The following is a 114,390-nucleotide window of genomic DNA, read 5'->3' on the forward strand; positions in this document are numbered from 1 at the left end:
CCAGCAGGGAATCGGGCAGGCCCAGGCTGATGAAAGCCATGTAGATGATCGCCAATAAAAGGGAAACCATAGAACACACACTCCTGTATTTTTAGAATTTTAGAGAGGGAGCAGTTCATTTATAACTCCGCGAACTTTCCCGTTTATATTGGCAAAGGGAAAATCTCTGATTTCCCAAACTATGCCGCCCTATGCCATTGGCATGACGATCTGGAGTTCAGTGTTCTGCTTTCCGGAAACATGGAGTATAACGTCAATGGCGAGGTCGTAAAAATTCAGGAGGGAGAGGGCATATTTATCAATACCCGGCAGCTGCACTATAACTATTCTCAGAGCAAAAAGGACTGCCGGTATCTTTGTGTTCTTGTGCACCCCATGCTACTGTGCACATCGCCGCTGGTGGAACAGGATTATGTAGCCCCGCTTCTGACAAACCACGCATACCCATATCAGGCGCTTCGATCAGACTCTGTTTGGGGGCAGAAAATATGCCGGAATCTCAAAAAGATAGATGAGTGCCGCGACAATCCTCTTCTGATTCAGGCGGCTTTCTTTTAAATATGGTCCCAACTATATCAAAATGCCCCACAACCCGCGAGTAAGCCAAAGCTGCGCAGCCGAAATCTGGGTATTCTTCAGGAAATGATCGTGTATGTCCAAAAGAACTACCAGCAGAAGCTGACTCTGGAGGATATCTCCCAGACAGGAAGCGTGAGCAAAACCACCTGCCACAATATTTTCTCCAAATATGTGAATCAGAGCCCAAACGCGTACCTTACCGAGTACCGCCTGCGCAACGGCATGGAGCTGCTGCGCACCACTGACATGACGGTGACGGAAATCGCCTTCGAGGTCGGATTCAGCGGCCCCAGCTACTTTAGTGAAAGTTTCCGAAAAATATTTGGAATGAGCCCTTTAGAATACAGGCGGAGGAACAAGCGGGAAGGATTGCTATAGGCTCACAAATAATCTTGAATGCGCCCTTCACCTTTTAGCTATATACTGAGAACGGAAAAGGAGAAGGAAGCACGGAGGGCGGGATTGTATGGAGTACTTTCGGAGCTTTCCCTCGTCATCGATTCATAGGAGCCATAGCAGAACGGGCGCGATATACACCGCCAGTATCGCCCCAACAAACACGCTGGAAAGCAACGCCGGCGCTATCTTGTACCAGCGCCTTTTTATCCGTTCCAGGAACCGGAGTTTTCCCGCTTTTGGGAGGAGCAGCAGGCAAATTCCCGTAAGCGCCGCGGCGGCTGTGCCAGGAACGAGTCCCGCAGGTATATATCGTAGAATTATCTCGCTGGTTCCCGCCGGCAAAGGAATCTCCATGAAGCAGTCCAGCACGATGCGAGGCGTTACTCGCCGCCCGTTTACCCGCACCTCCATCCCCTGATACCAAGGGATGGACAAGAAGAGCGCCTGATTTTCTCCGGCCTGGGCATGCCCGATCAATTTCCCGCCATCCGCCCGCAGATCCGCGTTTGGCAGCGCGGCGGCCAGCTCATCCTGACGGGAATTCCTCATGCCCCACACGCCAAAGGAGCATAAATCCACCTTTTTTCTCACTGTGACTTCCACTCTGACAGTTTCATCCTGAAATTCGCCCAAACAGAAAATGCCGTTGCATCCCTGGGTCGGATACCGTTCGGCCAGCGTCTGTCCGTTCACGCGGATCTGAAAGCAATCGTTGATCTTTTCCCGCAGCCGGGTGGAAACGCAGTCAAAGGCGTCAAAATAGAGAGTCTCCCGCTGAACCACCGGAATTTCATACCGCAGCATTCCCGACTCCAGAGAGAATTTTCCCGCTGTCTCTTGAAGCTCCCCTGAAACAGGCGCGTATGGGACAAAAGGTCCCTCTACCCCTAAAATCTCGCAGAGTTCATTTTGCAGCCGAAGCCTGTCTCCTACAGGGAGGGCTTCCGGAAAGCGGCCGGCAGGCACAAGGTATCCAAGATTTCCTCCAACGGGACCGGACCAGGCGGCGTTATCACACAGCACATATTTGTTGGAAAGAATGACATCGCTAATTTTCGTGCCGCAGCACCCTGACGTTTCCATCCAATACGAGGAGTAGCCCAATTTTTTCACAGCCGCGAGAAAGCGCCGGTCTGTCAGCGAGGTGTAATGATTTAAGGTGGGATATCCCGCCGCTCCCAGCAAATTCACATGGCAGAATTTTCTCTCCAGCTTCACCCGGTACAGTCCGTCGTCCTGGGGCGGCTCCAGCGCCAGCACCTCCTGGCTTTTCAGCGGCACATTCGCCGCCGATCCCAGAAACACCGCGCTTTGGACAGCAGACTGTACCAGACACACCCCCAGCAATGCCCACCCCATAAAAGCGTTCCTGCCCTTTCGAATCAGGCTGCGGCAGACGACGCTCCATGCAGCGGCGCAGAGCAGGCAGAAAGCCCCCAGGAAAAGAAACGCCGTAGAATTCACCCAAAGCGTATCCGTGTAGGAACTGACTTCCTCGAATCGGGCCGCCAATAGAAATATTCCTGCTCCCACCGGAAGCGCCAGAAGCCCGCAGACAGCCAGATAGGATTTTTTACTCTCCCTGTGGGGCTTGACGGAACAGGACTCTAACCCCTGCGCCAAAAACCAAAGCCCCAGAAATACCGGCCAAAAGCCATAGCGGGCAGGAAACGCCTGGTAGCTGCCCATATGCCACAGCTTGTTTACCGGCTCCAACAGCATGGGCAAAACCGTAAGCCCCCAGCAGACCCCAATGCCTTTGGACTTCGCGGTTTTGGGGAGGAAAATCGCCAGAACCGGCAGCGCCGCCGCACCCGCGCTGCAAAGGAGCACCGGCAGGGTGGTTGTGGTCTTGGCCCAAAACGAACCGGCCTGGACCGACTCTATGACCCCGCCTCCCGTCCGGGCGGAAGCAAGACATTGCAGCAGCGAGGGCAGCCAAACCGGCGCGGTAATCCCTAAGGCGCTTCCAGCGCTCATTCCCAGTTTCCCGGCCACAGGACCTCTCTCCTCTTTCGGCACACAGGTCCAGAGAAAAACCGTTCCCGTCAGAATCAGGCCCAGGAACACCATATAGCTCAGGTAATAGTTGACCGCTACCGTTGCCGTCAGAGACGCCGTCAGCAGCCAGGCTCGCTTTTCTTCCAGCAACTTGACGAATCCCAGCATAACGACCGGAAAAAGATAGAGCATGTCCAGCCAGACCAGATTCTGGTAGTAAAGCATTCCATAACCACACAGTCCGTAGGAGACAGACAGGGCCAAATGGACAGGTAGGGAGATCCTGGGAGCTTCCCGGCGGAAAAAAGCGGAGGCCGTGAGGGCGGCGAGGGAGAGCTTTATCAGCACCAGGAGATTTACCAAATGGTAAATCTCCTGTTTCTCCACAAATATGACCAAAAGATGCAGGGGGCTTGCCAGAAAGAAGAAGAACACGCCCCAAAAGCTCATGCCCCCGGCATTCTGTAGGTTCAAAAACAGACTGCATTTTCCCGCCAAAATGTCTTTAAGCTCCATGAGCAGGGGCGCTACCTGCTGCGACATATCCCCCCATGCCAAAGTTTCGCCGCCAAAGGGGTAGAGCCCAAAGGCGGCGAATACGCAGCACAGAATCAGGGCCGTCAACCCAAAGGCGGCGGCAGCCGGCGCTATTTTTCTCCATTGGCAAAATTCTCTCATGTAGAGAGTATGCCACTATTTTCTTTCGTTTATTCTCGCTAATTTCTTACAAAAAACTTACAGATCATTTCCGCCAAGATATAGTTAACGCAGTTCAAAAGAGGTATACCTCTTTTGAATCAGGCGGCGCAGCAACTGCTGTACCGCCCAGCTTGAAAATCGGTATATACCGATTTTCAAGTCGGTTTACTATACATACTGTTCAAAAGCCTCGTCCCGTTCTGGGTTCTAAAGACATTGTCTCGAAAACTCCGCACAGCCTGGGGGCTCAGGTTCCCTTCGCCCGCGTTTACCAGATAATCCGCTTCCAGCAGAATCTGGCAGTCGGCGCCGTCCACTCCGGTATAGGTATGGTGCCGGCACACTAGCCGGACCACCCGTTCCTCCATCCTGCTGTCCAGTTGGAATTCCCGTAGAAAAGGCCGCAGAAGCGCCTCACTCTCCTGTTCCTGGAGATTTCCTGCGGCGGAGCCGTACTTTTCCCGGCAGAGGGGGCAGGCGATATCGTGGACGATGGCGGCGATCTCCAGGGTTTCCTGGGTGGTTTCGTCTAGCCCCTCCAGCTTCCCCACCGTGCGGGCATAGGCGTACACCTTGAGGAAATGGGCGATATCTTGCTGATTGCCCTGGCAGAAATCGATCATTTTTGCGATTATCTGTTCTGTCATGGAATTACCTCACAGAGAAATTTTGTGGAACACCTTCTTGCCTTTCTTGACCACCAAACCCTCTTTCAGCTGGTCCTCTGTAAAGCTGGCGGCGATATCCCCCACTTTTGCCTCATTGACGGATACGCCCCCCTGCTGCACCAGCCGACGGCCCTCGCCCTTGGAGGCGGCAAGACCCGCTTTTACCAGCAAATCCAGAATTCCGACCTGGCCGTCTGTGAGATCTCCGGCGGAGAGCACGGTGGTTGGCATATTAGCGGTGTCGCCCCCGGTGCGGAACAGCGCCCGGGCACCCTCCTGGGCCTTTTCGGCCTCCTCTTCCCCATGGACCAGACGGGTGAGCTCGTAGGCCAGAATCTCCTTGGCCCGGTTCAGCTGGCTGCCCTCCCAAGCCTCCATCTCGTCGATCTGTTCCAGGGGCAGGAAGGTAAGCATCCGCAGGCACTTGAGCACGCTGCCGTCGTCCACGTTCCGCCAGTACTGGTAGAAGTCGAAGGGGGAGGTCTTTTCCGGGTCCAGCCACACGGCGTTTCCGGCGGTCTTGCCCATCTTCTTGCCCTGGGAGTCGGTGAGCAGGGTGATGGTCATGGCGGGGGCGTCCTCCCCCAGTTTCCGACGGATCAGCTCCGTGCCACCCAGCATATTGCTCCACTGGTCGTCGCCGCCCACCTGCATGTTACAGCCATAGTGCTGGTACATATGGTAAAAATCATATGACTGCATAATCATGTAGTTGAACTCCAGGAAAGAGAGGCCCTTTTCCATACGCTGCTTGTAGCAGTCGGCCCGGAGCATGTTGTTCACGGAGAAGCAGGCCCCCACCTCCTGGAGCAGCCCAATGTAATTCAGCTGGGTGAGCCAGTCGGCGTTGTTCAGCATAATAGCCCCGCCCTCTCCAAAATCGATGAACTTCTCCATCTGACGCTTGAAGCAGGCGGCGTTGTGGTCGATGTCCTCCCGGGTGAGCATGGGGCGCATGTCCGTGCGGCCGGAAGGGTCGCCGATCATGGTGGTGCCGCCGCCGATGAGGGCGATGGGCCGGTTCCCCGCCATCTGCAGCCGCTTCATCATGGTAAGGGCCACGAAATGCCCGGCGGTCAGGCTGTTTGCGGTGCAGTCGAAGCCGATGTAAAAGACCGCTTTCCCGGTGTTCACCATCTCCCGGACCCGTTCCTCGTCGGTGACCTGAGCGATCAAGCCCCTGGCCTTCAGTTCCTCATAGATCTGCATAAAAATTCATCCTTTCTCGTTTTCATTCAAAATATACTCCATGGCATCCTGTAGGGAGGACGCGGTATACTCCGGGGCTCCGATAAACTCCGGGACCTCCATGAACCGGTTCACCGGCAGCCAGACCACGGGCATATGGGCGGCGTGGGCGCAGAGGATGTCAAAGGGGTGGTCGCCCACATAGAGGCAGTCCTCCGGGCTGGCCCCGGCGCGGGCACAGGCCAGCTCCAGAATGGCGGCGTCCGGCTTGCTAACCCCCACCTCCTCGGAGATCACCACCGGGTGGAAATAACGCGCGATCCCCATCTCCTCCAGTACGGCGCGGATTCCGGTGTGGTGGTTGCTGACAATGCCCAGGACGATTCCCTGTTCCTTCAGCCGGTCCAGGACCTCCAGCGCCCCCGGCGCCAAGGAATACTCCTGCCTGTAGTCCCGGGAAAGGGTGTGCGCCACCGTCTGAAAGGCCCCGGCATCCAGGCCCAGGCTGTCCCGGTAGACCCCGGCCACATGGTCCACAAACTCCTCGTCCAGCATACGGACCCCGGTCCTGTTCTCCTCCATGACCTGATGCCCCTGCCAGAGCTCGCTCTGGGCATAGGCCTTTTCCACCGCCTCCAGGGGAATCCCCGGATCGAACCCGGCCAGCGTCTCGTGGACCTTCTCCGGAATGCTGGGCCTCTTCCACAAAAGCGTGTTGTCAATATCAAAAAAGACCGCCTGAATCTTCATCACAATTCCCCCTCATCCGTTTCTCATAGCCAACCTCATCCATTCCCGGCTTGATGCTGGTGATCTCCCCGGTACGCCGGTACCCCAGGCTCTCATAGAACCGACAGAGGCCCGGCTCTTGCAGGATCGTCCCCAGGATCCAGCGGCGGTTCTCCGGGTACATCTTTTCCAGGAGGAGCATGGCCTCGCGGCCCACTCCCCGCCCCTGGCACTCCGGCAGAATGCCAATGGGCGTGACGCACAGAGCCTCCTCTTTGCGCTTGATGCCGATCAGGCCCACATTCCGGCCATCCAGCTGGATGAAATGGTAGTCCCGCTCCAAGAGCTTGCGCTTCATGGTGGAGAGCGGCTCCATGGCTGGGTTCGTACCGTAGTCCCGATACTTCTTCAGCAGCGCCTGGAACGCCTGTTTCTGCACGGACAGCAGGGCTTCGGCGTCCTCCATACCCGCAGGTTTTACCGTAATCAAATCTTCCACCTCCCGCGCTCACGCAAAAAGCCCCCTGCAAAAGCCACGCGTAAAGCCAGCTTTTCCAGAGGGCGATAAAAATCGCGGTACCACCTCAGTTCGCCGGAGCCTCGCGGCCCACGGCCTCAACAGGTACTGAAAGCCCGGCTTTGGAACCACGGCTTCTCCATACCCTGGCGGGATAACGTGCGCCGCACGGCTTTCCCTACTGCCCGGGAGTCCGGGGTTCCGGAAAGCGGCTCAGGAAGGTAACTTCAGCCGCCGCTCTGGTCCCGCTTCCACCAACCGCGGGCTCTCTTTGCCAGGAAAACGACGCTTACAGGGAGAAAAACTCCATTTCCATCATTGCCATTGAACCTTATTTTAGCGGAAACCGGCGGGTTTGTCAAGTCTTTTTCAGCATTTCCTCCGCCATGTCCAGCTGCAGCTGGGTGATATCCTCCCCGCCGATGATCCGGGCCACCTCCTGCTTGCGACCCTCCCAGTCCAGGGGATCCACCTGGGTAAAGGTCCTGCCTTTCACCACATGCTTGCTGATGCGCAAGTGGTGGTCCGCCATGGCGGCAATCTGGGGCAGGTGGGTGATGCACAACACCTGCCGGTTCTGGCTGACCTGCCGGAGCTTTTCCCCGATTTTATTGGCCGCCGCACCGCTGACTCCCGCGTCTACCTCGTCAAAAATCAGGGTGTCAACTTTGTCCCGGCCGGAGAGCACGGTCTTCACCGCCAGCATAATGCGGGAGAGCTCGCCGCCGGAGGCAATCTTCGACAGCGGTTTGGGGGGCTCGCCTTTATTGGCGGAAACCAGGAATTGCAGCTTGTCGCAACCGGTAGGCGTGAGGGGGATCCGCTCGATTTCCACCACAAACTCCACCCCGGGCATATTCAAAAAGGCCAGCTCGGACTTCACCTGCCCCACAAAGCGCTCTCCTGCCGCTTTGCGCTTTTCAGAGAGTTCTTTCGCCAGGGCAATGGCCCTGCGCTTTTCCTCCTCATATGCCTCCCGCAGCTTTTCTCTTTCCTCATCGGAGAACTCAATTTTGTGCAGCTCTTCCTGGCAATCCGCAAGATATTGCAGCATCTGCTCTTCCGTCTCGCCATATTTCAGCCCCAGCCGGTACAGCTGGTCCAAGCGCTCCTCAATGCCGTCCAGCGCCGAAGGGTCAAAATCTACCGCCAAACCGTGCAGCAGGCTGCTGGCATCCTCCAGCAGAAACCCGGCTTCCCGCAGCTTTTGCAGAGGCTCTTCTAGCTGAGGAAGATAGGCGCTGGCCCGCTCCAATTCCCCTGCCGCCTGGGAAATATCAGAGAGCGTCCCGCTGCTGTCCTCGTCCCCGGAAAGGAGGGCCTTCACCTGCTCCACCGCTGTGGAAACCTTCTCGCTGTTGCGTACCAGCTCCCGGTTTTGGGTGAGGGTCTCTCTCTCTCCGGGAGTAATGCCCGCCCCTTCAATCTCATCGATCTGATAGCGCAGCAAGTCCATCCGGCGGGTTTTCTCCCCCTCGTCCGTATTCAGGGCCCGCAGCTCCCGCTGCAGCTCCCGCAGATGCCGGTAGCTGGCCTGATATCTCTCCAGAAGGCTCTCCAGCCGGGCAAAGCTGTCAATGTAGTTCATGTGCAACTCCGGCGAGAGCAGCTCATAGCTCTCATGCTGGCCATGGATCCCCACCAGCCGGGGCGCAATGGTTTTCAGCATGGATACAGTGGCCGGCGCGCCGTTGAGCTTGCAGGTGGACTTGCCTTCCAGGCGGATGTTCCGCTGGATCAGCAAGGAATTGTCCTCTTCCGGCACAGAAAGGCTGCTGAGAAGCTCCAGCGTGTCCTGAGAGAGCCCGGTAAAAAGAGCGGACACCGAGGCGGCCGGCTCTCCCGTGCGCACCAATTCCTTAGAGGTCCGCTCCCCCAGCACCGCATGAATAGCGTCAATGATGATCGACTTTCCCGCGCCGGTCTCGCCGGTCAGCACGGTAAATCCCTGGTCCAGGTCAATGGACGCGCGTTCAATAACGGCAATATTGTTGATAAACAGCTGTGCAAGCACCCACAAAGCCCCCTATCTCCCTAAACTCGCAGCAATTTCCGCAGTGCCTCCTGGGTTTCCCGGGCAGCAGCCTCTGTGCGGCACACCACAAAAATAGTATCCTCCCCGGCAAGAGTGCCCACGAAATCCTTCCAGTACATGGCATCCATGGATGCGCAGACCGCCTGGGCCATGCCGTTCATGCATTTGATCACCAGCATATTCTGGGCGGAATCCACCGCCAGGGCGGAATCCGTGAACAGCGCATAGAATTTTGACGACATGTCCGGGGCGCTCTCCCCGCTGCCGGTGGAATATTTATACCGTCCACTGGCGGACAGGGTTTTCACCAGCCGCAGCTCCTTGATGTCCCGGGAAACGGTGGCCTGGGTCACGTCAAATCCGGCCTCCCGCAAATATTGCAGCAGTTCATCCTGGGTTTCCAAATCGTGCTCACTGATGAGCTCTAATATTTTGGCATGGCGTCGGGTTTTCATAGCAGCCCCTTTCCGGCGTTTCCCGCCTCACAAAGTTTCACTGGCTTTCCAGCAGCTTCTGGTTCAGAATATCATAAAAATTATTATCTGTCAGCTTAATAAACCGGGCCCACCGCTCCCCTTTGAAAAAAGAGAGCCGGTCGCCCTCCCTCAGCTCCAGGGGAGCTTCGCCGTCCACGGTGAGAAAGACTCTTCCCCGGTTCCGGGGCACTTCCACTGTAAGCTGGGTTTCCGGGGCGAAAACCACGCTGCGGTTGAACAGGGAGTGGGGGCAGATCGGCGTGTAAATCATGCAGTCCAGGACAGGCTCTACCACCGGCCCCCCGGCGGAAAGAGAATAGGCCGTGGAGCCTGTGGGGGTGGCAATCATGAATCCGTCGGCCCGGTAGGTATATCCGGGATTGGTTCCGATCGCCATCTTATACTCGATGATCTTGGCCAATTCCGCCGAAACCACCGCGTCGTTCAGGGCCAAAAAATTTTTGCGGCTGTCTCCTGAATTTACGGTGACAGAAAGCGTCATCCGGCGTTCCTCCCGCCAGTCCCGGCGGGCCAGCCGGGAGAGCAGCCGCAGCTGCCCAGGCTCCACACCGGCGGTAAATCCCAGCTTCCCGGCGTTTATCCCCAGAACAGGCTTATCCAGCCGGGCGGCAATCTTGGCGGCGCAAATAATCGTGCCGTCGCCGCCAATCGCTAGAAGCAGGTCGCAGGCGGCAACAGCCTCCACGGCCTCTCGGGCAGGGGGACCGCCATACAGCCCGTCTGCCAGAACCGCCTGACAGCCGCAGGAACGCAAAATGGCGAGAGCCTCGTCCGTACAGGCCTGAGCCTGCCGTTTTACAAGATTGGGCGCTACTGCAATTTTCATGAGGTCCGCCTTTCCATTTATCTATGCCGGCTTACGGTTTCCCCGCTTTCAAGGGGTATGATTCCATTCAACGCATCCTATTTGTCCAGATTGGCGTGGGAATTTGCCACAACCTCTCTGGCTCCGGCGACTGTTTCTGGCATCCGCGCTGTCTGAGACTTTTCCAGATAGATCAGGTACTCGATATTTCCCTCTGGACCTTTTACCGGGGAATAGTCCAGGCCCAGCACGGAAAAGCCGTTTTCCATGGCGAACACCCGGATTTTTTCAATCACTTCCACATGCGCGTCCGGATCCCGGACCACGCCCTTCTTCCCCACCTTCTCCCGCCCCGCCTCAAACTGGGGCTTGATCAGGCACACGCCCTGGCCGTTCTCCGCCAACAATGGCCGGACCGCAGGCAAAATCAAGGTGAGGGAAATGAAGGAGACGTCCACAGAGAAGAAATCCACCGCCTCCGGCACCTGAGCCCGGGTTAGATACCGGGCGTTGGTGCGTTCCAGGTTCACCACCCGGCTGTCGTTGCGCAGGGCCCAGGCCAGCTGCCCATATCCCACATCCACTGAATACACCTTTTTTCCGCCATTTTGGAGCATGCAGTCGGTAAACCCGCCGGTGGAAGCGCCGATATCCATACAAACGCGGCTCCGCAGATCAATTGGGAATACCGCCAGAGCCTTTTCCAATTTCAGGCCGCCCCGGCTGGCGTATTTAAGCCCGCCGCCGCGGTGCTCCAGCGCCGCGTCTTCAGAGAACAGGTCCCCCGGCTTATCCGCCTTCTGGTTGTCCACAAAAATTTCCCCGGCCATAATCAGAGCCTTTGCCCGCTCCCGGCTCTCCGCCAGGCCATGGTCCAGGACCAAAATGTCAAGCCTCTTTTTCGCCATCCCCGGCTCCCTCCTCCGCGCAAAACTCCAATACCGTCCGCTCAATCCCCCCCGCGCTGAATCCCAGCTGTTCCAGCGCGCGGAACATAGGGGCGTGTTTCACAAAGGGGTCCTCAATCGCCCGGAGCACATATCGTCCCCCAAACCCGGCCTCCAAAAGCAGGCACCCAAAATGCTCCCCGATGCCGCCCCGCCGCAGTCCTTCTTCAAAGAAAAACACCTTTTCGCAGCCTGCCGCCGCCTGGATCGCGCCGCTGTCCACCGGGATAATACGGTTGAGCTTCACCAGCCGGACCGCAATCCCCTGCTTTTTTAGGCGCTCTGCCGCCTCCGCGGCAAAGGAAAACATTCTTCCGTATGTCACCACACAGATTTTCCCGCCGCCATAGACGGAAAAAGGCGCTGTCGTGCTGCAAAAACCGTCCGGACGAAACAATTCCCGGCCTCTGGGATACCGGATAGCGCAGACCCCCTGACCTTTCTCCACCAGAAAGGCCAGCTGCTCCCGCAATTCCTGGAAATAGGCAGGAGAATACAGCGTGACCCCCGGCACCGTTTGCAAAAATGCCGGGTCGAACAGTCCCTGGTGGGTTTTACCATCCTCTCCCACAATTCCCGCCCGGTCAATGGCCAGAATCACCTTGGTACTCTGCATCGCCACATCGTGGATCATCTGGTCGTAGCTACGCTGCAAAAAGGTGGAATATACCGCGAACACGGGCAGCATCCCCCCCACAGCTAAGCCGCCGGAAAAGGCAACCGCGTGCTCTTCCGCGATTCCCACATCGTAAAACCGCTTTCCAAACCGTTGGCGGAATTCCGAAAGCCCCGTCCCCTCTGCCATCGCCGCGGTAACGGCGCACAGCTTTTCATTTTTTTCCGCCAGGGCACAGAGAGTCTGACCAAAAACATCGGAAAAGCTCTGGGCTTTTTCGCCGGTAGCCCCGGTGTCCACATCAAACCCCGCCAGGCCATGATAGAGTGTTGGCGACTGCTCGGCGTACTGATAGCCCTTGCCCTTGTAGGTTCGCACATGGAGCAGCACCGGTTTATGGATCAGCTTGGCCGCTTCCAGGGTATCCGTAAGCTCCTTCAAATTATGCCCGTCAAAGGGACCGTAATAGGAAAAACCTAGATCTGTGAAAACGTTGGGATTGTACAGCAGCTTTTTCAAGTTCCGCTTCACCCGGCGGATAGAGGCCGCAATGGGTTTTCCCACCACCGGCAGACGGCGCAAAGCGTCCTCCACATTGCCCTTCACCTTGATATATCCCGGCCTGGACCGCATATGGGACAGGTATCGGGCCAGAGAGCCCACATTCTTGGAGATAGACATGGCGTTATCATTCAGAATGACAATCAAATTGCGCCGGAGCTGACCCGCGTTATTCAGTCCCTCAAAGGCCAGGCCACCGGTAAGGGCGCCATCGCCGATAACCGCCACCACATGGCCCGGGCAGTTTTGCAGATGGTTCGCGGCAGAAAGGCCCAAGGCCGAAGAGATGGAGGCGCTGCTGTGGCCGCTGGTAAACTTATCGCAGGGGCTCTCTTCCCGGCAGGGAAATCCGGAAATCCCCCCCTCCTGACGGAGCGTGGAAAAATTCTGATAACGCCCGGTGAGCAGCTTATAGGAGTAGCTCTGATGGCCCACGTCCCACACGATGGCGTCCCGGGGAGGCTGAAAGGCCAGGGCAAGGGCCACCGTGAGCTCCACCACCCCTAAGTTGGAGGCCAGATGTCCGCCGTTGTCCGAAACCGTCTGAATAATCACGGCGCGCAGCTCCTCACAAAGCTTGTCCAGCTCTTTCCGGCTAAGCCCCTGCAAATCTTCGGGCGAATGAATTTTCTCCAGTAAATTTCCCATACCCAGCTCCTCTTCCCGTTCCAGTTTGAGGGAGTATCAAAACCGTGTGTTTATTGGACGATGTTTTGGAGTCTCGTCAGTCGACTCGGTCGGGTCAGAACTCTCCTCTCAACCCCCTTGCTTTGGACACTCACCGCTTTGAGGGCAATCCAGAGCGCTTACAGCAATTCATTCTGCAGCTTCGCCGCCGTCACCGTGTTTTTCATCAGCATGGCGATGGTCATGGGCCCCACGCCGCCGGGCACCGGGGTGATCCATCCGGCGGTTTTGTCCGCCTCTGAGAATACCACGTCCCCGCAGAGCTTCCCCTCCTGATCCCGGTTCATGCCCACATCAATGACCGCCGCGCCGGGCTTTACCATGGCGCCGGTTACAAAACCCGCGCGCCCTACAGCGGAGACCAAAATGTCCGCCGTGGAGCAGATCTCCTCCAGGTTCCGGGTTTTGCTGTGGCAGATGGTGACAGTACCGTTGTTTTGCAGCAGCAGCAGCGCCATGGGCTTGCCCACAATATCGCTGCGGCCAATCACCACACAGTGTTTCCCGGAAATTTCTATCCCGCTGTACCGGAGCAGCTCGATCACTCCGGCGGGCGTGCAGGGCTGAAAAATCTGCCTGCCCTGGGTCAGTTTGCCCACGTTATAGGCATGGAACGCGTCCACATCCTTCTGGGGGGCGATCATCTCCACCAGGGCGGCTTCGTCCAACCCCCTGGGCAGAGGCGACTGCACCAGGATCCCGCTGATTTCCGGAGCCTTGTTGAGCTTTTCTACCAGCTCCAGCAGCTCCGCCTGAGAGGCGTTCGCCGGCAGAGCGTATTCCTCCGAGTAAATGCCTACCGTCTCACAGGCTTTCTTTTTGTTGTTCACATAGATCCGGGAGGCCGGGTCGTCCCCTACAATCACCACCGCCAGGCCGGGTGTGATTCCCTGGGCCTTCAGCTGAGAAACCTCCTGCGCCACCTGGGCTTTTACCTCGGCTGCGATCGCCTTTCCGTCAATCATCTTCGCCATACAGTTTTCCTCCCCCTTACTCTTTTGGCTCCTCAGGTTCATCTTCCGATTCTAGCTGGACCTCTGTCTCCTTGGGCTCCTTTTCTCCGTCGGATTCAGCCGCTTCCTCTTCAAAGGGGGGAAGATCCCCGAATATAGTGCTGGTCCGGAGTTCAGGATCCACCTTCTTGTTTACCATTCCGGTGGACTCCAGCACATGGCGGCTTCCGCATCCGAACAGGCTGGTCTTATGCCGGAACAGAAACAGCAGCAGCGCGCCTACGGCCACACATGCTGCGGCCACGATCTGAGAGATCCGGAAGCGTCCCAGCATCAGGCTGTCCGTGCGGGTTCCCTCAATAAAGAACCGCACCGCCCCATACCAGACGATATACAAGAGGAAGGTCTGTCCATCATAGCGGCGGTACCGACGGGTAAAGATATGCAGCAGCACAAACCCCAGCAGGCACAGCAGAGACTCATAGAGAAAGCAGGGATGTACCGGGCTGTCCGGGAACATGGCGCGGGTGTTGTCGCTGCTCATTCCCCAGGGCAGGCCTGTGGCCTCGCCAAAGCATTCCTGATTTACAAAGTTTCCCCAGCGCCCCACTCCCTGGCCGATGAGAAATCCCAGGGCGGCCAGGTCCAGCACAGCGGGCACCCGCAGGCCCCGGCGTTTCGCCACCAGGCTTCCAAGTCCAAAGGCGCCAAGAATTCCGCCATATATGGCGATTCCTCCATCATGAATATACAAGATAGAGATGGGATCGTTCCAATATTTATCCCCCGGATAAAAGATCACATAGTATAGCCGGGCACAGACAATTCCCCCCAGCGTTCCGGCAATGACCGCATCCATCAGCCTGTCCGGGTCGATATCCATCTTCTTCACGCTTCGGAAAGCGTATACCACGGCAAGGAAAAAGCCGAAGGCAATGATCACTCCATACCACCGGATATCATAGCCGCCGATGGAAAAGGCCACCTCGTTCACTCGAAAACTGAGCCCCAAGCCGGGGAAGTCCACAATATGGCTCATTGGGTTTCATCCTTTCTTGCAGATTTCAGCGGTCGGATTACAGAAAGCACGCTACGGTCCTCCCGCAGATCTTTCAGTTTTTCCTCCGCCTGTTCGATGGTAAGCTCTGCCAAAGCGTCGATATACGTAAAAAGCTCCTGGCCCTGAAAAGCAAAATCAGTGAGCCATTGGGCGACGCCCGCCGCGCTGTTCAGGGACGAGACACAGTCTCCATAGAGGCTGCGCTTAGCCCAGTGGAAGGCTTCCTCCGGAATGCCCTTGGCCCCCATCTCCCGTACCTCCTCCTGAATCAGCCGGGCCGCCCGTTCGGGGTCTTTGGACTCGCCGCCAAATATCACCGTGGCATAGCCTGTACCTTCAAAGTATTGATAGCTGAAGCTGGATTCGTTAATCAGTTCCTGGTCCAGAAGCCGGCGGAAAAGCGGGGACGCATCCGAAGCCAGAACAGACAGCAGAACACCCATAGCCGCCAGGTCCTTCTCGTCCCGGGGCGCGCCGCCGCATTTATAGCCGAACTGGAACACCGGTATGGCTACGGAAAGCTCTTGCTCTATCCTGGACCGCGCCACCGTTTCCGGTTCGTCCGGAAAGAGCGGCTCCACCCTGGAAGCCGGGACAAGACGGAACATTTCATCGCACAAGGCCGCCACCTTATCCCGATCGAATTTGCCGACGATGGCCAAAATCATATTGGACGGGGAATAGAAAGCCTCATGGCACCGGTATAAATGTGCCGGCGTGATCCGGGCGATGCTCTCTCTGGTGCCCGCCACATCCTCCCGCACAGGATGGACATGGTACATGGCCCGCAGGTAGTTGAAGAAAACCCGCCAGCTGGGAGAATCCTGGTACATGGTAAGCTCCTGGCCGATAATCCCTCGCTCCTTCGCCACGGTCTCCTCGGTAAAATAAGGGGACTGGACAAAGTCCAGCAGGATCTTCAGGGAATCGTACAGCCGGTCCGTGCAGGAAAACACATAGCAGGTGGATTCCTCCCCTGTGTAGGCGTTTGCGTTGGCCCCTGTCTCCGCAAACCGGGCAAAGGCGTCCTCTTCCTCGCTTTCAAAGAGCTTGTGCTCCAGATAATGGGCCGCGCCCTCGGGCATTGCCTCTGGAGCGGATTCTCCCTCCCACTGGAAGCTGTTGTGGACAGAACCGTACTTTACCCCCAGAACAGCTTGCGTACTGCTGCCGGTTTCCTTTGGATACAGGATAATCTCCAAACCCGAGGAATGCCTGCCCCTATAATAGCAGTCTCCCACCCTGGGGCTGGCAATTCTCTCCCACTCCATCAGCACTCGCTTCCTTTCAGCCGGTATACCACGGCGGGGACCAGCCGGTTCGCGGCCTCCGCCACATCGGCTGCGGTATATTTCATCAGATTTTCCGCCGCCTGTTCCGGGGTAAGCTCTTCTTGGGCAAAGCTCTGGCCCAGATACCAGCCCTCTACCCCATGGAGCGAATCCCCCACAGAGCGCAGGGAGTTGCATAAATACAGCTTGGCCCCCCGCAGCTCCGCCTCCGTAATCTCTCCGTTGCGCAGGGCGGACAGCTGTTCCAGCACAGCCGCCTCCACCCGGTCCAGATCCTTCGTCTCTACGCCGCTCTCAACAAAGAGCGCGCCGTTCACCCAGGAAAAGGCCGAGTCGCAGTAATAGCAGAGGCCCCGTTCTTCCCGAATCTTCTGAAACAGCTTGGAGCTGGTAGGCTCCCCCAGCACGGCGCTCATCAGCTGAAACAGTTGCCTGTCCTCCGGCGGAACGTCCGCCCGAAACGCCATGGCCAGCTTGGACTGGGCTATCGTCTGTTCCTCCGTCACCCGGCGGAAGTCCGTCCGGGTATAAGGCACCGGGCCCAGAGCCCTGTTCCCGCCTATTCCGGAAAACCGCTCCCGGAACCATTCCAGGTCCGGAGCGCAGCCTCCCAGCACGAAAATTTCCACCTTTGCCTGGTCCAGAAGCTCCTCCCAGGCAGAAGCCAAATCCTCCCGCCGGAGGGCCTCAATCTGTTTCCTACCGCCCAGGCGGTCGATTCCGGCGGGACCGCCCTCAAAGAGGAGCTCATGGCAGCGCTGATGGGCATAGATCATCTTGTCACTGAAATCCGAGTCCTTCTGCTCCAGCTGCTGGCGCTTTTCTTGAAGGAAGCCATCCAGAGGGAAGAGCCCGTCGCTGTCTTTTAGTGGATCAAAAACCACATCCAGCAGCAGGCCGGCAAGCTCCGCAAACATGTTCTCGCCCCCAAAGGCATAGCAGCTGGCAATCCCGTCCACGGAAACGCTCAGCACCTGGTATTCCCCGATTTTTTGGACGCTGGATCCCAGACTGGCCCCATACAACTCCGCCAGCCGGCCCCCTAAGGCGGTATAATCCGGATACCGCCGGGTTGCCCGGGTGACCAGGTAGGGCAGAAGCCCATAGGCTGCCGCCCTGTCCTCCCGCGCCGGCACCAACAGATTCACCGAAATGCGCATCGTCTTAAAAGCGGGGGCCAGAAAGGTCCGAAGCGTGACTCCTTCGCTGAGTGCATAGGTTTTCACTTGGCTCATGGCGGCGCTCCTTTTTTTGTGAAGTACGTTTTGGCCTCCGGCGGCCAGGGTTTCACCCCGGACTGGACCAAACTTTTACCCTGGTTAGCTGGGTGCGTTTGCTCCCAGCTTGGTAGAGTTTTGTGAAGCAAAACTCATGACACACGGCGAAATCCCGCCAAATCCTCCTACCATTCTTTGCGCCGTGTGCATTGACCGATCCAGCTAGCCAACGTAAAAGATTTGCAGACTTCGCTCTGCGAAGTCTTAGCTTTTTTCAAAAGCTCGCAGGATGTGGGGTGAGCGTTCTGCCGGATACTTGGCAAAGCCAAGTATTGCAGACAATGCTGCGAACCGACCGAAGCGGGGAAGCTCCCCAGTGGAGAAGAGTTCATGCAAGCATGAACTCTCCCGACCGAGTCGGCAGACGAGACCAGCTGAGACTCAACGCCCTCAAGGTCTTATCTCTTGACCTTAAACTCCTGAGAAGCGTATTTTTGAAGTGGTGAATCATAGTTAATGCTCGCTTCGCTCGATTAACTATCCAAGAGGGGGACGGAGAGTTCATCTCACCGTGCGAGATGAATCTCTTTTACAACTGAGAAAAAGTTTCCTAGTCCCGGAACCAGCCAGCTCTAGGCGCAGGGAATCAGCCGAAAGGCCCACCCGGCCCTGTGCTCCGCAATCAAGCAGCGCGCGCACCCACGCGCCCCCCAAACCATTCCCAAAAAGCGTCCGATCCGCCACAGGCGACGGCTTCCCGCGCAATCTCCTCCAAAAAGTATACCACATTTTCCCCAAAAGGGAAACCCTTCCGGGCGTCGCCTCAAATCGTGCCGAAGATCCGGTCCCCCGCGTCCCCCAGGCCGGGGAGGATGTAGCCGTTCTCGTTGAGCTTTTCGTCCACCGCCGCGCAGTAAATCTGCACGTCCGGGTGGGCCTTGGTGAGGACCTCCAACCCCTCCGGCGCGGCGATGATGCACAGGAACTTGATGCTCTTGGGCTGGCTGCGCTTGACGATGGTGATGGCGTCCATGGCGGAACCCCCCGTAGCCAGCATGGGGTCCAGCACGATCACGTCCCGCTCGGTGATGTCCTGGGGCAGCTTGTTGTAGTACTCCACGGGCTTCAAGGTGTCGTGGTCCCGGTAGAGCCCGATGTGCCCCACCTTGGCCGAGGGCACCAGATTCAGCATGCCGTCCACCATGCCCAGCCCCGCCCGGAGAATGGGCACAAAGGCCAGCTTCCGCCCGGCAATCACCTGGGTGGTGGTCTTTTTCATGGGCGTCTCCGTCTCTACGTCCATCAGGGGCAGGTCCCGTGTGGCCTCGTAGCACATGAGGTTGGCGATCTCGCTGACCAGCTCCCGGAACTCCTTGGTCCCCGTGTTCTTGTCCCGAAGGAAGGTGAGCTTGTGCTGAATTAAGGGATGGTCCATCACAAATACATTCTGATAGTCTTCCATAGTGATCCTCCTTTATAGTTCCCCCGCCTCGATTTTTTCGATCTGTCCCACCCGCCGGGCATGGCGGCCGCCCTCAAAGTCAGTGGTGAGAAAGGCCTCCAAAATTTTCAGCCCCGTCTCCTGATCCACCACCTTGCCGCCCATGCAAAGCACGTTGGCGTTGTTGTCGTTGCGGGTCAGCCGGGCGCAAAGCTCGTTGGTACATACCGCCGCGCGCACGCCCTTTACCTTGTTGGCCGCGATAGAGATACCGATCCCTGTGGAACACACCAGCACGCCCAGGTCGGCCTCTCCGGCGGCTACGGATTTCGCCACCTCCACCGCGATCAAGGGGTAGTCCACAGATTCCGGGCTGTTCGTACCGTAATCCAGATACTCGATCTCGTGATCCCAAAGATATTTCCGTATTGCCTCGGTGAGCTCAAAGCCCCCGTGGTCGCAGCCAATTGCTAACCGCATATCGATTCATCCTTTCCATTTAGACTTCCTGGGAAAATATTGTTCTCGAGTAATAGAAGGCCTCCGGCGGCAGAAACCGTGGTCTCGGCTGCCGCCTCGGTCGGTTCGCAGCGTGTCTGCCACCGGCAGACGCTCACCCTGCGGCAAGACCTTGGGACGTTGTCCCAAACCCTACCATGGGGCCCCGAAACTTGGCAAAGCCAAGTTTTCCGCACCTGGACCGCGCAATTTGCCTCATGTTGTCGATTTCGCAAGAGGGCTGCCGTGGTTTTCCAATTTCCTCTTTAACTCCCGCTCCGCTTGGGGCATCCGCAGGTACACCGGTAGCAGCCCGGCCGGGTCCGTCCAGGCCCGGCCCATGGCCAGCAGGGCCACGCTGCCCGCCCGCTGGAAACGGAGATTTTCCGGAGCCAGCCGGGCCCCCCAGCCGGAAAAGGACTGATGGCACAGCGCCGCCCCGTCTCCCAGCAGCAGGACCCGGTCCCCATACGGGCGGCACTCCTCGCCGAGCGCCTGGATGGAGAGGGCCCGGTCCTCTGTGAGCCGGGCTAGGGTGTTTCCGTCTGTCTCAAAAAGAGCGTTGTACACCTGCCCGCATCGGGCGTCCATCACCGCGCAGAGAAGGCTTCCCTTACAAGCAAGCCCGCCAAAAGCGATGGCCTCCAAGGTAGAGACACCCCGGCAGGGGGTATTCCCCGGCAGAGCCAGCCCCTTCGCGCAGGCCACGCCAATGCGTACGCCGGTAAAGGACCCCGGCCCGTTGGCCACGGCGATGCCGTCCAGATCCCGGCAGGCCAGCCCTAAATTGCCCAGCAAGGCCTCTATCATGGGCAAAAGCGTCTGGCTGTGGGTCTGCTTTGTATTGACAAAGAATTCTCCCAGGAGCTTTCCATCCTCCACTACGGCCGCAGAAGCCGCAGAAGCGGAACATTCTATTCCCAAAACCCGCATATTCACAGCTCCCCTTCCCAGCCTAAAATCGTAATGAGCCGCTGGCTTTCCTCCGGGCCCGGCCGGATCTCTACCCGGATTACGTTATCCGGCAGAGCGGCCTCGATGTTCTCGCTCCACTCCACCGCCAGCACCCGGTCCGTGTCCAGATAGTCGAAGAAGCCCGTGGAGTACAGGTCCTCCCAGCTCTCGATCCGGTACATGTCGAAGTGCTCCAGCACCAGCCGGCCGGAATACTCGTTCACCAGGGCGAAGGTGGGGCTGCTGGCCACGTCCCCGGCCCCCAGGCCTATCGCCAGCCCCCGGGTGAAGGCCGTCTTGCCCGCGCCCATTCCCCCGTAGAAGGCGATGACCTCGCCCCCCTTGAGGCTTTCGGCCAGCCTCTGTGCCAGCTCCATGGTCTCCTGGGGGGAATTGGTTGTAAAGGTCATTTTCTTGTCAGAACAGCCCATGGATCACCGAATGGTCGTCCACGTCGATCTTCTCCGCGGCGGGGACCTTGGGCAGGCCGGGCATGGTCATGATGTCCCCCGCGTAGGCCACCACAAATCCCGCGCCGGAGGAGAGCTTCAGGTCTCGGATGGTGACGTTGAAGCCCTGGGGCCTGCCCAGAAGGGAGGGGTCGTCCGACAGGGAGTACTGGGTCTTGGCGATGCACACAGGCATCTTGTCCCCGCCCAGGGCCTTGATCTCCTTGAGGGATTTCAGGGCCTGATTGGTAAAGGTGACGCCCTCCGCGCCGTAAATGGTCCTGGCGATGGTTTCGATCTTCTCCTCCACCGGGGCCTCGTCGGGATAGACCGGGGCAAAATGGGTTTTCCCGGCGTTCTCCTCAATCACCCGGCAGACCGTCTCCGCCAGCTCTCTGCCGCCCTCGCCGCCCTTGCCGAACACCTCGGACAGAGCGTAGCGAACCCCCAGCTCTTTGCAGCAGTCGTCGATCACCTGGAGCTCGGCGTCCGTGTCGGTGCCGAAGCGGTTGATGGCAACCACCACCGGCACGCCGAACTTAGCCATGTTTTCCACATGGGCCTTAAGGTTCACGGAGCCCTTCCGCAGGGCCTCCACGTTCTCGGCGGAGAGCTCGGCTTTGGGTACGCCGCCGTTGTATTTCAGCGCCCGCACCGTAGCCACCACCACCACGCAGTCCGGGGCGAGGCCGGCCATGCGGCACTTGATGTCCATGAATTTCTCCGCGCCCAGGTCGGAGCCGAAGCCCGCCTCGGTGATGCAGTAGTCCGCCAGCTTCAGGGCCAGACGGGTAGCCCGCACGGAATTGCACCCGTGGGCGATGTTGGCGAAGGGCCCGCCGTGCATGATGGCGGGGGTGCCCTCCAGGGTCTGCACCAGATTGGGATTCACCGCGTCCCGGAGCAGCGCGGCCATGGCCCCCTGGGCCTTGATATCCCTGGCGTAAACAGGCTGGCCCTGGTAATCATAAGCAATGAGGATGTTCCCCAGGCGCTCCTTCAGGTCGGGCATGTCCTTGGCAAGGCAGAGGATGGCCATCACCTCGCTGGCCACAGTGATGATGAAGTTGTCCTCCCGAGGCACGCCGTTGATCTTGCCCCCCAGGCCCACCACCACGTTCCGCAGGGCCCGGTCGTTCATGTCCAGGCAGCGCTTGATGAGGATCCGCCTGGGGTCGATGCCCAGGGGGTTCCCCTGCTGCATGTGGTTGTCCAGCATGGCGCAGCACAGGTTGTTGGCGGCGGTGATGGCGTGCATGTCCCCGGTGAAGTGCAGGTTGATGTCCTCCATGGGCAGCACCTGGGCGTAGCCGCCCCCGGCCGCGCCGCCCTTCACGCCGAACACCGGGCCCAAAGAGGGCTCCCGCAGGGCGATGACGGCGTTTTTGCCAATCTTTGCCATGGCCTGGCCCAGCCCGGCGGTGGTGGTGGTTTTCCCCTCTCCGGCGGGGGTGGGATTGATGGCGGTGACCAGCACCAGCTTGCCGTCCGGCCGGCCGGCCAGCCGCTCAAAGGCCCCAGCGGTGATTTTGGCCTTGTACTTTCCGTAATACTCCAGCTCGTCCTCCAGAAGCCCCAGCTCCTCCCCGATCTCCTTGATGGGCCTCATATCCGTGCTCTGGGCGATCTCAATATCCGTCAGCATACGCTTCCCTCAACACCTTTCCAGCATATTTTTCTTGCTTCCACCATTATAAATGACTTTCGGCAATTAGTAAAGCCCGAATCAAAAAAACTTGCTTAACTGGTTTCGATATGCTATACTTTAGTTAAGAGTATTGATGGCCTCCGGCGGCTCAGGGGCGTTGGGTCTCAGCTGCCGCTTCGGTCGGCGACGGGAAATCGCCACTGGCGATTTCCCGTCGCCCCCTAAAAACCCCGCAGCCTTTGAGAAAGGCAAGACTTCGTGAAACGAAGTCTACGAAACATTTTGCCCTGGTTAGTTTTATCGCACTCAGCTGGCCAGCGTAAAAGTTTTGCTCGAGCTTTTTCAAAAGCTCGCAGGGTGTGGGACGGAGTCCCACGGTCTTGCCCTTGACCTTAACGCCTGAGAAGCGCATTTTTTGCGGGGTGAATTGGTAGGCGAAGCCTGCCAAGAGGGGTGCTTTTTGCAAGAATAAAAAGCACCCCTGGAAACCGGAACCAGCCGCCCCGCGGGCCGAGAGCCAGCCCAACGCGCTATGCCCGGGGCGCGTCTCAAAACCTGTCATATCCTGGTTAACATAAATTTACAATGGACAATAAGGGACTATTCTATGCTCAATAGCATTTTTAAATCGGTTTTTGATTACCTGAAAAAGGCAGACATCATCCTCTGGCTGTTGCTGGCGGCGATTTCCGCCTATAGTTTGGTGCTGCTAAAAAGTGTATCCCGGGCTACCCCCGCGGACTATTTCCGGGCCCAGCTGTTCCCCTTGGCTCTTGGGTTGTTGGGGGCCGTCATCATCAGTACCATGGACTATGCGGAGATCTCCAATTTCTGGTACCTCATAGAGGGCTTCTGCATCTTCTTGATGATATTCACCCTGTTCTTCGGAGAGCGGATTCAAGGTTCGGGAGGCGTGGACGCCCGGGCCTGGATCCAAATCGGCGGGCGCACCTTCCAGTCCTCGGAGCTGGTGAAGATCGCCTTCATGGTCACCTACGCCAAACACCTGGACGTGCTGAACAAGCGCGGCAGCATCAACAACCCCGTCCAGGTGGTCCTTCTGGGGCTGCACGCCCTGCTCTATGTCTTTCTCTGCCAGCAGCAGGGCGATATGGGCGCTGCCATTGTGTTCTTCGCCATGTTTATCACCATGAGCCTATCCGGCGGGGTCAGGCTGCGGTATTTCGCCATTCTGCTGGCGCTTATTATGATAGCTTTGCCCATTGCCTGGCGCTTTTTCATCCCGGACTACCAAAAACAGCGGTTTGTCGCTGTGTTTAACCTGGATACCGATCCGGACGTAAAAATGGGCAGCGGACACCAGCAGTATCAGGGACGAATCTCCATCGGCAGCGGAAAATGGAAGGGCCAAGGGCTGTTCCAAGGCTCTCGAGTGGCCAGCAACGTGGTGCCCTTCCAGCAGAGCGACTACATTTTCTCCGTGGCGGGAGAGGAGCTTGGATTTTTGGGATGCTCTCTAATCATTCTGCTCCTGCTGCTGTTTATGATAAAGGTGCTTCATGTGGCGGGTAGCTCCCGGGACGAGCTGGGCCGGTATATCTGCTTCGGCTTTTTCGGGATGATCGCCCTGCAGGCCGTGTGGAATATCGGCATGTGTCTGGCCCTGCTGCCTGTTATGGGGATTACCCTGCCCTTTTTCAGCGCCGGCGGATCCTCCTCCATGTGCCTGTATCTGGGCTTCGGGCTGGTACAGAGCGTACACATGCGCCGAAAGGAGATCGACGGGCTGCACCTTCAGAGGCGAACGCCCCTGCGCTTCTCCTATAAGCAGATGAAGCGGGCAAGGGAAATCAAAAAATTGTAGCAAGGAGAATTGCCTTATGATATTACCGCTCTGTATTCGCTTCGCGCCATGCAAGGTTTGAGGACGGTGCATGGCGCATAGGAGGATCGGCGTTTTCTAAGGACCTGTGTTCACAGCCTATAAATGCCGCCAGTCCTCAGACTTTGCCTTTTGACCCAAAACATCAAAGGAGCGAAGTCAAAGTGAAAAAAGAATATATCCACTTAAGACCCTATCTCCTCTTATGGGGCACGCAGTCTCTGTCCGGCCTGGGCAGCGCGATGACCAATTTCGCATTGGTTATCTGGTTGTATCAAAGAAGCGGTTCCGCCCTGGAAACCGCCCTGCTGTCCATTTGCAGCTACGCCCCCTATGTATTAACCAGCATTTTCGCCGGGGCCCTCAGCGACCGCTGGAACAAAAAGCGCACCATGCTGGCCTGCGACTCCCTCGCGGCTCTGTGTACTATCCTGGTGCTGGCGCTGCTGAAAGCGGGCCGTCTGGAGCCCTGGCATATGTACCTGCTCAACGGGGTAAACGGACTGATGAACACCGTGCAGCAGCCCGCCGGCGATGTGGCCGCAACCCTGCTGACTCCCAAGGAATATTACCAAAAGACCAGCGGCCTGCGGTCCCTTTCCCAGTCGCTGATTACCATTTTAACGCCGGCAATCGCCACGGCTCTGTTTTCCTTCTCCGGCATGGATCTGGTGATCGCTGTAGATCTGTGTACCTTTGCCATTGCCTTCTGCGCCCTGGCCTTCTTCATCTCCATCCCCGAGCCTCCTCAAAAGGAGAAAGCCCAGGAGAAGCTGCTGTCCTCTGCCAGGGCAGGACTGCGGTGGCTGCAAAAGAACCCTCTGATTTTGCACCTGATTCTGTTTCTGGCCTGTATCAATCTGGTTGCTTCCGCCTTCAACGCCACCCTCCCGGCTTTCATTCTGCCCCGGGAAAACGGCGGAGAAACCATTTTGGGCCTGGTAAACGCCTTTGAGGGCATCGCCGCCTTGGCAGGCAGCGTAACGGCCACTCTTCTGCCCAAGCCGAAGAACCGGATTCGGGTGATCTGCCTATCTCTGATAGTTTCCATGAGCACAGAAAACTTCCTGCTGGCCTTTGGCCGGTCGCCTTGGATCTGGTGCCTGGGCAGTATTCTGGGGTGGCTGAGCATCCCTTTGATGAACGCCAATCTGGACGTGGTCTTTCGCAGCTCCATCCCTACGGAAATGCAGGGCAGGGTCTACTCCTGCCGGAATACCCTGCAATTCTTCACCATCCCCCTGGGCTACTTTCTGGGGGGCCTGTTGGTGGACCGAGTTTTCGAGCCTTTTCTGTCGGTCCATCCCTCCGGTCTGCCCGCGCTACTTTTCGGCTCCGGTAAGGGCGCCGGCGCGGCGGCGATGCTATTCGTCTTAGGAATCTCCGGGGTACTCGTGTGCGCGGTTTTCCGGCACATTTTGAAAGACTATACTTTTCTAGAATAATACTGTGTGGCCTCCGCCGCAAAGGATGCGGCTACGGCAAGATCGTGGGACTCCGGTCTCGCCTAGTCTCGTCTGCCCACTCGGTCAGTTCGCAGCGTTATCTGCAATACTTGGCTTTGCCAAGTATCCGGCAGAACGCTCACCCCACACCCTGCGAGCTTTTGAAAAAAGCTAAGACTTCGCAGAGCGAAGTCTACAAAACTTTTACCCTGGTTAGCTTGTGAAAAACATCAAAATGTTCACGACGAATGAAATGAGGAGTCACAGTAAAAGTTTCGTCAACCTTTTCAAAGGTTGCGGTGGTTTGGAGACAGAGTCTCCAAGGTCTTAAAAAGTATACTTTTAAGGTTTTTGACGATGGGCAGCGGCGCTGTCACATTTCTCAAGAAAAGGATGGTATTTCTATGCGGCTCAAAAGAATCTTTTCCCTGGGGCTGGCGGTTATCCTGAGCCTCACCCTGCTGGCCGGATGTTCCGAGGACAGCTCACTGAACTCCTTCTCTACCAATACGTTGGACGGCGGCACATTCACCCAAGAGGATATCAAGGCCAAGGACGTGACCGTCATCAACTTCTGGGGAACCTTCTGCGGCCCCTGCCGGGCTGAGATGCCTGACCTGGCGGCATATGCCAAAGCCCTGCCGGAAAATGTGCAGCTGGTTACCGTCTGCGTCGATTCCATAGGCAATACGGAAAGCGCCAAGGAAATTCTCCAGGAAGCCGGTTTTGAGGGCGTTACGCTGCTGGTGGAGAAAACCAGCTCGGAGGATTTTCTGGCCCTCTGCGCGTCTGTACAGGCTGTGCCCACCACGATTTTTATGGATCGCAAGGGAAATATTATGGGAGATGCCCTGATAGGGAGACAGAAAGACCTGGCGGAGAGCTTTACCAAAGGCGTGAACGCTGTGCTCAAAAGCAGTGGAAAGGCGGAGATCACCGTTGAAGTCCAATAGAAAATTTCCGCTGCTTCTGCGCTTTAGCGTGTTAGTCCTTTCTGTGGCGCTCATTGGAATCGGACTCTGGAGGCGGGAGCCTCTGGAAGTCCTTCAAAAGGCGGTGACGATATGTCTGGAATGCATCGGAATCGGGTGAAAAAAGGCCGGCTCTCTTTTCAGCGGACCATGCAGCTGTTTGCCGCCGCCCTGTTTAACGGGTATGCCCTGGGGTTTGGAAAGGGAAAAATTTTCACTGGACCCAGCAAGTCTCTCTGCGTCCCCGTGCTCAACTGTTACTCCTGCCCCGGGGCTCTGGGGGCCTGTCCTATTGGCTCTCTTCAGGCGGCATTGGGCGGCGCAAACCGGCGCTTCCCTTTCTACATCGCTGGCACACTCCTGCTTTTCGGAGTCTTGCTGGGTCGGGCTGTCTGCGGTCTCTTATGCCCCTTTGGTCTGATCCAGGACTTGCTCCACAAAATCCCCGTGCCCAAAATCTCCATACCCAAAAAGTGGGACCGTCCTGCCCGGTATCTGAAATATGTCGTTCTCTTCGGGATGGTCCTGTTGCTCCCGGCCTTAGCGGTCACGGAAACCAGCGTGGGTACTCCTTTTTTCTGCAAGTATCTCTGCCCAGCCGGAACCCTGGAGGGCGGAATCCCCCTTCTCCTGTCCAATCCCCTGCTCCGCCAGGCGGCCGGACTGCTGTTCAGCTGGAAACTGCTTGTGTTGGGAATCATCCTAGCCGCCTCCGCCCTTATACACCGTCCATTTTGCAAATATCTCTGTCCACTGGGGGCTCTTTATTCTCTGTTCCACCGGTTCAGCTTCTATCAGATGCATCTGGACAAAAATAAATGCGTTGACTGCAAGGCGTGCGAACAAGCCTGCCCCATGAACGTGGAGATCACAAAAACCATCCAAAGCCCGGAATGCATCCGCTGCGGAAAATGCAAATCCGTCTGCCCCCACAAGGCCATTTCTTCCGGTTTTGCCTTGGACAGGAACCGGCCGGATTCTGGAGGAAACCCATGAAGCTGCTTCTGGAACTCTTTCTCACTTTTGCGAAGATCGGTCTGTTTACCTTTGGCGGAGGTTACGCCATGATCTCCGTGGTGGAGGACAACTGCGTCGAGAGGAAAAAGTGGATCACCCACGAGGAGATGCTGAATATGACCGTAGTCGCGGAGTCTACTCCCGGGCCCATTGCCATCAACGCGGCCACCTATGTGGGATTCCAACGGGCGGGCGTGCCCGGCGCCGCGGCCGCCACCATCGGCGTGGTACTTCCCTCCTTTGTAATTATCTACGCCGTCTCCCTGTTTCTGGACCGCTTTCTAGAGCTGGCCATTATTGCCAACGCGTTTCAGGGAATCAAGGTGGGGGTTGGTATCCTGATCTTCAGAACCGGGCTGAATATGGCGAAAAAGCTGCGGCGAGAGCCTCTTCCTATGGTTATCTTCCTCTGCGCTTTTCTGTGTCTGCTGGCAATCGAGATTTTTTCCCTGCGCTTCTCCTCCATCGCCCTGCTGTTGATCGCGGCGGTGGTGAGTTTGGCGGTATTCTTATGGAAAGGCGGCGGCAGATGATTTATTTAGAGTTGTTTTTCGGCTTTCTCAAGGTAGGATGCTTTTCCTTTGGCGGCGCTTACGGGGCAATCCCTCTTATCCGGGACGTGGTCCTGGATTACGGCTGGATGACCGACGAACAGCTGACATACATGATCGCGGTAAGCGAATCCACCCCTGGCCCGATTATGGTGAATCTGGCTTCTTATGCCGGTTTCACACAGGCAGGAATTCTTGGCGGTTTGGTGTCCACTCTTGCTGTAATTCTTCCCGCATTTTTCATCATTCTGTTGATCTCCTCTCTGCTTAAGACTTTCATGAAAAATCCCTTTGTCCAGGCTGCCTTTCAGGGCTTGATCCCCTGCATCACCGGCATCATTCTGGCCACGGGCGGATATATGATCTTGGAGCATGCTCTGCCTCAGTGGAGGCCGGACCTTCCGGCCATTGCCCTCGCCCTGCTGCTCACGGCCATCTTGATCCTCGCGAAAAAATTCTGGAAAAAGCGGGTTTCCCCTATCTCCCTTATTGGCATTTCCGCAGTGCTGGGCATTATCGTATATGGATGGTAACCGAGCCATTTGATAGGTATTATAGTTGAGGCTGTTTAAAAGAGGGAGAATGTCCTTTTTGAACTGCCTTAACTCTAGAGCGCGGCGGAAGCCGTTGGTCCCGTAGCCGCAGGGAGAGCATAAACCGGAAGCTGGACAAAAATCCAGCCTCCGGTTCTTCTCTTAGATGATACGGAGCGACCTTTGCCGCGAACATATTTTCAAAAGGGATGCTTTTCAAGAGTAATACTGTGTAGCCTCCGTCACCACAGAAGAGTTCGCGAGCGAACTCTCGGCGGCTCCGGCAGGAGGGGATTCGAGTCTCGCCTGCGCGCATTTTTGAAGTGGTGAATAACAGTGAATCCTCGTTTCACTCGGTTAACTGTTGCTTCGCAAAACATCGGCAAGAGGAAACGGAGAGTTCATCTCGTAAAACGAGATGAATCTCTTTTGCAACTGAAAAAAAGTTTCCTAGTCCCGGGGCCAGCCAGCTCTGGGCACAGTATCTCAGCTCAAAGTTCCCGTCCGGCTGTGTGCCTGTCACCAAGCTGCCCCGCGCGCCGCCGCCCCCCTATACAAACTCTTAAAACCTATACCATGAATACCATAGTTTTGCGCTTTTGTGCAGTATCCTTTGTAATGCGCGGTAAGAGCCTCTCTCAAAAAGGATAATAGGTTCGAGAGTGGTGGTGGAGCTTCCTTGCCGGCTTGGGCGGATCAGAACAATTCCAATATTTTTAACGAATTTTGCATTTTATCTAGAAAATTTCCTCGAGAAATGATATAATATTGGTAAAACGTTGCAGAGCTGGAGGGGAAGAAAATGAAGAGGGCTTTAATAATTGGGATTTGGATGCTGGCGCTGCTGCTTTTTTTGCCGGTATCCGCCGGCGCGAAGGATCATCTGGGTTTCCGTGCGGAATTGAGCAGAGACCAGTGTTTCCAGGGAGAGACTGTGGACTTGACGTTGGACTACGACGGCAGCGTGGGAGAGGTTAGCGCGCTGGTGGCAGAGCTAGAATACGATGCCGGCTGTTGGGAACTTGTCCATGGTGATGAGATTTCCGATGGGTATGTAAGTACAGTGACAGGGAACGGCTTCGTGCGCTGGATCTACTCCTTTAGCGAGGGAGAAAATCTCTTTCATAGCGGTGGGATGAAGTATACGTTTAAGGCCGTTGCGCCCGCCAGCGGCGGGAATTTTAAGCTGGATCTGAGCCAGGGAGCCACGGCGGATGGGCGCATATTTGATCCCGAGGATTTTATCTTGCCGGTGGAGGTTTTAACGCCGCCCGACAGTTTGGCCGGGCTCCTGTCGCTTGCCCCTTCCAGTGGAACGCTGACGCCGGATTTTTCCCCGGAAGTGGAGGCTTACCGGATCTCCGTGCCATATGAGGTGACAGAGATGCATTTTTCCGCCCGTACCTTATCAGGTGGAAGTTACCGGGTGAACCGGAAGAATCTGGGGGCGGGCGGCACGGAGACGGAATTTACCATTACGGTAACCGCGGAAGATGGCAAGACCAAAAGAGCATATACTGTGACCGTTTACCGGGAGATGAAACCGGCTGTCACGCCTAAGCCTACTGCTACTCCAAAGCCCAGCGGAACACCCAAGCCTACAGCAACACCGAAACCCAGCAAGACGCCCAAGCCCACGGCAACGCCGAAACCCAGCCAGACGCCCAAGCCCACGGCAGCGCCGAAACCCAGCCAGACGCCCAAACCCACAGCCACCCCAAAGCCCAGCCAGACGCCCAAACCCACAGCTACCCCAAAGTCCAGTAAGACTCCCAAGCCCACGGCGACCCCAAAGCCTAGCCGGACTCCTAAGCCTACGGCTAGTCCGACACCAAGGGAGCCTCCGGTGTATTTGGGAACGAGTCCGGAGCCGCCTGGCGACTCTGATTCGGAGCAGGGAAATGGATCGGGGCTTTTTCATGTGGTGGAGGGAGCACCTCAAAACTCCAGTCAGAATCTGTTTATCATAGGCATCAGCGCATTCTTCTTGACCGTTGGCATGATAGGAGGCAGAATTGCCGCAAAAATCCGCAGAGAGATCGGGCTCGGGCGGAAAGGGCCGAAAGATTCCAAGTAGATATGGTTATAGTTAACGCATTTGAAACGGGGTAAAACCTCTCTTTTCAAATGTGGTTACAATAAAAACTCCGTAAGTCCCATGCTTACGGAGTTTTTATCTTGGAAGGCAGTGATTACAACAGCTGTTCCAGCCGCTCCTTGATGGCCAGCAGGAAATCCTGGGTGTTCACCTTGCGCACCTCCGGCAGGGTGGACATGGCCGCCAGGTCACCGGTCATCACGCCGGATTCGATGGTGTCCAGGGTAGCCTGTTCCAGCTTGCCGGCAAAATCCTCCAGGCGGGTGTTGCCATCTAGCTGGCCTCGCTTACGCAGGGCACCGGTCCAGGCAAAGAGGGTAGCTACCGAGTTGGTGGAGGTCTCCTCACCCTTGAGATGCTTGTAGTAGTGGCGCTGCACAGTGCCGTGGGCGGCCTCATACTCGCAGGTGCCGTCCGGGGCCACCAGCACGGAGGTCATCATGGCGAGGCTGCCGAAGGCCGTGGCAACCATGTCGCTCATCACGTCGCCGTCGTAGTTCTTGCAGGCCCAGATGAACCCGCCCTCGCTGCGTACCACTCGGGCCACCGCGTCGTCGATAAGGGTGTAGAAGTACTCGATCCCTGCCGCCGCGAACTTTGCTGCGTATTCATTATCATAGATTTCCTGGAAAATATCTTTGAACCGGTGGTCATATTTCTTGGAAATTGTATCTTTGGTGGAGAACCACAGGTCCTGTTTGGTGTCCAGGGCAAAGTTGAAGCAGGACCGGGCGAAGCTCTCGATGCTCTTGTCCATATTGAACTGTCCCTGGAGCACGCCGGAGCTCTCCTCAAACTGATGAACAGGATATTTCCGCTCGGTTCCGTCCGCACAGGTCACCAAGAGCTCGGCCTTGGCCCCGGCGGGGACGATTGCCTCAGCGTTCTTGTACACGTCGCCAAAGGCGTGGCGGGCGATGGTGATGGGCTTTTTCCAGTTGGGAATATAGGGAGTGATGCCCTTCACCAGGATAGGGGCCCGGAACACGGTGCCGTCCAGAATGGCCCGGATGGTGCCGTTGGGGGACTTCCACATCTCCTTGAGGTCGTATTCCTTCACACGGGCGGCGTTGGGGGTGATGGTGGCGCATTTCACCGCCACGCCGTACTTTTTGGTGGCCTCGGCGGAGTCGATGGTCACCTGATCCCCGGTCTTATCCCGGTTGGGGAGCCCCAGGTCGTAGTATTCCAGGTTCAGGTCGATATAGGGCTCCAGCAGCAGATCCTTGATCATCTGCCAGATCACCCGGGTCATCTCGTCGCCGTCCATTTCCACCAGGGGCGTTTTCATGGGAATTTTTTCAAAGCTCATAGGTTTCTCCTTTTTGTGTATTTTCCTGCCTCCGGCGGCTGAACCCCCAAAGACTTTTTGCGTCGCGCTTTTGGCTCACAGTGTTCCCAGGCTTTTCTCCACGCGGAGCAGGCGGGGCGGTTTCGTGGGGCTTCTCGAGTCTCAACTCGGTTTGTCTCTCCGTTTTCCTTCGCAAAACTTCCGCCAAGCTGGATATAAAGCGCACATAGCCAACCAGGGTAAAAGTTTTTGATCCAAACTTTTTTCAAAAAGTTTGGTGGGGTCCAGGGGTGAAACCCCTGGCCGCCGGAGGCCATGCCTCACTCCGCCTGCTTGGTATAGTTCAAGAGGCCGCCCGCCAGCACCATATCCCGCTGCCGGGGGGTGAGGACGGCGTCCAGCTTGATCCGCAGGTTCTTGGTCTTGTTCTCCAGGGTGACGGCCTCCCCGGCGGCGATCTCTTTCCGCGCGTCCGGCAGGCAGAGCTCGTCCATCTGGCCGATCTTGTCATAGTCCGCCTCATCCTGGAACCGCAGGGGCAGGATGCCCGTGTTGGCCAGATTGGCCGCGTGGATCCGGGCGTAGCTCTTGGCGATCACGGCCTTCACCCCCAGATAGAGGGGCACCAGCGCCGCGTGCTCCCGGGAGGAGCCCTGGCCGTAGTTCTGCCCGGCGATCACAATGCCGCCGCCCTCTGCCTTGCACCGGTCCGGGAAGTCCTTGTCGCAGACCCCGAAGCAGAACTGGGACAGGTAGGGAATGTTGGACCGGTAAGGCAGAATCTTCGCCCCGGCGGGCATGATATGGTCCGTGGTGATGTTGTCCCCCACCTTCAGCACAGCCTTGCGGGCAATGCTCTCCTCCAGGGGCCCGGCGATGGGCAGAGGCTTGATGTTGGGCCCGCGCTTCACCTCCACGGTCTCCATCAGGGCCTCCTCGATGGGGGGCACAATCATGTTGTCGTTGATGAGGAAGCTCTTGGGCATCTCAATCCCCACGAAGTCTCCCAGGGTGCGGGGATCGGTGAACACCCCGGCGATGGCGGAGGCCGCGGCGGTCTCCGGGCTCACCAGATAGACCTGGGCGTCGGCGGTGCCGGAGCGGCCCTCGAAGTTCCGGTTGAAGGTGCGCAGGGAGACGCCGGCGGAGTTGGGGGACTGGCCCATGCCGATGCAGGGCCCGCAGGCGCACTCCAGAATCCGGGCCCCGGCGGCGATCATGTCCGCCAGAGCGCCGTTCTGGGCCAGCATATTGTAGACCTGCTTGGAGCCGCAGCCGATGGTCAGGCTCACGTCAGGGTGCACGGTCCTGCCCTTGAGGATGGCGGCCACCCGCATCATGTCCAGGTAAGAGGAGTTGGTGCAGGAGCCGATGCAGCACTGGTCAATCTTCATGCCCGCAAGCTCCGCCACGGGCTTCACCGCGTCCGGGCTGTGGGGGCAGGCGGCCAGGGGCTCCAAAGCGGAAAGGTCGATCTGGATGATCTCATCATAGCTGGCGTCCGGGTCTGAGGAGAGCTCCACCCACTGGTCCCCCCGGCCCTGGGCCTCCAGAAACTCACGAGTGATCTCGTCCGAGGGGAAGAGGGAGGTGGTGGCCCCCAGCTCCGCTCCCATGTTGGTGATGGTGGCCCGCTCAGGCACGGAGAGGGTTTTGATCCCTTCGCCGCCGTACTCGATGATCTTGCCCACGCCGCCCTTGACGCTCATCTTCTCCAGCACGGCCAGGATCACGTCCTTGGCGGAGACCCAGGGGGAGAGCTTCCCCGTGAGGTTCACCTTGGTCATGCTGGGCATGTTGATATGGTACTCGCCGCCGCCCATGGCCACGGCCACGTCCATGCCCCCCGCGCCAAAGGCCAGCATCCCAATGCCGCCCCCGGTGGGGGTGTGGCTGTCGGAGCCGATGAGGGTTTTCCCCGGGGCACCGAAGCGCTCCAGATGGATCTGGTGGCAGATGCCGTTGCCCGGACGGGAGAAATAGATCCCGTGCTTCTGGGCCACGGTCTGGATGTAGCGGTGGTCGTCGGCGTTTTCAAAGCCGCTCTGCAGGGTATTGTGGTCAACATAGGCCACACTGCGCTCTGTTCGAACCCGGGGCACGCCCATGGCCTCGAACTCCAGATAGGCCATGGTGCCGGTGGCGTCCTGAGTGAGGGTCTGGTCAATGCGGAGGCCAATGTCCGCGCCTACGGCCATTTCGCCGCTGACCAGGTGGCTCTCAATGATTTTTTGCGCGATGGTTTTTCCCATAATACTCGCTCCTTTTATATAGATTGGATTGGTTCGCTGAGGATGCCGGCGGTCATGCGCTGAAGCAGGGCCGCGTATTCCGGATAGAACTGGCAGTTTTCCAGCAGAAAGGATTTGGGCAGCTCCAGAAGCTCCTCCTTGGAATACTCCCGAAGCAGGGGTTCCAGGATGCATTCCCGCTGGAAGCGGTACAGGATAGCCTGCTGCCGGAAACGCATGGCCTCCTTCAGGGCTTCCGAGGCCAACGAGAACTCCGGGTACTCCCCAATATGGCCGATCATCTGATAGGCCTGTTGGCGTTCTTTATAGTGGTCCCAGCGCTTGCGGGCCCGCTCTGCCAGCCGCATCCAGGGGGAACCGCTTTTGGGGTAGGCCAAGCCCATGAACCGGGCGTCCTTATAGCACCACAGGGTCCAGGAAATCTCCCTGTCGTTGAAGAGGGAAAGGGTCTCCTCCAGAAGCTCCATGGAATGGGCCACATCATTGGGGTCAATGTCGTACCCGGCCTCTCCGCAGAGGACCGGCCGGTGGAGGTCCTCCCGAACAGAGGCGATTTTCTCCAGAATTTCCCGGAACTTCTCCTGCCGGCCGGCCTTGTCATAGGCCTTGCCAAACAGCTCCGGCTCCCACACCGTGGGGTAGTAGTGGAAGCTCAGGGCCGTGTTGGGGTCCGTGATTTCGCCGATGCAGTCAAAGCGCATGGCGAAATTGTCCCCCTCCAGAAAGATGATATGGTTCTGGTCCACACAACGGATGGCCTGGGTGACCTCCTGGTAAAACTCCGGCAGCAGGGCGGGAGCGTCCATCAGGTAGGGCTCGTTGAGCAGATCGTAACCCAACAGGTATTCTCGGTCCTTCCAATGCTCCGCAATGTGTCCCCAGAGCCCCACAATCTGGTCCCGGAAAACCTTGTAATGCCAGAACTGAGGGATGCCGCTGTTGTTGTCCGAATGCCAGTCCGGGTTCTGCCCGCCGGGGACTGTGTGCAGGTCGGGAAGCAGATAGATCCGGTATTTCTCACAGAGATCCATCAGGCTATCCAGATAGGCGAAGCCCTCCGGCTTGTACGCGCCGGGGGCGTTGTCGTCGATAAAAAGCCGGTAGTTGAAGGGGACGCGGACCACGTTTACCCCCAGGCTTTTCAAAAAGGAAAAATCCTGCTCCGTGACAAAGGAGCGGATAAAGGCGTCAAAAAAACGGCGGGCGGTTTCCTCTCCAAAGACGCTCGCCACGGCCTTGCGCAGCTGGTTGTCCGGGGTAGGGAGGCCCACCATAAAATGCTCCAGGTTCAGCCAGCTGCCAATACCCAGCCCCCGGAACAGGACCGGTCTGCCCGCCTTGACGAATTCCGTTCCCCTTACCTTTACGAAATCTTTCATATGCACGGAACCTTCTTTTCGGTGATTTCGGATAGCTCTTCCAGGGCGTCCGCCAGCTCCCGCCATGCGGAAATTTTCAGGTATGGGAAGTCCCCGCCTCCCGGCGGGGCCCCGCCGCCCCCCATCCACACGGGGAAGAGCCCGGCCCTGTGCGCGCCCTCCACGTCCGCCTCCCAATTGTCCCCGCAGTACCATACCTTTTCCGGGGGCAGGCCCGCCTTTCGCAGGGCGATTTGAAAGAGAAGCGGGTCCGGCTTACGGATGCCGTATTCGCTGGAGGCCAGGACGAACTGGAACTGGTGGGCCGGGAAGAGCTTTGTCAAGCGGTGGGCCAGCGCCTGACCCGACCAGCCAATATTGCTGATCACGCCTGTGGGAATGCCTTGCGTTCGCAAAAAGTCCAACATTTCCGCCGTGCCTGGGTGGGGGTGGCTGGGGCATGAGCTGTCCATCAGCACAGTCTCCACCTCCGGCAGGGAGAGGGAAAATTCCAGTCCCAGCGCCTCGGACACGGTTCGAAGCTGGTGCCATTCATGGATTTCAAAGCCGCCCTTTTTTGAGGCGGAGAGGCTTCGGGAGTGGGAAAAGCGCCGCCAAAGGCTGTCGGCAAGCGCTTGCGCCTGTTCCGGGCCGACGTCCGCCGGTTTCTCGCGGACAAATTGAAAGACCGTCCGCCATCCCCGGAGAAAATCGGGGATAGGCTCCCAAGCCAGCGTGTCCCCATAGTCGAAAAGTACCATCTCCGGCTTTGGAATGGAGCGCAAATCAGAAGAAAGCAAAATAATTCAACCCCCAAATCCACAAAAACATGGTTCCGATGGACAGCACAGAGCTGAACACCACCAGCTGCCCCGCCAGCTGGCCGTCGCCCCCCATCTGCTGGGCCATGGTGAAAGAGGAAACCGCGATGGGCGAACCAAACAATGTGAGCAGCACCGCCAGCTCCGGCCCCCGAAATCCCAGCAGGATAGCGGCGGCAATGGCGGCGAAAGGATAGAGAATCAGCTTGACCGTCAGAGTCAGCAGAAGGGGTTTCGCGCACCGCCCGGTTTCGCCAAAATTCAGGGAGGCGCCCAGAATCACAAAGGCCAGAGGCGTGGCGATGCCGGCCAGGGTAGAGGCGGCGTCATATACCACATGGGGCAGGGTCAGGGCGAAATAATTGCAGAGGATTCCGGCGGCGGAGGCCAGAATCAGGGGGTTGGTCAGGATTCCCTTAAGCACCTGCCAGAGATTGGGCCGTTGGCCGTTGAACATCTCCAGCGCCAGCACGGCCAGGGCGTTGAACAGAGGGATGATCACGGCGATGAGGATGGAGGCCATCCCCGCGGCGGTATTGCCGAAAAGCGCCATGCTGATGGGGATGCCGTAGAGGACGAAATTGCTGCGGAACATTCCCTGAAGCATCACGCCCCGGCGGGCATTTTCCTGCTCGGTAAGGAGAACCAGCACCAGGGCAATGAGAAACTCGATCAATACCCCGGCTACGGAGAAAAAGATCAGGTCGCTGCGGAAATTCACCGCCAGGTCGGAGTCATATACATTGATAAACACCAGCAGGGGCAGAAAAATCTTGAAGATCACCTTGTTTACCTGCTTGCAGGAGGTCTCGTTCAGAAGCCCTGTGAGCTTCACAAGAAAGCCCACGGCCATCATGATAAACAGGGGCAGAACGGTATTCAGGGCGATAAAAAGGCTTTCCATGGGGTCCCTCCACAAAAAGATAAACGATGAAACGATACATCACATTATATCACAGAAGTGATTTCTTGGCAAGCGCGAAACGGAATAGACGAATGAGCACTTTTAAGCCGGCCGCGTTGCCGCCTGGTTCAAAAGAGAAAACTCTGCGCGTATATTTCCTGAGAAAAGCGGAAGGGCCGGAAATTCTCCGGCCCTGTTTCTGGCGTTTTCACTTTTCTGGCGGCTCATGCCGCAAAGAACGTTATGATCGTCTCCGCTTCTCCAGCTGAGCCGCGAAGATATTCTGGGAGATTTTGTCTTGGTCATCCTCGGTGAGCCCCAGAAACTGGCACCCGTATTCAAACTGCCCGTCCTCTTTTTCCTCCACGCGCAGTACTTGACAATACATCACAGACTCCGGCGCGCTTTCCCGCAGGCGGGACTTCAACAGCAGCTTGTCGCCCTCTTGATATCGTTCTTTCGAGCGGACGCCCGCCCCGCCCACACTGATATTCAGAAGCCTGCAGGGAATTTCCCCCGCGGAAAACCCGCCAAAGGCGGTAAGGCTGGCGTCAAGGTCTACGCTCAGCCGGAAGAAAGCCCGGGCGTTTTTGATCTCGTCTACCGTCAGCTCGCTGGCCCGCCACAGATTTTCTCCTTCTGGCAAAACGAGCCCCTGCAAATAGACCGCCTTGCGCTCATAGTCGCTGTATCCCCGGATCTTTACCAACATAGGCTCTTCTGGGGAGATCCCAGCGGCGGAACGCAGGTGCAGTTCCGCCGTGTTTCCCCGCAGACCCGCAAGCTTCGCAATAAAGAGGAATTGCCCATCCTGAGCCGTTACCTCCACGCGCATGCCAGAATACATTTCCATTTCCGCAGTCATGTCTTTCTTACCAGTATCTGCGGGTTTTGCAATCGCCTTTTTGCCAAACAGATTGAACAGCTTCACAAAATGCCTCCTCTTGTCCACTGTGCTTGCTTTACTTGCTTTCCCGCAGCTGCTTCATGGTTTCATTCATCCAAACCACCTGATTGCGCCCTGTTTTTTTTTGCGTCATACAGCATGTTGTCCGCCATCTTTACCACAAAGTCAAAGGAAAGCTCTTCCTTCGGCATGACCGTAACACCTCCGATACTGACCGTGACCCACTGGGATACAGCGGGATCGTGGGGGATATGCAGGCTTTCTACCGCCTGGCGGATTTCTTTGAGATAAGCAAAGGCTTTTCCCGACTCATCCCCCATGAGGAACGCCACAAACTCCTCACCGCCGTAGCGGGCAAAGAAATCCGTGCTCCGCCGCAGATAGGATGATACAGTTTTCGCCACGGCGGCGATAACCTTGTCCCCGGCAGGATGTCCAAAGGTGTCGTTATACACCTTGAACCGATCGATATCAAACATGCAGACGGAAAAGGGAACACGCAGGCGGGCGGCCTCTTTCCACTTTTGAGCGCTGTAGCTGTCATATTGCCGCCGGTTCGCCACCCCGGTGAGCTGGTCCGTCCGGGATTGGTGCTCAATCTGCTTGCGGTATGTATATAACTTCACATGGGTGTTGACCCTGGCCTTTACGATCAGCGGATTAAAAGGCTTGATGATGTAGTCTACGGCGCCCAGAATAAGCCCTGTCTGCTCGTTTTGCACATCGGCAAGGCTGGTAATTAAGATAACGGGGACATTCTGGGTGATGATTTCCTCCTGGAGCTTTTTTAGCAAGGTAAAGCCGTCCATCCCCGGCATCACGACGTCCAGAAGGATCAGGGAAAAATGCCCTTCGCTGGCCAGAGTGAGCCCTTCCTCCGGCGAGTGAGCCACCGTGATTTCGTATTCCTCCTCCAGTATGGATTTCAGTTTTGCCGCTTGCAGGATGCTGTCGTCCACAATCAGAATTTTTTCCATAAACATACTCCTCGTTGCAGGCTGTTTGGACCAACAGAGATGCGCAGGATCCTTGCGCCTGTGGACAGCCAATCTCTCTCTAAAAATTATATAAAAAAAGCGAGCGATTTGCAAGCTCTTTTAAAAATAAAGATTCAAAATCAACCGGGGGAAAGTTCCGGGACGGTAAGGCCATGCCCTCAGACGGTGGCAGAGTAGACGCGTTTAAAAATTGAAAGACTCATTTGCTGCTTATTTTCCGCAATTTTTTGACATAATGATGTTCAGCGTTAATTTCCGCTTTATCATTTCAATTGAGAAACTCATTTACAGAAACCTAACTCATTTCCCTCTGGATCAGCTATTGCAAATTTGAGGACCCCCAAAAGAGTATCATAAAGCGGTACAGCTTCTAAAAACGGCAAAAATAAAGATTCTCCGGCTTTTGCCAGAGGATCTTTGTTCTCCGCGAATTTTCTACCGGATAAAATTAGTCCACTGAGAGGGTTCCTTTTCCGGCAGGCCAAATTCTTTTTTGCCCAATTGAATGCTCTTCATCAGAAAAACCATGTTCCGGGCCAGGGTGCGCATCATCTGCAGGCCCTCGGCGTCCTGTTCCGCCTGGCCGGGGGTTTGGCCATGGATCCCATTCCAATATTGGCCGCTGGCAATGGGCATTCCGGCGATGCCAAAGAATTTGTTCAGCTCGTCGTAGGTAGCGGTCAGGCCACCCCGGCGGGCGGCGGCCACAGCCGCGCCCACTTTCATGGTCTTGGGGAAAGGCGTGCTGTAGAATAGGCGGGTAAGAAGGGCCACCAATGTGGCGTTGGCGGAGGCGTAATAAACAGGGCTACCTACCACCAGGCCGTCGCAGACCTCGAATTTGGGGGCGGTTTCGTTTACCAGATCCTCGAACACGCATTTTCCCAGTTCGGTGCATTTCCGGCAGGCAATGCATCCCCGAATGGGCTTGTTTCCAATATGCAGAATCTCTGTCTCGATCCCCTCTTCATGGAAGATCTTCTCCATCTCGTGGAGGGCGGTATACGTATTCCCCTGGGCATGAGGGCTTCCGTTGAGCATTAGCACTTGCATTCTGTTTTCCTCCTGACTCGATATGGTTTTTAGCACTAAGAGCCTATCCCAAAATAATCCGCACACAGCTTGCTTGCATATTTCCCGCCATAGCACATAGCTTTCGCTTGCCAATCGCGAGATTGGCCGCGCTCAATCTATGCACTCTAGCAGAAAATCTGACGGCGTAATCTACGCGCGTCTTATTTCGGGATAGGCTCTTATTTTCCGGCACTTACATGGTATGATGGATTCCTGCGGTTTACGCCTGAAGGGATTCCGCCGCCTGGGCTAGGGTCAGGCCGTTTTCCCGAGCAATCCGGGCCAAGTCCTCATACTCCGGCTTTTTTCGCTCTACGCCCCAGCCCCGGGACTCTTTCACCCGCACGGTTCCGTATTGGGTGGAAACAGCGCTTTCCGTCCGGCGCAGGGTATAGCGGCCGCACAGGCTCTCCCGGATTCCCAGGGTGGTGGTGTGGGCGAACATCAGCCGCGTCATGGTCTCCCGGTCCTCCAGGCGGCACAGACAGGTGAGCAGAATCCCCGGCCTGCTCTTTTTCATGCCGATGGCAGTGGTGAACACATCGAATGCCCCGGCCTCCAGCAGCCGTTCCGCCGCGAAGGCGATTGCCTCAGGGGTCATGTCGTCCAGATTGCACCGCAGCTCCGCCGCCTGCGTTTTTGCCTCATCCATCTCGCCCAACATAGCCCGCACCGCGTTCATTGCCTCAAAATCCTTGGTCCCCATGCCATAGCCGGTCTTTTCCACCCGCATCATGGGAGCGGGACCGAACTCTCCCGCAAAATGTCGGAGCAGCGCCGCTCCGGTGGGCGTGCACAGCTCGCCCTGGACCTGGCCGCCATAGGTGGGCACGCCCTGCAAAATGTGGGCTGTCGCCGGGGCGGGAACCGGCAGAATTCCATGGGCGCACCGTACTTGGCCGCTGCCTACGTGTATCGGAGAGCAGACCACCCTTTCCGGAGCCAGCTCGTGCATCAGCATACATACTGCCGTCACATCCGCCACGGCGTCCAGTGTTCCCACCTCATGAAAATGGATCTCACTCACCGGAGCCCCATGGGCATAGCTCTCCGCCTGGGCGATCAGGCCGTATACCGCCAACACATCCTCCCGCACCTTTTCCGGCAGGTCCAGGTGAGAGACAATGTGCTGGATGTCATGCATCCCAGAATGGTGGTGGTCATGGTCATGGCCGTGTTCATGGTCGTGATGGTGTTCGTGCTCATGATGGTTATGGTCATGATGGTGCTCGTGCGTGTGGCCGGGAGAGACATCATGGCTGTGCTCTTCCTGGCCATGGACAGCGACCGAGACATGGGTGCCGGTCACGCCGCATTTCACCGCCGGGGCGGCACTCACCTGGACGCCGGGCAATCCCAGGCCGTTCAAACGCCGGAGAAAGCCTTCCCGGTCCGGGTGGAGCTCCAGCAGCGCGGCGGTAAGCATGTCCCCTGCGGCGCCCATATTGCATTCAATATACAGTGTTTTCATTTTTTCTCCTGTTATAGATGGTTAATCATACTGGCCAGGTATCCTGCGCCAAAGCCGTTATCAATGTTTACCACGCTGACCCCGCTGGCACAGGAATTCAGCATGGAGAGCAGGGCAGAGAGCCCGCCGAACGAGGCGCCATACCCCACGCTGGTGGGGACGGCGATCACCGGGCAATCCGCCAGTCCGCCGATCACGCTGGCGAGAGCCCCCTCCATTCCCGCGATCGCGATAATTACCCGGGCGCTCATAATGTCCTCCAGATGGTTGAGCGTGCGGTGCAGCCCGGCCACGCCCACGTCGTACAGGCGGGTGACCCGGTTGCCCAGCGCCTGGGCGGTAAGGGCCGCCTCTTCTGCCACGGGCATGTCGCTGGTGCCACCGGTAGCCACAACGATGGTTCCCGCGCCGGAAGGCTCCGGTATTTCCCCCACAATGCCGACCCGGCCCAGCTTGTCATAGTGCAGAGGCATTGCCGTTCCCACGGTCTGAGCCGCTTCGAGGCTCATGCGGGTAATCAGCACTGTTTTTTCCCCGTCCTCCCGCATGGAGGCGGCAATGTCCCGGATCTGCTCCGGCGTTTTTCCCGCGCCGTAGATCACCTCTGCCGCGCCTTGGCGCAGGCCCCGATGGCGGTCGATTTTTGCGAAGCCCAAATCCTGAAACGGCTCCATCTTCAGCTCCAGCACCGCCTGGTCTACCGGACAATCTCCGGCCTTTACCCGCTCCAATATACGGCGTACATGCTCTTGGTCCATTGGGTCAGCTCCTTTAAGGGGATTTTTTGAAACCGGACTGGTTTTGAAACGCGGTGGTACTGGTAGTTTTTTCGCCAATTGGCCTTGGAAGAGGCCTTTGCCAGAAAATATGCTTTATGAAAACTCAATCTAGCCCGCAAAGTCTACATCATAGAAGGAAAAAGGAGTTTTGCGGGCTCAAACAGATCAACCGATTGCCTTTGTGACAGCTCCCTTCAGGATTCCCAAACCCTTGCGGAGGGTTTCCTCATCAATGAGCAGCTCGGGCATCACCTTGATCACGGTATTCCCCCGACCGACCCGTTCCACGATCAACCCGTTTTGAAAACAGATATCCAGCACCCGTTTGCTGGCCGTACCAGGAGCGGCTCCGCCGTCGCATCCGGCCAAGTCTACCCCCCACACAAAGCCAATGCCTCTGGTCTGAATTTTTTCCGGCGCAAGAGTGGAGATTTCCTCCATGGCTTCGGCAATGACCTTTTCCTGCTCCCGAACTTTCTTCTCCACTTGTCCGCTGAGCATCATCTCCAAACCGGCTTTGGCCGCCACCATAGACAGCTGATAGCCCCGGAACGTGCCGTTGTGCTCGCCGGGTTCCCAGACGTCCAACTCCGGCTTGATAAGCACCAGGGCAAAGGGCATCCCATAGCCTCCGATAGACTTGGACTGGGTGACGATGTCCGGCACGATTCCCGCCCGTTCAAAAGAGAAGAACCAGCCTGTCCGGGCACAACCCACCTGCACGTCATCCACAATGAGCAGGATGTCGTGGCGGTCGCAGAGAGCCCGCAGGCCCTTCAGCCAGTCCACCGGCATAGGATAAATGCCTCCGTCCGCCTGAACCGTCTCCAAAATAATGGCGGCGGGCTTCTCCACCCCGGAGTGGTCGTCGGTGAGAAGTGTCTCGATATACCGCAAGGTATCCAGCTCCGGGAACATATAGGGCGCGGGCACATGGGTCACGTTTTCCAGGGGAACCCCGGCCCCAGCCCGGCTGGCAGCATCGGTGGTCAGAGCGATAGATCCCAGCGTCATACCGTGAAAAGCCCCCATCAGGGCGAAAATATTCCCGCGCTTTTTGACCTTTCGGGCCAGCTTCAACGCCGCCTCCACGGCATTGGTGCCGGTAGGTCCAGGAAATTGCAGCTTATAGCAGAGGCCCCGGGGCTTTAATACCTGGCTCTCATAAAACTCAATAAACTCCCGCTTTGGCTGGGTGTACATATCCAGGGCATGCATAACCCCGTCCTTCCGCAGGTAGTCTACCAGCCGGTCCCGGATGAAATCCGGATTGTGCCCATAATTCAGCGCTCCCGCGCCGCAGAAGAAGTCGATATATTCCCGGCCCGCCTCATCGTAGAGGAAAGGGCCCTTGGCGGTGGTAAACACCGTCGGAAAATTGCGGCAATAGGAGCGCACCTCGGATTCATAATTTTCAAAAGCCTGCGTGTTGATACTCATTTCTTACCATCCTTTCTACCATGGGAGCTGCCCATGATTCAGCGATCAACGCCCGGTGTGCGGGCGGGGCTGTTCGCCTCTCAAAAAAGAGGCCAGCGGCAATCAAGCCAATGCTCATCGCATTAGATTTTGGCTTAGCGTTATTTTAGCACACCCAGCCTGGAAAAGCAAGGGAAAGAAAAGAATCGGCTCCACTGCAAAGGCTTCCAGAGGTCTCACAGATCCGTTTTAATCCTCTTGAAAGGCTGCGGCGGAAGAACGGAAAGCCCCTTCCAGGGCTTCGGTCATACTGCCGTGAAAGGCGGCTTCTCTGCTTTACTAATCAGGAAGGCTGTATCCGGGATCCGCTTTTTCAGGTATGCGGCCAGGAATTCCGCGAACACGATCTCCGTCTCATAGTGCCCGGCGACAACGCAGCTGAGTCCGGTTTTGGCGGCCTCCAAAGCCTCATGCTGCTTCATCTCCCCGGTGAGGTAAGCGTCCGCCCCCCGGCATGCCGCCAGGGCGGGGCCCTCGCCTCCGGCGCCGCTGCACAGAAAGACCTTTTTCACCGGCCGGCCCCCGTCGATCAGCTGAACTGTTCCGGCCCCCAGGCGGTCTTTCACCAGTCGGGCAAATTCCCGGGGCTCCGTCTCCCGCTCCAGCTCTCCGGCAAACAGGATAAACTCCTCCCCGAACACATCCTCCGGGTGCACGCTCCGCAGGCCGATTTTCGCCGCCAGAGCCACGTTCACCCCGCACACCGGAGACCGGTCCAGGTTGGTGTGGCAGCACAGGGCCGCGATCCCGTTCTTGGCCAGCAGATAGGCAGGGCTGCGGCTGTTCAGAGCCTTGAGAGGGTCGAAGATCACCGGGTGGTGACTGATGATCAGGTTGGCGTTAATGGCGGAGGCCTCCTCCACCACAGCCCCGGTAATGTCCAGACAGAGCAGGGCCCGAGTGACTTCCGTGGCGCCGTCTCCTACCAGCAGGCCGGAATTGTCGAACGCCATCTGGGACTCAAAGGGCGCAACCGCGTTGATTATATCGTAAATATCACAAATTCTCGCCATAATTTTCTCCTAAATTTCCATAAAATAACAGATAGTTTTCCGCCAGCTCCCAGAGGATCTCTTGAAGCTCCTTGGCTGTCTTTTCATCCCCCACATGCGCCGCCCCCCGCAGACGGTTCTCCAGGCCCCGGACCGTTTTCGCGGTATAGGCCTCCACGGCCGGCTCTCCGGGGCGCAGCATTCCCATATAGGGATAGAGCCGGGGGTAAGGCGGCAAATCCCCCCTGTACTCCACCGAAAACGCGGAATACACCTTGCCCCCGTCCTCCACGGCCCGCTCCTCCAGAATGGAAAAGCCCAGCTTCCAAAGCCCGGCCCGGAGCCTGTCCGCCATGGACATGGGCTGCAAGATCAACCGCCTCTCCGGCTCCCGCAGCCAAGGGGTTTCTTCCACGATGCGCAGAATCAGCTCGCCCCCCATGCCCGCAATGGACACATCCTCTCCATCCTCCGGAGGAACCTGGGCCAGGCCGTCACTTCGCACTAGCCTCAGCCGGTCCTCCACACCATAGAATCGGGCGTTGCGCCGGGCGGCCTCCAGAGGGCCGGAATTGATATCACAGGCCAGGGCGCGGGGAATCTTCCCGGTCTTCAGCAGCCAGATGGGCAGGTAGGCGTGGTCCGTGCCCACATCCGCCAGGACACTGCCAGGCCGGACCAGTTCCCCGCACAGGGCCAGCCGGGGTTTCAGGGAAAGCACCGCAAATTCCTCCTAAACGCCGTATGCCGTCCGGCAGATGGAATCCCGCCGGACGGCTGACAGCTGAATTGTAGTCAAAAACAGCAAAATCACAGCTTTTTTGCCTACTTAGAGCCTGTATTCATACCCGAATTTGTCGGATGAGCGGGAATTTTTAGATGTGCTTGAAAAAGGCCGCTCAGCCGGTGATTGCGGGCTGTGAATATCGGTTCTAAAGCCGCAATAATTTTGCGAAAGGTAAAACCACAACTTAAAGGACGCTTTTCAAGTTAATCGGCTATATCTTAGGAAAATTATTTCCCGCTCAGGTGCTCGTTGATCTTCTTTACCAGCTCCTCCGGGTCCACACCGTGGACGGCGCAGGCTTGCTCTAAAGTTTCCCCCCGGGCAGAGGGGCAGCCCAGGCAATGCATCCCCATTTCCAGAAAATAAGGGGCCGTGGACTGATCCAGATCCAGAATCTCCCCGATGATCGTATCTTTGGTAATCGTGGCGGTAGCCATTTTGCATTCCTCCATTTTACGGCGCGGAAAGCCGCGCTTAATTTGCATAGTACCATTATAATCCCCTTTGGGCAAGGATGCAATACCTGGCAAAAAAAGTTTTTATCCTGCTTTTTACGGGGAAACGCGGGTTCTTAAGGAAGCACTGATTAAATCTGGTGCGCAAATCGCACGGTCAGATTTTTCGTCAGAGTGTATAGATTGAGCGCAGCCAATCTAACGATTGGCAAGCGAAAACTGTGCGCTATGATGGAAAACATGCAAGCGAGTTGTGTGCCAAGCCTCTAGGCGCGATTTAATCAGTGCTTCCTTAAGCTGGCGGCTGAGGAGGGATCTCCTCCCCGCCGCTTTAAGAAGGAATGGACCGGCTTCCTTTGCGGTATCCCCTTCCAGTCGCTAGGAATACACGCTGCGCACACGGAGCCCCCGGGGCTCCCCCCGCAGTATCTTCACCCGCCGCTCTCCCGGCAGCATGTCGAAGTAATTGTCGTCCAGCACCAGGTCCTCCCCGGCGTTTTGTATCTCTACCCCCTGGGCATAGGCTCTGGCTGTCACCACAATCTCGTCCTCTTCTACCCGGCAGGCAAGACCCGGGGCCAGAAAGCTGTAATGCTTGGCCGGGACAAACAGCGCCGTGGCAAAGCTCGTCCTCCCGCCATTTTCCCAGAGCTCATAGCTGATAAAATCCGCCCGGGGATTCGCCTCCGGCAGAGCAATCGGGTCCAGCCAAACGCTGCTCAAGGGCGGCACGGTTAAGGCAATTGTCTCCTCCCGCCTCACCTGACTGCGCTGGTCCCGAAGAGCCCACTTTACTAACACATGGCGGGGAGCTCGGGTTTCGTTGGCAACGGAAAAGCGCAGGCCTCGTTCCGTTCCTTCCCGCCCCATCAGGTCCTCCTGGCAGGAGAGCAGCACCGGGGTATAGAACCTTCTGGCAAAATAGTGCAGAGCCTTCCACCGTCCGGTATAGTCTATAGAAGAGCAGGAGGCTCCGGGCCAGCAGTCATTCAGGTGCCAGTATAAGGCCCCCATACACCGCCCTCGGTTTTGGCGGAATCCCTCCGCCATCCGACGCGCTTCCTGCGCCTGGAGGAGCTGTCCCGCATATAGCGCCGACTCAAAATCTTTTGGCCACAAAAACCGCTTTTGCAATCGGGCCGCCATTCGGGCAGCGCTCTCTTCGCTGGGTTGGCGTCGGTCCATGACATAGGAGGACAGGTTCCGGTCTCCCGGCTGGGTAAATGTCTCCACTGTGGACAGGCAGGGCCAGCTCTCCATGCCAAAAGCCGATGCATACCGCGCGCCGCTCTCCCGGTGGTCCTCCCCCACCGCGTGCATATCCCCCCGATCCCAGCCGTTGGGGTCATCGAAGCCCCCTCCGCTGGAAGGGCTGGAGGGCCAGTAGCAAGCATCCGGGTCCACCTCTTCCAGCGCCTGTGGAATCAGGTATTCGAACAGCCGGATATGGTCTGCCTTCTGTCTGGCGGAACGCCCCTCCTGTTCCACCTGGCTGCCGCCGCACCACAAGGCGACGCAAGGATGATGACGCACCCGCCGGACGTTGTCCTCCACCTCCGCTCGCACCTCCCTGGCAAAGGATGGGGTCAGCGGGTAGGCTTCTTGGGCGAACATGAAGTCCTGCCACACCAAAAGCCCCAGTTCATCACAGATATCATAGAAAAAGTCCTGGGGATAACACCCGCCGCCCCACACCCGGACGCAGTTGAAATGAGCGGCGGCGCAGTCCTCCAGAAGCCGCCGGGTACGGGCGGGCGTCACCCGGGAGATAAGCCGCTCCCATGGCGAAAATTTTCACTCCGTTAATCTCGTGGACAAAGGCTTCCCCAAACTGGTCCTTCTCCACCAGCAGCCGGGCGGTACGCAGGCCGGTCCGCCCTTCCCAGCGGTCCAGCACCCTGCCTTCTCTTTGGGCCCAGACCCTCACCGTATATAAGGGCTGCTCTCCGTAGCCCCTGGGCCACCACAGCCGGGGGTTCTCCACCGTCAGCGTCATAGGCCGCTCCGGAAAGGCCACGATATGCCCCTGAGGATCCACTAGCTCCGCCCGGTACTCCACGCCGTCTGCTGTGGACCGAGCACTCAGCCCCAGAGAGAGCTCCACCCTGCCGTTCTCATGCCTTTGACGGACGCGAACATCCGTGATCCGCGCCTCTTCCACTCCCAGCAACTCCACCGGACGCCAGATCCCGGCGTCCCAGCCAGGCAGAAACCATGCTTTCCGCAGGGCCTTCCGGGAGCGCCCCGCCGGGGAGCCGAGTTCCACCGTCAGAACATTCTCCCCTGATCGCAGCAGGTGAGTCACGTTAAACTCATAGGTCCTGTGCATATTTTCCACATGGCCCAGAGGGGACCCGTTCAGGATGATCTCCGCCGCCGTATCCACCCCAAAAAAACGCAGCAACGCCTCCCCGCATTCTAGCACCGCCTTCTCCGGTGTAAAACGGCACTGGTAAGTAAAGCGGTTCTTCCTCATCCAGTCCAGAGCCACTTCCTGGTTGTCCCGCCAGAAGGGATCCTCCATTCGTCCGGCGGCCAGCAGGTCCCTATACACAGACCCTGGCACGGCTGCGGGAAGCTCCTCCTGCTCCTGGTTCACTCGCAGGGTCCAACTTTCCTGGAGCATTCTCCTAATCATAGCTTCCTCCCCATTTTCATAGACTCTCCGCGTTCTCAGGTCCCCTTCTATACCGGGTTCTTTCCCGTATCAAAGAAGAATACATCTGCGGGAGAGCCGTCCGGATAGGCGATCTCTCCGCCCATGCTCTCCAGACGGAAGTGACCTCCGGTATACTCTCCCACCACCCGGTCCCAGAAGGCCACGGAGGGCAGGTTCCCCGGGTGGCGCTTCAGCTGCCAGGTGCCTTGGAACCGGTCAAACAGCTGGAACGCCGCCCATTTTCCCAGGCCGCACCGCCGGTATTTGTGCATAACGAAGAACTCTGACACGCAGTAGTCCGTCTTTCCCGCTTCGGGATAGTCGTTCACCATGGCAAAGCCCGCCAGCTTTCCGTCCGCCTTCAGGAAGAACGCCCAGCGGCCCTCTTCGGTCCAGTAGCCGTCCAGCCAGGAGTAGCCGTAAAGCCCCAGTGGGTTCACATCCTCCAGGTCGTACTGGGAAAACTCATAGAGATATTTTTCCAGGAGATTTCGGAGGATTTCCTTTTCCTCCTCCTTCACCGAAACGATCTCAAACTCCATTTCGTTTCTCCTTATCTTTTTCTGTACAGGCCCGCCGCTTTTGAGATAGCGCCCGCCACGTTGGTGTTCAGCAGCCTGCGATTCACCGTCTCGGCAATGTCCCCGTGGCGGTTATAGAGGTAGTCGCCGGGGCAGGACTTGTTGGCGAACCACCGGTGGACGGTCATGTTCTGCTTGTCCACCTGGCCGACAAGGCTCTTGTCTCCCTGCCACAGGAGGCGTTCAATGCCGTTGCGCCGGCAGATGTCTGTCACCAGGTCGATCAGGGCGGAATAGGCCTGCTGAGATACTGGCCACAGGGGAGCGCCGCCGATGTTGGCCACCTCAATGGTCACCGCCCGGTTGTCATTCTCTGCCGAAGAGGAGCACCAGGACCGGTTCCATTCGTCCACATACAGGGCGATACGCCCATCGCTGCCAACGCCGTAGTTGCTGCTGGCCTGATAGTTGGGGTCGGCGAACTGCTGGCCGCAGCGCTCCACGGTCCAGTCCTCCGCCATGCAGTGGATGGTGATGGTGTCGATTTTGTGGGTCCGCTGGCCCGAATGGTTGGGCGAGAGCTGGGTGTAACTCACCAGCGGGCTGTTCCGGGGAGTATCCAGGCTTCCGCCAAAGTTCCCGCCGCCGGACGGGCCGTCTCCATCCCCCTGGGGCGGGTCCTCCGGCATCTCCGGAACGGTAGGCTCATAGTAGTTTTTGATGAACTGGGCCAGCTGAGCCCGGGTGCAGGTGCCTTTGGGAGCCAGGGTGTTCTTTCCTGTGCCGGACATCACCCCGGCCTGGACCGCCCAATTGACCCCCTCTCTGGCCCAGGAGCTGATAAGAGCCCGGTCGGTGAAAGAGTCCAGGTAAGAGCCGTCCAGGTCCATGGGCTCTCCCAGAGAGTGCTCCCGGTAGCACTGGAACATCACCGCCGCCTGCTCCCGGATGACGGCGGCGTTAGGGGCAAAGGCCTGGGCCCCGATGCCGTTGACGATCCCGGCGTTATATGCCCAGATCACGGCCTTTTCCCCCCAGTGCCCGGCAATATCCAGAAAAGGGGAATCCATACCCTCGGTTTCCGGGGACCCGGCCATATTGTACAGTGCCTGAACCACCTGGGCACGGGTGACGGTGGCGTTGGGTTGGAAGGCCCCGGCGCTCACGCCGTTGAGATAGCCCCGCTCCACGCAGTACGCAATGGCGGGCCTGCCCCAATGGAACTCTACGTCCGGGAAAGGGGCGGGCTCCAGGGGCTCGGCGGCAGGGGGAAGCTCATCTGCGGCCAAGGCGCAGGCGGCGCATCCCATGCAGACGGCCGCCGCCAGGCACAGCGCCAGAAAACAGCTGAACAGTTTATAAATTTTGCTTTGCTTCATTGGGCTCATAGAGAAAAATATCCTTTCGATTTTTTTGGAGGCCTCCGACGGTTTAGGGGCGCTGAGTCTCGTCTGCCGACTCGGTCAGCGACGGGAAATCGCCACCGGCGATTGTCGCCCCCTAAAGATTCCGCAAACTTTTATCCTGGTCAGCCCGGCGGGAAAATTGGCGAAACTTTCTCCTGGCCAGCTGGGCGAGTTTTGCGGAACAAAACGGAAAGATAAACCGAGTTGTGCGAGTGTTTATCTTTTTGTCACTACTGCGAAACCCAGCTATATCCTTTCGTCATTGTTCGCGTCGTGTGCCAGGGCGTTCTGGCTCTTGGCCGTGAGGTACGCATTGATAAAGCCGTCCAGGTCCCCATCCATAACGGCGTTCACGTTTCCCGTCTCATGGCCCGTGCGGTGGTCCTTCACCATGGTATAGGGCATAAAAACATAGGAGCGGATCTGGCTGCCCCAAGTAATTTCTTTCTGCTCGCCCTTGATATCAGAGATCTTCTCCAGGTTCTCCCGCTCCTTGATCTCTACCAGCTTAGAGATCAGCATTTTCATGGCCACGTCCCGGTTCTGGTACTGGCTGCGTTCCACCTGGCAGGACACCACAATCCCGGTTGGGATATGGATCAGCCGCACGGCGGAGGAGGTCTTGTTCACCTTCTGCCCGCCCGCGCCGGAGGCCCGGTAAACCTCCATCTTGATGTCGTCCGGGTTGATCTCTACGGAGTTATCCTCCTCGATCTCCGGCATCACCTCCAGGGAGGAAAAGGAGGTATGCCGCCGTCCGGCGGCGTCAAAGGGCGACACCCGCACCAGCCGGTGGACCCCGGCCTCGCTCTTCAGATAGCCGTAGGCGTTCTCCCCTTCCACCAGAATAGAGGCGGATTTCAGCCCGGCTTCGTCTCCGTCCAGATAATCCAGGGTAGTCACCTTAAATCCCCGGCGCTCGGCCCAGCGGTTGTACATGCGGAAGAGCATCTCCGCCCAGTCCTGGGCCTCGGTGCCGCCGGAACCCGCATGAAAGGTAAGGATGGCGTTGTGGCCGTCATACTCCCCTGTGAGCAGAGTGGTGAGCTTCATGGCGGCTACCGCCTCCCGAACCCCGTCGATCTCCCCCTGGATCTCCTCCACAAGGGACAGGTCCTCGGCCTCGTCTCCCAGCTCAATCAGGGCGGCTGCGTCCTCGCATCGGGCGCAGAGCTTCTGATAGCGCTCGTCCTTGTCCTTGAGGCCGGCCATACGTTGGGTGATTTTCTGGGCCTGTTCCATGTTGTCCCAGAAGCCGGGCTCGGCGGTTTTCAGTTCCAGCATCTCCACCTCTTCCCGCAGGCGGGGAAGTCCCAGAGCCTCCTTCAGCTCCTCCAGCGCGGACTGCTGTTCTTCCACTTGTCTCTTCAGTTCTTCAAATTGCAGCATGATCCTTCCCTCTTTCCAAAGCACATTCCTTTTTATTATAGCGAATTCTTTCTAAAAAGTAAAGAGCCAGAAAATTCCGGGAATGTCCAAAACGCGCATTTTTAGGACAATGTTTTGGTGTCTCGCCGACCGGCTCGGTCGGGTCAGAACGTTCCCCACTGGGGAACTTCCCCCTCCGGCGGTTTAGGGGCTCTGAGTCTCGGCTGGTCTCGTCTGCCGACTCGGTCGGCGACGGGAAATTGCCACTGGCGATTATCGCCCCCTAAAGCCCCCGCAACCTTTGAGAAAGGTACAACTTCGCTTAACGAAGTCTACGAAACTTTTACCCTGGTTAGCTATGTGAGCCCCAACGAAACACATTACGCGGTCAAGGGGCGGGGAAAATCGCCAGTGGCGAAGAGTTCATGCCTGCATGAACTCTCGTTCTGACCCGACCGAACCGGCAGATGAGACAGGCCCCTTGTGGGGTTTGGGGGTGAGTGTCTGCCAGTGGTAGACAAGCTACGAACCGACCGAAGCGGCAACTGAGACCCAACGCCCCAAGGTCTTGCCGGAAGGCCCCCCTACTACTTCAAAGAAACCACGTTTTGGACACTCCCACAATCCCACCCAAAAAAACGCAAAAGAAAACGCGGAAGCCCTTTCCCTAAAGCAAGAAAGCCGGTTCCTCCGCATTTTCATACTAAAAGCCCTATTTCCTATAGCAAGCAAGTTCCCCGGTTTCCCAATGGTAGGCGCTCAATTTATCCTCTCCACCGCCATCTGTCCCGAGGTAGTGCTCATCCGAATCTGAGCACCGCCGGAACCATACCGGACTTTCCCCGCGCTGTCCTTCACCAGAGCGAAATCAGAGACAAACTCTCCGGACACGCTGGAATATTCCGCCGTGAACCCGCCGTTCTCCGGCAGCTCCAGCCGCAGATCCCCGGAAACCGCCTCCATATGGGCCTCTTCCGGGCAATTTGCCGCACTCACGCGCATAGCTCCGGACACTGTGGAAACGTGCAGCTTCTCCGCTGCGCCCTCATACACACATCCGCCGGAAACCGTGCTGATCTCCAATTCCTGGGTATGGCCGCCCGTAATATTCACCGCGCCGCTGGTAGTACCCGCAGTCAGCTTCTCTGTGCCCTGGGTCCTCTCCAGAATCACGTCCCCGGAAACCGTATTCGCCTCCAGGCGGTCCGCCGTGCATTCTTTTATCGTTACAGTTCCGCTGACGCTGGACACCCCCAGCTTCTCCGCCCCGCAATCCGCCACAGACAGGGAGTCAGACGTGTTCTCCACCTGGATCCCTTCCATATTCTCCGCCACGTCCCGGGGCAGCAGCACCTCCAGCTCCTTGTTCAGCTGCCCGAACCAGCCCAGGGTGATCCACCGGCGGAACCACTTGCCGTCCCACCGCACAGAGAGCTTTCCGGCGCTGAGGCTCACCTCCATCTGGTCCCCTTGGCCCAGCGCCTTGTAGGAGCGTTCGGTAACGTGGACCTGCCCGTCCAGGCTGAGGCCCACCGTCACCGGGCCGTCCAGCCATTTCACCTCCAGGCTGCTCATCTCGTCCTCGTCCAGGTTAATGTCCTTGGTATTGCTGTATGTACGGGGGCCCTTTGCTTCCAGGGGATTGGGCCCCGCGCCACTAAGTCCTGCCGCCAGCACTCCCGTGAGAAGCACCGCAGCGACGCCGCAGGCTGTAATGGTAAAGATCTGAGATTTTTTCAGTTTCATCCTGTCCTCCTATTTCTGCTGGTCCATCATGGCCTTCAAAAGGGTGTTCACAATCACATCCACCGCCGGGGCAATGAGGAATACCACCCAGGTGATGTACCATTTCCCCGTGGCGAAGCTGATGAGGAAGTAGAAGGCCAGCACCAGCGGCCAGAAAGCCCCGTTGAAGGCTGCCACCCAGTGCTTTTTCCGGGCCTTTTTCCCCTGCCACTGGCGGAAATCCTCCACCACCGTGCCCGGGACGGGCTGGTCCGTCTTGGGGTGGGTGATCCGGTCGTAGACCAAAAGGCCCGTGGCCGCGGCGATCATCGCGAACATACCCACCACGCCGATACCGTCCAGCCCCAGCTGCTCCATCAGAATCACCGGCGTCACGCTGAGGATGTATAGCATCACCGCCAGCACCCGGATCATGGCCCGCTTCTGGTTGGGCTGCTCCTGGGGATAATAGACGGGCTGGGGCACCGGGTTCCCCTCTTCGTCGTCCTCCAACTGGACGAAGAGCTCCCGCACGTCTCCCAGGCTCATCACCGTGAGGTTGTAGGCGTCCTCCGGCTCCTTGCCCTCCCCCACCAGAGCGTAATATTTGTCGATCAGGTTCTGGGTGAGTTCAATCTTCATCTCATAGGCCCGCTGGGTGCGGGGGGCGGTCTCGAAAAGCTGGTCCATATAGGCGCGAATCTTGTACTCCATCTTGGATTCTCCTTTGGGTTAAGTAAGTTTTGGCCGTTCGTCTTCCATTTGGAACAACTGAATTCAGGGCGTAATGAGCTTCTGAAGCAAAGCCTGAGACTGCTCCCATTCTGCCAGCATCCGGTCGTACATCTCCAGCCCCGCCTGGGTGATGGAATAATACCGCCGCCGGGCCCCCGTGTTCTCATCTCCCCAATAGGAGGTGATGCAGCCCATCTGCTCCAGCCGCCGGAAGGCGGTGTAGAGAGTGGCCTCCTTGAGCTCGTACTGGCCCTCTGTTTTCTCCTGGATGGCCCGGTTGATCTTATAGCCATAGCTGTCTCCCTGGATCAGCTGGGCCAGGATGATGGCGTCGGTATGCCCGCGGATCACGTCTGACGCAATGGACATGATATCCCTCCTTTTCTGTGTTTATTATACGCCTATATACTTCACCTGTCAATGTATCTCTCTCAAAAATATCTTACGGAATTCTTTCAGCCGCTACCGTCTGAGAGCTGAGTCAAAAGTCGATGGCAGAGATGGCGGGATAGTCCTCCATCAGGGCCAAGGTATCCTGAGTAGTAAATTCTTTAGGAAACACCACGGTCAAGCAGACCTGAATGCCATCGCCGTTTTCCACTTTCAGCTGGGCGGAGACGGTCTGGATACTTCGGGCAGCCAGACCGTCGGCCAGCTTCTGCTGAACATCCTCTCCCTTTTGGGTATGCAAAATGATCTTTCCGGTGTTGTTGGCGTAGAAGATCCTCAGGTTCCGATGGAACAGACACTGGATCACCAGCAGCATGACCGTGCTGCCAATACCCAGGACCCACATTCCCGCCCCAATAGACATGCCGATGCCCAGGGTGGCCCACACGCCCGCCGAGGTGGTGATGCCGCTGATGTTGCTCTTCCGGTTCAGGATGATTCCCGCCCCCAAAAAACTGATGCCCGTCACTACGCCGGCGGCAATGCGGGAGGCGTCCACAGAGACGCTGTCATATTGGATGACATCGAAAAAGCCGTATTTTGAGATCACCACCATCAGGGCGGCGGCCATGGCGATAATTGTATGGGTGCGAACCCCGGCCAGCTTCATTCTGGACTCCCGCTCATAGCCGATAATCAGGCCGCAAATTCCAGCCACAAGCACCCGTAAAAGGTAATCCCCCTGCTCCAAGAGGAATTCTTTCATGGAAATCGCCCCTTTGAAAAATTTTTCTCAATGCATAGTAAACGCACTTGAAAATCGGTATCTACCGATTTTCAAGCTGGGCGGCTGAGGAGGTCGTGACCTCCCCGCCTGGTTCAAAAGAGGGATCCTACCTCTTTTAAACTGCGTTAACTATAGCATATTCCCAGGGAAATGGCAAGGCCGGGGCCACGCAGTATCACTCTCAAAAACTTATGCCTTGCAAAACATTCCGGCCTGATATAGAATAGAAGAAAGCAATGAAAATATTCCAACATAAGGAAAGGTCTGATTCCTATGAAGCTGCTCATCGTCCGCCACGGCGACCCGGATTACTCCATCGACTCCCTTACGGAAAAAGGCTGGCGGGAGGCGGAATATCTCTCCGAGCGCCTGGTGAAGATCCCTGCCGCCGCCTACTACTGCTCCCCTCTGGGCCGGGCCAAGGATACCGCCAAAGCCACCCTAGAAAAGTTGGGCCGCACCGCAGAAGAGTGTCCCTGGCTGCGGGAATTCCAGGGCCTTATCCATCGCCCCGACCGGGAGGAGGAGACCATCTGCTGGGACTGGCTCCCTCAGGACTGGACCAGCGACGAACGCTTCTTCGGCCGGGAATCCTGGCTGGAGCAGGAAGCCATGGCCGCCGGGACCGTGGCGGAGCAATACCGCTGGGTCACCACCGGCCTGGATGAGGTCCTGGCCCGCCACGGCTACCAGCGAGAGGGGAATTTCTACCGGGCTATGGCTCCCCACAATGATACCATCGTGTTTTTCTGCCACTTCGGGGTGGAATGCGTCCTGCTCAGCCATCTGCTCAACATCTCCCCCATGCAGCTGTGGCACGGAACTGTGGCCCTGCCCACCTCCGTCACCACCCTGACCACCGAAGAACGCCGCCAGGGCGTGGCCTATTTCCGCATGAGCTCTTTCGGAGACCTGTCCCATCTCTACGCCCACGGCGAGACTCCGGCCTTTGCCGGCCGCTTCTGCGAGTGTTTCGGAAATCCCGATGAACGCACCGATTGACCCAAAAAGGGAAGCAGGCCATCCGCCCGCTTCCCTCTCTTTTCAACTGATTCCATATTTTCCGGCGAACTCCCCCACGACCTCCGCCCAGTGGGGGAACTGGAACCCGGTTCGAATATCCTCCGGGTCCATATACGCCCCGTTCATCATGGCCTGAATTGCCGCCTCGGCCACCATGCACTCTTTGGCATAGGGGTCCTGGAGAGACTTGTCCAGCTCCATGTTCATGCGCAGGTCCACCCCGCCTACGGCGCCGATATAGAACAGGCTTTCCTTACCCAACAGCTCTCCTATGCGTTGGAAACACTCGATGCCCTCCCGCATCTGGGCCACCGTCACCCTGCGGGCAAATTCCTCCGGCTTTCTTTCCATCGTCTGTCTCTCGCCTCCTAACAAAATATTATCTATACTGGTTTCCAATGCCTGTGCCAACTCTGGCAACAGGCTCACGTCCGGCAGGGTTTCCCCCCTCTCCCACTTGCTCACCGCCTGGAAGGATATGTGCAGTTTCTCCCCCAGCTGATTTTGTGTCATGCTCTTCATTTTCCGTAAAAGACAGATTTGCCTGCCTACCTTTCCCGGCTCCACGCTCATAGGCCTCTTCCTCCAGTTATCATGATTTTCAAAGCACCTTGCATTTCCATAAGTATACTCCCGGCGGAGATCCTCCGCAATAACGCCTCCGGCGAGTTTTTTCGCGAGAGCTCAACGGGCAGGTGAGTTTCTTTTCCCAAATTTTCCTTGCCAGTATCTGGAAAAAGGGCTATAATGATAGAGTCAGCGTAATGAAGTTTATTTGGAGACTCTCTATAGCGCGCCGCCCAGTATGATCATCCGGGTCAACGGCCATCCCCGGACCAAACCCATCTCCATGGACAGAGTCAAATCCGTTCTGGCCCGGTTGGGAGTTCTATAGTCAAAAAAGCCTCAAGGGAATCCCAAATGAATCTCCCATATGAAATTTTAATGATAAGGAAGGAATGTCCTGTGAAACGGTTTCTCTCTGTGTTTCTAAGTTTCGCTCTGCTGCTGGGCCTTTCCCAATTTCTTTGCCCCGGTCTTGCCGCCCAGGCCGCCAACTCCAAGCTCATCGCCATCACCTACGACGACGGTCCCGGCTACTACACCGAAGACCTCCTGGACGGCCTGAAGGCCCGGGGCGTGAAGGCAACTTTCTTCATGCTGGGTTCCAACGCCGCCCGGTATTCCTCCACCGTCTCCCGGGTCTACCGGGAGGGCCACCAGATTGCCAACCACAGCTATGACCATCCGGATCTGACCACCCTTTCGGCCAATGGCGTGCGCGGCCAGATCCAGCGCACCAACGCCCTGCTGGACAAGGCCTGCGGAAAAGGAAGCCGGTATCTGGTCCGCGCGCCTTACGGCAGCGTAAACTCCACAGTGTTTCAGAGCGTGGGGGCTCCTCTGGTGCTCTGGTCAGTGGATCCTCTGGACTGGAAGTACCGCAACGCCGAAACGGTGAAAAGCAATATTCTCAGCCAGGCCCACGATGGCGCCGTCATCCTGGTCCACGACATCCACTCTACCACCATCCCCGGCTCTCTGGCGGCAATTGACGTTTTGAAGTCCCGGGGATATGAATTTGTCACCGTGTCGGAGCTGTTCCGCCGCCGGGGCAAATCCATGAGCAACGGCGTGCAGTACCGCTCCTGTCCGCCCAACGGCACAGACCTGGGTCCTGTTAAGGCCCCCTCCGTCACTGTCCAGCCCGAGGGGGACAAGCTGCGGGTCACCCTTGCCGCCCAGGCCGGCGCTTCCATCTACTATTCCACCGACGGCTCCTCCCTAAACCAGTCCAGTTCCCGCTATCAGGGCTCTTTCTTAATTTCCGTGCCTTGCACCCTGCGGGCCTGTGCCAGCTTCCACATGAATGGCAGCCGCAGCGAGACAGTGGAACAGGTCTTTACCCAGCCGCCGGTTCAGGAGCCCCGGATCCAGGTGGAGGACGGGCTTTTGCGTTTGGCCTCCGCCACCTCCGGGGCCACGCTCTCCTATATCCTCCAGGATGAAGAAGTCCAAACATATACCGGCCCGGTTCCCATAGAGCCCGGCACGGAAATTTCCGCCTGGGCCCGCAAAGAAGGCTGGCTCACCAGTCCCAAGGTGCGGGCCTCCTACTCGCCCCGGGGGAACCTGTTCCTAGACGTGTTCCCCAGCCAGTGGTTCTATGAGGCCATGGACCGGGCCGTCTCCTCCGGGTATATGGGAGGCGTGGGAAACAACCACTTCGCCCCCGCCGCCCCCATCACCCGGGGCCAATTGGCTGTTCTGCTCTACCGCTGCGGCGGGGATGCCCCCAGCCCTGAGACAGTAGATTCTCTTCCCTTTTCCGATGTCCCGTTGGACGCCTACTATCGGGAGGCCGTGGCCTGGGCCTATGAGGCGGGCATCGTGGGGGGCGCGGGCGAAAACCGCTTTCAGCCGGACCGAAGCGTGACCCGCCAGGAAATGGCGAAAATGTTCGCCGGCTATCTCCGGAACCAGGGGGCCCTCCCCGCGGATACCGCCGGGGCAGCGGACGGCTACTCGGACCGGGGAAAAATTGACGGCTGGGCTCTGGAATCTGTAGAACAGGTTACCGCCCTTGGCCTGCTCTCTGGCCAAGGCGGCTCGTTCCTTCCCAAGGAAACTTCCACCCGCGCCCAGGCCGCCGCTGTGCTCATGCGCCTGGCAGACTATCTTAATCGCACTTAGAAGCTGTATTCTACCTCTTTTTAACCGCGTTAACTTATAATCTGGAGGCCGTGGACGTCCTTTCCGCGGAAGTCTCCGGCCAGTTCGGATGATTTGTCACCTCAACCGGATAATCCACTTGTCCTTGCGGCCCTCCGCATACTCCACCAGCTTTACCGCATTGCTCCCCGGCTTCCATGCATAGGCGATCAGGCACTGGCTGCTGTCCACGCCATAGTGGTTGGCCTTGACAATAGCATAGCGCCTAGGCGTTCTTTCCAGGCCGGGGGGATAGAGGCTTCCGTCAAAGTCTGGGAGCAGATCCACCTGCCGCTGGGCCGGATGATAAGGCAGCAAAAGCAAAAGCGTCACCTCCGGGCGGCGCTTTTTTACGTGGGTTACCGCCTGAGCCGCCATTCGGTCATATCCACCGTATCCTCCCACCAAAAACTCTTGGATCCCCGCCTCTTCCACCTGCCGTTCCACTTGGTCAATCAACTGCTCCAGCAGTTCGCCAGGTGCATCCCGATGTCCGATAAAAAAGCAGCGCATAGTCTCACCTCTTAACTCTTTTGAGTTATTTTAACCCAAATGGGTTAACCTTTTCAAGAGGAACCCGGTATTCTTTTTGAGAAGGAGAGAATATAGCCTATGGAAGTTGGTAAGGCCATTACAAACCGGATCTTAAATCTCTGCCAAGAACACGGCTTAAGCATCAACAAGCTGTGCATCCTAAGCGGCATAACCCAGTCTACTGTAAACAATATCGTCAACGGCCGCAACCACAGCACCACAGTATCCACGATTCAAAAGCTCTGTGACGGCCTGGGCATTACAGTCCGGGAATTTTTCGATGACCCCCTGTTTGAAAACCTGGAACAGGCGATAAAATAGAGAAAGGCGGCCCAAAAGGACCGCCAAAAACCTGGTCAATCACCCAGCACTACAACACCCATCATCTATCTTCCCTATGCTAGGTGCTCCCCCAGCTCCTCCAGGTCACGGGCCGCAATGTCTGGCTGGACCCGGCTCTCCGCCAGCATTTCCGGGGTAGTTTCCCCGCTCATCACCAGGATGGAGAGGACCCCCGTCCCCGCCGCCACAGCGATGTCGGTATACAGCCGGTCCCCAATCACTGCCAGTTCTTGGGGACCGCGTCCGGTGTGCCGCAGCATATAGTCCAGCGTGTGGCGGGAGGGCTTCCCGAAAAACTCGCACTGCACCCCCGTGGAGGCCTTCACCAGGGCCGCGATGGACCCGCAGTCCGGGATGAAGCCCCCCTCCACCGGGCAGTTCCAGTCCGGATTCACCCCGAAAACCGGCCTCCCCCGGCGGATCAGATCGCAGGCAACCCGGAGCTTTTCATAGGTAAGAGTTGTATCGAAGCCCAGCACCACATAGTCCCCGTTTTCCGAGAGGGGAATCCCCGCCCGGCGAAAATCCTCCAGAAGGGGCGGCGTGCCCACTACATAGGCGGACTGCCCCGGACGATTTTCCCGCAGCCAGTTCAGGAGCACGTCATTGGCCACCAGCATCTTCTCGGGGGGCAGGAAAATTCCCATGCGGCTGAGCTTTTCCAGGTAGGCGACGCGGTTCTTCGAGCTGTTGTTGGTGAAAAAGCAGAAATCCCGGCCCGTGGCCTTTACCCTCTCCAAAAAGCCAATGGTATAGGGAAAGAGCCGGTTCCCCAGATAAATGGTGCCGTCCATATCCAGGACAAAGGTCTTGACGTCTCTCAGCCGCTCGATGGCTCCTTTCATGAGTATCCTCCCTTTTTACGACCTTGGGGTTGTCTCCCCCAAACCCCACAAACTTTTCCCTGCTTCCTCACTTCGTTTGTCGCAGACAATCAAATGAAGCGGAGGTTATTCCACGGTAACAGATTTGGCCAGGTTCCGGGGCTTGTCGATGTCGCAGCCCTTCATGGACGCCACATAGTAGGCAAAGAGCTGCAGGGGCAGGATGCTCATGGAGGGCAGCATAAAGTCCGGGACCTTGGGCACGCAGAACTGCCAGTCTGTCTCCTGGGCCAGCTTCGAGCGCATATCCTCCGTGCCGATACCCAGCACCACCGCGCCCCGAGCCTTTACCTCCCGGATATTGGCCATCATCTTGTCGAAGAGCTTGCCATAGGTGCAGATGGCGATCACCAGCACCCCATCCTCAATCAAGGAAATGGGACCATGCTTCAGCTCGCCGCCGGTGTAGGCCTCGGAGTGGATGTAGGAGATCTCCTTCAGCTTCAGGGAGGCCTCCAGAGACGCGGCATAGTCCACGTTCCGGCCGATAAAGTACATATCCCCCGCGTTGAAATACTGGGCGGCAAAGTACTGGATAGCCTCCTTGCCCTCTTCCAGGCACCGTGCCGCCATCTGTGGAAGCTCTTCCAGCGCCTCCACATACCCCGCCAGCTCTTCTTCCGGCAGGACCCCCAACTCCTGGACCATATACAGGGCGATAAGATAGATCATGGCCAGCTGGGTGCTATAGGCCTTGGTAGACGCTACGGCAATCTCCGGCCCTGCCCAAGTGTAGAGCACCCCGTCCGACTCGTTGGCGATGGTGCTGCCCACCACATTCACAATGGACAGCGTCCGGGCCCCCTGGCGCTTTGCCTCCCGCAGAGCGGCCAAGGTGTCCGCCGTCTCCCCGGACTGGCTGATGATGATCACCAGGGTTTTCTCGTCCAGAATAGGGTCCCGGTAACGGAACTCGCTGGCCACGTCCACCTCGATGGGCAGGCGCAGGAGCTTCTCAAAGGCGTACTTGGCTACAGCTCCCACATGGTAAGAAGTACCGCAGGCCACAATGAAAATCCGGCTGATCCCCTGGATATCCTCCCGGCTCAGGGGGATGTCGTCCAGCTGGATCCGTCCCTCCCGGATCCGGGGAGAGATGGTCTTTCTCAGGGCCTCGGGCTGTTCGCAGATCTCTTTCATCATAAAGTGCTCATAGCCGCCCTTTTCCGCCGCGGCCACGTCCCATTCCACCGTCTCTTCGGGCTTCTCTATGGGATACAGGTCACCGTCGAAAAAGCTGGCCCCGTCCCGCTCCAGCACGGCGATCTCCCTGTCCTTCAGGCGGCAGATCCGCCGGGTGCGGCTCAATATCGCCGTCACATCCGAGGCGATGAAGTTCTCCCGGTCTCCCAGGCCCACGATCAGCGGGCTGTCCTTACGCACGGCGAACACCTTTTCCGGGCAGTCGGCGCAGATGATGCCCAGGGCATAGCTACCTTCCACCCGGTCGGTCACCTGCTTGATGGCCGCCAGCACAGGGTCAGGGCCCTCGCCATTCCTGCTGTAGTAGTACTCCAGCATCTGGGCCACTACCTCGGTATCCGTGTCGGAGACGAACTCCACACCCCGGCGCTTCAGGTGGTTTTTCAGGTAGAGATAGTTCTCTATGATGCCGTTGTGCACCACGGCGAAAGTTCCGCCATCGCTGACCTGGGGGTGGGAGTTTACATCCGAGGGCGCGCCGTGGGTAGCCCAGCGGGTGTGCCCAATGCCCACCGTGCCCGGGAGCGTCTCCCCTTTGTGGAGAATCTCCTCCAGCACCGCCAACCGCCCCTTGGACTTCACAACATGAAGCCCAGAGTCGTTGTGCACCGCCACGCCGGCGGAGTCATACCCCCGGTACTCCAGCTTCCCAAGGCCCTCCAGCAGCACCGGGGCCGCCTGCTCCTCTCCAATATAGCCTACAATTCCGCACATACGCACGCCTCCCTTTTGAGTATTACGTGTAATGAAAAGCCTCCGGCGGCTTAGGGAACTTTTTGGAAAAAGTTCCCTAAGAACCCTCAAAAACTTTTACCCTGGTTAGTTGTGTACGCTTCACATTCAACTTGGCAGAGTTTTGTGAAGCAAAACTCATGACACACCGCGAAACCCAGCCTGGGCATTTCACCCCGCTTGGCGCGGTGTGCCGGAGGCCTTTCATCACAATAAAACATTTCACAAAACTTTATCAATCCAAAGCAAGAAACCCCTCAGCGGGGTTTCTCAAACGGTCTCAGCGGTAGATGATGTCATCCCGGGCGGGGCCGTTGGAGACCATGGTTACCGGCACGCCCAGGGCCTTCTCGGCGAACTCCACGTAGCGGCGGGCGTTCTCCGGCAGGTCCTCGTATTTTTTGATGCCCCGGATATCGCATTTCCAGCCGGGCAGCACCTCCAGAATAGGCTTGCACTTTTTCAGCTGAGCCGTAGGCGGGAAGTTGTCGATCCGCTTGCCGTCCAGCTCGTAGGCCACGCACACCGGGATTTCATCCAGATAGCCCAGGGCGTCCAGCACGGTGAAAGCCACGTCCGTGGCGCCCTGGACCATGCACCCGTACCGGGCGGCCACCAGATCCAGCCAGCCCACCTGCCGGGGACGGCCTGTGGTCGCGCCGTATTCTCCCTTGTCGCCGCCGTGCTCCCGGAGAGCCTCGGCCTCATCGCCAAAGATCTCGGACACGAACTCCCCCGCGCCCACGGCGCTGGAATAGGCCTTGACCACGCAATAGATCTTCTGGATGGCATAGGGCGGGATGCCTCCCGCGCCCACCGCGCCGTAGCCCGCCAGAGGCGAGGAGGAGGTGGTCATGGGATAGATGCCCATGTCCGGGTCCCGCAGGGAGCCCAGCTGGCCCTCCAGGAGGATGGTCTTGCCCTCCTTCACAGCGTTGTGGAGCAAGGCGGTGGTGTCCGCTACATAGGGGGTGAGAATCTCCTTGTACTCCATCAGCTTGTTGTAAAGTTCGTCCCGGTCCAGGGGATCCCGGTGGTAGAGCTGGGTGTAGAGCACGTTCTTGATGCCCAGCACATGGTCGATGCGCTCGTAGATGGCCTCCTTGGTATCAAAGAGGTCGCTGATCTGGAAGCCAATTTTGGCGAATTTGTCGGAATAGAAGGGGGCGATGCCGGACTTGGTGGAGCCGAAGGCCTTGTCGGCAAGACGGGCCTCTTCCAGGCCGTCCAGCTCCTTGTGGTAGGGCATGAGGACCTGGCAGCGGTTGGAAATCAAGATCTGGGGGGCGGGCACGCCGCTCTCCACCACATAGTTCAGTTCCTTAACGAAGTTTTCCACAGACAGGGCCACGCCGTTGCCGATGATATTGACGATATTCTGCCGGAAGATCCCCGAGGGCAGCTGGTGCAGGGCAAAGCGGCCGTACTCGTTGATGATGGTGTGCCCGGCGTTGGACCCGCCCTGAAAGCGGATGACGATGTCGGAGTTCTCCGCCAGCACGTCGGTGATCTTTCCCTTGCCCTCGTCGCCCCAGCAGGCACCCACAATTGCTTTTACCATTTTTCTCCTAGCCTTTCTGAAAAAACTTATGCCAATACTAAAATAATTTGTTGAACTTTTATGCTTTTTAAGAGATTTCTATGGGGGGAACGGCGCGCGCGGAGGCCCGGTGCGGCCGAGCACCAAGTCCGGGCGGGCGAATCAGCTGGGATACTGCGCCCACAGCCAGTTGGTTCCGGTTTCCAGGGGTGCTTTTTATTCTCACAATCGGTCCGCTCCGGAGCCCAGGGGACTTTTTTCTCTTGAAAAAAGTCCCCTCTTGGCGCTTCGCGCCAATTCACCTTCAAAAAATGCGCTTCTGAGGAGTGAAGGTCAAGGGCAAGACCGTGGAGCTCCGCTCCACACCACGCCACTTTTGAAAAAGGCGCTGGTCTCCGGTGGAGACCGTCAAGCGCCGACCGAACCGGCAGGTGAGACGACAAAACTTTTACTCTGGTTAGCTCAGCTCAAAAAAGATAAAACGTTCACGACGAACGAAGTGAGGAGTGGGTAAAAGTTTGTGGGGTTTGGGGCAAAGCCCCAAGGTCTTAAAAAGTATACGTTTCCCTGCTTACGGCGAGATGCAGCAGGCCGTTTTCTTCCTTTTCCACCTGGAACCCCGCCGCCTGATGGATGCGCAGGGCGGCCTCCCGGCCGGGCTCGAAGCAGTTGGTGACCCTCTTGGCCCCCAGCGCCCCAAAGGCGTGGCCCAGCAGCAGGCGGAGCCCCTCCCGGGAGTACCCCTTCCCCCGCTGGGCGCTGTGCAGCACAATGCCCATCTCATACACGCCGGGCCCCTCCGTTTGAAAAAGATTGACCTCGCCCAGAAAATCCCCGGTCTCCCTCAGCCGCAGATAGGCGTAGAAGCGGGCCGGCTCCGCGCCCACCCACCGGGCGTGCCAATCCGCCCAGGCCTCCTCTGGAAAGTCTATGCAGCCGGTGTCGTTATGATACGTGGGGCTCTCCAGCCCGCAGCCCCGGTTATAGCCCATGGTGGCCGGGTCCCCCAGCAGCAGCAGCCGGAACCAGAGGTCCTCGCGCTCCGGCACGTACAGCTCCGTCATACGGTGACCTCCTCCTCCCCGGATTCCACATTCTGATATTTCTCCAGCACCGGGTCCACCTCTTCCGAGAGGAACTCCCGGGTCTGCTCCGGGGCCCGGCCCACGTACTTCTCCGGCTGGAGGATGCCCTCCAGCTCCTCCCGGCCCACGCCGAAGAGGGGGTCCCCGGCGATCCGGTCCAGCAGGTCGTTCTCGCCGCCCTCGGCCTTCACCACCCGGGCCGCCGCCATGGAGTGGACCCGGATGGCCTCGTGGAGCTGCTGGCGGTCGCCGCCCCGCTTCACCGCGTCCATCATGATGTTCTCCGTAGCCATGAAGGGCAACTCCTTGCGCAGCCGCTGCTCAATCACCTTGGGATAAACCACCAGGCCGCCGGCCACGTTGGCGTACAGGGTGAGGATGCCGTCCACCGCCAAGAAAGCCTCGGGCACACTGATCCGCTTATTGGCGGAATCATCCAGGGTGCGCTCGAACCACTGGCCCGCCATGGTAAAGGCCGGGTTCAGGGCGTCCACCATCACGTACCGAGCCAGGGAGGCGATGCGCTCCGTGCGCATGGGGTTGCGCTTGTAGGCCATGGCGCTGGACCCGATCTGCCCCTTCTCGAAGGGCTCTTCCACCTCCTTGAGGTGCTGCAAAAGGCGGATATCATTGGAGAACTTGGCCGCGCTCTGGGCAATTCCAGACAAAATATTCAGCATCTGGCTGTCCAGCTTTCGGGAATAGGTCTGTCCCGACACGGCGAAATTTTGGAAATACCCCATTTTTTTTGCAATTTTTTCATCAAGCTCTTTCACTTTTTGGTGATCTCCGCCGAAAAGCTCCAGGAAGCTGGCCTGGGTGCCCGTAGTGCCCTTGCTACCCAGGAGCTTTGCTTTCGAGAGCTGGTGCTCCACATCCTCCAGGTCCATCAAGAGGTCCTGCATCCACAGGGCAGCGCGCTTGCCCAAAGTAGTGGGCTGGGCCGGCTGAAAGTGGGTAAAGGCCAGGGTGGGCAGCCCGGCGTGGTCCCGGGCAAAGGAATAAAGGGCCCGCAGCACCCCTACCAATTTATCGCGAACGAGCCGGAGAGCCTCGGTCATAATAATAATATCCGTATTGTCCCCCACATAGCAGGACGTGGCCCCCAGGTGGATAATGCCCGCCGCCTTGGGGCACTGCTGGCCGTAGGCGTAGACGTGGCTCATTACATCGTGGCGGACCTCCTTTTCCCGGGTCTCGGCCACCTCGTAATTGATGTCGTCCTGGTGGGCCTTGAGCTCGTCCACCTGTTCCTGGGTGACGGGCAGGCCCAGCTCATGTTCCGCCTCCGCCAAGGCGACCCACAGCCTCCGCCAGGTGCGAAATTTTTTATCCGGGGAGAACAGGTATTTCATTTCCTTTCCGGCATACCGGGCGGAAAGAGGCGATTCATAGCAGTTTCTATTGCTCATTGGCAGGATTCTCCTTCCAAAAACTTTTCTGGCCTGCCTATCATGGGAATAGGCATACAATGATATTGTAAACACTCTGTCCGGTTCTGTCAAGCCAGATTCTTTCTTCTCTGAGGAATTTTGCATTTTTATTTTGCTTTTTTTCGGAAACTCGAATTTTTTTCCGCTTACCCCTTGTAATCTTCCCTGTTTTGTGCTAAGATAAAAGAAAATTTTGCAGGATTTTATTTGTTAACTTGCATTTTGGAGGAATTGATTATGTCTTATGTATCGGAACAGCTGGAATTGCTGAAGCAGAAAAATCCCTATGAGCCGGAGTTTCTTCAGGCCGCCACCGAGGTGCTCACCTCTCTGGAGCCTGTGATCAACGCCAACCCCAAGTATCGGCAGAATGGCATTCTGGAACGCATTACCGAGCCGGAGCGCCAGATTATCTTCCGGGTGCCCTGGGTGGACGACCAGGGCAAAGTCCAGGTGAACCGGGCGTTCCGGGTGCAGTTCAACTCCGCCATCGGCCCCTATAAGGGCGGCCTGCGGCTGCATCCCTCTGTGAACCTCTCGGTGATCAAATTCCTGGGCTTTGAACAGATTTTCAAGAATTCCCTTACAGGCCTGCCCATCGGCGGCGGCAAGGGCGGCAGCGACTTCGACCCCAAGGGCAAGTCCGACCGGGAGGTCATGGCCTTCTGCCAGAGCTTTATGACCGAACTTTTCCGCCACATCGGCGCGGACACCGACGTGCCCGCCGGGGACATCGGCACCGGGGCCCGGGAGATCGGGTACATGTTCGGCCAGTACAAGCGCCTGAAAAACAGCTTCGAGGGCGTGCTCACCGGCAAGGGCCTTACCTACGGCGGGTCCCTGGCCCGCACCGAGGCCACCGGCTACGGCCTGCTCTATTTCACCAGCGCCATGCTGAAGAAGAACGGCCACGACATCGCGGGAAAGACCGTGGCCATCTCCGGCGCGGGCAATGTGGCCATCTACGCCGCCCAGAAAGCCGTTCAGCTGGGAGCGAAGCCCGTCACCATGTCCGACTCCACCGGCTGGGTCTATGACTCCGAGGGCATTGACATCGCCGCCGTAAAGGAGATCAAGGAGGTCAACCGTCAGCGGATTTCCGAATATACCAAGTACCGTCCCAATGCCCAGTACCACGAGGGCAAGGGCGTGTGGAGCGTAAAATGCGACGTGGCTCTGCCCTGCGCCACCCAAAACGAGCTCCATGCCGAGGATGCCAAGCAACTCATTGCCAACGGCTGCATTGCCGTGGCCGAGGGCGCAAACATGCCCACCACCATGGAGGCCACTGAGCTCCTCCAGCAGGCAGGCGTACTCTTTGGGCCTGGCAAGGCCGCCAATGCCGGCGGTGTGGCCACCTCCGCCCTGGAGATGAGCCAGAACAGCCAGCGCCTCTCCTGGACCTTCGACGAGGTGGACCAGAAGCTCAAGGGCATTATGGAAAATATTTTTGCCAACGCGGACGCCGCCTCCGAGCAGTATGGTCACGAGAAGAACTACGTGGTGGGCGCGAACATCGCGGGCTTTGTAAAGGTCGCGGACGCCATGATCGCCCAGGGCGTGGTATAATAAACGCACTTGAAAAGCGGTATATACCGCTTTTTAAGCCGGGTGGCGTGAACTATTATTAGGCATAATAAGACAGAGCAAAACCGTCACTCAGGCGAGTGGCGGTTTTGCTTTTATGCTCTTTTCCAAATTTGTGAGTAGACCATCCAGAAAGCCACTTTATCGTAAACTAACTTAAGAACCGACAAAGCCGATTTTTTGAAGCTGTACCGATAGGATTTGTGTTATAGTAAACACACTTGAAAATCGGTATATACCGATTTTCAAGCTAGGCGGCTGAGAAGGTCGCGGCCTCCCCGCCTAGTTCAAAAGATTCTTTTGAACTTAATTAACTATATTCTGGGCAGGACACAACAGGTTTCCCGTCCTTATCCAGCAAAGGTGTAAGGCCCCCCGCATATCCATCTTTGTGGAAAAGGTAAAGGACGCCGGTTTCCCTATCCCTCCAAATTTCCGTCACATTCATTTTTCCTTGGCTGGAGATCTTTTCAAATCGATCCATGAATATCCTCCTGTATCATTTTATGGTTTTTAAGAGTATTGACCGCCTCCGGCGGCTTAGGGAACTTTTTGAAAAAAGTTCCCTAAGAATCCTCAAAACCTTTTACCCTGGTTGGCATTAACCGATCCATCTGGTCAGCGTAAAAGTCTTAAAAGCTCGCCGGGTGTGGGGTGAGCGTTCCGCCGGATACTTGGCAAAGCCAAATATTGCAGACTAAGCCGCGAACCGACCGAGCCGGGAAAAGCTCTGATTTTCCAAGCCGAGGGGCTCCCTCACACGAGGGAGCCTTTTTTCGCAAAATCCAGTTCTAGATCCACTGAGAAATATCCGTCACAAAGCTGTAAGGCTCCGCCCGCATTTTCATCAGTCCCACGGCCAGCAGGGCCCGGGCATCAATAAGATATGCATTGGCTTCCAGCAATTTCCCCCGGCGGATATCCGGCTCCTCCAGAATGTCTCCAATCCGCTGGAATTCCGACCCCCAGCCGAAGTCCGACATTCCGATATACCGCCGCGCCTCTCCGTTGACAAGATAGGTTTCCGGCGTCTCTCGCAGGCAGGGCGGCTTTACAATGGCCTCGATCCCGTGCATGAAGGTACAGGCCTCCAGCACGTCCCCGATAAAGAGCAGCTTGCCTCCCACCACCGCCAGCTGCATAAAGGGCGAGTGGGGCCCCACGGCGGTGTCGTCCATCTCATGGCCTACGGTGAGCCGGTGGGCCAGCCGTCCCCGGGCGCACACCGAATGCGTGGGATGCGTACTGCGCTCCACGCCGGGCATTTTCCAGAAGGTCCTGGGCAGCAGACCGATACAGGGCTGCGTCTCTTGGCTGTCAAACTTCGGATGCTCCTGGTTCACGTTTTCGTAGGTGAGCGCCGGCACCAGCAAAGTGCCCTCTTCTCCCAGGAAGGTTTGCAGGCAGTCCAGAACCTGCTCTGGAGTCAGGCCGGTTCCCAGTGCTTTCATAGAGGAATGTACCAGCACCGCATCGCCAGACTTTACGCCCAGCCGAGCCAAATCCTGTCCTAATTTTTCCAATTCATTCATAAGGAATTCTCCTCTCAGGATAATTTCCCCCATGGGACTTTCACCGCGGTATAGCAAACGCACTTGAAAATCGGTATACCACCTCTTTTGAATCGCGTGAACTATAATACCAGCTTAACAAATTGGATGAGCAAAATCAAGACTAAATTCCCCCAAAAAATGCATTTTTTTCGCGCCCGCTTCTGCTTCTACGCTTTGTCCGGCCAGCGCCTATATAGGCGCTGCCTCAAATAATTTTTCAAAAGCTGTACCGATAGGATTTGTGTTCCGATTTTCGAGCAAATTCAGTGGAGAGCAAGGCGTGAAAACGTCGACAATCTGGTGATTGGCAAGTTTTCACAATGCCGCTTCCCGGCTGAATTTGCCGGAAAAGGGAATACAAACGCCGCTTGGTACGGCTTCTCAAGGTATAACACCTAAAACGCCAGGAACCAAAGCAAAAAGCGGCGCTTTCCAAACGATCAGGAAAGATCACCGCTAAAATCATTGGTAGAAACGCCGGATTCAGAGCCTGTATTCACAGCCCACCATCACCGGCGGAACGTGCCCTTATTTGTACAGCCGGACGCCGGTTTTATCAATCGCCTCATAGGCTGGTCCAAAGTCCAGACCCAACGCCGTTTTCATAGGAAAAAGATCCGAAAGGGGCACCATCACAAAGGCCCGCTTCAAAATACCCGGATGAGGCACCGTGAGCGTTTGGGAGGTGCTGGAAAAACCCTCGCAGAGCAGCAGGTCAATGTCAATGGTGCGGGCTCCATGGCGTTCCTTGCGGACGCGGCCCAGCTGGGCCTCGATGTCCAAACAGCGCTCCAAAAGCGCTTCCGGGGGGAGGGCTGTCTCCAAAAGAACACAGCAGTTCAGATAGTCCCCCTGGGGGGAGGGCACGTCAAAGGGCGCGGTTTCATACAGATTGGAGAGAGCCAGCAGCCTTGTCGCCTCCAAATTCTCCAACCGGGTAATGGCTTCGGCCAAGATTTCCTCCCGGTTTCCCAAATTACTCCCCAGCCCCAACACAGCTTTCATTCCAAGGCGCCCCCTTTCCCACGCTTTTCGGTGATCTCTACTGCCACATAGTCGAATTTCGCGTTCATGGGGGCCTCCGGCTTTTTCAGGCGCAGGCAAACCTCCTGGACCAAAGGATGCTCTGAGAGAATCCCCTCGCATACCGCTTGGGCGGCCCGCTCAATCAGATCGTATTTGGCTCCGGTGAATACCCTATGCACGGTTTTACGCACGGCGGCGTAGTTCACCGTGTCATCCAGCTTGTCGCTATGCCGGGCCCGGCTCAGGTCGGCCATAAGGGTAATATCCAGCAGAAAGACCTGGCCGTTCTCCTTTTCCTCGGGATTCACCCCATGACAGGCGAAAATTTCCAGCCCGGCGATGATAATTTTATCCAAAATAAGCTCCTTTCAGACCGTCGGCCATACGCGCGGCCTGGACGGCTTCCTTTACATCGTGTACCCGAACGAGATCCGCCCCGGCCAGAACGGCAGCGGTATGGGCGGCAAGGGTGGCGGGCAGGCGCTGCTCAAAGGGCGGGTTGCCGCAGAGGAATCCGGTCACCCGCTTCCGGGAGGCCGCCATAAGGAAAGCGCGGCCAGGGAGTTTCGTCTCCCCCACCCCAGCGATCAGGCGCAGGTTTTCCTCCATCGTCTTGCCAAACCCGATTCCCGGGTCAAAGCAGAGCTCCTCCGGGGAGATCCCCGCTTTTTGGGCGGCCTCCAACCGTGTCTGGAAAAATTCCCGCACCCGGGGAAGGATATCCCCGGGCCTTTCGTCTCCAGGATGCATAACAATGCATCCACAGCGGGAGCCGGAAACCGCCCGCATCATCTCCGGGCCAAATCCGGACACGTCGTTAATGATATGGGCCCCGGCGGCCAGGGCCTTCTCCGCCACCCAGGGATAGAAGGTATCCACGGAGACCGCCAGCCCCGTGTCCCGGGCCACCGCCGGGAGAAGGGCCCCGATCCGGCGCCATTCCTCCTCTGGAGAGACAGGCGTGTATCCCGGCCGGGTGGACTGCCCGCCGATGTCGATAATGTCCGCGCCCTCCCCCTTCATCTCCAGGGCCCGGGCCAGAGCTCTTTCCGGGTCCAGGTATTTTCCCCCGTCGGAGAAGGAGTCGGGGGTTACGTTGAGAATGCCCATCACATAGGTGCGGGTGAGGGGGAAAACCTTTCCCCCCGCGCAAAACTGAAGTTCACTCATATGATTTTTTCTCCTATCCCCATTGCCTGCCGCCACTGGGGCGGCGGTCCGTCATCCGCCCAATACTCGTCCAGAGACAGGATCTTTCCGGCGCGAAAGGTAAACACGCTGGTTACATGACAGGATATGGACTTGTCCGCGTTGTATACACGCGTGATGGTAACAAGCGCGTCTCCAGCCCAAAGCTCCCGCTGGACCTGACCATTCCAAGAGCCAGGGTATTCGCAGTTGGCGCGGATATATTCGCCGGCGGTAAAACGCTCGTTGGTGCAGTGCCAGTTTATGTGAGCTTCCGGCGCGAACCATCCCGGCAGGGCCTCCCGGTCCTGCGCCAGCACGTCCCGCCAGAACTTATCTGTGGGGAAATCCGTCATTTATCCGCCCCCCAGCAGCGCGGTAACCTCCGCTCGGGTGCGGGCATCCGAGCGCATACAGCCCCGCAGGGCGGAGGTCTGGGTCCGGGACCCCGCGGCCCGGGCCCCCCGCATGGTCATGCAGAGGTGTTCCGCCTCAATAAACACCGCCACCCCCCGGGGGGCCAGATTGTCATAGAGAAAGTCCGCGATCTGCCCGGTGAGCCGCTCCTGCACCTGGGGGCGGCGGGCAAAGCAGTCCACGACCCGGGAGAACTTGGAGAGGCCGATAATCCGGCCGTCCTTAGGAATATAGGCGATATGGGCTTTCCCGATGAAGGGAAGCAGGTGGTGCTCACACACAGAATAAAGGGGAATGTCTTTTACAAAGACCAGCTCGTCGTGCTTTCCGGACTCCTGGAAGATCTTCAGGTGTTCTTTGGTGTCGGCATCCAGACCGGAGAAGATCTCCCCGTACATCCGGGCCACCCGGTCGGGGGTTTCCCGAAGGCCCTCCCGGTCAGGGTCCTCGCCCACCGCTTCCAGAATATCCCGTACCGCCCGGCGGATTTTTTCCATATCCATGGGGTTCACGCTCCTTTCAGTTTCAGCTTCTTGTCCGCGTCCGCGGCGCATACCGCGCACACCGAACGGGCTCCGGCGGCGAACAGTTCCTGGGCGCACTGGCGCAGCGTATTTCCGGTGGTGACGATATCATCCACCAGCAGGAGATGCCGCCCGTCTATATCCGCCCCCTTCTTGACGGCGTAGGCGCCCAGAACATTCTTCTCCCGCTCTCCCGGATTCAGTTCATGCTGGGTCTGGGTCAGCCGGATTTTTTCCAGAGCGGCCGTCACAGGCAGGCCCAGCTCCCAGGCCATTGCCTCGGCCAGCAGACGGCTCTGGTCATAGCCTCGTTTCCGCCGGCCGGTTTTATGCAGCGGCACAAAGACCACACCGGAAAAGGCGTTGGGAAATTCCCGGGCCTCTTGGGCCATAAGAAAGCCCAATGGCTGAGCCAGGGAAGTCCGGCCCCGGAATTTGAATTCGTGCAGGGTATTCCGGTAGCCCTCTTCATAGGGAAAGGGAGAAAGCACCGGCATTTCCCCGCCGTCGGGCAGGGAAATCACCCGGCGGCAGGGGCTCTGGGGCGGAGAAGCGGCGCAGTCCGGGCAGAAGAGCTCCCCCGGCCGGACATTTTTGCCGCAGAGCAGGCAGTGGGAGGGAAACAGCAGCCCCAGCAGCCGACTGGTCCAGGAGACTGGGTAGCGGGTGATCATGGCTGAACCGCCCCGGCACAGAACCGGCGGAAAGCGACCCGGCCGGCCTCGTCGTCCTGGAACACGCCGGCGTTGCCCAGAATCCGGGCAAAGATCTGCCCCACGCTCTCCTGGATGGCCCGGGCGACCTGCCCATTTTCCAGATTCTGGGCCTTCAGCTCCTCATGCCAGGGCAGGTGCTTCTCCATCTCCGGGCGGGAGAGAATCTCCCCGGCCCGCTCCGGCTCCCGGAGGGCCTGCTCCAGCAGCCGGGTCTCCGTGAGAAGCCGGGGGGGCAGAATCGCCAGCCCCATCACCTCAATGAGGCCGATGTTCTCCTTTTTGATGTGGTGGTACTGGGCGTGGGGGTGGAACAGGCCCAGTGGGTGCTCCTCTGTGGTGCGGTTGTTCCGCAGGACCAGGTCCAGCTCGAAATCCTCCCCCCGGCGGCGGGCGATGGGGGTGATGGTATTGTGGGGGACGCCCCCGCTCTGGGCGAGAATTTCTACGCTGGGATCGCTGTATCCCCGCCAGGCGGCCAGCAGGCGGTCCGCAAGGTCCACCAGGGGAGCCTTATTCCCGCAGCGCAGGCGGATCACGGACATGGGCCAGTTGACAATGCCGGCCTTCACCCCTTCAAAGCCTGGGAAGGAGAGCTCCTCCCGCAGGGGGGCCTTCGCCATGGGGAATTCATAATTGCCCCCCTGGAAGTGGTCGTGGGTGAGGATGGAGCCGCCCACAATGGGCAAGTCGGCGTTAGACCCCAGGAAATAGTGGGGCAGAAGGGTGACGAACTCCAGCAGCCGCCGGAAGGTGTCCCGGCTCACCTTCATGGGCCGGTGCTCCTCGCTGAGGACGATGCAGTGCTCGTTGTAGTACACATAGGGGGAGTACTGGAGGAACCAGCGCTCCCCGCACAGGTCCAGGGGGATGAGGCGGTGGTTGCCCCGTGGGGCCTGGTTGGCGCTGCCCTTGTAGCCCTCGTTTTCCCGGCAGAGGGCGCAGGGGGGATAGCCGGTCTGGGGGGCGTTTTTGGCGGCGGCGATGGCCTTGGGGTCCTTCTCGGGCTTGGAGAGGTTGATGGTGATCACCAGATCGCCGTAGGGGGTGGGGGCGGTCCACATCCGGTCCTTCTCGATCCGGTCCACCCGGATGTAGTTGCTGGCCCGGCTGAGGTGGTAGTAGTAGTCCGTGGCGGCCTTGGGGCTCTGGGCGTAGAGCTCCCGAAAGCGGCCGCAGACCTCCGAGGGCCGGGGGGTCAGGCAGGCCATGAGCTCCGTGTCGAACTGGTCCCGGGCATCCCGGGTATCCTGCCGGATGAGGCCCTTTTCCACGGCGTAATCGCACAGGCGCTCCAAAGGCCCGGCGGGGCAGGGGAGATGCTCCTCCACAGGAACCGGGGTGAAGGCGGGAGCCTCCAGCAGAGCCAACAGGCGGTTGGCGGCCCAGGCCCGGTCCTCCCGGACCATGAGCCCCTGCTGAACGCCGTATTCCAGCAGACGGCTGATTTCCAGATTCAGATCGATGTTCATGTTCGTCCCTCCTTTATAGAAAACATTCTACTACAAACCGCGCGGCAGGTCAAGGGGAGTGTCCATAGAGAGAAATAAACAAGGATTTTATTGACAAATTTTGGAAAAAGTATTATAATAATAACAAGAAAAAATGAAGGGAGGTGAATTTGATTTGTTGATAAGTTGCATGAAAATGCGCAGCTTATCATAAAAATGAGCGTTTGTTTACAAAGTGCAGAGAAAGGGTGAAGAAAATGAAAGCAAAACGTTTTGTGGCCCTTCTGTTGGCCTTGGTGGTGGTTGTGGGTTTGTTAACCATATCCGCAATGGCATATTACTGTCCTTACTGCGGTTCTGACAATGGCTACCGCACGAGTTCCGGACCTAGTACTACGGAAGCAACAAGGCGGGTAGAAGGATGCAGCTACAGATCAGGGACGCATATGCACGGAAACATTAAGACCCCATGGAACATGCGTTGTAATGTATGCCGAAAGAATTATGTCGTATATCATTACGACTATGATGTTTGTCTTTGACAGATAAACAAGTAGTTTGTTTGTAAGAATAGGCCTGGCTTTTTGGGGGCTGGGCCTAAATTTATCAAAAGTTGCGAGGTAACAAATGCGAAAGAAAGTTCTGATTATCTTTGTTGCTCTCCTGATCTTTGGAAACTTTTTTGGATGCAAAGCAGATTATGGCGAAGAGATATCCCAGAATCCGCAGGCAATGGAGAGCGCTTCCGATGTGCCCACAGTAAGACTTTGTCTGGATTTTTTTGAAGATATCTCAAGCAATGACATACAATCGTTTTTGGACCAGGTGATCGGCCGGAATAACAAGGCCCTGCAGATTGAGTATGAAATAGCCCCCCGCCCGGCTTTCGGAGAAGAAAGCGCAAACGCCGAACGGGACAATTATCTGACCTATCTGCGTACAGAGCTTATGGCCGGGAAGGGTCCGGACGTGTTCATCTGCTCTGCATTCTCCCCCGGCGGCGGGCAGGGGATTTTTTTATACCCCCGGCAGGCCATGAACAACCACCTGTTCCTCCCCCTGGACAGCTACCTCGCCAAGGCCCAATATATGGAGATGGACAAGCTGCTGCCCCAGGTGATGGAGGCGGGAAAAAATCAGGAGGGCTGGCAGCTGCTGCCGGTGACCTATGAGTTCCGGATGCGGGCCTATGACAAGGCCCAGTACCAGCTGGACCTGGACCTGCCCATGACCTGGAGCCAGATGCTGGAAAGCGGGGACCCGGCCCTGCTGTCCGCCGCGGGCTCCGGCTTTTTCTGCGATATTTTCGGGGAGCTGGGGGACTATGACCGGGACGTTCCTGCCATGTCCGAGGAGGAGCTCCTGGCCCGGGCGGAGGAGAAGCTCCGGGCGGAGGAGCCCCGCCCCTCCCAGGGGGATACCGTCTACATGACGGCGGGCTGGATGGAGTATATTGACGAGTCCGGAACCGCCGTGGATTTTTCCCTGGGAGAAAACGAGGCCGCCGGAGAGTACACCCTGATCCCCGCCTACAATATCTCCGGGGGCGTCACCGCCAATGTATGCACCTTCGCCGCCATCAACCGGAACACCCAGTGCCCGGATGAGGCCTTTATGGTGCTGGACTACCTCCTGAGCAAGGACTGCCAGAGCAGGGACCCCATCTATTCCTGCATGGCGGGGCTGAGCCTCCACCAGGAGGCGGGCTCCAAGGAGTGCCCCATCCAGGGCAAGTACATGAGTGAGGAGAACTTCCAGGAGTTCTCCCGGGTACGGGACCAGATCAACGCCGTGAAGTTCTACACGCCCCTGGACGAGACAGTGAGTGGATGCCTGCATCAGGCCGGAGAAAGCGGGGACCTGGAGGCGAAGGTCCACAGCCAATACATGAAGCTGAAAATGATGCTGGCAGAGAGCTGAGCAAGACCGTGGGACGCTGTCCCGCTCCCTTCGTCTGCGGGCCGGACGCTGCCCGGTTCCGGGGCCTGTGGTATTCAGGGTGGAGCTGGGATAGAACCTGTCAAAGAGCGAACTGTTTCATCGGCGGAGCTTTGCCAGTTTATTCCTCAAGGCCTTCGGACGCCCTCCTGAAAAATAAATCTTGACATTTTCCCCCGCAGCCTTTACACTAGAGCTGCAGAGGGAGTAGCTTGCACAGAGATTGTGTTCGCGGAGCCGTCAATCCGATGGAATCATCCGGTTCCGTAATGAAAAAGCGGGACTTTGCCGTTGATTTCAACGGCGAAGCCCCGCTTTTTTTGTGCCTGGATAAATAGGGTCCGGCGGTTTGGCGCAGAATGTTTGTGAAGGCCTGTTCTCCTGGAAACCTTCAGAGGAGGAAGAAGATGAATCTTGCAGAGATAACGATGTTCGCGGTCCGGCTGCTGGCCGGGGCCGGTGTGTTCCTGGTGGGAGTGCATCTGCTTACCGCCAACATCGAACAGCTTGCCACAGAGAGGATCAAATCCCTTTTCCAGCGGACAGCGGACAAGCGGCTGGTGAATGTGGGAATCGGCGCGGCGGCCACGGCGCTGATTCAAAGCTCCGGCGTGACCACAGTACTGATTGTGGGCTTTGTAAACGTGGGCGTGGTGAACTTGTACCAAGCTGCCGCCATGATTATGGGCGCAAACATCGGCACCACCATCACCGCCCAGATCGCCGCCCTCAGCGCTTTTCCATTCACCACCTATATCCAGCTTCTGATTTTCGCGGGCATCATGATGGACATGGCCTGCAAAAGCGACAGCCTAAAGCGGAGCGGCATGATCCTGGCGGGGCTGGGGCTGATTTTTTCCGGACTGGGGATGATGTCAGACGCCATGAAGGCCAACCGGGACGCCATCCAGAGCGTTTTCGAGACAGTAACCAATCCCTTTTTGCTGTTTCTCGCGGGGATTGTCCTCACCGCTCTGGTCCAGTCCAGTTCAGCCACCACCTCGGTAATTATCGCCATGTCTGTAGCCGGGCTGACCGTGGGCACCGGAGGCAACGAGGTCCTCTACCTGATTTTAGGCACCAATATCGGCTCCTGCGTCACGGCCCTGATGTCCTCCGCCACCGCCGGAACCAATGCCAAACGGGCGGGATTGATCCACCTTCTGTTCAACACCTTTGGCTCGGGAATTTTCCTGGTGCTGCTGATCTGCTGGCCGGGCTTCATGGCCAACACATTCCAGCGGTGGTTCCCCTCTGTAGCCACTCAGATCGCCATGTTCCACACCTTTTTCAATCTGGCCTGTACGGTTTTGTTCCTGCCTTTCTGCGGCCTGTTTGTCAAAGTTTCTCAGCTGCTGATTCCAGAGCGCGAGCCCCGGCGGGTTTCCACATACCTGGACGAACGCATTCTCTCTTCCCCTTCTCTGGCAATTTCCCACCTGGAGAAAGAGCTGGTGCTGCTGGCGGACGCCGCCATGGACGCCTTCCGCGCCGCCTACCGTTCCTTTCAGGCCCGGGACAAATCCCAGATTGCGCCTACCCAGAAAAAGATTGATGAGGCGAACGCCACCGCCCAGGGCATCATCAACTATCTGATCCGCCTCTCTGCCCAGAGCAGGATTTCTGAAGAACAGAGCATCTCCAAGCTCTACAACGATGTGGGGGATGTGATGAGGATCGGAGAAATAGCGGATAATTTCACCAAATACACTGTCAGAACTCTTGCCCAGAACCTCCAATTTACAAAAACGGGTTGCAGTGAGCTGGACGAGATGGTCGCCCAGGTGGAAGAGCTATACGCGCTTACAAAGGAATATCTTGTTACAAAGGACTCCGCGCTGTTGAACCGGGTGGATCAGGCGGAGGACCGGGTGGACGGTCTGCGCAGGCAATTCATCGACAACCATATCCGCAGGCTGAACCTGGGAGAGTGCAAGCCGGAGTGCAGCGGGGTTTTCATCAATATGGTGTCCAACCTAGAGCGCTTGGGAGATCATCTGACCTATATCGCGGGAACCGGAAACAGTCCTTTGGCCGCTCCCCAAAACTGAGGCGGAGAAATTTTTTCTCCCGCCTATTTCAGGCCTCCCATATAGGAAATTCTTCTATATGGCAGGTTTTTCCCCGCCATAACGGCGGAGAGCGCCTTGTTTAAAATTCCCGGGATAGGCAGAGAATATCCCTGAAGAGATAACCAACGGAGGTGTTCTTATGCAGGGCAAGGTTGAAATATGCGGGGTAAACACATCGAAACTGAAGGTGCTGAAAAGCGGCGAAATGCGGGAGCTACTGATCCGCAGCCACGACGGCGACAAGGAGGCCCGGGAAAAGCTGATCGCGGGGAACCTGCGGCTGGTGCTCAGCGTGATCCAGCGCTTTGGGAACCGTGGCGAAAACCCGGACGACCTGTTCCAGGTGGGGTGCATCGGGCTGATGAAGGCCATCGACCACTTCGACGTGAGCCAGGGGGTGCAGTTTTCCACCTACGGGGTGCCCATGATCATCGGGGAGGTGCGCCGCTTTCTCCGGGACAACAACTCCGTGCGGGTCAGCCGGTCCATGCGGGACACCGCCTACAAGGCCATCCAGTGCAAGGAGCGCCTCACCGCCAAAAACGGCCGGGAGCCCTCGGTGGAGGAGATCGCGGAGGAGCTGGATCTGAAGCGGGAGGACGTGGTGGTGGCCCTGGAGGCCATCGTGGAGCCGGTCTCCCTCTACGAGCCCACCTTCTCCGACGGCGGCGACCCGGTCTACATCATGGACCAGGTGGGCGACGGAAACGACCAGGACTGGCTGGAGGAGATCGCCATCAAGCAGGCCATCCACAACCTCAGCGACCGGGAAAAGCGGATCCTCTCCATGCGCTTCATCGACGGCAAGACCCAGATGGAGGTGGCCGGGCAGGTGGGCATCTCCCAGGCCCAGGTCTCCCGGCTGGAAAAGGGCGCTCTGGGGAAGATCAAGGCGGAGATCCGGGCCTGATTGCTTTTTGGAACAGAAGTCCGCTCCCAAAAAGGGGGCGGCTTCTTTCTGGAAAACGAACTGCCTATCGGTACAGGTTCTTATTTTTCGTCCGTTCCTGCCGATATTTTTATTAGAACATCCTGGAAGGAAGCGCTTTCTATGAATATAAAACCCATTGACTGTGCCGGGGGATACGCCATCACCAACAGCCGCAGGCGCCAGGGAACCAGCGGGCCGGCCCCCTCCCTCTCCCCGGAAGCCATGGAGAAGGCGGCGGACAGCATCCTCCACAGCCGCTTTGACACCGTGGAGCTCAGCAAAGGCCACGGTCTGAGGACGTTGGAAGAGCTGTCCTATGATCCCCATGAAGGGGCCGTGCTTTCCACCAGCTTCACCTATGACAACGTCTCGGAAAAGGCCAGGAACCTCTCCTTTCTGATGGATGAGAGGGCTTTCCGCGTAGATTCCCAGATCGGCTATGGCTTTATCAAGGACCGGGACAGGATGGCCCAGCATTTCGGCGAGATCGGCAGGCAGATTGACCAGGCGTTTTCCGCCGGGGAAATTTCCAAACAGGAGTATGACGACCTGAACGCCGGCCTTGCCAGATACACAGAGACAGTCACCAGCCGCGAGGAGCGCGGGAACGCCGTTGCCATGGCCCTCAGAAAACAGTCGAAAGCCCTGAGAGCCCTGATAAACCGGGGAGCCTCCCAGGTGGAGATCGAGGCCTTTGCCCAGCAGTGCAGAGACGCCTTTGCGGATGAGGTCAACAAATTTATAACGGGGTCCTGCAAAATCGACCGGAACCTGATGAGCCAGCTCATCCAGCGAGTACGGGGCGGCAAGGACCTGGTCCAGCGAAAGGCGCCGCAGTTCGGAGGCTTTCATATATAACCGAAAATACACCCCAAAAGAGGAGGAAATCCCATGACAAACCCCATCAACAGCGTTTCCAGTACATATAGCCCTGCCCAGCCTGTGAGCATCCCCCTGGCTGAAAAGCGCCCCCTCACCCAGGAAGAGCTGAATTCCGATGCCTGGGTCAAGATCGACGTAAACCAGCCCCACTGGAAACAGCTGGAGGGCGTCAAGGAGATGTTCTTCCAAAATACCGGCGCAAACTCGAAGATAGGCGAGGATCTCCGGGCCATGGACCAGGAGATGGAGAAGCTAGCGGACCAGTTTTTTGAGGGGAAGATGGATGAGGATGGGCTGGCCGCCGCCTTTCAGCGCCTGGCGGACCGGTTCATCGGCATATGCAAGGAGAAACAGTATCCTTTCCAGGCCCTGAAGGGCTTTGACGAGGCGGAGCTGTCTGTGGCCTACGACCACTTCCGGTCCAGCATTTTGAAGTCTGCGGTGGCCCACAACCAGGCTGAGGGCAGAGGGCACGTCACCGGCGAGATGAACAATCAGCGCAATTGGCATTATTACAACGCCGATTACTATTATAAAAGCGAGAGCGCCATTGCCGCCATTACTGGCAAAGCGGAGGAGATGGCGGCCTCCAAGGGCTTCGACCGGTTCCAGATTCCGGACTATCAGGCGCTGGGGAAGAACAGCTGTTACAATTTTAACTCGGCGGTTTCCGGAGAGGGAGACTACATCCCCGGCGGGCTGCGGGCTCTGGAACCCAAGTGGATTCTGGACTTCGACATGGTCCCCCCGGAGGACTTCCGGTGGTTCTACCAGTCCGGGGGAAACGGCGGCATGGAGGGCGTCCCGCTCTCCATCAGCGACGGGCTCACTACGGAGCATATGGACTATAGCAAGTTCGACCCGGAGAACCCCCTGACCGCCACGGTCTGGGCCATGTTGGGAGAAAAGCGGATCTCCGCCGATATTCTCTTCCAGCATACGGCGACGGACCAGAAGAATCTGGCGGACCTGCTGCGGTTCACCCCCTCCAGTAAAAAGGAGCTGGCGGAGGTGAACAAGTTCCTGAAGAACTTCCAGGTGGCCCCCAAAGGGTATCTCCAGAGGATGCAGGCGGACCGGCGGATGAATCTGCGGGTGTAGCCCTTATTCCCTTGAAAAAGGGAATAAAACTTTGTAATCTCGACACCGGGAACAGGCATTTTGAGTGCTTGTTCCCGGTGTTATAGTTAACGCAGTTTAAAAGAGGTATACCTCTTTTGAACCAGGCGGGGAGGTCACGACCTCCTCAGCCGCCCAGCTTTACAATCGGTTTTACCGATTGTAAAGTGCGTTTACTATGTTTGAAGGCAACTTCCACCACTGAGGACCTGGTCTCCCCCGCCCATGGGGCTTTTAGTCCTCCCTTCTCTGCGCAATGTCCGCCAAAGTCTCTTCTGCCCGGCGCATCTCCTCTTGCGTCTGGCCGGCGTCCAGATAGTCGCAACTATAAAGTACCACGCCGCTGCACTCCACAGCCCTGGCCGCTTCAATCTGTCGGCTGATGATATCACCGCCGGCCCAGTTCTCCCCCTGCTCTTCATCCCCCGCCTTGTACAGGGCCAGTCCCACATACAGCTTTAATCCCTCATGCTTTTGCAGGCTTTGCCACTTCTCTAAAGCCTGGGTGTAGTTGAGCACCGGGTTCTCGAAGGCGTAGTACAGCTGGGGGCAAATGTAATCCAGATATCCAGGCGCCGCGCACCACGCCGCCACGTCCGCGCCCATGAGGGAGTCGTTCTCCACGTTCCCCTGGGGAGAAATCCCGAACTCCGCTTCCGGCCGCGCGGCCTTGACCCGGTCGTATACCTCGGCCACCATGGCGTCGATGTTGGCCGCCCGCCACTCCTCTAGGGACAGGGGCTCAGACACCGATTCCCGATACAGCCCATAGGACTCCTCATCCAAAGCGGGATCCTGGGCGGGGTAGAAATAGTCGTCGAAGTGGATCCCGTCCACTGGGTACTTCTCCGCGATCTCCGCCGCCCCCTTGGCAATCAGCGTCCGCACATAGGGATACGCTGGGTTCAAGTACACGCCGCTCTCCCACTCCATGAAATAGTAGGGATACTCCCCGCTGAGGCTCTGGTAGGGGTTGTCCCCGGAAAGCTCCGCCGGGGTCTCCGCCGTGCGCACCCGCAAGGGATTGATCCAGGCGTGGAACTCCAGCCCCAGGCCGTGGGCGTAGTCCACCATGAAGTCCAGGGGGTCAAACCCCGGATCCTTCCCCTGGGTTCCCGTGAGCAAATGGGACCAAGGGTACAGCTCCGAGGGGTATAGGGCATCGCAGAAGGCCCGCACGTGGACGAAGAGGGCGTTGAGCCCTTTTTCTTTTGCGCTGTCCGCGATGGATTTGAAATTGGTCTCAAAGGCCTCCCGGGTGTGCTCCTTCGCTGCCAAAGCCATATAGGGCACCCAAACGCCCGCCAGCTCCTCCCGGGCGGGGGGGCTCGGCAGGCTGAGGACCGCTTCCGCCGGGGCGGGCGTGGCGGCGGAAGGCGTTGCTTCGGGGGACGGCGGCGCGGTTTTCTCCGGCGGCCCCAGCAACCAGACGGCACAGACCGCCCCCGCCAGGGCCAGCCATACGATGGCGTATTTCAGAAATTTCATAGTTCCTCCTCCCGTTGACTTTCCTTCGCTTGCGGAGTATAATTTCTCTTAAGACCTTGGGGACTCTGTCCCCAAACCCCTGCCGCCTTTGAAAAGGCGGGCGAAACTTTTACCCACTCCTCACTATCGTTCGTCGTGAACGTTTTACGGTTTTCGCATAGCCACAACATATTACGCGGTCCAGGGGCGTTAGGCCCCTGGTAGGGTTTGGGACAACGTCCCAAGGTCTTGCCCTTAAACACCGCAAAACTCATGTCACACGGCGAAACCCAGCCTACGCCTCGCACTCGCTTGGCGCCGTGTGCCGCAATCAGCCAGCGCGCGCACCCACGCGCCCATATAAAAATATCTATGCGGGAAAGGATGATTCTATGCGCTACCGGTTTCTGCTCTTCGACGCGGACTACACCCTGCTGGACTTCCCCAATGACATGGTCCAGGCCTTCCAGATCATGTACGCCGCCCATTTCGCCGCCCAGCGGCCCTATTCCCAAACCCTTCTGGACTGCTACGACCAGTGCAACAACCGGGCCTGGGAGCGCTTCGAGCGGGGAGAATGCTCCAAGCAGGAGCTCTATCTCTCCCGCTTCGTGGAGTTCCTTCAGGAGACCGGCCTTTCCGGCGACCCGGCACAGGTGAACGAAACCTATTTTTCCTCTCTGGCCAAAACCGGCACCCCATACCCCGGCGCAGTGGAGCTGGTGGGGGGCCTGAGCCGCACCTACCAGCTCTATATGATCACCAACGGCAATGTGGTCAGCCAGCTCCCCCGGCTGGAGCATGCGGGCCTTGCCCCCTATTTCCGGGAGGTTTTCGTCTCCGAGGCGGTGGGCGTGGGCAAGCCGGACAAGCGGTACTTCGACTACGTGGCGGCCCATATCCCCGGCTTCTCCCCGGCGGAGGCCCTTGTCATCGGCGACTCCCCCAGCTCCGACATCCAGGGCGCGGTGAACGCCGGCCTGGACAGCCTCTGGTACGACCCCGCCGGCCAGCATCCCCAGCCTCCCTGCACCTATCGTGCGGAGAGCTACGAGGCCATCCGGGAGCTCCTTTGCCATGTATAAGATTTTTCTGGTGGAGGACGACCCGGTGATCCGCCGGGCCGTGGCCAAGCACCTGGCCATGTGGGGGTATCAGGTCCAGGCGGTGGAAAACTTCTCCCGGATCCTGGAGGAATTCGTCGGATTCGAGCCCCAGCTGGTGCTCCTGGACATCGGCCTGCCAGGCATGAACGGCTACCACTGGTGCCAGGAAATCCGCAAGCGCTCCCAGGTGCCGGTGGTGTTCCTCTCCTCTGCCTCGGACAACCTGAACATCGTCACCGCCATAGAGCTGGGGGGCGACGACTTCATTCCCAAGCCCTTCGACCTCTCCGTGCTCACCGCCAAAATCCGGGCCGTGCTACGCCGGAGCTATTCCATGCCGGGCACAGCCAGCCTCCTTGAGCACCGGGGAGCCCTGCTGGATGTGGGCGCCGAAACGGTCTCCGGGCCGGAGGGCAGGGCGGAGCTCACCAAGAACGAGTTCCGGATTTTGCAGGTGCTCATGGAAAACGCCGGGCACACGGTCAGCCGGGGGGACCTGATGGTGCGCCTTTGGGAGAGCGAGAGCTTCATCGACGACAACACCCTCACGGTGAACATCTCCCGCCTGCGGAAAAAGCTGGAATCCATTGGCCTGGGGGGCCTGCTGGCCACCAAAAAGGGCCAGGGATATATTTTGGAGTGATCCCATGCTGCTGATACATTATATATGGGACCGCCGCCGGACAGTCCTCTGCGCCCTGACGCTGATGCTGGCGGCGGCAGGGCTGTTTTGGCTGTACCGCCTGCCCTTTATCCCCCTGTTCTACGCCTTTCTGATCCTGGGGATTCTGGGCGCGGGGCTGTTCGGCCTGCCAGATTTTCTCGCCTACCACAGGCGGTACCGGGCGGCGGAAAAGCTGCGGCGCATGGCCCCGGACCTTTTGGAGCCCGTGGAGGCCCTGGGGGCCATGCCCCAAAAAATGCTGCTGGAATCTCTGGAGCTTCTGCGCCTGCGCACGGCGGAGCTGGAGCGCCAGCTGAACGGCCGCCAGGAGGACCTGCTGGAATACTACACCCTCTGGGTGCATCAGGTGAAAACGCCCCTGGCCGCCATGGGGCTGATTTTACAGTCCCGGCCGGAGGACCGGGAGGCCCTGGAGCAGGAGCTGTTCAAGATCCAGCGGTATGTGGAGATGGTGCTGGGCTACCTGCGCATCCACTCCATGAGCGCCGACCTGCGGCTGGAGCCGCACCCGGTGCGGCCCATCGCGGCCCAGGCGGTAAAGAAGTTCGCCCCCCAGTTCATCTATAAGAAGCTCCGCCTGGAGCTGGAGGACTTTCGGAATCAGGTGGTCACCGACGAGAAATGGCTGCTCTTCGTCATCGAGCAGCTGATCTCCAACGCCATCAAGTACACCCCCGCCGGGACGATCACCATCTCCATGGACGAAAACGACGTGCTCACCATCCGGGACACGGGGATCGGCATCGACCCCGCCGACCTGCCCCGTGTGTGCGAGCGGGGCTTCACGGGCCAGAACGGCCGGGCGGAAGCCGCCAGCACGGGCCTGGGACTGTACCTCACCAAGCGGGTGCTGGACAAGCTGCAGAACCCCATGGAGATCCTCTCTCAGCCGGGAGAGGGCACCGCCGTGAAAATCCACCTGCGCCGCCCCAGGCTAGGCAGGGACTAAGACCTTGGGGACTCCGTCCCCAAACCCCTGCAAGGGGCCTAACGCCCCTTGACCGCGCAATGTCACTCCTCACTGTCGTTCGTCGTGAACGTTTACGATGGACAACATTGACCGGTCCAGCGGGTCTTACGCTGGCGGGGGTGTGGGGCGCGGAGCCCCACGACCTTGCCGGAGGCGGCGATCTGTGCCGCCGCAGGCCTTAATAGTACTCAAAAAGCACTTTTGCCAAGCCCTGCTGAGGCGCTTCCAAAATCGCCGACCTTACAAAACTGTAAGGTCGGTGATCCTTTTCGTAAGGCCAAGTTATGGATTTTGTAAGAATTGGCGTTTATAATGGAGCCATGCTAAAGAAAAGGAGAGATTTCAAGTGGCTCTTTTAAACGTGGAACATCTGAAAAAAGTATACTCTAACCGCCTGGGCGGCGCCCGGGTTCAGGCCCTCCAGGACGTGAACTTCACCGTGGAGCAGGGGGAGTTCGCCGCCATCATGGGCGAGTCCGGCTCGGGCAAGACCACCCTGCTGAACATTCTGGCGGCCCTGGACAAACCCACCAGCGGCCAGGTCTTTCTGAACATGCGGGACATCGTCAGCCTGAAGGAGCGGGAGATCTCCGCCTTCCGCCGGGATAATCTGGGCTTCGTGTTCCAGGACTTCAACCTGCTGGACACCTTCTCCGTCCAGGACAACATCTTCCTGCCCCTGGTGCTGGCCGGAAAAAAGTACGGCGAAATGCGCCAGCGCCTGGAGCCCATCGCCCGCAGCCTGGGCATCGAGGAGCTTCTGCAGAAGTTCCCCTACGAGATCTCCGGGGGCCAGAAGCAGCGCACCGCCATCGCCCGGGCCATCATCACAAGGCCCCAGCTGATTTTGGCCGACGAGCCCACCGGCGCGCTGGACTCCCGCTCCGCCGGGCAGATCATGGACATCTTCACAGAGGTGAACCGCCAGGGCCAGACCGTGCTCATGGTGACCCACTCCATCCAGGCGGCCAGCCGGGCCGGGCGGGTGCTGTTCATCAAAGACGGCCAGGTATTCCACCAGATCTACCGGGGGAATATGAGCGACGACCAGATGTATCAGAGCATTTCCGACACCTTGACCGTGCTGGCCACCAGCGCCCCTCAGCCGCCCCAATCCCCCGCGTTCGAATATCCCGGCGGAGAGGGCCCCGCGCAGCCGGCGCCGGGTTCCGCCGGGGCAGGGCAGTCCGGCTCTCAGGGAAAGCACTTTGAAGGGGGAGAAACGCATGTTTAAGCTGTATCCCCGGCTGGCCTGGCAGAATCTGCGGAAAAACTACCGGGTCACCGCCCCCTATCTGCTGTCCGGCTCCGGCATCATCATGATGTACTATATGATCTCCGCCCTGACCAAGGGCGCGGCAAGCTCGGAATTCTACGGCGCCCGCACCACAGCCTCCGTCCTGGAGCTGGGCGTGGTGGTCATCGCCATTTTCGGGGCCATCTTCCTGTTCTACACCAACAGCTTTCTGATGAAGCGCCGGAAGAAGGAGCTGGGCCTCTACAATATTCTGGGCATGGAAAAACGCCACATCGCCGGGGTCATCCTCACCGAAACCCTTTTCACCGCCCTGATCTGCCTCCTCTTCGGCATCGGGCTGGGCCTGGCCTTCTCCAAAGCCCTGTTCCTCATTCTGGAAAAGCTGCTGGGCATGGCGGACGTGGTCCCCTTCCTCATCCCTCCCGACGCCATCCTGAACGCCGCCCTCCTGTTCGGCTGCATCTTCCTGGCAACCGCTCTCTATAATATCTTGCAGGTGCGGCTCTCCAAGCCCATCGAGCTCCTCCACGGAAGCGAGACAGGCGAGAAGGAGCCCAAGGCCCACTGGCTGCTGGCGGTGCTGGGGGTAGGGCTGCTGGGGACCGGGTACTATCTCTCCCTGTCCATCACAAACCCCATAGACGCCCTAGTCATGTTCTTCGTGGCGGTGGTGCTGGTGATTCTGGGCACCTACCTGCTGTTTATTGTGGGCATCACAGCCCTGCTGAAGCTGCTGAAGAAGAACAAGAGCTTCTACTACAAGACCAGGCACTTCACCACAGTTTCCGGAATGCTCTACCGCATGAAGCAGAACGCCGCGGGCCTGGCCTCCATCTGCATTCTCTTTACCTGCCTGCTGGTGACGGTCTCCACCACCTTCTCCCTCTATACCGGCGTGGACGACGCGGTGGAAAAGCGCTGCCCCCAGGACATCCGGCTGAGCTTTTCCGGCCCTACCGAAGAGGAGCTGGAGCAGATGCGCCAGAAGGCAGACGAGCTCTGCGCCCAGAACAACGCCCAGATGGAGAACCTGTATGAGGCGCGGGCCTGGCTGCTGGCCTGCTCCCGGGTGGACGACACCCTCTATGTGGGCGACGGCCTGATGAGCTCCACCTACGCCTCCTTTGACGTGTATTCCCTGGAGGACTACAACCGCTTTTTCCATGAAAGCAGGACTCTCGGGCCGGACCAGATTCTGCTCTACGACCCGGCGGAAACCTTCCCCTATGACACCATGACTGTTTTCGGCAAGACCTATCAGGTGGAGAAGATCGACCTGCCCGGCCGGAACCAGGACACCAGCTACCTGATGGGCTACGAGAGCTATTCCCTGGTGCTTAACGACCCGGCGGTGATCCAGGGCGAGAAGCTATATCTGGATGATGAAGGCAATGGAAGAAACCAGTCCTGGTACTGGGCCGAGTATACCTACGCCTTCGACATCGCGGGCCACGATACGGAAACCGTGAAAGCCGTCTATAACGGCATAGACCAGTGGTTGGATGAATCGTGGCACAGCTGGCAGGCCTACGAAAACGGGGAGGGCCTCTCTTTGGGCCGTATGTGCAAGCCTGAAATCCGGGAGGACTATCAGACCCTCTATGGGGGCGTATTCTTCCTGGGGCTCTTCATGGGGGCCATGTTCCTCATGGGCACGGTGCTCATCATCTACTATAAGCAGGTATCCGAGGGCTATGAGGACGCCAAGCGCTTTGACATCATGCAGAAGGTGGGGATGAGCCGGCATGAGGTGAAGAAGAGCATCCACAGCCAGGTGCTTCTGGTGTTCTTCCTGCCCCTGGTGACAGCCATCATCCATCTGTGCTTCGCCTTCCCCATGCTGCAGAAGATTCTGGCGCTGATGAACGCCGTCAACTTCCAGCTCATCCTCGTCTCCATGGCGGGCACGGTGCTGATTTTCAGCGCGGTCTATCTGCTCATCTATTTGCTCACCGCCCGAACCTACTATAGGATCGTGGAAAGCGCCAATTCCTGATATAATGTACGCAAAGCGTACATTCGGAGAAGCCCTGAGGCGCAAAGCGAGAGTTAAGTGTGCTCAACTCTTCCTCTTCTCCCTGCGGGAAAGCACCGGACTTCTCCAAGCAGATTTATGACATAATGAAAATCTTTCGAAGGGGGATTATGATGACTCTGTCTATCTTCAGTCTGCTGGGCGACCTGATGGGCGCTGGCTGGCATCTCATCACCGGAATTCTGGATGTGCTCTGGAGGCTGGCCACGGGGAGTGTAAATATTCTGTTTCGGTTTCTGTCCGCAGTGTGCGATCTGCTCTTTTGGCCCATCTCCCGCGGCATCGACCGCATGTGGGATACGGCGGGCTGCGTGGGAACCGTCCTCGGCTGGGGGCTTGCCCTGCTGCTGGCAGCCTGTGCGGTCCTGACCCTGGGCATTGCGGCGCGGAACGCCTACCGGAAATACCGCCGGTAATAGTTAACGCAGTTCAAAAGAGGCGGAATACCTCTTTTAAACCCGGCGGGGAGGCTGCGACCTCCTCAGCCGCCTAGCTTGAAAATCGTTATTTCCCGATTTTCAAGTGCGTTTACTATAAAACCCTCAAAAAAGCTAGAAGAAAACCCCCGGTCTCCCGAGGGTTTTTCTTCATTCTATGAAATCTTAGCGTGGGCCTTGCGGTAGGTGTCGTTGTCCTTCCTTTGCAGCTCGCTTTCCACCTGCTTTATCTGCTTTTCCAGACGGTCCTCCTCCGGGCCCTGGGGCTGGTCCAGGCGCTTCCGCAAATCCTCCAGCTTCTTTTTCAGACGCTCAATCTCCCGGTCTACCTCATCAGTATCGGTGGTTGTCTGTTCCACCGGCCTTTCCTCAGACTGTTTAGCTCCGGGAGCGGCGTCCTTGTCCTCCGGCGCGTCGAAGCGAACCTTCGAGCCCTCCTCCCCCTGTTCCATCCAATAGCGCCCACTGGCCGCTTCCGGCTCCCTGGGGGTATACTGGTCCGGCTCCTGGTGGAATTCCGGCTTTCCAGCCTCCTCCACGGGCTTTTCCTGGGGAATCACCTTGGCCTCCTGGGCCCGCTGAACCTTTTGGGTCTGCTGGGCGACAAAATCATGGTTGATGGTATTCTTCACTGGATTCACTTGCATAGCCGCGCCTCCTTTTCTTTTCAGTATACATCCGGCCAGGCCGTCTGTCAACTTACGGTTTTCTTACTTCGTCACCAGATTCACCAGCTTGCCGGGAACGTAGATCTCCTTGACGATGTCCTTTCCGGCGGTCTCGGCGGCGATCTTTTCCTCGGCCTTGGCGGCGGCGATGGCGTCCTCCTTGGAGATGTCCGCCGGGACGTTGATCCTAGCCCGCACCTTGCCCTTGATCTGCACCACGATCTCCACGGTGCTGTCCTTGCACTTGGCCTCGTCATACCGGGGCCAGGGCTGCTGGCAGGCCATGCCCTCTCCCAGGGCGCACTGGGCCCAGACCTCCTCGGTGATGTGAGGGGCGAAGGGGTTCAGCAGCAGGGTGTAGAGCCGGAGCTCTCCCCGGGTGACGCCCTCCTGCCCGCCGATCTCGTTCATCAGGGCCATCAAGGCGGCGATGGCGGTGTTGAACTTCAGGGTCTCCGTGTCCTCGGTCACCTTCTTGATGGTCTTGTGGAAGGCGCTCTCCAGGGCGGGGCGCAGCTCTTCGCTGTCAATCAGGTTCTCCCGCAGGTTCCAGTACCGGTCGATAAGCCGGCGGCATCCCTTCACCCCGGCGGTGCTCCAGGGCGCGGCCTTCTCAAAGTCGCCCACGAACATCTCGTAGAGGCGCATGGTGTCCGCGCCGTACTCCTCCACAATGTCGTCGGGATTGATCACGTTGTTCAGGGACTTGCTCATCTTCACGATGGGATGGTCCGCCATCTCCCCGTACTTCTCCACCAGCGCGGCCTGAGCGGCCTTTTCGCTGCCAAATTCCGCCAGCATCCGCTTCTGCTCCTCCTCGGGCAGATTCTGGAAGTTGTGGGGGTTAAAGCCCAGAATCATCCCGTGGCTGGTACGCTTTCCGTAGGGCTCGGCGGTGGGAACCACGCCGATATCATAGAGGAACTTATGCCAGAACCGGCTGTAGAGCAGGTGGAGGGTGGTGTGCTCCATGCCGCCGTTGTACCAGTCGATGGGGGACCAATAGTCCAGGGCCTCCCTGCTGGCCAGAGCGTCCGGGTTGTGGGGGTCCATGTACCGCAGGAAGTACCAGGAGGACCCGGCCCACTGGGGCATGGTGTCCGTCTCCCGCTTGGCGGGCCCGCCACAGCAGGGACAGGTCGTATTCACCCAGTCCGTCATGTGAGCCAGGGGGGACTCGCCGGTGTCCGTGGGCTCATAGCTGTCCACCTGGGGCAGGCGCAGGGGCAGCTCGCTCTCCGGGATGGGCTGCCAGCCGCACTTCTCGCAGTATACCATGGGAATGGGCTCGCCCCAGTACCGCTGCCGGGAGAACACCCAGTCCCGCAGCTTGTAGTTCACCTTGGCGTGGCCGATGCCCTTCTCCTCCAGGTATTCCGTGATCTTCTTCTTGGCCTCCTCCACGGTAAGGCCGTCCAGGATGCCGGAATTTACCATCACGCCGGTCTCACAGTCCGTGAAGGCCGCCTGCTGGACGTCTCCGCCCTTCACCACCTCGATGATGGGCAGGTTGAATTTCCTGGCGAAGTCCCAATCCCGGCTGTCATGGGCGGGCACGGCCATAATGGCCCCGGTGCCGTAGCTCACCAGCACGTAGTCGCTGATGAAGATGGGGATCTCCTCCCCGTTCACCGGGTTGACGGCGGCGACCCCCTCCAGGCGCACGCCGGTCTTATCCTTGGCCACCTCTGTGCGCTCGAAATCCGACTTCCGGGCCGCCTGGGCCTGATACTCCCGCACGGCTTCCAGGTTGCCCAGGCGGTCCGCCCACTTCTCGATATAGGGGTGCTCAGGGGAGATGACCATATAGGTAGCGCCGTAAAGGGTGTCGGGTCGGGTGGTGTAGATAGTGAGGGTATCCCCGGCGGTGGTGTCAAAGTCCACCTCCGCGCCGGTGGAGCGACCGATCCAGTTCTTCTGCTGGGCCTTCACCCGGTCCGGGTAGTCCACAGTGTCCAGATCGTCGATGAGCCGCTGGGCGTACTCCGTGATTTTCAGCATCCACTGGCTCTTCACCTTGTGGACCACCTCGCTGCCGCAGCGCTCGCACACGCCGTTGACCACCTCTTCGTTGGCCAGCACGCACTTACAGCTGGTGCACCAGTTCACGTTCATCTCTTTCTTATAGGCCAGGCCGTGCTTATAGAGCTGGAGGAAGATCCACTGGGTCCACTTGTAGTAGTCCGGGTCGATGGTACACACCTCCCGGCTCCAGTCGAAGGAGATGCCCAGGGACTTGATCTGCCGGGTGAAGTTTTTGATGTTTTCCCGGGTGATGCCCTCCGGGTGCACGTGGTTCTTGATGGCGTAGTTCTCGGCGGGCAGGCCGAAGGCGTCCCAGCCGATGGGGTACAGCACGTTGTAGCCCTGCATCCGGCGCTTGCGGGCCACCACGTCCAGGGCGGTATAGGGCCGGGGATGGCCCACATGCAGGCCCGCGCCGGAGGGATAGGGGAACTCGATGAGGGCGTAGAATTTGGGCTTCCGGGACTTCTCTTCCGCGTGGAACACCCCGGCCTCCTCCCAGGCCTTCTGCCATTTGGGCTCCACGGCTTTGTGGTCGTATTTCATTGCTGTCATCCTTTCTGATGGTTTTCCGCCCCGCGGGGGGAGCCGGGCGGCAGAAGAAACCCCGGACGCCGATGGGAAACGCGCTGCGTTGCCCATCAAGCATCCGGGGCGAAACTATCTCAATTTCGCGGTACCACCCGTGATTTCGGGACATGCTCGCGCACATCCCCTCATAGCCTCCAACAAGGCTGGGCGTATAACGCCGCCGCACGTCCCGCACCTACTGAGCGCCGCGCCGTCCGCATGGCGCGCGCCTTTGGGTAGGGAAACTCAGGGACCAGTATACGCACCGCGCGTCCTGCCTGCTCGCACCAACCGCAGGCTCTCTGAAAGGCGGCCGCAGTGCCTTCTTCCCGTCACAGTCTTTCAATGTTTTTAAAAATTATACACTACCCGGCGGAGCTTGTCAAGGTATAAATTGAGAACACGCGCCGCGCTTTTAGGTCCCCTCCGGGTCAGGCCCCGCCTCGTATTTCATGAGGAAACGGTGCTCCTCCTCCATCAGGCGCTTGATTTCCGGCACGTCCTCCCGGGAGAGCCCGGGTATCGCAAGGGCCTTTGCCCCGCAGTGATAGCGCGTTTCGCCGTTCGGAAGCCCATAGGTATAGAGCCGCTGATCTATCGGCCCCTTGCAGAAATCCTCGCCCTTTGCCATGCAGTTTGGCTCCATATAGTTCTTCCCGCAGACGGCCTCGCGCACGATGTGGGAAAACCGCTGGGAATACCCCCGGCAGGCGGAAAAGCGCAGGGCAAAAAAGGGGTTCCCCTTCCGGTCGAAGCCGATTTTCGCTATCTGCTTATTGTGCTGGGCGCAGTTGAACACAATGGCCGAGCGCTGCTTCTTGGGATCGTATCCCAGCCCGGACAGATGCAGAATCAGTTCCCGGTAGACCCTGCCCAGCTCCGGGTCCAGGTTTGCCAGAAAGCCGTCGATCAGCTCCGCCTGCTTTTTCGTCCGCATAGTCTATTGTTCCTCCGCTTCGTCCTGCCAGCACACCTTGGCGCCGTCGGCCCACAGGCGGTCCAGATCATAGAAATCCCGGGCCTCCTGGGTAAAGACATGGACCACCACTTCGGTATAGTCCAGCAGAATCCAGCTGTCAGACCGGTAGCCCTCGATGCGGGCGGGGGCGATGTCCCGCTCCTTCAGCTTCTCCTCCAGCTCGTCGGAGAGGGAGCGCACATGGGTGCTGCCCCGGCCCGTGGCGATGACGAAATAGTCCGCCAGGCTGGAGATGGCGTCGATCTTGATGACGCTGATGTTCTCGGCCTTTTTCTCGTCCAGCAGCCGGGCCGCTTGTTTTGCCAGCTCAAAAGAATTCATATGTCACGTTCCTTTCTTTTTTGGAAGGATATTTATGGCCTCCGGCGGCTGGGGGTTCTTCTCACCTGCCGGTTCGGTCGGCGACGGGAAATCGCCACCGGCGATTATCGCCCCCAGACCCCACCAAACTTTTCCCCCGCTCCGCAGTCCGCCCAGCTGTCTTTTGGGAATTATCCGGCTGGTCAGCGCCGCTCCCGGCGGCTTTCCAGCTCCCAGAGGGCCTCGTTGTAGGCCTCGATGGACCGGGGTTCCAGGGTCAGCCGGGCCTCCATGCGCTCGGGGATGGTGAAGGCGATGCCCTCGATCATGACCTCCTCCAGGCTGCTTTCCGCCAGCGCCCGCAGCTCCTCCACGCCGGGATAGTCCCGGTCGGCGGAGATGTAGTCCGCCACAAAGAGCACCTTATCCAGCAGGCCCATGCCGGATTTTCCTCCGGTATGGCAGGCGATGGCGTCGATGATCTTCCGGTCCCGCACCCCCAGCACATGCTCCACGTAGGCCGCGCCGGACACCGCGTGCCAGAGCTTCACGTTCCGCCGCTCCGCCTCTGTGAGCATGATACCATATTTCTCGATGATTTTCAACTGTTCTTGCGGCGGCGTGTCCTTCATGATGTCGTGGAGGATTCCCGCAAGCCTCGACTGCTCCACGTCCGCGCCGTACCGCCGGGCAAGCTCCGCCGCGCACTCCGCCACACACTGGCTGTGGTAGAACCGCTGGTCTGTCAGGTGCTGTTTCACTTCCGCCTCGTATTCCGCAAAGGTCAATTCCGCCGCCTCCCTATGGGTATAGTTGATGTTCCCGGATATAGTCCGCCACCTTTGGGGGCACAAGCCCTTCCAGGCTCTCCCCCCTGGCCGCCAGCTCCCGCACCCGGGTGGACGACACGTCCCAGAAGGGGATGTCCTCCACAAAGCACCGGGCCCCCAGGGCCTCCAGGCTTTGCTTTTTTTTCTGGAGGGGAACCATCCCCTCCGGGCTTCGGGGGGACGCGCACAACGCCGCCCGCCGGAAGATCTCCGCCGCGTGGAACCAGCGGTCCACCGTCAGGAACATGTCCTCCCCCATGAGCAGGAAGAGCTCGTCCTCCGGGTACTGGTCCGTCAGCGCCCCCAGGGTCAGGGCGGTGTAGCTCTTTCCCGGCCGCTCCAGCTCTATGGAGGAGACCCGCACCCTCCCCCCGAAGGTCTCCGCCGCCAGGGCACACATGGCCGCTCGGTCCTCGCCGGACGCCAGATCCGGGGCCCGCTTGTGGGGCGGCACGCCGGTGGGGATCAGCAGGGCCCGGTCCAGGGAGAGCCGCCTCATGAACTCCCCCAGAATGTGGGTGTGCCCCAGATGGATGGGGTTGAAGGTGCCGCCGTAAACCCCGGTCCTCATGGCTTGGGCAGGGTGATCTTGGGCTGCTTGGGGTTGCGCCGGTACAGCACGAACCGGGACCCGATCACCTGGACCACCTGGCTGCGGGTGGCCGCCGCGATCTCCTCCGCCGCTTCCCGTGGGGATGCCGGGCAGGTGTCCGGCAGTACCCGGCCCTTGATCAACTCCCGCTTAGTCAGGGCCGCGTCGGCTTCCTTGAGAATCTCAGGCCCCAGCCCCCCCTTGCCCACGTACAGGATGGTGTCCAGTTCCACGGCCAAAGAGCGCAGATAGGCCCGCTGTTTGCTTGTCAAAAACGATCCCTCATTTCTAGTTTTCTATGGACAGGTCCTCCACAAAATGCTCCGGGTATTTCTCCCAGTATCCCATATATGTGGGCCAGTCCCCGTTCAGATTCAGCTGACACATCCGGAATACCACCGGGATGTTCTTGGGCTGCCACTGCTCCCGGTAGGAATAGCGGTAGGTCATACCCAGGGCCTCCATCACCCGGCCGCTGGCGGAGTTGTTCCTGTCGTGGGTGGCGGTGACGTAGGGCAGGCCGTCCTGGGCCAGCCGCTTCACCAGGGCCCGGCCCGCCTCGCTGGCGATCCCCCGCCCCCAGAACTCCCGCCGCAGTCCATAGCCCAGGTCATAGGGCTCTCTGGCCCCCAGGCCCATATAGCCCACGGGCACGTTGTCCTCCTTCTGACAGACGGCGTAGAAATACCCCTGGGGCCTCTCGTAGCACTCCACATAGTGGGCCCGGTAGAACTCCCGGGCCTCGTCCATGGTTTTCACCGGGAACCAGGGCAGAAACCGGTTCACCTCCCGGTGGCTGAAAATGGCGAAAATGGCGGGGATATCCTCCTGGGTGAACCGACGCAGGATCAGCCGCTCCGTCTTCAAAGTGGGGGTGTTGCTCATTTTCCCAGATACTCCCGCAGCTTCTGCTCAAACTCCGCGAAGGCGTGGCCCCGGTGGCTGCGGGCGTCCTTTTCCGCCGCGCTCAGCTCCCCGAAGGTGACCCCGTCCTGCTCGAAAATGGAGTCGTAGCCAAAGCCGTTCTCCCCCCGGCTCTCAAACCCGATGATCCCGTAGCACCGGCCCTCGGCCTCGATCCTGTCCCCATTGGGGAACACGCAGCATACCGCGCTGACGAAATGGGCCCCCCGCTGCTCCTTGGGCACACCCTTCAGCCTCTCCAGCACCGTGAGCCGCCGCTTCCCCGGCTCCGCAAACCGGGCGGAGTAGATCCCCGGCGCGCCGTCCAGGTAGTCCACGCAAAGGCCGGAGTCGTCCGCCACGGCGGGCAGGCCGGTCTCCCGGCAGGCCGCCTCCGCCTTGATATAGGCGTTCTCGGCAAAGGTGGTCCCGGTCTCCTCCGGCTCGGAGATGTCCATGGTGACGGCCTCAATGCCCATGGGCTCCAACAGCCGCTGGAACTCCACCAGCTTTCCCTTGTTGTGGGTTGCGATCACAAATTTCATAAAGAACCTCCTCCCTTATTGCCTGCTCTGCACCGTTAGCAGCAGGTTTCGGATCAGCCGCTGGTCGTCCCGGTCCAGCTCCCGGTCATCCCGCCACTGGTTCAGCCGGGGCAGCAGGTCCTGGACGCTCTCGTCCCGGTCCAGCCGACCCATCAAATCCTCCACAAAAGCCCGGAATCGCCGGTGCTTTTCCTCCGGTTCCTCGGCGGGTTCCTCCTCCGGGGGCTGGGGCGCGGGCTCTGTCTCTTTTGTTTCCTGGGGGACGGAAGGCTCCCCGCCGGCCTGGGGCGGAAGGGTTTCCTCCTGGGCCTTGGCAGGCTCGGGGACCGGCGCCCCGCCGGATGCGTCGAACAGCGCCGCCGCGAAGGCCTCGCCGTCGAAGGGCTGCAGGTCGTCGATCTGCTCCCCCACGCCGATGAACTTCACGGGCAGGCCCAGCTCCCGCTTGATGGGCAGCACCACGCCGCCCTTGGGGGTGCCGTCCAGCTTGGTGAGCACAATGCCGGTGATATTGGCCGCGCCCATGAACTCCCGGGCCTGGTTCACCCCATTCTGACCGGTGGCGGCGTCCAGCACCAGCAGGTTCTCCCGGCAGCAGCCCGGCAGTTCCCGGTCGATGACCCGGGAGATTTTAGCCAGCTCGTCCATGAGGTTCTTCTTGTTGTGCAGCCGCCCGGCGGTGTCGCAGATGATCACGTCGCAGTGCCGGGCCTTGGCGGCGGAGATGGCGTCGAACACCACGGCGGCGGGGTCGGCCCCCTCCCCGTGCTTGATCATAGGCACGTCCGCCCGCTGGGCCCAGACCTCCAGCTGGTCGATGGCAGCCGCCCGGAAGGTATCCGCCGCGCCCAGGATCACCGACTTGCCCTGGGCCTTCAGCATGGCGGCCATTTTGCCGATGGCGGTGGTCTTGCCCACGCCGTTGACCCCGATCACCAGAATCACCGTGGGCTGAGTGTCCAGATGGAGCTGGCAGTCCCCCGCGAGGATTCCCGCCACAATGGCCTTGAGCTCGTCCATAATCAGCGCCGGGTCCGTGATGCCCTTCTCCTTGATCACCCGCCGCAGCTCCCCGGTGATGAACTCTGCGGTGTCCATGCCCACGTCGCCCATGACCAGAAGCTCTTCCAGCTCCTCAAAGAGCTCCTCGTCGATTTTGGTGAAGGAGTTCACCATCAGGCTGATCTGCCCGCTGATGCTCTCCCGGGTCTTTTTCAGGCCCTGGCGGATTTTATCGAATAATCCCATGGTTTTCCCCTTTCTCCGAAAAATGAAACAAGATGTGCTTTTTAAGACCTTGGAGGCTCTGCCTCCAAACCACCGCCACCTTTGAAAAGGTGGACGAAACTTTTACCCACTCCTCACTTCGTTCGTCGTGAACTGTTTATGTGTTTGAGCTAAGCTAACCAGGGCAAAAGTTTTGCTCGAGCTTTTTCAAAAGCTCGCAGGGTGTGGGACGGCGTCCCACGACCTTGCCGTAGTCGCCGACCTGTGGCGACGGAGGCCACTCCGTATGATTCTAAGCGCTGAACTCCGCCGCCTCCTCGGTGCGCAGGGCCAGCAGCTTACTGATGCCCTGGTCCTGCATGGTCACGCCGTAGAGCATGTCGCTTCCCTCCATGGTGCCCCGGCGGTGGGTGATGGTGATGAACTGGCTCTTCCCCGTCATCCGCCGGAGATACTGGGCGAACCGGGTGACGTTCACGTCGTCCAGCGCGGCCTCGATCTCGTCCAGCACGCAGAAGGGCGGCGGGTTCACCCGCATGATGGCAAAGTAGATGGAGATGGCCACCAGGGCCTTCTCCCCGCCGGAAAGGCTCTCGATGTGGGTGACGATCTTCCCCGGGGGATGTACCTTGATCTCAATGCCCGAGCTGAGCACATCGCTGGGGTCAGAGAAGCTCAGCTCCGCCCCGCCGCCGCCAAAGAGCTCCCGGAAGATGCTGCCAAAATTCTGGTTGATCTCCCCGAAGCGCTCCGTGAACTGCTCCCGCATATGGGCGGTGAGCTGGCTGATGAGCTCCAGCAGCTCCTGCTTGGATTTCTCCGCGTCCCCCACCTGCTTCCGAAGAAACTCGTACCGCTCCGAGACCTCCTTATATTCTACCACGGCCCCCACGTTCACCGCGCCCAGGGCCTTGATCTTGTTCTTCAGCTCCGCCAGCCGCCGCTGGGCCCCGGCCAGGTCCTCAATCTCTGCGGCCTCCTCTTGGGCCTCCCGGCGGGTGAGCTCATACTCCTCCCACAAGCGGTTCACCAGGCCGTCGTACTCCTTTTGCAGGTTGTCGGACCGCTCCTGAAGCCGGGCCAGCTCCCGTCCGGCGTTTTCTCTCTGGGAAACCGCCTCCCGCTCCTGAGCCCGCAGCTCTCCGGCCTCTTTTTCCAGCTCTGTGCGCTTTTCCGCCGCCTGCTGGACTTCTTCCCGCTTTTCCTGGGCCTTTTGGCGGAGCGCCTCCACCTGTTCTCTCTGTCGCCGGATCTCTTCTTCTAGACCCCGGGATTTTTCCTCTAACCCGGCGATCTCCTGCCGCAGCTGTTCCCGCACCCCGGAGGCGTCCCGCTGGCGGGCCTCCATCTCTTCCAGGCTGGCCGCCAAGGCGTCCCTGTCCTTCCGGGCGGAGAATTCTTCCATGCGCAGGGCCTGCACCGCGCCGCCGATCTCCTCGCACCGCTCCAGCTGTTCCTGGCGGTCGCCGGTGAGTTCCTGGCTTTTCCGCTGCCAATCCGCTGCCTGCTTTTCCCAGTCCTCCAGGCGCTCCTGGCTTTCCTTCCGGGCCTTTGTCAGACGGTCCAGCCGTTCCTGGGACTCTGCCTGCTCTTTCTCCAGCTCACGGATGTTTTCCAGAATGGACTCCTGCTCCCGCTTGGCCTGGGTCAGCTCCATGGCCACCCGGGTCCGCTCTTCCTGGCAAGAGGCCAGCTCTCCCTGGGCGGCTCCAAGCTCCCCCTCGCAGGCGGAGAGCTCCCGCTGGCTCTCCTGGAAGGCCGCCGCGGCCTGCTCCGCCTGGGCCTGGAGGTCCGCCGCCTTCTCCCGAATCCGCTTGATCTCCCCGGACCGGCTGAGCAGCCCGGAATTCTTCGCCCGGGACCCGCCGGTGAGGGACCCGCCCGTGTTCACCACCTGACCGTCCAGGCTCACCACCCGGAACCGATAGCCGGTGCGCTTAGCGATAGCCACGGCGCTGTCCAGGTCCTCCGCCACGGCCACCCGGCCCAAAAGGGAGTCCCGGATTCCCGCGTATTTTCCCTCGCAGGAGCACAACTGCGCCGCCGCGCCCACAAATCCTGGAATTCCCTCCATCTCCCGGGTATCCATGGAACGGCCCTTCACAGTGGTCAGAGGCAGAAAAGTCGCCCGGCCCTGATCCCGCTGTTTCAGCAGGTTGATCGCCGCCTTGGCGTCCTGCTCTGTCTCCACCACAATGTTCTGCATGGCAGCGCCCAGGGCGGTTTCCAGGGCCACCGCGTACTCCTTGGGAACCTGAATCAGCCGGGTAACCGGCCCGCAGATCCCCCGGAGCATCCCCCGGCCGGACTCTTTCATCACCGCCTTCACACTCTGGCCAAAGCCCTCCAGATTCCGCTCCAAGTCCTCTAAGAGCTTGGCCCGGCGCAACTGCTCGTTGGCGTCCAGGGTGAGGCGGTCCATGGTTTCCCTGGCGGCGGCCACTCGCTTTCTCCGGCTCTCCAGCCGGAGTTGGTAGCCTTTGACGGCGTTCTCCTTGGCGGAGGCCTCTGCCGTGACCTGCTCCAAAAGCTCCTCCAGCTCCCGGGCCTCCTGCTCCGCAGCCTCCCGCCGCCGGGCCGTCTGGCGGACGTTCTCCTTCACCGCCATGGCCCGCAGCTTGATTTCCTCTATGGAGGACTGGACCGAGCTGATGCGGATCCGTTCTTCGGAGAGACTGGCGTTCACGCCCGCCAGCTTGGCGGCGGCCAGCTCGATCTCCCGGGTGGCCCGGTCGGCGCCCCGGCGCAGCTCCTCTAGCTTCCCGGTGAAATCCACCAGCTTCCGGCGGCTCTCCTCCATCCGCCGCTCCTCCAAAAGGAGCTGTTCCCGCTTTTCGGCCATCTCCCGGGCCGTCTCCTCGGTGGACTGCTCCGCCGCCTGAAGCTGTCCCGTCAGGCGCTCCCCGTCCTGGGCGTTGTGGGCGATCTCGCTTTGCAGCAGCCCAATCTCTCCCTCAACCCGCACAGCCTGCTCGTCCAGAGAAGAGGCCTCGCTCCGGGCGGCATCCATGGCTCCGGTGCAGTGGTTTGTCTCCCGGAAGTTCTCCTCCGTCCGTTGGGAAATCTCTTCGATCTTCTCCTCAATCTCCCGGTGCTGGGCCCTTGCCAGCCCGATCTTCTCCTGGTGCTCCCGCAGGGCCCCGGCGGAACGATTCAGAGTTTCCACCCAGATGCCGATCTCCAGGCTCTTTTTCTCCTCGTCATACCGGATAAACTGTTCCGCCTTCTCGGCCTGCTCCTTCAAGGGGCCCACCCGGCCCTCCAGCTCGGAGAGAATATCCCGCAGGCGCACCAGGTTTTCCTCCGCCTTAGAGAGCCTGCGTTCGGCCTCCTCCTTCCGGTAGCGGTAGCGGGAGATTCCCGCTGCTTCCTCGAAGATCTCCCGCCGGTCCTCGGACTTGGCCCCCACGATACTGTCAATTTTGCCCTGGCCGATGATGGAGTAGCCGTCCCGGCCCAGGCCCGTGTCCATAAAGAGCTCGTTGATGTCCCTGAGACGCACGGTGTTCTTATTGATGAGGTATTCGCTCTCTCCGGAGCGGTAGTAGCGGCGGGTGATAGCCACCTGATCGTTGTCAAAGGGCAGGGCCCGGTCGCTGTTCTCGATGGTAAGAGTCACCTCCGCAAAGCCCAGGGCCCGACGCTGGGGCGTGCCGCCGAAGATCACGTCCTCCATCTTCGAGCAGCGCAGCGTGCGCAGAGACTGCTCCCCCAGCACCCAGCGCATGGCGTCGCTGATGTTGCTCTTTCCGCTGCCGTTGGGGCCCACCACAGAGGTGATCCCCCGCTCGAAGCTCAGGGTCGTCTTGTCCGGAAAAGTCTTGAAGCCTTGCAGCTCCAGTGATTTCAATATCATTGGGTCAACTCCTGCTTTTTTAGATACGTCTCCCTGTCCAGATAGAAAAGGGGGTCGCCGTTTTCCTCGCTTCCGGCGGGAAGCATCCCGGCCTTTTCCATCACCCGGTAAGAGGCCTGGTTCTCCTGATAGCACCCGCCGTTTACGAACGCCGCCCCCGCATCTTGGAAAGCATAGTTCAAAAGGGCCCGCGCCGCCTCTGTGGCATAACCCCTGCTCCGGTGTTCCGGCTCTATGGAGTAGAAAATGTGCAGCTTGTCCCCGGAGGTGCCGTCCAGCCCGCACCAGCCGATGATGGTTTCCGGCGCGGACTTTTCCGCCACCCCCAGGCAGAGGTGGTAAATCCGCCCGGGGCGGTTCTTCCGGTGGTTTTCCGCCATCCGCTCCAGGACCCTCCCGGCCTCCTCTTCCGGGATGGGACCCCGTTCAAAGTCCCACATCCGGGCCACCTCTTTTACGTCCCGCTGTTCTACTGTCCTCAAAATTAAGCGCTCCGTGATCAGCTCCATACTAGTCCTCCAGGGAGTCAATGATTATCTTCATCTCTGCCGCCACCTCCCGGGGGGATTTCCCATCCGTGTGGATCACATGGTCCCCAGGGTAGGGCGGCAGGCGCAGCCATTCAAAGGAGCACTCGTTCTGGTCCCCCCGCTTTTTGTGCCGCTGGCGGAGGGTCTCTTCCGTGCAGGTGAGGGTGAAGCCCACCGTCTCAAAGCCCGCCGCCGTGATATCCCGCAAAATGGCCTCTCGGATGTTCTCATACATAGCCACCACCGAACAGAACACCACGTAGTCGAAATCCAGCCGCAGATAGTTGGACAGCACTGCGGACATGGCCTTGTCCCCCTCCCGCAGGCGGGGATCCTCCACGGAAAACGGATGCACGCACCAGCACCAGTCCCCATCCAGGTAGGCGGAGTTTTCATAGGCCTGATAGAGCAGGTCCGCCGCCGCGCTCTTCCCCACGCAGGGGGACCCGCTGACAATAATAAGCTTTTGCATGGGCTTCTCCTTTCTCCCACCGGCTTTTGCGCGGGTCCGGCCAAGGGCCGGACCCGTAGGGCCGAAGCGTGCTTCGGCGGAATTTCACCGGAGCCGGCCGGAGGCCGTTCCGGGAAATTCCCAAAAGCCGGGTCCAGCGGCTACCGCAGGCCTATAACTGATCTTCCAGTCTCTGTCGGAACGTAACTCGATACCCCCGGCGCGCCAGCTCCTCCAGATTGGCCTTCCTCTGACCTAGGGCTATGGACAGCTCCCGAGGGTCCACCTCCACCACGTACTCCCCAGGGCCGGACTGCTCCAGCACCCGGAGAAGCTGTTCCAGATAGACCCGGCTCTCCACCAGCTGCCGGAACGCCGGGTGATAAGGCCCGGCCAGCCGCTTTTTCTCCAGCTCAGGACTGGCATGCAGCCCCAGCCGGATCACCCGCACCCCCGCCCGCCGGAACTCTTCCAGCAGCACGGCGCACAGCTCTACCGCCTGTTCCAGGCTCTGGGGGCAATATTCCCCCCGGTCATACAGTCGGGCCAGCTCTGTGCCGGGCAGCACAAGGGTGGGATAAATTCGCATCGTGGCGGGCTTCAGGGCAATCAGCCGCCGGGCGGTCTCCAGGTCCCCTTCCGCCGTGCTTTTATAGAGGCCTGTCATCATCTGCAGGCCCAGCTCAAAGCCCCCGGCGCGAATCAGGTCCGCCGCTTCCGCCGTATCCCGGGCGGTGTGCCCCCGGCGGTTGGCCTGGAGTACCCCGTCGTCCATGGACTGGGCCCCCAGCTCAATGGCGGTCACCCCATAGGCGGAGAGAAGTTCCAGGGTTTCCGAATCCACGGCGTCCGGCCGGGTGGAGCAGCGGATCCCGTGGAAGCCGTACCGGTCTGCCGCCTCCTTGGCCGCGCTTAACAGGGCCAGCATATAGTCCCGGCGGATAGCGGTAAAGCTCCCACCAAAGAAGGCGATCTCCGCCTCCTTGCGCCTCTCTCCCAAAGACCGCGCCGCTATCTCCGCCGCCGAGAGCACGTCCTCCGGCGTGGGCGGCGGGGCATGGTTTGCCCCTGTGATGGCGTTCTGCTCGCAAAAGCTGCACCGCTGGGGACAGCCCAAATGAGGCACAAAAATGGCGATATTGGCATGTTTTCCCGGCCTCGCCGGATTCAGGGGTTCCAGAGAAATCACGCCTCAATACCCCATCAGCTCCAGGGCCTCCCGGGCGGCCTGCTGCTCGGCCTCCTTCTTGCTCCTGCCCCCGCCTTTGCCGATCACATTGCTGTTCAGGTGGACTTCCACCGAAAAATGCTTCTCATGGTCCGGTCCACTCTCCCCGGTGAGCACATATTCCAGCCGTTCCTCCGGATTCTGTTGGATGATCTCCTGTAGGGTGGTCTTGTAGTCCTTAAAGGCTTTGCCGCTTCGGGACTTCGCCGCCGGCCCGATAAACCGCAGGATGAACCGCTTCGCCTCCTCCAGGTCCCCGCTGTCCAGATAGATGGCCGCAGTGGTGGACTCGAACACGTCCGCCAGAATGCTGGGCCGCTCTCTCCCGCCGGAATGCATCTCTCCATGGCTCAGCCGCAGAAAGCTGCCCACCTCTAAAGACCGGGAAAAACCACACAGGGACTTCTCGCACACCAGAGCCGCCCGGGTTTTGGTAAGCTGGCCCTCAGGCAAACCCGCAAAATGCTCAAACAGGTACTCCGCCGTGACAAAGCCCAACACGGAATCCCCCAGAAATTCCAGGCGCTCATAGCTTTCGCATTTGTGCTCGTTGGCATAGGACGAGTGGGTCAACGCGGTTTCCAGCAGTTTTTTATCTTGAAAGCTGTAGCCGATCCGTTTCTCATATTCCTCCAGCGCTCGCATCCAGATCTCCTCTCTCCCCAAAAATGTGGACCTACCCGTTCTGTTTTCTGCCCAGCGCGTTCGCGATCTCCTCCACAAAGCCGGACTGGGTGCAGTCCCGCACCAGACGCAGGGCGTTCTCCACCGCGTTGGCCTTGGCGTTGCCGTGCATCTTGAACACCGGCTTTGCCGCCCCAATAATCGGCGCGCCGCCATAAGAATTATAGTCCATGGCCTTTTTCAGCCCCTGCAGGTCCCCGTAGATCATGGCCGCGGCCAGCTTGTTCTTCACACTCTTCTGAAAGATCCCCTTCACCATGCCCATCATGGCCAGGGCGGTGCCCTCGTAGAGCTTCAGTACCGTGTTGCCGGTGAAGCCGTCGGCCACGGCCACGTCGCACACCCCATAGGGAATGTCCCTAGGCTCGATATTCCCGATGAAGTTGATCTCCCCGCAGTCCCGCAGCAGGGCATGGGCCGCCAGGCGCAGGTCGTCGCCCTTGTGGTCCTCGGTGCCCACGTTCACCAGTCCCACCCGGGGATTCTCCACGCCCATCACCTTTTTCATGTACACGGAGCCCATCAGTCCGAACTGTAAGAGCATGTCCGGGCGGCAGGCCACGTTGGCCCCGCCGTCAGAGATCATGAAAGGGGTCTTGGTGCTGGGCAGCACCGGCGCGAAGGCCACCCGCCGCACACCCTTGATCCGCTTGACAATGCTGGTGGCCCCCACAGCCATGGCCCCGCTGTTCCCGGCGCTGGCAAAGGCGTCCCCTTTGCCCTCGGCCAGAGCCCGCATTCCCACCGCCATGGAGCTCCCGGATTTCTCCTTTAAGATCTGCGTGGGCTCGTCCTCCATGGTGAGCATATCCGTGCAGTGGAAAATCTCCATCTTGTCCAGCTGGTCCTTGAGGCCCAGCTCCCCGGCACAGGCCAGGAGCTTGTCCTTGTCCCCGGAAAGGGCGATGTCCACCCCTAGCTGGTCCATGGCGTGGGCGCAGCCCAGCAGGATCTCCCCCGGGGCGTTGTCCCCCCCGAAAGCGTCTACAATAATCCGCATGTCTTTCTCCTTTCTTCCAAGTCCTCCAGCGCCCTCTGGGCCAGCCGGGCATACCGCTGCCGCTTGTCCCGGATTTTCTCCGAGAGGGGCGGCAGGATGCCAAAATTCGCCCCCATGGGCTGGAAGTCCTTGCCCTCGTACCCGGACATGTACCGGCTCAGAGCCCCCATCATGGTGGTCTCCGGCAGAATCAGAGGCTCCCGGTCCCGGAGCTTCCGCAGGGCGTTGAGCCCCGCCAGAATCCCGCTGGCCGCCGACTCCATGTACCCCTCCACCCCGGTCATCTGCCCGGCAAAGAAGAGGCCGGACCGCTGGCGCAGGGAGAAGTCTCCTCTAAGCAGCCTGGGGGAATCCAGGAAGGTGTTCCGGTGCATCACCCCGTAGCGGACGAATTCCGCCCGCTCCAGGCCGGGAATCATCCCGAACACCCGGCGCTGCTCGCCGAATTTCAGGTTTGTCTGAAAGCCCACCAGATTGTAGAGCGTGCGCTCCCGATTTTCCGTGCGCAGCTGCACCACCGCCCAGGGGCGATGGCCGGTGCGGGGGTCCGTGAGGCCCACGGGCTTCATGGGGCCGTAGCGCATGGCGTCCAGCCCCCGGCCCGCCAGCACCTCGATGGGCATGCAGCCCTCGTACACCTTGGGGCCGTCCCGGTCCACGCCGTGGAGGGGCGCCCGCTCCGCATCCACCAAAGCGGCGGCAAAGCGCTCGTATTCCTCCTTGTTCATGGGGCAGTTGATGTAGTCCCCGGTCCCCTCCCCCCGGCCGTAGCGGTCGGCGGCAAAGCAGCGGTCCATGTCCACGCTCTCCGCCGTGACGATGGGCGCGGCCGCGTCGAAAAAGTACAGCCCGCCCCCGCAGAGCTCCCGGACTTTCTCCGCCAGAGGCTCCGCCGTCAGGGGGCCGGTGGCGACCACCGCCACGCCCTCCGGCAGCTCAGAAAGCTCCTCCCGGCGCAGGGAGATCAGAGGATGCCCCTCTATCGCCTCCGTGGCCAGCCGGGAAAACTCCTCCCGGTCCACGGCCAAAGCCCCCCCGGCCGGGACCGCTGTCCGCTCCGCGATGGGCACCAGGAGGGACCCCAGCCGGCGCATCTCCTCTTTCAGAAGCCCGGCGGCGGACTCGATCCGGGCGGCCTTCAGGGAGTTGGAACAGATCAGCTCCGCCAGCCCCTGGGATTTGTGGGCCGGGGAGAACTTCTGGGGCTTCATCTCGAAGAGCTCCACCGGCACGCCCCCCTGGGCGATCTGCCACGCGGCCTCGCATCCAGCCAGGCCCCCGCCCACAACCGTGATTTTTTCCATCCTAGCCCCCCGTTTCAGTGGTTTTCCCGCCCTTTTCCCGCTTCTTGCCATGGTTTGCCCAGGGGGCAAACCATGAAATCGAAAACCGCCCCGCGGTTTTCGGGAGAATTTCGCTTCTGGCGAAATTCGGCAAGAAGCGGGGCTCACTCCTTGGGCGCCTTCCCCGGGAAGGTGCAGCCCTCGGTGGCGCAGTAAATCCGCTTGTCCTTGGTTTTCTTCTGGAAGAGCACCTTGCCGCACACCGGGCATTTCTCCTTCGTGGGCGGGTCCCAGGAGACAAAGTCGCAGTCCGGGTAGCGGTCGCAGCCGTAGAACACCCGGCCCTTTTTGGACTTGCGCTCAATGATGTTCCCCCCGCATTTGGGGCACTCCGCCCCGGTGGCCTTGACGATCTTCTTGATGTTCTGGCACTCCGGGTAGCCCGAGCAGGCGATGAACTTGCCGAAGCGCCCGTGCTTCACCACCATGGGGCGGCCGCATTTGTCGCAGATCTCGTCCGTCTCGTCCTCTTTCAGATGGATCTTCACCCCGTCCATGGCCTTCTTCGCCTTCTGCACCGTTTTGTCAAAATCATCGTAGAAGCTGCGCAGGGTGTCCACCCATTCCTCCTCCCCCCGCTGGACCGCGTCCAGCTCGTTCTCCACCTGGGCGGTAAACCGGGTGTTCACGATCTTGGGAAACTGCTCCTTCATCACCTTGGTGACCACCTCTCCCAGCTCCGTGGGCTTAAACGCCTTCCCCTCCCGGGTGACATACTCTCGCATGGTGATGGTGGAGATGGTGGCCGCGTAGGTGGAGGGCCGGCCGATGCCGTTCTCCTCCAGGGTCTTGATCAGGGAGGCCTCCGTGAAGCGCGGGGGCGGCTGGGTGAAATGCTGGTTGCCCTTCAGCTCCCGGACCTTCAGCTTCATGCCCTCTTCCAGAGGGGGCAGGTCCTTGCCCGCCTTCTCCTCCTCGTCCTTGCTCTCTTCATACAGGACGGTAAACCCGTCGAAGTTCACGTTGAAGCCGCTGGCCTTGAAGATATATTTCCCCGCCAGAATATTGGCCTGGGTGGTATTCAGCACGCAGTTTGCCATCTGGCTGGAGAGGAACCGCTCCCAGATCAGCTTGTAGAGCTTAAATTGATCGGCTGTGAGGGAGCCCTTTACCCGCTCCGGGGTCAGGGAGATGGTGGAGGGGCGGATGGCCTCGTGGCCGTCCTGGGCATTGGCACGGGATTTATAATGCCGGGGCTTGGGGGGCAGGTACTTATTCCCCCAGCGGCCCTCAATGAACTCCGCCGCGTCCCGGATGGCGTCCTCGGAAACCCGCAGGGAGTCGGTACGCATATAGGTGATCAGGCCCACAGCCCCCTGGCCCTCAATGTCCACGCCCTCGTAGAGCTCCTGGGCGGCCCGCATGGTGCGGTAGGCCTGAAAGCCCAGCTTCCGGCTGGCCTCCTGCTGCAAGGTGGAGGTGATGAACGGCGGGGCGGGCTGGCGGCTGCGCCTGCCCTTTTTCACCGGGCCCACCACAAACTCCTCGTTCTCCAGCTCCCGGAGGATTTTGTCCGCCTGCTCCTGATCCCCGATCTCGATCTCCCCGTTGGCGTCCCCATAGAAGGCCGCCGGGAACACGGAGCGGGAGGGCGGCGCGGTGAGCTTGGCGTCGATGCTCCAGTACTCCTTGGGCACAAAGGCTCGGATCTCTTCCTCCCGGTCCACGATCATCCGCACCGCCACAGACTGCACCCGGCCCGCGGAGAGGCCCTTGCGGATGGTCTTGACCAGAAAGGGGCTCAGGGTGTAGCCCACCAGCCGGTCTAGGATTCGCCGGGCCTGCTGGGCGTTCACCAGATCCATATCGATGGACCGGGGATGGGCCATGCCCTCCGCCACGCCGGTCTTGGTGATCTCGTTAAAGGTGACCCGATCCGGGGCGTCCCCGTCCAGCTTGAGAATATAGGCCAGATGCCAGGAGATGGCCTCCCCTTCCCGGTCCGGGTCGGTGGCCAACAGCACGGTGTCCGCCTTTTCGGCGGCGGCCTTCAGCTCCTTCACCAGCTGCTCCTTCCCCTTGATGATGGTGTATTTGGGCTTGAAATTGTCCTTTACGTCCACACAGAGCCGGGCCTTGGGCAGATCCCGCACATGGCCCATGGAGGCCACCACCTTGTAGTCCGGCCCCAGATATTTCTGAATGGTTTTCGCCTTGGAGGGCGACTCCACGATTACCAATTTTGACATAACCTTGCTGCACGGCACGACTTTCCAGGCCCTTCGGCCCTGTGCCTCTTCCTTTCGTTTTGATTTTCGGAGAATCCAAATCGCGTATTTCTGAGACAATATTTTGGAGTCTCGCCTGCCGGCTCGGTCGGGTCAGAACAGTCTCCACTGGAGACTCTCCCCCTCCGGCGGCTCAGAGTTGATTCAAATCGAAGATTTAGTCAACTCTTGGGCTCAACTTCGTCTTACGAACTCTGCCCCTAAGAACCCCCGCAACCTTTGAAAAGGGCGAGGATCGCCGGTGGCGACCGTCTCGAGCCGATCGAGGTGGCAACCGAGACGACAAAACTTTTCCTGTCCGCTTATTAGAGCTTTGCCTTTTATCTCCTTGATTTGGAGATTCCCTTGACCTTCTTAGCTTCGGCGGTACCTCTGGCCCGGCGCCGTCTCCACCCGGCCCTCCAGCTCCATCTGGGTGAGAAGTCCCAGCAGCTCGCCCGCCTCCAGACCGGTCTGGTCCTTCAGCTCGTCGATGGTTTTCTCCCCGGCCTCCAGCAGGCGCAGGATCTGCCTTTCCTGGGGGCTCCGCTCCTTGGAGGAATCCGCCAGCAAGGGAGCCTGGGATTCTTCCCGCTCCTCTCCGGCGTTCCCTCCGATCCGGGGGACCCACGCGGCATGCGGCTCCTGGTCCTGCCAGACTGCCGCCGGGGCAAAACTCCCGCCCAGACCAGAGAGATACTCCAAAATCTCCCAGCCGCTGGACACCATCCTGGCTCCCTTTTGGATCAGCCGCCTGCTGCCCACGTACTCCGGCGCGCCGGCCGGGCCGGGATAGACAAAGAGCTCCCTGCCCTGCTTGGCGGCATGGCGGGCATAGATCATGGTTCCGCTTTTCTCCCCTGCCTGGATCAGCACTACGCAATGGCAGATTCCGGTAATCAGGCGGTTTCTCTGGTGAAAGCTGCCCCGGCCTGGGTTCCGTTGGGAAAAATACTCGCTGAGCAGCGCGCCGCCGGTTTCCAGCAGCTTGCTCCGCAGCGCCATATTCTTTGCCAGATATGGACTATCCAGATCCACCGGCAGAATGCTCACCCCAGAGCCCAGCGCGCTGACCGCGCCGCTCAAGGCCCCGCCGTCTACTCCCACGGCTCCTCCGCTTACCACAACCGCCCCACCAGAGGCCAGCTGGAATCCAATGGTCCTGGCAAAGTCCAGACTTTCCTCCGTGGCCTTTCTGGCTCCTACCACAGCTACGAAAGGCACGCTTTCCCAGTCCGGAAGCTCGCCTTTTTTATACAGTACCGCAGGAGGGTCAGAAATATTCCTCAACCGGCCGGGATATTTCTCACACTCCGGCGTTACCACGTTCCATCCCAGCTTCTGGGCGTATTCCAGCTTCACCTGGGCCGACTCCAAACGGATTTTATTGAGAGCCGCAGCCTGCTGCTCGGTAATATAGTCCAAAGCGTTCCAGCACCGTGGCCCGCTGCGGTAAAACCCTTCCAAGCCGCCGGGGAAATTCCGGTAAATGTACCAGGGCATGGGGCTGCCCTCCCCAAAGACCTGCTGGGCCCAGATCCAGAACGCGCTGTCACCCACCATGGCTTCTCTCTCCCCTCGCCAGCTCCCAGATCAGCACGGTGGCAGCGGCGGCGGCATTCAGGGATTCTGCCCTGCCCCTCATCGGTATCGTGACGCAATCCCCGCACCCCGCCGCTGTCCCAGGCCTGAGGCCGCTGCCCTCGTTGCCAATAAAAATGCTGTGTAGCCCTTTTGAAAAGTCCACCTCCGTTACCTTTCGGGCGGACTCTCTGGGCACTGCCCCATGGGTCTGATACCCGCGCCCATGCAAAAGCGCCAGCAACCGCTCCGGCGAGGATTCTAAAGACAGCTCCAGCCGGAACACCGCTCCCATGGAGGCCCGCAGCGCCTTCGGGCTCAGCGGGTCGCAGCAGTTCCCAAGCAGAAAAACCTGGAATCGCCCCAGGGCCTCGGCCGTGCGGAGGATGGTTCCCAGATTCCCTGGGTCCTGGATATCCTCCAGCACAATGCAGGGCCCTTCCGGCGCTAAACCTGTCACATTTTCCCACCGGGAGGCTGGGGATTCACACACGCAGAACACTCCCTGAGGCGTTTTTGTGGCCGAAAGCAACTGCGCCACCTCTTGAGAAATCTCATAGGCCTCCTTACTGCGGGTCAGAACCGCTTTCAGGTACTCCGGGTATTTCTCCATGGCCTGAGCCGTAAAAAAGCAGGCCTCCAGCCGGATCCCGGATTCCGCCGCGTCCCGGCACAGCCGGGCTCCCTCGCAGAGAAACCTCCGGCGCTCCCGGCGCTCCCTGGCCGAGCCCGCCAAAGCCGCGGCGGCCTTTGCCAAGGGGTTGCGGCGGCTTGTGATGCGGGGATATTCCATTGGAGAAGCCTCCTTTCCAAACAGAGCACAGGGCTTGTGTTCCCGCGCTGGCACACGCCTGCTTTCGGGATACGCTCTTAGGGCCTGTTCAAGGGCCTGTTCATATAAGCGTTCGCACGCGGCTTTTTGGCAGATTTTCGGCATCTTCTCCGTTAAAAATTCTTGAAGTACGGCAAGTACATAAGAGCAGCAAGCTGCTCTGCGGATTTTTGCCTTGAATCTGCCAAAATTCTGCTCAAAAATCCGCATACTCAGCTTATGTGAACAGGCCCTAGCCTCCAAAACAGGGCGAACCAGTCCATCCAACAGAATTCGCGCCCTACAATGGAAGCGCCCAAGGCAAACTGCCTCAGGCGCTATGGGCGAAATAAAAAGGCAGCCTATAATTCCTTACAGCGCAGCCTGCAAGCCTCTCATAGGGAGGACTTGGCTTTTTCCACCAGCGCGGCAAAGCCCTGGGGGTCGGCAATGGCGATCTCAGAAAGCATCTTGCGGTTCAGGTTCACCTGAGCCTTTTTCAGCCCGTTCATAAAGGTGGAATAATTCACGCCGTTCATGCGGCATGCTGCAGAGATACGGGTAATCCACAGCTTGCGGAAATCCCGCTTGCGCTGTTTGCGGCCAATGTACGCATAATTACCGGACTTCATCACGGCCTGTTTGGCCATTTTAAAGTGGCGGCTTTTTGCGCCCCAATACCCCTTTGCCAGCTTCAGTACCTTTTTTCTTCTTTTGCGCGTCATCATCGCGCCCTTTACTCTAGCCATATCTTCTCAATCCTTTCCCGGCTGTTCCGGTATGATGCGGCGGCACGACGCCCCCGTTGATTCTCAGATTCCTTCTCCGGCCTTAAAGCCTGTATTCACAACCCGCAAATTACCGCCTGGGCGGCCTTTCAGCGCTGTTTCGCGTTAACTTCTATTGCCACACGCCGGTATATCTGCGAAAATTCACCTTGACCGACCCCAGAAATTCTCGCTCATCCGGCAATTTCGATTATGAATGCAGATTCTTATTTATAGGGGAGCATCCGCTTGACAGCGGCGGTATTGGTCTTGTCGGTCACGGTGGTGCCCCTGGCATGGCGCTTGACCTTGGGGGTCTTTCCATGTCCATTGAACAGATGGCTGGTAAAGGCGTGGCCGCGAATTACCTTTCCGTTTTTCGAGAGCTT

General features: G+C 58.8%; 104 protein-coding genes and 3 pseudogenes (2 of these 107 running past the window's edge). 25 read left to right on the forward strand and 82 right to left on the reverse strand.

Features of this window, described 5'->3' with window-relative positions:
• A pseudogene (locus D7X94_RS05730) lies at positions 1-70 on the reverse strand (MFS transporter) (it extends 1,011 nt beyond the left edge of the window).
• Positions 71-162: 92 nt separating this feature from the next.
• Between D7X94_RS05730 and D7X94_RS19825 the strand changes: the two are divergent.
• Both D7X94_RS19825 and D7X94_RS05740 read left to right on the forward strand, forming a co-directional pair.
• Positions 163-558 (forward strand): cupin domain-containing protein, encoded by a 396-nt coding sequence (locus tag D7X94_RS19825; protein WP_442857884.1) that lies wholly within the window; start codon positions 163-165, stop codon positions 556-558.
• A 90-nt stretch (positions 559-648) separates the two neighbouring features.
• Positions 649-957, forward strand: a complete 309-nt coding sequence (locus D7X94_RS05740) for a helix-turn-helix domain-containing protein (protein ID WP_158590913.1) — start codon at positions 649-651, stop codon at positions 955-957.
• 123 nt (positions 958-1,080) lie between these two features.
• On the opposite strand, the gene D7X94_RS05745 is transcribed toward D7X94_RS05740, so the two are convergent.
• The 19 genes from D7X94_RS05745 to D7X94_RS05835 all read right to left on the reverse strand — a co-directional run bounded on the left by D7X94_RS05745 (position 1,081) and on the right by D7X94_RS05835 (position 22,437).
• Positions 1,081-3,657: a YfhO family protein gene (locus D7X94_RS05745; RefSeq protein ID WP_120426777.1), complete on the reverse strand. Its 2,577-nt coding sequence runs from the start codon at positions 3,655-3,657 to the stop codon at positions 1,081-1,083.
• Between the two features lie 176 nt (positions 3,658-3,833).
• The gene (locus D7X94_RS05750) at positions 3,834-4,325 is read right to left on the reverse strand and encodes an HD domain-containing protein (protein WP_120426778.1); all 492 of its coding nucleotides are present in this window, start codon (positions 4,323-4,325) and stop codon (positions 3,834-3,836) included.
• Positions 4,326-4,334: 9 nt separating this feature from the next.
• The gene (gene tyrS / locus D7X94_RS05755) at positions 4,335-5,555 is read right to left on the reverse strand and encodes a tyrosine--tRNA ligase (RefSeq protein ID WP_120426779.1); all 1,221 of its coding nucleotides are present in this window, start codon (positions 5,553-5,555) and stop codon (positions 4,335-4,337) included.
• A gap of 6 nt (positions 5,556-5,561) precedes the next feature.
• Positions 5,562-6,284: an HAD family hydrolase gene (locus D7X94_RS05760; RefSeq protein WP_120426780.1), complete on the reverse strand. Its 723-nt coding sequence runs from the start codon at positions 6,282-6,284 to the stop codon at positions 5,562-5,564.
• Complete coding sequence (locus tag D7X94_RS05765) at positions 6,259-6,753, reverse strand: GNAT family N-acetyltransferase (protein ID WP_120426781.1); 495 nt, start codon at positions 6,751-6,753, stop codon at positions 6,259-6,261. Before D7X94_RS05765 ends, D7X94_RS05760 begins: the two co-directional genes overlap by 26 nt.
• A gap of 385 nt (positions 6,754-7,138) precedes the next feature.
• On the reverse strand, positions 7,139-8,794 hold the full coding sequence (recN, locus tag D7X94_RS05770; protein ID WP_120426879.1) for a DNA repair protein RecN: 1,656 nt from the start codon (positions 8,792-8,794) through the stop codon (positions 7,139-7,141).
• Positions 8,795-8,814: 20 nt separating this feature from the next.
• Positions 8,815-9,270 (reverse strand): arginine repressor, encoded by a 456-nt coding sequence (argR, locus tag D7X94_RS05775; protein ID WP_120426782.1) that lies wholly within the window; start codon positions 9,268-9,270, stop codon positions 8,815-8,817.
• A gap of 37 nt (positions 9,271-9,307) precedes the next feature.
• On the reverse strand, positions 9,308-10,138 hold the full coding sequence (locus D7X94_RS05780) for an NAD(+)/NADH kinase (RefSeq protein WP_120426783.1): 831 nt from the start codon (positions 10,136-10,138) through the stop codon (positions 9,308-9,310).
• Between the two features lie 77 nt (positions 10,139-10,215).
• Complete coding sequence (locus D7X94_RS05785) at positions 10,216-11,025, reverse strand: TlyA family RNA methyltransferase (RefSeq protein ID WP_120426784.1); 810 nt, start codon at positions 11,023-11,025, stop codon at positions 10,216-10,218.
• Positions 11,006-12,889, reverse strand: a complete 1,884-nt coding sequence (gene dxs, locus D7X94_RS05790; protein ID WP_120426785.1) for a 1-deoxy-D-xylulose-5-phosphate synthase — start codon at positions 12,887-12,889, stop codon at positions 11,006-11,008. Before dxs ends, D7X94_RS05785 begins: the two co-directional genes overlap by 20 nt.
• Positions 12,890-13,047: 158 nt before the next feature.
• Complete coding sequence (gene folD / locus D7X94_RS05795) at positions 13,048-13,902, reverse strand: bifunctional methylenetetrahydrofolate dehydrogenase/methenyltetrahydrofolate cyclohydrolase FolD (protein ID WP_120426786.1); 855 nt, start codon at positions 13,900-13,902, stop codon at positions 13,048-13,050.
• A 16-nt stretch (positions 13,903-13,918) separates the two neighbouring features.
• A complete protein-coding gene (gene lgt, locus D7X94_RS05800) occupies positions 13,919-14,920 on the reverse strand; it encodes a prolipoprotein diacylglyceryl transferase (RefSeq protein WP_120426787.1) in 1,002 nt (333 codons plus the stop codon).
• Positions 14,917-16,212 (reverse strand): EF-P 5-aminopentanol modification-associated protein YfmH, encoded by a 1,296-nt coding sequence (gene yfmH / locus D7X94_RS05805; RefSeq protein ID WP_120426788.1) that lies wholly within the window; start codon positions 16,210-16,212, stop codon positions 14,917-14,919. The genes lgt and yfmH overlap by 4 nt, the downstream gene beginning before the upstream one ends.
• Entirely contained in the window at positions 16,212-17,468 is a 1,257-nt protein-coding gene (locus D7X94_RS05810) for a M16 family metallopeptidase (RefSeq protein WP_120426789.1), read from the reverse strand. The genes yfmH and D7X94_RS05810 overlap by 1 nt, the downstream gene beginning before the upstream one ends.
• An 805-nt stretch (positions 17,469-18,273) precedes the next feature.
• Positions 18,274-18,912: a uracil phosphoribosyltransferase gene (gene upp / locus D7X94_RS05815; RefSeq protein WP_120426790.1), complete on the reverse strand. Its 639-nt coding sequence runs from the start codon at positions 18,910-18,912 to the stop codon at positions 18,274-18,276.
• Between the two features lie 12 nt (positions 18,913-18,924).
• Complete coding sequence (gene rpiB / locus D7X94_RS05820) at positions 18,925-19,371, reverse strand: ribose 5-phosphate isomerase B (RefSeq protein ID WP_120426791.1); 447 nt, start codon at positions 19,369-19,371, stop codon at positions 18,925-18,927.
• Between the two features lie 234 nt (positions 19,372-19,605).
• Positions 19,606-20,322, reverse strand: coding sequence for a tRNA (adenosine(37)-N6)-threonylcarbamoyltransferase complex dimerization subunit type 1 TsaB (gene tsaB / locus D7X94_RS05825; protein WP_120426792.1), 717 nt, complete (start codon positions 20,320-20,322; stop codon positions 19,606-19,608).
• A 2-nt stretch (positions 20,323-20,324) separates the two neighbouring features.
• Positions 20,325-20,753 (reverse strand): tRNA (adenosine(37)-N6)-threonylcarbamoyltransferase complex ATPase subunit type 1 TsaE, encoded by a 429-nt coding sequence (gene tsaE, locus D7X94_RS05830; RefSeq protein WP_120426880.1) that lies wholly within the window; start codon positions 20,751-20,753, stop codon positions 20,325-20,327.
• Positions 20,754-20,760: 7 nt separating this feature from the next.
• Positions 20,761-22,437 (reverse strand): formate--tetrahydrofolate ligase, encoded by a 1,677-nt coding sequence (locus tag D7X94_RS05835; RefSeq protein ID WP_120426793.1) that lies wholly within the window; start codon positions 22,435-22,437, stop codon positions 20,761-20,763.
• Between the two features lie 610 nt (positions 22,438-23,047).
• Between D7X94_RS05835 and D7X94_RS05845 the strand changes: the two genes are divergently transcribed.
• The 8 genes from D7X94_RS05845 (at position 23,048) to D7X94_RS19470 (ending at position 30,877) form a co-directional block, all read left to right on the forward strand.
• Positions 23,048-24,265, forward strand: a complete 1,218-nt coding sequence (locus D7X94_RS05845; RefSeq protein WP_120426795.1) for an FtsW/RodA/SpoVE family cell cycle protein — start codon at positions 23,048-23,050, stop codon at positions 24,263-24,265.
• 182 nt (positions 24,266-24,447) lie between these two features.
• Entirely contained in the window at positions 24,448-25,728 is a 1,281-nt protein-coding gene (locus D7X94_RS05850; RefSeq protein ID WP_243111204.1) for an MFS transporter, read from the forward strand.
• A 404-nt stretch (positions 25,729-26,132) separates the two neighbouring features.
• Positions 26,133-26,681, forward strand: coding sequence for a redoxin domain-containing protein (locus tag D7X94_RS05855; RefSeq protein WP_120426796.1), 549 nt, complete (start codon positions 26,133-26,135; stop codon positions 26,679-26,681).
• Between the two features lie 43 nt (positions 26,682-26,724).
• Positions 26,725-26,820 carry a CD1871A family CXXC motif-containing protein gene (locus D7X94_RS19465; protein ID WP_330558175.1) on the forward strand — a complete coding sequence of 32 codons (96 nt, stop codon included), beginning with the start codon at positions 26,725-26,727 and terminating at the stop codon, positions 26,818-26,820.
• A complete protein-coding gene (locus D7X94_RS05860; RefSeq protein WP_120426797.1) occupies positions 26,793-27,695 on the forward strand; it encodes a 4Fe-4S binding protein in 903 nt (300 codons plus the stop codon). The genes D7X94_RS19465 and D7X94_RS05860 overlap by 28 nt, the downstream gene beginning before the upstream one ends.
• The gene (locus D7X94_RS05865) at positions 27,692-28,249 is read left to right on the forward strand and encodes a chromate transporter (RefSeq protein WP_120426798.1); all 558 of its coding nucleotides are present in this window, start codon (positions 27,692-27,694) and stop codon (positions 28,247-28,249) included. The genes D7X94_RS05860 and D7X94_RS05865 overlap by 4 nt, the downstream gene beginning before the upstream one ends.
• Entirely contained in the window at positions 28,246-28,800 is a 555-nt protein-coding gene (locus D7X94_RS05870; protein ID WP_120426799.1) for a chromate transporter, read from the forward strand. The genes D7X94_RS05865 and D7X94_RS05870 overlap by 4 nt, the downstream gene beginning before the upstream one ends.
• Positions 28,801-29,602: 802 nt before the next feature.
• Positions 29,603-30,877 carry a cadherin-like beta sandwich domain-containing protein gene (locus D7X94_RS19470; protein WP_199715024.1) on the forward strand — a complete coding sequence of 425 codons (1,275 nt, stop codon included), beginning with the start codon at positions 29,603-29,605 and terminating at the stop codon, positions 30,875-30,877.
• 115 nt (positions 30,878-30,992) lie between these two features.
• Here D7X94_RS19470 and D7X94_RS05890 read toward each other — a convergent pair whose 3' ends face one another.
• The 23 genes from D7X94_RS05890 to D7X94_RS05995 form a co-directional block, all read right to left on the reverse strand.
• Positions 30,993-32,210 carry an NADP-dependent isocitrate dehydrogenase gene (locus tag D7X94_RS05890; protein WP_120426800.1) on the reverse strand — a complete coding sequence of 406 codons (1,218 nt, stop codon included), beginning with the start codon at positions 32,208-32,210 and terminating at the stop codon, positions 30,993-30,995.
• 299 nt (positions 32,211-32,509) lie between these two features.
• Positions 32,510-34,441, reverse strand: coding sequence for an aconitate hydratase (locus D7X94_RS05895; RefSeq protein ID WP_120426801.1), 1,932 nt, complete (start codon positions 34,439-34,441; stop codon positions 32,510-32,512).
• 14 nt (positions 34,442-34,455) lie between these two features.
• Positions 34,456-35,820, reverse strand: a complete 1,365-nt coding sequence (locus D7X94_RS05900; RefSeq protein WP_243111205.1) for a glycoside hydrolase family 5 protein — start codon at positions 35,818-35,820, stop codon at positions 34,456-34,458.
• A complete protein-coding gene (locus tag D7X94_RS05905) occupies positions 35,817-36,599 on the reverse strand; it encodes an HAD family hydrolase (RefSeq protein ID WP_120426803.1) in 783 nt (260 codons plus the stop codon). The genes D7X94_RS05900 and D7X94_RS05905 overlap by 4 nt, the downstream gene beginning before the upstream one ends.
• Complete coding sequence (locus D7X94_RS05910; protein ID WP_120426804.1) at positions 36,586-37,524, reverse strand: AEC family transporter; 939 nt, start codon at positions 37,522-37,524, stop codon at positions 36,586-36,588. The genes D7X94_RS05905 and D7X94_RS05910 overlap by 14 nt, the downstream gene beginning before the upstream one ends.
• Before the next feature lie 241 nt (positions 37,525-37,765).
• On the reverse strand, positions 37,766-38,455 hold the full coding sequence (locus tag D7X94_RS05915) for a flagellar brake protein (RefSeq protein ID WP_120426805.1): 690 nt from the start codon (positions 38,453-38,455) through the stop codon (positions 37,766-37,768).
• A 62-nt stretch (positions 38,456-38,517) separates the two neighbouring features.
• Positions 38,518-39,408 carry a diguanylate cyclase gene (locus D7X94_RS05920; RefSeq protein ID WP_330558173.1) on the reverse strand — a complete coding sequence of 297 codons (891 nt, stop codon included), beginning with the start codon at positions 39,406-39,408 and terminating at the stop codon, positions 38,518-38,520.
• A gap of 456 nt (positions 39,409-39,864) precedes the next feature.
• Positions 39,865-40,482, reverse strand: a complete 618-nt coding sequence (locus D7X94_RS05925) for a flavodoxin family protein (protein ID WP_120426806.1) — start codon at positions 40,480-40,482, stop codon at positions 39,865-39,867.
• Between the two features lie 241 nt (positions 40,483-40,723).
• Positions 40,724-41,974: a nickel pincer cofactor biosynthesis protein LarC gene (larC, locus tag D7X94_RS05930; RefSeq protein WP_120426807.1), complete on the reverse strand. Its 1,251-nt coding sequence runs from the start codon at positions 41,972-41,974 to the stop codon at positions 40,724-40,726.
• Between the two features lie 11 nt (positions 41,975-41,985).
• Positions 41,986-42,732 carry a nickel pincer cofactor biosynthesis protein LarB gene (gene larB, locus D7X94_RS05935; RefSeq protein WP_120426808.1) on the reverse strand — a complete coding sequence of 249 codons (747 nt, stop codon included), beginning with the start codon at positions 42,730-42,732 and terminating at the stop codon, positions 41,986-41,988.
• A gap of 186 nt (positions 42,733-42,918) precedes the next feature.
• On the reverse strand, positions 42,919-44,193 hold the full coding sequence (locus tag D7X94_RS05940) for an aspartate aminotransferase family protein (RefSeq protein ID WP_120426809.1): 1,275 nt from the start codon (positions 44,191-44,193) through the stop codon (positions 42,919-42,921).
• A 284-nt stretch (positions 44,194-44,477) separates the two neighbouring features.
• On the reverse strand, positions 44,478-45,245 hold the full coding sequence (locus D7X94_RS05945) for a Nif3-like dinuclear metal center hexameric protein (protein WP_120426810.1): 768 nt from the start codon (positions 45,243-45,245) through the stop codon (positions 44,478-44,480).
• On the reverse strand, positions 45,229-45,945 hold the full coding sequence (locus D7X94_RS05950; protein ID WP_120426811.1) for a class I SAM-dependent methyltransferase: 717 nt from the start codon (positions 45,943-45,945) through the stop codon (positions 45,229-45,231). The genes D7X94_RS05945 and D7X94_RS05950 overlap by 17 nt, the downstream gene beginning before the upstream one ends.
• 293 nt (positions 45,946-46,238) lie before the next feature.
• A complete protein-coding gene (locus D7X94_RS05955) occupies positions 46,239-46,448 on the reverse strand; it encodes a DUF1858 domain-containing protein (protein ID WP_120426882.1) in 210 nt (69 codons plus the stop codon).
• Between the two features lie 396 nt (positions 46,449-46,844).
• On the reverse strand, positions 46,845-48,227 hold the full coding sequence (locus D7X94_RS19030) for a beta-mannosidase (RefSeq protein ID WP_243111206.1): 1,383 nt from the start codon (positions 48,225-48,227) through the stop codon (positions 46,845-46,847).
• On the reverse strand, positions 48,121-49,104 hold the full coding sequence (locus D7X94_RS19035; RefSeq protein ID WP_243111207.1) for a glycosyl hydrolase 2 galactose-binding domain-containing protein: 984 nt from the start codon (positions 49,102-49,104) through the stop codon (positions 48,121-48,123). The genes D7X94_RS19030 and D7X94_RS19035 overlap by 107 nt, the downstream gene beginning before the upstream one ends.
• Positions 49,105-49,151: 47 nt before the next feature.
• Complete coding sequence (locus D7X94_RS05965) at positions 49,152-49,667, reverse strand: GNAT family N-acetyltransferase (protein WP_120426812.1); 516 nt, start codon at positions 49,665-49,667, stop codon at positions 49,152-49,154.
• Between the two features lie 11 nt (positions 49,668-49,678).
• Positions 49,679-51,034, reverse strand: a complete 1,356-nt coding sequence (locus D7X94_RS05970) for an S-layer homology domain-containing protein (protein ID WP_120426813.1) — start codon at positions 51,032-51,034, stop codon at positions 49,679-49,681.
• A 264-nt stretch (positions 51,035-51,298) separates the two neighbouring features.
• Positions 51,299-52,441 carry a peptide chain release factor 2 gene (prfB, locus tag D7X94_RS05975; RefSeq protein WP_120426814.1) on the reverse strand — a complete coding sequence of 381 codons (1,143 nt, stop codon included), beginning with the start codon at positions 52,439-52,441 and terminating at the stop codon, positions 51,299-51,301.
• Positions 52,442-53,179: 738 nt separating this feature from the next.
• Positions 53,180-54,166 (reverse strand): DUF4097 family beta strand repeat-containing protein, encoded by a 987-nt coding sequence (locus D7X94_RS05980; RefSeq protein WP_120426815.1) that lies wholly within the window; start codon positions 54,164-54,166, stop codon positions 53,180-53,182.
• A 9-nt stretch (positions 54,167-54,175) separates the two neighbouring features.
• Positions 54,176-54,859 carry a permease prefix domain 1-containing protein gene (locus D7X94_RS05985; RefSeq protein WP_120426816.1) on the reverse strand — a complete coding sequence of 228 codons (684 nt, stop codon included), beginning with the start codon at positions 54,857-54,859 and terminating at the stop codon, positions 54,176-54,178.
• Between the two features lie 63 nt (positions 54,860-54,922).
• On the reverse strand, positions 54,923-55,249 hold the full coding sequence (locus D7X94_RS05990; RefSeq protein ID WP_120426817.1) for a PadR family transcriptional regulator: 327 nt from the start codon (positions 55,247-55,249) through the stop codon (positions 54,923-54,925).
• Positions 55,250-55,361: 112 nt separating this feature from the next.
• Complete coding sequence (locus tag D7X94_RS05995; protein ID WP_120426818.1) at positions 55,362-56,036, reverse strand: MgtC/SapB family protein; 675 nt, start codon at positions 56,034-56,036, stop codon at positions 55,362-55,364.
• Positions 56,037-56,330: 294 nt separating this feature from the next.
• Between D7X94_RS05995 and D7X94_RS06000 the strand changes: the two genes are divergently transcribed.
• Complete coding sequence (locus tag D7X94_RS06000; protein WP_120426819.1) at positions 56,331-57,059, forward strand: histidine phosphatase family protein; 729 nt, start codon at positions 56,331-56,333, stop codon at positions 57,057-57,059.
• 42 nt (positions 57,060-57,101) lie between these two features.
• On the opposite strand, the gene D7X94_RS06005 is transcribed toward D7X94_RS06000, so the two are convergent.
• The gene (locus tag D7X94_RS06005) at positions 57,102-57,653 is read right to left on the reverse strand and encodes a helix-turn-helix domain-containing protein (protein WP_120426820.1); all 552 of its coding nucleotides are present in this window, start codon (positions 57,651-57,653) and stop codon (positions 57,102-57,104) included.
• Between the two features lie 393 nt (positions 57,654-58,046).
• Here D7X94_RS06005 and D7X94_RS06010 point away from each other — a divergent pair, with 393 nt between their 5' ends.
• Positions 58,047-59,774: a polysaccharide deacetylase family protein gene (locus D7X94_RS06010; protein ID WP_158590914.1), complete on the forward strand. Its 1,728-nt coding sequence runs from the start codon at positions 58,047-58,049 to the stop codon at positions 59,772-59,774.
• A 96-nt stretch (positions 59,775-59,870) separates the two neighbouring features.
• Here D7X94_RS06010 and D7X94_RS06015 read toward each other — a convergent pair whose 3' ends face one another.
• The gene (locus D7X94_RS06015; RefSeq protein WP_120426822.1) at positions 59,871-60,305 is read right to left on the reverse strand and encodes a hypothetical protein; all 435 of its coding nucleotides are present in this window, start codon (positions 60,303-60,305) and stop codon (positions 59,871-59,873) included.
• Between the two features lie 99 nt (positions 60,306-60,404).
• Between D7X94_RS06015 and D7X94_RS06020 the strand changes: the two genes are divergently transcribed.
• Positions 60,405-60,647, forward strand: a complete 243-nt coding sequence (locus tag D7X94_RS06020) for a helix-turn-helix domain-containing protein (RefSeq protein ID WP_120426823.1) — start codon at positions 60,405-60,407, stop codon at positions 60,645-60,647.
• Positions 60,648-60,721: 74 nt separating this feature from the next.
• Here the strand turns inward: D7X94_RS06020 and D7X94_RS06025 are convergent, their stop codons facing one another.
• The 5 genes from D7X94_RS06025 to purB form a co-directional block, all read right to left on the reverse strand.
• Positions 60,722-61,513, reverse strand: a complete 792-nt coding sequence (locus D7X94_RS06025) for an HAD-IIA family hydrolase (RefSeq protein WP_120426824.1) — start codon at positions 61,511-61,513, stop codon at positions 60,722-60,724.
• A 105-nt stretch (positions 61,514-61,618) separates the two neighbouring features.
• Positions 61,619-63,469, reverse strand: coding sequence for a glutamine--fructose-6-phosphate transaminase (isomerizing) (gene glmS / locus D7X94_RS06030; protein ID WP_120426825.1), 1,851 nt, complete (start codon positions 63,467-63,469; stop codon positions 61,619-61,621).
• Positions 63,470-63,767: 298 nt separating this feature from the next.
• The gene (locus D7X94_RS06035; protein ID WP_120426826.1) at positions 63,768-65,048 is read right to left on the reverse strand and encodes an adenylosuccinate synthase; all 1,281 of its coding nucleotides are present in this window, start codon (positions 65,046-65,048) and stop codon (positions 63,768-63,770) included.
• Between the two features lie 527 nt (positions 65,049-65,575).
• Positions 65,576-66,091: a GNAT family N-acetyltransferase gene (locus D7X94_RS06040; protein WP_120426827.1), complete on the reverse strand. Its 516-nt coding sequence runs from the start codon at positions 66,089-66,091 to the stop codon at positions 65,576-65,578.
• Positions 66,088-67,524, reverse strand: coding sequence for an adenylosuccinate lyase (purB, locus tag D7X94_RS06045; RefSeq protein WP_120426828.1), 1,437 nt, complete (start codon positions 67,522-67,524; stop codon positions 66,088-66,090). The genes D7X94_RS06040 and purB overlap by 4 nt, the downstream gene beginning before the upstream one ends.
• A 258-nt stretch (positions 67,525-67,782) precedes the next feature.
• Here purB and gdhA point away from each other — a divergent pair, with 258 nt between their 5' ends.
• Positions 67,783-69,114 (forward strand): NADP-specific glutamate dehydrogenase, encoded by a 1,332-nt coding sequence (gene gdhA, locus D7X94_RS06050; protein ID WP_120426829.1) that lies wholly within the window; start codon positions 67,783-67,785, stop codon positions 69,112-69,114.
• Positions 69,115-69,442: 328 nt separating this feature from the next.
• Here gdhA and D7X94_RS06055 read toward each other — a convergent pair whose 3' ends face one another.
• The 9 genes from D7X94_RS06055 to D7X94_RS06095 form a co-directional block, all read right to left on the reverse strand.
• The gene (locus D7X94_RS06055; RefSeq protein WP_120426830.1) at positions 69,443-69,616 is read right to left on the reverse strand and encodes a DUF6440 family protein; all 174 of its coding nucleotides are present in this window, start codon (positions 69,614-69,616) and stop codon (positions 69,443-69,445) included.
• A 307-nt stretch (positions 69,617-69,923) separates the two neighbouring features.
• Complete coding sequence (locus D7X94_RS06060; protein ID WP_158590915.1) at positions 69,924-70,664, reverse strand: AAC(3) family N-acetyltransferase; 741 nt, start codon at positions 70,662-70,664, stop codon at positions 69,924-69,926.
• 549 nt (positions 70,665-71,213) lie between these two features.
• Positions 71,214-71,690: a 2-amino-4-hydroxy-6-hydroxymethyldihydropteridine diphosphokinase gene (gene folK / locus D7X94_RS06065; protein ID WP_120426832.1), complete on the reverse strand. Its 477-nt coding sequence runs from the start codon at positions 71,688-71,690 to the stop codon at positions 71,214-71,216.
• Positions 71,687-72,067 carry a dihydroneopterin aldolase gene (gene folB, locus D7X94_RS06070; protein ID WP_120426833.1) on the reverse strand — a complete coding sequence of 127 codons (381 nt, stop codon included), beginning with the start codon at positions 72,065-72,067 and terminating at the stop codon, positions 71,687-71,689. The genes folK and folB overlap by 4 nt, the downstream gene beginning before the upstream one ends.
• Positions 72,060-72,881, reverse strand: a complete 822-nt coding sequence (gene folP / locus D7X94_RS06075) for a dihydropteroate synthase (protein ID WP_120426834.1) — start codon at positions 72,879-72,881, stop codon at positions 72,060-72,062. The genes folB and folP overlap by 8 nt, the downstream gene beginning before the upstream one ends.
• The gene (locus D7X94_RS06080; protein ID WP_120426835.1) at positions 72,878-73,255 is read right to left on the reverse strand and encodes a nuclear transport factor 2 family protein; all 378 of its coding nucleotides are present in this window, start codon (positions 73,253-73,255) and stop codon (positions 72,878-72,880) included. The genes folP and D7X94_RS06080 overlap by 4 nt, the downstream gene beginning before the upstream one ends.
• Positions 73,256-73,819 (reverse strand): GTP cyclohydrolase I FolE, encoded by a 564-nt coding sequence (gene folE, locus D7X94_RS06085; RefSeq protein WP_207667179.1) that lies wholly within the window; start codon positions 73,817-73,819, stop codon positions 73,256-73,258.
• A gap of 5 nt (positions 73,820-73,824) precedes the next feature.
• Entirely contained in the window at positions 73,825-74,514 is a 690-nt protein-coding gene (locus D7X94_RS06090) for a ComF family protein (protein ID WP_120426837.1), read from the reverse strand.
• Positions 74,511-76,025, reverse strand: a complete 1,515-nt coding sequence (locus D7X94_RS06095) for a UDP-glucose--hexose-1-phosphate uridylyltransferase (protein WP_120426838.1) — start codon at positions 76,023-76,025, stop codon at positions 74,511-74,513. The genes D7X94_RS06090 and D7X94_RS06095 overlap by 4 nt, the downstream gene beginning before the upstream one ends.
• 606 nt (positions 76,026-76,631) lie before the next feature.
• Here D7X94_RS06095 and D7X94_RS06100 point away from each other — a divergent pair.
• The 5 genes from D7X94_RS06100 to D7X94_RS06120 all read left to right on the forward strand — a co-directional run bounded on the left by D7X94_RS06100 (position 76,632) and on the right by D7X94_RS06120 (position 82,928).
• Complete coding sequence (locus D7X94_RS06100; protein WP_120426839.1) at positions 76,632-77,924, forward strand: hypothetical protein; 1,293 nt, start codon at positions 76,632-76,634, stop codon at positions 77,922-77,924.
• A gap of 425 nt (positions 77,925-78,349) precedes the next feature.
• On the forward strand, positions 78,350-79,993 hold the full coding sequence (locus D7X94_RS06105; protein ID WP_120426840.1) for a Na/Pi cotransporter family protein: 1,644 nt from the start codon (positions 78,350-78,352) through the stop codon (positions 79,991-79,993).
• 160 nt (positions 79,994-80,153) lie between these two features.
• Positions 80,154-80,924 carry an RNA polymerase sporulation sigma factor SigG gene (gene sigG / locus D7X94_RS06110; RefSeq protein WP_120426841.1) on the forward strand — a complete coding sequence of 257 codons (771 nt, stop codon included), beginning with the start codon at positions 80,154-80,156 and terminating at the stop codon, positions 80,922-80,924.
• Positions 80,925-81,065: 141 nt separating this feature from the next.
• A complete protein-coding gene (locus D7X94_RS06115) occupies positions 81,066-81,803 on the forward strand; it encodes a hypothetical protein (RefSeq protein ID WP_120426842.1) in 738 nt (245 codons plus the stop codon).
• Between the two features lie 33 nt (positions 81,804-81,836).
• Positions 81,837-82,928: a hypothetical protein gene (locus tag D7X94_RS06120; protein ID WP_120426843.1), complete on the forward strand. Its 1,092-nt coding sequence runs from the start codon at positions 81,837-81,839 to the stop codon at positions 82,926-82,928.
• A 252-nt stretch (positions 82,929-83,180) separates the two neighbouring features.
• Here D7X94_RS06120 and D7X94_RS06125 read toward each other — a convergent pair whose 3' ends face one another.
• Positions 83,181-84,434, reverse strand: coding sequence for a glycoside hydrolase family 10 protein (locus tag D7X94_RS06125; RefSeq protein ID WP_120426844.1), 1,254 nt, complete (start codon positions 84,432-84,434; stop codon positions 83,181-83,183).
• Between the two features lie 371 nt (positions 84,435-84,805).
• On the opposite strand from D7X94_RS06125, the gene D7X94_RS06130 reads away from it, so the two are divergent.
• The 6 genes and pseudogenes from D7X94_RS06130 (at position 84,806) to D7X94_RS06155 (ending at position 90,883) form a co-directional block, all read left to right on the forward strand.
• Positions 84,806-85,498, forward strand: a complete 693-nt coding sequence (locus tag D7X94_RS06130) for a YjjG family noncanonical pyrimidine nucleotidase (RefSeq protein ID WP_120426845.1) — start codon at positions 84,806-84,808, stop codon at positions 85,496-85,498.
• A complete protein-coding gene (locus tag D7X94_RS06135) occupies positions 85,491-86,162 on the forward strand; it encodes a response regulator transcription factor (protein WP_120426846.1) in 672 nt (223 codons plus the stop codon). Before D7X94_RS06130 ends, D7X94_RS06135 begins: the two co-directional genes overlap by 8 nt.
• A 4-nt stretch (positions 86,163-86,166) precedes the next feature.
• Positions 86,167-87,153 (forward strand): sensor histidine kinase, encoded by a 987-nt coding sequence (locus D7X94_RS06140; protein WP_120426847.1) that lies wholly within the window; start codon positions 86,167-86,169, stop codon positions 87,151-87,153.
• Positions 87,154-87,520: 367 nt separating this feature from the next.
• A pseudogene (locus D7X94_RS06145) lies at positions 87,521-88,282 on the forward strand (ABC transporter ATP-binding protein); the annotation flags it as partial.
• Between the two features lie 118 nt (positions 88,283-88,400).
• Complete coding sequence (locus D7X94_RS06150; protein WP_120426849.1) at positions 88,401-90,428, forward strand: ABC transporter permease; 2,028 nt, start codon at positions 88,401-88,403, stop codon at positions 90,426-90,428.
• 152 nt (positions 90,429-90,580) lie between these two features.
• Entirely contained in the window at positions 90,581-90,883 is a 303-nt protein-coding gene (locus D7X94_RS06155) for a hypothetical protein (protein ID WP_120426850.1), read from the forward strand.
• A 176-nt stretch (positions 90,884-91,059) separates the two neighbouring features.
• On the opposite strand, the gene D7X94_RS06160 is transcribed toward D7X94_RS06155, so the two are convergent.
• From D7X94_RS06160 to rpmI, 22 genes and pseudogenes are all read right to left on the reverse strand, one after another.
• Positions 91,060-91,551: a hypothetical protein gene (locus D7X94_RS06160; protein ID WP_120426851.1), complete on the reverse strand. Its 492-nt coding sequence runs from the start codon at positions 91,549-91,551 to the stop codon at positions 91,060-91,062.
• A 63-nt stretch (positions 91,552-91,614) separates the two neighbouring features.
• Positions 91,615-94,143 (reverse strand): leucine--tRNA ligase, encoded by a 2,529-nt coding sequence (gene leuS / locus D7X94_RS06165; RefSeq protein ID WP_120426852.1) that lies wholly within the window; start codon positions 94,141-94,143, stop codon positions 91,615-91,617.
• Positions 94,144-94,582: 439 nt separating this feature from the next.
• Positions 94,583-95,104 (reverse strand): hypothetical protein, encoded by a 522-nt coding sequence (locus tag D7X94_RS06170; protein ID WP_120426853.1) that lies wholly within the window; start codon positions 95,102-95,104, stop codon positions 94,583-94,585.
• A 3-nt stretch (positions 95,105-95,107) separates the two neighbouring features.
• Positions 95,108-95,467 carry a ribosome silencing factor gene (gene rsfS, locus D7X94_RS06175; RefSeq protein WP_120426854.1) on the reverse strand — a complete coding sequence of 120 codons (360 nt, stop codon included), beginning with the start codon at positions 95,465-95,467 and terminating at the stop codon, positions 95,108-95,110.
• A gap of 182 nt (positions 95,468-95,649) precedes the next feature.
• A complete protein-coding gene (gene yqeK, locus D7X94_RS06180; RefSeq protein WP_120426855.1) occupies positions 95,650-96,234 on the reverse strand; it encodes a bis(5'-nucleosyl)-tetraphosphatase (symmetrical) YqeK in 585 nt (194 codons plus the stop codon).
• Between the two features lie 13 nt (positions 96,235-96,247).
• Positions 96,248-96,847: a nicotinate (nicotinamide) nucleotide adenylyltransferase gene (gene nadD, locus D7X94_RS06185; RefSeq protein ID WP_120426856.1), complete on the reverse strand. Its 600-nt coding sequence runs from the start codon at positions 96,845-96,847 to the stop codon at positions 96,248-96,250.
• Positions 96,844-97,140: a YhbY family RNA-binding protein gene (locus D7X94_RS06190; RefSeq protein WP_120426857.1), complete on the reverse strand. Its 297-nt coding sequence runs from the start codon at positions 97,138-97,140 to the stop codon at positions 96,844-96,846. Before D7X94_RS06190 ends, nadD begins: the two co-directional genes overlap by 4 nt.
• 16 nt (positions 97,141-97,156) lie before the next feature.
• On the reverse strand, positions 97,157-97,753 hold the full coding sequence (locus tag D7X94_RS06195; protein WP_120426858.1) for a GNAT family N-acetyltransferase: 597 nt from the start codon (positions 97,751-97,753) through the stop codon (positions 97,157-97,159).
• Positions 97,750-98,316 carry an RdgB/HAM1 family non-canonical purine NTP pyrophosphatase gene (rdgB, locus tag D7X94_RS06200; RefSeq protein ID WP_120426859.1) on the reverse strand — a complete coding sequence of 189 codons (567 nt, stop codon included), beginning with the start codon at positions 98,314-98,316 and terminating at the stop codon, positions 97,750-97,752. The genes D7X94_RS06195 and rdgB overlap by 4 nt, the downstream gene beginning before the upstream one ends.
• 345 nt (positions 98,317-98,661) lie before the next feature.
• A pseudogene (gene ftsY, locus D7X94_RS06205) lies at positions 98,662-99,564 on the reverse strand (signal recognition particle-docking protein FtsY); the annotation flags it as partial.
• Positions 99,565-99,835: 271 nt separating this feature from the next.
• Entirely contained in the window at positions 99,836-103,399 is a 3,564-nt protein-coding gene (gene smc, locus D7X94_RS06210; protein WP_120426861.1) for a chromosome segregation protein SMC, read from the reverse strand.
• On the reverse strand, positions 103,396-103,908 hold the full coding sequence (locus D7X94_RS06215; protein WP_120426862.1) for a GNAT family N-acetyltransferase: 513 nt from the start codon (positions 103,906-103,908) through the stop codon (positions 103,396-103,398). The genes smc and D7X94_RS06215 overlap by 4 nt, the downstream gene beginning before the upstream one ends.
• 1 nt (position 103,909) lies before the next feature.
• Complete coding sequence (locus D7X94_RS06220; protein ID WP_120426863.1) at positions 103,910-104,401, reverse strand: AAA family ATPase; 492 nt, start codon at positions 104,399-104,401, stop codon at positions 103,910-103,912.
• 151 nt (positions 104,402-104,552) lie between these two features.
• Complete coding sequence (locus tag D7X94_RS06225) at positions 104,553-105,569, reverse strand: elongator complex protein 3 (protein WP_243111208.1); 1,017 nt, start codon at positions 105,567-105,569, stop codon at positions 104,553-104,555.
• 3 nt (positions 105,570-105,572) lie between these two features.
• On the reverse strand, positions 105,573-106,253 hold the full coding sequence (gene rnc, locus D7X94_RS06230) for a ribonuclease III (protein ID WP_120426864.1): 681 nt from the start codon (positions 106,251-106,253) through the stop codon (positions 105,573-105,575).
• A gap of 31 nt (positions 106,254-106,284) precedes the next feature.
• Positions 106,285-107,292 carry a phosphate acyltransferase PlsX gene (gene plsX / locus D7X94_RS06235; protein WP_120426865.1) on the reverse strand — a complete coding sequence of 336 codons (1,008 nt, stop codon included), beginning with the start codon at positions 107,290-107,292 and terminating at the stop codon, positions 106,285-106,287.
• Positions 107,277-108,596: a methylenetetrahydrofolate--tRNA-(uracil(54)-C(5))-methyltransferase (FADH(2)-oxidizing) TrmFO gene (trmFO, locus tag D7X94_RS06240; RefSeq protein ID WP_120426866.1), complete on the reverse strand. Its 1,320-nt coding sequence runs from the start codon at positions 108,594-108,596 to the stop codon at positions 107,277-107,279. The genes plsX and trmFO overlap by 16 nt, the downstream gene beginning before the upstream one ends.
• 143 nt (positions 108,597-108,739) lie before the next feature.
• Complete coding sequence (gene topA / locus D7X94_RS06245; RefSeq protein WP_120426867.1) at positions 108,740-110,824, reverse strand: type I DNA topoisomerase; 2,085 nt, start codon at positions 110,822-110,824, stop codon at positions 108,740-108,742.
• A 393-nt stretch (positions 110,825-111,217) separates the two neighbouring features.
• Positions 111,218-112,405 (reverse strand): DNA-processing protein DprA, encoded by a 1,188-nt coding sequence (gene dprA, locus D7X94_RS06250; protein ID WP_120426868.1) that lies wholly within the window; start codon positions 112,403-112,405, stop codon positions 111,218-111,220.
• On the reverse strand, positions 112,395-113,216 hold the full coding sequence (locus D7X94_RS06255) for a TrmH family RNA methyltransferase (RefSeq protein WP_158590916.1): 822 nt from the start codon (positions 113,214-113,216) through the stop codon (positions 112,395-112,397). The genes dprA and D7X94_RS06255 overlap by 11 nt, the downstream gene beginning before the upstream one ends.
• A 413-nt stretch (positions 113,217-113,629) precedes the next feature.
• Complete coding sequence (rplT, locus tag D7X94_RS06260) at positions 113,630-113,983, reverse strand: 50S ribosomal protein L20 (protein WP_120426870.1); 354 nt, start codon at positions 113,981-113,983, stop codon at positions 113,630-113,632.
• Positions 113,984-114,228: 245 nt separating this feature from the next.
• Positions 114,229-114,390: the 3' portion of a 50S ribosomal protein L35 gene (gene rpmI, locus D7X94_RS06265; protein ID WP_120426871.1), read on the reverse strand. It continues 42 nt past the right edge of the window; 162 of the gene's 204 nt are visible here — the last part of the coding sequence; its start codon lies off the right edge, out of view; the stop codon is at positions 114,229-114,231.

This window comes from Acutalibacter sp. 1XD8-33 (assembly GCF_003612555.1).
Lineage (GTDB): Bacteria > Bacillota > Clostridia > Oscillospirales > Acutalibacteraceae > Acutalibacter.

Excerpts from the sequence above, each read along its gene's own strand:
- D7X94_RS05745 (WP_120426777.1), bottom strand. The coding sequence starts at position 3,657 with ATGAGAGAATTTTGCCAATGGAGAAAAATAGCGCCGGCTGCCGCCGCC.
- D7X94_RS05750 (WP_120426778.1), bottom strand. The coding sequence starts at position 4,325 with ATGACAGAACAGATAATCGCAAAAATGATCGATTTCTGCCAGGGCAAT.
- tyrS (WP_120426779.1), bottom strand. The coding sequence starts at position 5,555 with ATGCAGATCTATGAGGAACTGAAGGCCAGGGGCTTGATCGCTCAGGTC.
- D7X94_RS05760 (WP_120426780.1), bottom strand. The coding sequence starts at position 6,284 with ATGAAGATTCAGGCGGTCTTTTTTGATATTGACAACACGCTTTTGTGG.
- argR (WP_120426782.1), bottom strand. The coding sequence starts at position 9,270 with ATGAAAACCCGACGCCATGCCAAAATATTAGAGCTCATCAGTGAGCAC.
- D7X94_RS05780 (WP_120426783.1), bottom strand. The coding sequence starts at position 10,138 with ATGAAAATTGCAGTAGCGCCCAATCTTGTAAAACGGCAGGCTCAGGCC.
- D7X94_RS05785 (WP_120426784.1), bottom strand. The coding sequence starts at position 11,025 with ATGGCGAAAAAGAGGCTTGACATTTTGGTCCTGGACCATGGCCTGGCG.
- dxs (WP_120426785.1), bottom strand. The coding sequence starts at position 12,889 with ATGGGAAATTTACTGGAGAAAATTCATTCGCCCGAAGATTTGCAGGGG.
- folD (WP_120426786.1), bottom strand. The coding sequence starts at position 13,902 with ATGGCGAAGATGATTGACGGAAAGGCGATCGCAGCCGAGGTAAAAGCC.
- lgt (WP_120426787.1), bottom strand. The coding sequence starts at position 14,920 with ATGAGCCATATTGTGGACTTCCCCGGCTTGGGGCTCAGTTTTCGAGTG.
- yfmH (WP_120426788.1), bottom strand. The coding sequence starts at position 16,212 with ATGGAGTGGGAGAGAATTGCCAGCCCCAGGGTGGGAGACTGCTATTAT.
- D7X94_RS05810 (WP_120426789.1), bottom strand. The coding sequence starts at position 17,468 with ATGAGCCAAGTGAAAACCTATGCACTCAGCGAAGGAGTCACGCTTCGG.
- upp (WP_120426790.1), bottom strand. The coding sequence starts at position 18,912 with ATGGAAGACTATCAGAATGTATTTGTGATGGACCATCCCTTAATTCAG.
- rpiB (WP_120426791.1), bottom strand. The coding sequence starts at position 19,371 with ATGCGGTTAGCAATTGGCTGCGACCACGGGGGCTTTGAGCTCACCGAG.
- tsaB (WP_120426792.1), bottom strand. The coding sequence starts at position 20,322 with ATGCGGGTTTTGGGAATAGAATGTTCCGCTTCTGCGGCTTCTGCGGCC.
- tsaE (WP_120426880.1), bottom strand. The coding sequence starts at position 20,753 with ATGACCTTTACAACCAATTCCCCCCAGGAGACCATGGAGCTGGCACAG.
- D7X94_RS05835 (WP_120426793.1), bottom strand. The coding sequence starts at position 22,437 with ATGCTGACGGATATTGAGATCGCCCAGAGCACGGATATGAGGCCCATC.
- D7X94_RS05845 (WP_120426795.1), top strand. The coding sequence starts at position 23,048 with ATGCTCAATAGCATTTTTAAATCGGTTTTTGATTACCTGAAAAAGGCA.
- D7X94_RS05855 (WP_120426796.1), top strand. The coding sequence starts at position 26,133 with ATGCGGCTCAAAAGAATCTTTTCCCTGGGGCTGGCGGTTATCCTGAGC.
- D7X94_RS05860 (WP_120426797.1), top strand. The coding sequence starts at position 26,793 with ATGTCTGGAATGCATCGGAATCGGGTGAAAAAAGGCCGGCTCTCTTTT.
- D7X94_RS05865 (WP_120426798.1), top strand. The coding sequence starts at position 27,692 with ATGAAGCTGCTTCTGGAACTCTTTCTCACTTTTGCGAAGATCGGTCTG.
- D7X94_RS05870 (WP_120426799.1), top strand. The coding sequence starts at position 28,246 with ATGATTTATTTAGAGTTGTTTTTCGGCTTTCTCAAGGTAGGATGCTTT.
- D7X94_RS19470 (WP_199715024.1), top strand. The coding sequence starts at position 29,603 with ATGAAGAGGGCTTTAATAATTGGGATTTGGATGCTGGCGCTGCTGCTT.
- D7X94_RS05890 (WP_120426800.1), bottom strand. The coding sequence starts at position 32,210 with ATGAGCTTTGAAAAAATTCCCATGAAAACGCCCCTGGTGGAAATGGAC.
- D7X94_RS05895 (WP_120426801.1), bottom strand. The coding sequence starts at position 34,441 with ATGGGAAAAACCATCGCGCAAAAAATCATTGAGAGCCACCTGGTCAGC.
- D7X94_RS05900 (WP_243111205.1), bottom strand. The coding sequence starts at position 35,820 with ATGAAAGATTTCGTAAAGGTAAGGGGAACGGAATTCGTCAAGGCGGGC.
- D7X94_RS05910 (WP_120426804.1), bottom strand. The coding sequence starts at position 37,524 with ATGGAAAGCCTTTTTATCGCCCTGAATACCGTTCTGCCCCTGTTTATC.
- D7X94_RS05920 (WP_330558173.1), bottom strand. The coding sequence starts at position 39,408 with ATGGAAAAAATTCTGATTGTGGACGACAGCATCCTGCAAGCGGCAAAA.
- D7X94_RS05925 (WP_120426806.1), bottom strand. The coding sequence starts at position 40,482 with ATGCAAGTGCTAATGCTCAACGGAAGCCCTCATGCCCAGGGGAATACG.
- larC (WP_120426807.1), bottom strand. The coding sequence starts at position 41,974 with ATGAAAACACTGTATATTGAATGCAATATGGGCGCCGCAGGGGACATG.
- larB (WP_120426808.1), bottom strand. The coding sequence starts at position 42,732 with ATGGACCAAGAGCATGTACGCCGTATATTGGAGCGGGTAAAGGCCGGA.
- D7X94_RS05940 (WP_120426809.1), bottom strand. The coding sequence starts at position 44,193 with ATGAGTATCAACACGCAGGCTTTTGAAAATTATGAATCCGAGGTGCGC.
- D7X94_RS05945 (WP_120426810.1), bottom strand. The coding sequence starts at position 45,245 with ATGGCGAGAATTTGTGATATTTACGATATAATCAACGCGGTTGCGCCC.
- D7X94_RS05955 (WP_120426882.1), bottom strand. The coding sequence starts at position 46,448 with ATGGCTACCGCCACGATTACCAAAGATACGATCATCGGGGAGATTCTG.
- D7X94_RS19035 (WP_243111207.1), bottom strand. The coding sequence starts at position 49,104 with ATGATTAGGAGAATGCTCCAGGAAAGTTGGACCCTGCGAGTGAACCAG.
- D7X94_RS05965 (WP_120426812.1), bottom strand. The coding sequence starts at position 49,667 with ATGGAGTTTGAGATCGTTTCGGTGAAGGAGGAGGAAAAGGAAATCCTC.
- D7X94_RS05970 (WP_120426813.1), bottom strand. The coding sequence starts at position 51,034 with ATGAGCCCAATGAAGCAAAGCAAAATTTATAAACTGTTCAGCTGTTTT.
- prfB (WP_120426814.1), bottom strand. The coding sequence starts at position 52,441 with ATGCTGCAATTTGAAGAACTGAAGAGACAAGTGGAAGAACAGCAGTCC.
- D7X94_RS05980 (WP_120426815.1), bottom strand. The coding sequence starts at position 54,166 with ATGAAACTGAAAAAATCTCAGATCTTTACCATTACAGCCTGCGGCGTC.
- D7X94_RS05985 (WP_120426816.1), bottom strand. The coding sequence starts at position 54,859 with ATGGAGTACAAGATTCGCGCCTATATGGACCAGCTTTTCGAGACCGCC.
- D7X94_RS05990 (WP_120426817.1), bottom strand. The coding sequence starts at position 55,249 with ATGTCCATTGCGTCAGACGTGATCCGCGGGCATACCGACGCCATCATC.
- D7X94_RS05995 (WP_120426818.1), bottom strand. The coding sequence starts at position 56,036 with ATGAAAGAATTCCTCTTGGAGCAGGGGGATTACCTTTTACGGGTGCTT.
- D7X94_RS06000 (WP_120426819.1), top strand. The coding sequence starts at position 56,331 with ATGAAGCTGCTCATCGTCCGCCACGGCGACCCGGATTACTCCATCGAC.
- D7X94_RS06005 (WP_120426820.1), bottom strand. The coding sequence starts at position 57,653 with ATGAGCGTGGAGCCGGGAAAGGTAGGCAGGCAAATCTGTCTTTTACGG.
- D7X94_RS06015 (WP_120426822.1), bottom strand. The coding sequence starts at position 60,305 with ATGCGCTGCTTTTTTATCGGACATCGGGATGCACCTGGCGAACTGCTG.
- D7X94_RS06020 (WP_120426823.1), top strand. The coding sequence starts at position 60,405 with ATGGAAGTTGGTAAGGCCATTACAAACCGGATCTTAAATCTCTGCCAA.
- D7X94_RS06025 (WP_120426824.1), bottom strand. The coding sequence starts at position 61,513 with ATGAAAGGAGCCATCGAGCGGCTGAGAGACGTCAAGACCTTTGTCCTG.
- glmS (WP_120426825.1), bottom strand. The coding sequence starts at position 63,469 with ATGTGCGGAATTGTAGGCTATATTGGAGAGGAGCAGGCGGCCCCGGTG.
- D7X94_RS06035 (WP_120426826.1), bottom strand. The coding sequence starts at position 65,048 with ATGGTAAAAGCAATTGTGGGTGCCTGCTGGGGCGACGAGGGCAAGGGA.
- D7X94_RS06040 (WP_120426827.1), bottom strand. The coding sequence starts at position 66,091 with ATGACGGAGCTGTACGTGCCGGAGCGCGAGGACCTCTGGTTCCGGCTG.
- purB (WP_120426828.1), bottom strand. The coding sequence starts at position 67,524 with ATGAGCAATAGAAACTGCTATGAATCGCCTCTTTCCGCCCGGTATGCC.
- gdhA (WP_120426829.1), top strand. The coding sequence starts at position 67,783 with ATGTCTTATGTATCGGAACAGCTGGAATTGCTGAAGCAGAAAAATCCC.
- D7X94_RS06055 (WP_120426830.1), bottom strand. The coding sequence starts at position 69,616 with ATGGATCGATTTGAAAAGATCTCCAGCCAAGGAAAAATGAATGTGACG.
- D7X94_RS06060 (WP_158590915.1), bottom strand. The coding sequence starts at position 70,664 with ATGAATGAATTGGAAAAATTAGGACAGGATTTGGCTCGGCTGGGCGTA.
- folK (WP_120426832.1), bottom strand. The coding sequence starts at position 71,690 with ATGAAAGCTGTGTTGGGGCTGGGGAGTAATTTGGGAAACCGGGAGGAA.
- folP (WP_120426834.1), bottom strand. The coding sequence starts at position 72,881 with ATGAGTGAACTTCAGTTTTGCGCGGGGGGAAAGGTTTTCCCCCTCACC.
- D7X94_RS06080 (WP_120426835.1), bottom strand. The coding sequence starts at position 73,255 with ATGACGGATTTCCCCACAGATAAGTTCTGGCGGGACGTGCTGGCGCAG.
- folE (WP_207667179.1), bottom strand. The coding sequence starts at position 73,819 with ATGGATATGGAAAAAATCCGCCGGGCGGTACGGGATATTCTGGAAGCG.
- D7X94_RS06090 (WP_120426837.1), bottom strand. The coding sequence starts at position 74,514 with ATGATCACCCGCTACCCAGTCTCCTGGACCAGTCGGCTGCTGGGGCTG.
- D7X94_RS06095 (WP_120426838.1), bottom strand. The coding sequence starts at position 76,025 with ATGAACATCGATCTGAATCTGGAAATCAGCCGTCTGCTGGAATACGGC.
- D7X94_RS06100 (WP_120426839.1), top strand. The coding sequence starts at position 76,632 with ATGCGAAAGAAAGTTCTGATTATCTTTGTTGCTCTCCTGATCTTTGGA.
- D7X94_RS06105 (WP_120426840.1), top strand. The coding sequence starts at position 78,350 with ATGAATCTTGCAGAGATAACGATGTTCGCGGTCCGGCTGCTGGCCGGG.
- sigG (WP_120426841.1), top strand. The coding sequence starts at position 80,154 with ATGCAGGGCAAGGTTGAAATATGCGGGGTAAACACATCGAAACTGAAG.
- D7X94_RS06115 (WP_120426842.1), top strand. The coding sequence starts at position 81,066 with ATGAATATAAAACCCATTGACTGTGCCGGGGGATACGCCATCACCAAC.
- D7X94_RS06120 (WP_120426843.1), top strand. The coding sequence starts at position 81,837 with ATGACAAACCCCATCAACAGCGTTTCCAGTACATATAGCCCTGCCCAG.
- D7X94_RS06125 (WP_120426844.1), bottom strand. The coding sequence starts at position 84,434 with ATGAAATTTCTGAAATACGCCATCGTATGGCTGGCCCTGGCGGGGGCG.
- D7X94_RS06130 (WP_120426845.1), top strand. The coding sequence starts at position 84,806 with ATGCGCTACCGGTTTCTGCTCTTCGACGCGGACTACACCCTGCTGGAC.
- D7X94_RS06135 (WP_120426846.1), top strand. The coding sequence starts at position 85,491 with ATGTATAAGATTTTTCTGGTGGAGGACGACCCGGTGATCCGCCGGGCC.
- D7X94_RS06140 (WP_120426847.1), top strand. The coding sequence starts at position 86,167 with ATGCTGCTGATACATTATATATGGGACCGCCGCCGGACAGTCCTCTGC.
- D7X94_RS06150 (WP_120426849.1), top strand. The coding sequence starts at position 88,401 with ATGTTTAAGCTGTATCCCCGGCTGGCCTGGCAGAATCTGCGGAAAAAC.
- D7X94_RS06155 (WP_120426850.1), top strand. The coding sequence starts at position 90,581 with ATGACTCTGTCTATCTTCAGTCTGCTGGGCGACCTGATGGGCGCTGGC.
- D7X94_RS06160 (WP_120426851.1), bottom strand. The coding sequence starts at position 91,551 with ATGCAAGTGAATCCAGTGAAGAATACCATCAACCATGATTTTGTCGCC.
- leuS (WP_120426852.1), bottom strand. The coding sequence starts at position 94,143 with ATGAAATACGACCACAAAGCCGTGGAGCCCAAATGGCAGAAGGCCTGG.
- D7X94_RS06170 (WP_120426853.1), bottom strand. The coding sequence starts at position 95,104 with ATGCGGACGAAAAAGCAGGCGGAGCTGATCGACGGCTTTCTGGCAAAC.
- rsfS (WP_120426854.1), bottom strand. The coding sequence starts at position 95,467 with ATGAATTCTTTTGAGCTGGCAAAACAAGCGGCCCGGCTGCTGGACGAG.
- nadD (WP_120426856.1), bottom strand. The coding sequence starts at position 96,847 with ATGAGGACCGGGGTTTACGGCGGCACCTTCAACCCCATCCATCTGGGG.
- D7X94_RS06195 (WP_120426858.1), bottom strand. The coding sequence starts at position 97,753 with ATGAGCAACACCCCCACTTTGAAGACGGAGCGGCTGATCCTGCGTCGG.
- rdgB (WP_120426859.1), bottom strand. The coding sequence starts at position 98,316 with ATGAAATTTGTGATCGCAACCCACAACAAGGGAAAGCTGGTGGAGTTC.
- smc (WP_120426861.1), bottom strand. The coding sequence starts at position 103,399 with ATGATATTGAAATCACTGGAGCTGCAAGGCTTCAAGACTTTTCCGGAC.
- D7X94_RS06215 (WP_120426862.1), bottom strand. The coding sequence starts at position 103,908 with ATGGAGCTGATCACGGAGCGCTTAATTTTGAGGACAGTAGAACAGCGG.
- D7X94_RS06220 (WP_120426863.1), bottom strand. The coding sequence starts at position 104,401 with ATGCAAAAGCTTATTATTGTCAGCGGGTCCCCCTGCGTGGGGAAGAGC.
- rnc (WP_120426864.1), bottom strand. The coding sequence starts at position 106,253 with ATGCGAGCGCTGGAGGAATATGAGAAACGGATCGGCTACAGCTTTCAA.
- plsX (WP_120426865.1), bottom strand. The coding sequence starts at position 107,292 with ATGCGGATTATTGTAGACGCTTTCGGGGGGGACAACGCCCCGGGGGAG.
- trmFO (WP_120426866.1), bottom strand. The coding sequence starts at position 108,596 with ATGGAAAAAATCACGGTTGTGGGCGGGGGCCTGGCTGGATGCGAGGCC.
- topA (WP_120426867.1), bottom strand. The coding sequence starts at position 110,824 with ATGTCAAAATTGGTAATCGTGGAGTCGCCCTCCAAGGCGAAAACCATT.
- dprA (WP_120426868.1), bottom strand. The coding sequence starts at position 112,405 with ATGGTGGGTGACAGCGCGTTCTGGATCTGGGCCCAGCAGGTCTTTGGG.
- D7X94_RS06255 (WP_158590916.1), bottom strand. The coding sequence starts at position 113,216 with ATGGAATATCCCCGCATCACAAGCCGCCGCAACCCCTTGGCAAAGGCC.
- rplT (WP_120426870.1), bottom strand. The coding sequence starts at position 113,983 with ATGGCTAGAGTAAAGGGCGCGATGATGACGCGCAAAAGAAGAAAAAAG.